Annotated in this window: 67 protein-coding genes, 1 tRNA gene and 2 pseudogenes; 38 read left to right on the top strand and 32 right to left on the bottom strand. The window is 61.8% G+C overall.

All coding sequences use genetic code 11. The features are described from left to right. Positions 1 to 123: 123 nt before the first annotated feature. Positions 124 to 1125, bottom strand: a complete 1002-nt coding sequence (locus tag MPC4_RS10010; RefSeq protein WP_174512400.1) for an SDR family oxidoreductase — start codon at positions 1123 to 1125, stop codon at positions 124 to 126. Between the two features lie 70 nt (positions 1126 to 1195). On the opposite strand from MPC4_RS10010, the gene MPC4_RS10015 reads away from it, so the two are divergent. Then, positions 1196 to 1546 carry a MerR family transcriptional regulator gene (locus tag MPC4_RS10015; RefSeq protein WP_174512401.1) on the top strand — a complete coding sequence of 117 codons (351 nt, stop codon included), beginning with the start codon at positions 1196 to 1198 and terminating at the stop codon, positions 1544 to 1546. A gap of 297 nt (positions 1547 to 1843) precedes the next feature. Here the strand turns inward: MPC4_RS10015 and MPC4_RS10020 are convergent, their stop codons facing one another. Genes MPC4_RS10020 through MPC4_RS10050 form a run of 7 tightly spaced genes read right to left on the bottom strand, consistent with a single transcriptional unit; the run spans position 1844 to position 11087 of the window. Beyond that, the gene (locus MPC4_RS10020) at positions 1844 to 3271 is read right to left on the bottom strand and encodes a hypothetical protein (protein ID WP_174512402.1); all 1428 of its coding nucleotides are present in this window, start codon (positions 3269 to 3271) and stop codon (positions 1844 to 1846) included. 42 nt (positions 3272 to 3313) lie between these two features. Continuing rightward, a complete protein-coding gene (locus tag MPC4_RS10025) occupies positions 3314 to 3901 on the bottom strand; it encodes a hypothetical protein (protein WP_174512403.1) in 588 nt (195 codons plus the stop codon). A gap of 30 nt (positions 3902 to 3931) precedes the next feature. After that, entirely contained in the window at positions 3932 to 5908 is a 1977-nt protein-coding gene (locus tag MPC4_RS10030; RefSeq protein WP_174512404.1) for an ATP-binding protein, read from the bottom strand. Then, positions 5901 to 7109, bottom strand: coding sequence for a restriction endonuclease subunit S (locus MPC4_RS21485; RefSeq protein ID WP_174512405.1), 1209 nt, complete (start codon positions 7107 to 7109; stop codon positions 5901 to 5903). Before MPC4_RS21485 ends, MPC4_RS10030 begins: the two co-directional genes overlap by 8 nt. Then, a complete protein-coding gene (locus tag MPC4_RS10040; protein ID WP_174512406.1) occupies positions 7106 to 8731 on the bottom strand; it encodes an HsdM family class I SAM-dependent methyltransferase in 1626 nt (541 codons plus the stop codon). Before MPC4_RS10040 ends, MPC4_RS21485 begins: the two co-directional genes overlap by 4 nt. Positions 8732 to 8740: 9 nt before the next feature. Beyond that, positions 8741 to 10891 carry a DEAD/DEAH box helicase family protein gene (locus MPC4_RS10045; protein ID WP_210253624.1) on the bottom strand — a complete coding sequence of 717 codons (2151 nt, stop codon included), beginning with the start codon at positions 10889 to 10891 and terminating at the stop codon, positions 8741 to 8743. After that, a complete protein-coding gene (locus MPC4_RS10050) occupies positions 10881 to 11087 on the bottom strand; it encodes a type II toxin-antitoxin system prevent-host-death family antitoxin (RefSeq protein WP_174512408.1) in 207 nt (68 codons plus the stop codon). The genes MPC4_RS10045 and MPC4_RS10050 overlap by 11 nt, the downstream gene beginning before the upstream one ends. Before the next feature lie 415 nt (positions 11088 to 11502). Here MPC4_RS10050 and MPC4_RS10055 point away from each other — a divergent pair, with 415 nt between their 5' ends. The 6 genes and pseudogenes from MPC4_RS10055 to MPC4_RS10080 all read left to right on the top strand — a co-directional run. Then, complete coding sequence (locus MPC4_RS10055) at positions 11503 to 13614, top strand: DUF3363 domain-containing protein (protein WP_174512409.1); 2112 nt, start codon at positions 11503 to 11505, stop codon at positions 13612 to 13614. A gap of 260 nt (positions 13615 to 13874) precedes the next feature. Beyond that, positions 13875 to 14165 (top strand): type II toxin-antitoxin system TacA family antitoxin, encoded by a 291-nt coding sequence (locus MPC4_RS10060; RefSeq protein ID WP_174512410.1) that lies wholly within the window; start codon positions 13875 to 13877, stop codon positions 14163 to 14165. Next, entirely contained in the window at positions 14162 to 14668 is a 507-nt protein-coding gene (locus MPC4_RS10065) for a GNAT family N-acetyltransferase (protein WP_174512411.1), read from the top strand. Before MPC4_RS10060 ends, MPC4_RS10065 begins: the two co-directional genes overlap by 4 nt. A 133-nt stretch (positions 14669 to 14801) precedes the next feature. Then, positions 14802 to 15026 (top strand): hypothetical protein, encoded by a 225-nt coding sequence (locus tag MPC4_RS10070; protein WP_174512412.1) that lies wholly within the window; start codon positions 14802 to 14804, stop codon positions 15024 to 15026. A gap of 125 nt (positions 15027 to 15151) precedes the next feature. Next, complete coding sequence (locus MPC4_RS10075; protein WP_174512413.1) at positions 15152 to 16054, top strand: hypothetical protein; 903 nt, start codon at positions 15152 to 15154, stop codon at positions 16052 to 16054. Beyond that, positions 16051 to 17688: pseudogene (locus MPC4_RS10080) on the top strand (recombinase family protein); the annotation flags it as partial. The gene MPC4_RS10075 and the pseudogene MPC4_RS10080, both read left to right, overlap by 4 nt. Here MPC4_RS10080 and MPC4_RS10085 read toward each other — a convergent pair. Together MPC4_RS10085 and MPC4_RS10090 are read right to left on the bottom strand one after the other, a co-directional pair. Continuing rightward, a tRNA-Arg gene (locus MPC4_RS10085) sits at positions 17665 to 17741 on the bottom strand. The pseudogene MPC4_RS10080 and the gene MPC4_RS10085 overlap by 24 nt on opposite strands. A gap of 717 nt (positions 17742 to 18458) precedes the next feature. Beyond that, on the bottom strand, positions 18459 to 18647 hold the full coding sequence (locus tag MPC4_RS10090; RefSeq protein WP_134490731.1) for a YdcH family protein: 189 nt from the start codon (positions 18645 to 18647) through the stop codon (positions 18459 to 18461). 254 nt (positions 18648 to 18901) lie between these two features. Here MPC4_RS10090 and MPC4_RS10095 point away from each other — a divergent pair, with 254 nt between their 5' ends. Next, the gene (locus MPC4_RS10095; RefSeq protein ID WP_134490729.1) at positions 18902 to 19120 is read left to right on the top strand and encodes a YdcH family protein; all 219 of its coding nucleotides are present in this window, start codon (positions 18902 to 18904) and stop codon (positions 19118 to 19120) included. Between the two features lie 18 nt (positions 19121 to 19138). On the opposite strand, the gene MPC4_RS10100 is transcribed toward MPC4_RS10095, so the two are convergent. Further along, on the bottom strand, positions 19139 to 19756 hold the full coding sequence (locus MPC4_RS10100) for a class I SAM-dependent methyltransferase (protein WP_244605995.1): 618 nt from the start codon (positions 19754 to 19756) through the stop codon (positions 19139 to 19141). A 182-nt stretch (positions 19757 to 19938) separates the two neighbouring features. After that, entirely contained in the window at positions 19939 to 21186 is a 1248-nt protein-coding gene (gene mnmA / locus MPC4_RS10105; RefSeq protein WP_174512414.1) for a tRNA 2-thiouridine(34) synthase MnmA, read from the bottom strand. A 464-nt stretch (positions 21187 to 21650) separates the two neighbouring features. On the opposite strand from mnmA, the gene sciP reads away from it, so the two are divergent. Then, a complete protein-coding gene (sciP, locus tag MPC4_RS10110; protein ID WP_134490723.1) occupies positions 21651 to 21926 on the top strand; it encodes a CtrA inhibitor SciP in 276 nt (91 codons plus the stop codon). Between the two features lie 108 nt (positions 21927 to 22034). On the opposite strand, the gene MPC4_RS10115 is transcribed toward sciP, so the two are convergent. The 3 genes from MPC4_RS10115 to MPC4_RS10125 all read right to left on the bottom strand — a co-directional run bounded on the left by MPC4_RS10115 (position 22035) and on the right by MPC4_RS10125 (position 24645). Next, a complete protein-coding gene (locus MPC4_RS10115) occupies positions 22035 to 22736 on the bottom strand; it encodes a septation protein A (protein ID WP_174512415.1) in 702 nt (233 codons plus the stop codon). Between the two features lie 208 nt (positions 22737 to 22944). Further along, on the bottom strand, positions 22945 to 23766 hold the full coding sequence (locus MPC4_RS10120; protein WP_174512416.1) for an RMD1 family protein: 822 nt from the start codon (positions 23764 to 23766) through the stop codon (positions 22945 to 22947). A 123-nt stretch (positions 23767 to 23889) separates the two neighbouring features. Then, the gene (locus MPC4_RS10125) at positions 23890 to 24645 is read right to left on the bottom strand and encodes a haloacid dehalogenase type II (RefSeq protein WP_174512417.1); all 756 of its coding nucleotides are present in this window, start codon (positions 24643 to 24645) and stop codon (positions 23890 to 23892) included. A gap of 313 nt (positions 24646 to 24958) precedes the next feature. Between MPC4_RS10125 and MPC4_RS10130 the strand changes: the two genes are divergently transcribed. The 3 genes from MPC4_RS10130 (at position 24959) to ilvC (ending at position 28411) form a co-directional block, all read left to right on the top strand. Next, positions 24959 to 26716, top strand: a complete 1758-nt coding sequence (locus tag MPC4_RS10130) for an acetolactate synthase 3 large subunit (RefSeq protein ID WP_174512418.1) — start codon at positions 24959 to 24961, stop codon at positions 26714 to 26716. Positions 26717 to 26721: 5 nt separating this feature from the next. Continuing rightward, positions 26722 to 27285: an acetolactate synthase small subunit gene (gene ilvN / locus MPC4_RS10135; protein WP_134490713.1), complete on the top strand. Its 564-nt coding sequence runs from the start codon at positions 26722 to 26724 to the stop codon at positions 27283 to 27285. A gap of 106 nt (positions 27286 to 27391) precedes the next feature. Then, entirely contained in the window at positions 27392 to 28411 is a 1020-nt protein-coding gene (gene ilvC / locus MPC4_RS10140) for a ketol-acid reductoisomerase (protein ID WP_174512419.1), read from the top strand. Between the two features lie 294 nt (positions 28412 to 28705). On the opposite strand, the gene MPC4_RS10145 is transcribed toward ilvC, so the two are convergent. Continuing rightward, positions 28706 to 29764, bottom strand: coding sequence for a helix-turn-helix transcriptional regulator (locus tag MPC4_RS10145; protein ID WP_174512420.1), 1059 nt, complete (start codon positions 29762 to 29764; stop codon positions 28706 to 28708). Between the two features lie 973 nt (positions 29765 to 30737). Here MPC4_RS10145 and MPC4_RS10150 point away from each other — a divergent pair. The 8 genes from MPC4_RS10150 (at position 30738) to MPC4_RS10185 (ending at position 40801) form a co-directional block, all read left to right on the top strand. Beyond that, the gene (locus tag MPC4_RS10150) at positions 30738 to 32456 is read left to right on the top strand and encodes a trimethylamine N-oxide permease (RefSeq protein ID WP_174512421.1); all 1719 of its coding nucleotides are present in this window, start codon (positions 30738 to 30740) and stop codon (positions 32454 to 32456) included. A 91-nt stretch (positions 32457 to 32547) separates the two neighbouring features. Continuing rightward, positions 32548 to 33684: an aminomethyl transferase family protein gene (locus MPC4_RS10155; protein WP_174512422.1), complete on the top strand. Its 1137-nt coding sequence runs from the start codon at positions 32548 to 32550 to the stop codon at positions 33682 to 33684. Positions 33685 to 33738: 54 nt separating this feature from the next. Continuing rightward, on the top strand, positions 33739 to 35094 hold the full coding sequence (locus tag MPC4_RS10160; protein WP_174512423.1) for an NAD(P)-binding domain-containing protein: 1356 nt from the start codon (positions 33739 to 33741) through the stop codon (positions 35092 to 35094). Between the two features lie 59 nt (positions 35095 to 35153). Next, positions 35154 to 37460 carry a trimethylamine N-oxide demethylase gene (locus tag MPC4_RS10165; RefSeq protein WP_174512424.1) on the top strand — a complete coding sequence of 769 codons (2307 nt, stop codon included), beginning with the start codon at positions 35154 to 35156 and terminating at the stop codon, positions 37458 to 37460. A gap of 18 nt (positions 37461 to 37478) precedes the next feature. Then, positions 37479 to 38117, top strand: coding sequence for a dimethylamine monooxygenase subunit DmmA family protein (locus MPC4_RS10170; RefSeq protein WP_280514781.1), 639 nt, complete (start codon positions 37479 to 37481; stop codon positions 38115 to 38117). Further along, complete coding sequence (locus MPC4_RS10175) at positions 38114 to 39079, top strand: PDR/VanB family oxidoreductase (protein WP_174512425.1); 966 nt, start codon at positions 38114 to 38116, stop codon at positions 39077 to 39079. Before MPC4_RS10170 ends, MPC4_RS10175 begins: the two co-directional genes overlap by 4 nt. Before the next feature lie 88 nt (positions 39080 to 39167). Continuing rightward, positions 39168 to 40223 carry a heme-dependent oxidative N-demethylase family protein gene (locus MPC4_RS10180; protein ID WP_174512426.1) on the top strand — a complete coding sequence of 352 codons (1056 nt, stop codon included), beginning with the start codon at positions 39168 to 39170 and terminating at the stop codon, positions 40221 to 40223. 176 nt (positions 40224 to 40399) lie between these two features. Continuing rightward, the gene (locus MPC4_RS10185; protein ID WP_244628942.1) at positions 40400 to 40801 is read left to right on the top strand and encodes a group II truncated hemoglobin; all 402 of its coding nucleotides are present in this window, start codon (positions 40400 to 40402) and stop codon (positions 40799 to 40801) included. Positions 40802 to 41270: 469 nt separating this feature from the next. Here MPC4_RS10185 and MPC4_RS10190 read toward each other — a convergent pair whose 3' ends face one another. The 3 genes from MPC4_RS10190 to MPC4_RS10200 form a co-directional block, all read right to left on the bottom strand. After that, positions 41271 to 41618 carry a cytochrome c gene (locus MPC4_RS10190; RefSeq protein ID WP_174512428.1) on the bottom strand — a complete coding sequence of 116 codons (348 nt, stop codon included), beginning with the start codon at positions 41616 to 41618 and terminating at the stop codon, positions 41271 to 41273. Between the two features lie 19 nt (positions 41619 to 41637). Beyond that, positions 41638 to 42861: a molybdopterin-dependent oxidoreductase gene (locus MPC4_RS10195; RefSeq protein WP_174512429.1), complete on the bottom strand. Its 1224-nt coding sequence runs from the start codon at positions 42859 to 42861 to the stop codon at positions 41638 to 41640. A gap of 284 nt (positions 42862 to 43145) precedes the next feature. Further along, positions 43146 to 44222 (bottom strand): YeiH family protein, encoded by a 1077-nt coding sequence (locus MPC4_RS10200; RefSeq protein WP_174512430.1) that lies wholly within the window; start codon positions 44220 to 44222, stop codon positions 43146 to 43148. 495 nt (positions 44223 to 44717) lie between these two features. Here MPC4_RS10200 and MPC4_RS10205 point away from each other — a divergent pair, with 495 nt between their 5' ends. After that, positions 44718 to 45263, top strand: coding sequence for a DUF302 domain-containing protein (locus MPC4_RS10205; protein WP_174512431.1), 546 nt, complete (start codon positions 44718 to 44720; stop codon positions 45261 to 45263). Positions 45264 to 45322: 59 nt separating this feature from the next. Here the strand turns inward: MPC4_RS10205 and MPC4_RS10210 are convergent, their stop codons facing one another. Next, positions 45323 to 46897, bottom strand: coding sequence for an MFS transporter (locus tag MPC4_RS10210; protein ID WP_174512432.1), 1575 nt, complete (start codon positions 46895 to 46897; stop codon positions 45323 to 45325). Next, positions 46897 to 48057 carry an HlyD family secretion protein gene (locus MPC4_RS10215; protein WP_174512433.1) on the bottom strand — a complete coding sequence of 387 codons (1161 nt, stop codon included), beginning with the start codon at positions 48055 to 48057 and terminating at the stop codon, positions 46897 to 46899. The genes MPC4_RS10210 and MPC4_RS10215 overlap by 1 nt, the downstream gene beginning before the upstream one ends. A 355-nt stretch (positions 48058 to 48412) precedes the next feature. Here MPC4_RS10215 and MPC4_RS10220 point away from each other — a divergent pair, with 355 nt between their 5' ends. Together MPC4_RS10220 and acuI are read left to right on the top strand one after the other, a co-directional pair. Then, positions 48413 to 48652, top strand: coding sequence for a DUF2188 domain-containing protein (locus tag MPC4_RS10220; RefSeq protein WP_134490683.1), 240 nt, complete (start codon positions 48413 to 48415; stop codon positions 48650 to 48652). A gap of 139 nt (positions 48653 to 48791) precedes the next feature. Next, a complete protein-coding gene (acuI, locus tag MPC4_RS10225) occupies positions 48792 to 49787 on the top strand; it encodes an acrylyl-CoA reductase (NADPH) (RefSeq protein ID WP_174512434.1) in 996 nt (331 codons plus the stop codon). Between the two features lie 26 nt (positions 49788 to 49813). On the opposite strand, the gene MPC4_RS10230 is transcribed toward acuI, so the two are convergent. After that, positions 49814 to 50203, bottom strand: a complete 390-nt coding sequence (locus MPC4_RS10230) for a tautomerase family protein (RefSeq protein WP_134490679.1) — start codon at positions 50201 to 50203, stop codon at positions 49814 to 49816. A gap of 368 nt (positions 50204 to 50571) precedes the next feature. Beyond that, complete coding sequence (locus MPC4_RS10235) at positions 50572 to 52506, bottom strand: elongation factor G (protein WP_174512435.1); 1935 nt, start codon at positions 52504 to 52506, stop codon at positions 50572 to 50574. Positions 52507 to 52851: 345 nt separating this feature from the next. On the opposite strand from MPC4_RS10235, the gene ppc reads away from it, so the two are divergent. Next, positions 52852 to 55623 (top strand): phosphoenolpyruvate carboxylase, encoded by a 2772-nt coding sequence (gene ppc, locus MPC4_RS10240; RefSeq protein ID WP_174512436.1) that lies wholly within the window; start codon positions 52852 to 52854, stop codon positions 55621 to 55623. Positions 55624 to 55692: 69 nt separating this feature from the next. Beyond that, entirely contained in the window at positions 55693 to 57207 is a 1515-nt protein-coding gene (gene ilvA / locus MPC4_RS10245; protein ID WP_174512437.1) for a threonine ammonia-lyase, biosynthetic, read from the top strand. 203 nt (positions 57208 to 57410) lie between these two features. On the opposite strand, the gene MPC4_RS10250 is transcribed toward ilvA, so the two are convergent. From MPC4_RS10250 to MPC4_RS10280, 8 genes and pseudogenes are all read right to left on the bottom strand, one after another. Beyond that, positions 57411 to 57932 (bottom strand): hypothetical protein, encoded by a 522-nt coding sequence (locus MPC4_RS10250; RefSeq protein ID WP_174512438.1) that lies wholly within the window; start codon positions 57930 to 57932, stop codon positions 57411 to 57413. 902 nt (positions 57933 to 58834) lie between these two features. Then, positions 58835 to 58993 (bottom strand): annotated as a pseudogene (locus MPC4_RS21210) (IS1595 family transposase); the annotation flags it as partial. A 257-nt stretch (positions 58994 to 59250) separates the two neighbouring features. Then, positions 59251 to 60672, bottom strand: coding sequence for a bifunctional enoyl-CoA hydratase/phosphate acetyltransferase (locus MPC4_RS10255; RefSeq protein ID WP_244628943.1), 1422 nt, complete (start codon positions 60670 to 60672; stop codon positions 59251 to 59253). A gap of 7 nt (positions 60673 to 60679) precedes the next feature. Further along, positions 60680 to 62446, bottom strand: coding sequence for a PHA/PHB synthase family protein (locus tag MPC4_RS10260; protein ID WP_174512439.1), 1767 nt, complete (start codon positions 62444 to 62446; stop codon positions 60680 to 60682). 111 nt (positions 62447 to 62557) lie between these two features. After that, entirely contained in the window at positions 62558 to 63259 is a 702-nt protein-coding gene (locus MPC4_RS10265) for a helix-turn-helix domain-containing protein (RefSeq protein ID WP_174512440.1), read from the bottom strand. Between the two features lie 445 nt (positions 63260 to 63704). After that, entirely contained in the window at positions 63705 to 64094 is a 390-nt protein-coding gene (locus MPC4_RS10270; protein ID WP_134490669.1) for a response regulator transcription factor, read from the bottom strand. A gap of 154 nt (positions 64095 to 64248) precedes the next feature. Beyond that, a complete protein-coding gene (gene fixJ, locus MPC4_RS10275; RefSeq protein WP_174512441.1) occupies positions 64249 to 64869 on the bottom strand; it encodes a response regulator FixJ in 621 nt (206 codons plus the stop codon). After that, positions 64859 to 66901, bottom strand: coding sequence for a PAS domain-containing sensor histidine kinase (locus tag MPC4_RS10280; RefSeq protein WP_342343625.1), 2043 nt, complete (start codon positions 66899 to 66901; stop codon positions 64859 to 64861). Before MPC4_RS10280 ends, fixJ begins: the two co-directional genes overlap by 11 nt. 83 nt (positions 66902 to 66984) lie before the next feature. Here MPC4_RS10280 and MPC4_RS10285 point away from each other — a divergent pair, with 83 nt between their 5' ends. The 12 genes from MPC4_RS10285 (at position 66985) to MPC4_RS10340 (ending at position 78286) form a co-directional block, all read left to right on the top strand. Beyond that, a complete protein-coding gene (locus tag MPC4_RS10285; protein WP_174512442.1) occupies positions 66985 to 68022 on the top strand; it encodes a zinc-dependent alcohol dehydrogenase family protein in 1038 nt (345 codons plus the stop codon). 171 nt (positions 68023 to 68193) lie between these two features. After that, positions 68194 to 69801, top strand: a complete 1608-nt coding sequence (locus tag MPC4_RS10290; RefSeq protein WP_174512443.1) for an oleate hydratase — start codon at positions 68194 to 68196, stop codon at positions 69799 to 69801. Positions 69802 to 69921: 120 nt separating this feature from the next. Next, positions 69922 to 71352 (top strand): F0F1 ATP synthase subunit beta, encoded by a 1431-nt coding sequence (atpD, locus tag MPC4_RS10295; protein ID WP_174512444.1) that lies wholly within the window; start codon positions 69922 to 69924, stop codon positions 71350 to 71352. After that, positions 71349 to 71768, top strand: coding sequence for a F0F1 ATP synthase subunit epsilon (locus tag MPC4_RS10300; protein WP_174512445.1), 420 nt, complete (start codon positions 71349 to 71351; stop codon positions 71766 to 71768). The genes atpD and MPC4_RS10300 overlap by 4 nt, the downstream gene beginning before the upstream one ends. After that, positions 71768 to 72061: an AtpZ/AtpI family protein gene (locus MPC4_RS10305; RefSeq protein ID WP_174512446.1), complete on the top strand. Its 294-nt coding sequence runs from the start codon at positions 71768 to 71770 to the stop codon at positions 72059 to 72061. Before MPC4_RS10300 ends, MPC4_RS10305 begins: the two co-directional genes overlap by 1 nt. Beyond that, complete coding sequence (locus tag MPC4_RS10310) at positions 72058 to 72363, top strand: ATP synthase subunit I (protein WP_174512447.1); 306 nt, start codon at positions 72058 to 72060, stop codon at positions 72361 to 72363. The genes MPC4_RS10305 and MPC4_RS10310 overlap by 4 nt, the downstream gene beginning before the upstream one ends. Continuing rightward, positions 72360 to 73058 (top strand): F0F1 ATP synthase subunit A, encoded by a 699-nt coding sequence (locus tag MPC4_RS10315; protein WP_174512448.1) that lies wholly within the window; start codon positions 72360 to 72362, stop codon positions 73056 to 73058. Before MPC4_RS10310 ends, MPC4_RS10315 begins: the two co-directional genes overlap by 4 nt. After that, entirely contained in the window at positions 73055 to 73300 is a 246-nt protein-coding gene (locus MPC4_RS10320) for a F0F1 ATP synthase subunit C (protein WP_134490651.1), read from the top strand. Before MPC4_RS10315 ends, MPC4_RS10320 begins: the two co-directional genes overlap by 4 nt. Before the next feature lie 4 nt (positions 73301 to 73304). Beyond that, positions 73305 to 74048, top strand: a complete 744-nt coding sequence (locus MPC4_RS10325; RefSeq protein ID WP_174512449.1) for a F0F1 ATP synthase subunit delta — start codon at positions 73305 to 73307, stop codon at positions 74046 to 74048. After that, on the top strand, positions 74032 to 75582 hold the full coding sequence (locus MPC4_RS10330; protein ID WP_174512450.1) for a F0F1 ATP synthase subunit alpha: 1551 nt from the start codon (positions 74032 to 74034) through the stop codon (positions 75580 to 75582). Before MPC4_RS10325 ends, MPC4_RS10330 begins: the two co-directional genes overlap by 17 nt. Further along, a complete protein-coding gene (locus MPC4_RS10335; protein ID WP_174512451.1) occupies positions 75579 to 76487 on the top strand; it encodes a F0F1 ATP synthase subunit gamma in 909 nt (302 codons plus the stop codon). Before MPC4_RS10330 ends, MPC4_RS10335 begins: the two co-directional genes overlap by 4 nt. 263 nt (positions 76488 to 76750) lie before the next feature. Beyond that, the gene (locus tag MPC4_RS10340) at positions 76751 to 78286 is read left to right on the top strand and encodes a succinyl-CoA:acetate CoA-transferase ScpC (RefSeq protein ID WP_280514783.1); all 1536 of its coding nucleotides are present in this window, start codon (positions 76751 to 76753) and stop codon (positions 78284 to 78286) included. A gap of 8 nt (positions 78287 to 78294) precedes the next feature. On the opposite strand, the gene MPC4_RS10345 is transcribed toward MPC4_RS10340, so the two are convergent. Further along, a complete protein-coding gene (locus tag MPC4_RS10345) occupies positions 78295 to 79998 on the bottom strand; it encodes an ATP-binding protein (RefSeq protein ID WP_174512457.1) in 1704 nt (567 codons plus the stop codon). A 522-nt stretch (positions 79999 to 80520) separates the two neighbouring features. Between MPC4_RS10345 and MPC4_RS10350 the strand changes: the two genes are divergently transcribed. Further along, positions 80521 to 80764: PEP/pyruvate-binding domain-containing protein (locus tag MPC4_RS10350; protein WP_425312451.1), on the top strand; the 244-nt coding region annotated here is incomplete at its 3' end.

An 80764-nucleotide genomic window follows, 5' to 3' on the forward strand; every position in this document is an offset into this window, starting at 1 on the left:
GTTCGCGAAGATCATTCGAGTAAGGTCTCGCCATCCGTGCTGCCCTCCCAACGCCAGCACGTGGATTGAATCAGACCGTTGCTGATTTGGGAATCCTCCGATTCCATAAAATCGCATCCCGCTCTAGCTGGTGGCGGTGGCGATAATCGCCTCTTCGGGAGGGCGGGGGCTCCAACCGAGCAGGCGCTGCGCCTTAGCGGCGGTCGCGTTTTTCCGTTTTCCAAGCTCGGGTAACAGGCTCCTCACTTCGGGATCGAAGAGTGCGACTGCTCGCAACAGCCAATTGGGCAATTGGCGCGTCGATACGGCACGGGCCGCATCACCAAGGCGGTCTCTCAAGGTTTGGGCCATCTGGGCGACGTTCATGAAATGGCCGGCGGTCGCGAGAAATCTCTCTCCGGCGGCGGCAGGATTGGTCATCGCCCGGAGATGGAGATCGGCGGCATCGCGAGCGTCTATGATACCGAACCATAGGTCGGGGCAACCAGGCGTGCTGCCCTCCAACATACGCTTTATCAGGTGGATCGACGTCGACAGGTCTGGCCCGAGCACCGGACCAAGAATGCCAGTGGGATCGATCACCGCAAGTTCGAGCGCGCCACCTTCGTCGTTCATGAAGCTCCACGCGGCACGCTCGGCCAACGTCTTCGACTTCTGATAGGGCTGAATCGTCGGATCGTCCGGATCGGTCCAGTCCGTTTCCGTGAAGGTTCCCGTGCGCCCCTTCCCGTATCCGATCGCTGCGAACGACGAGGTAAGCACCACCCGCGTCACGTTGGCGTCCCGCGCTGCGCGTAGAACCCGGAGCGCGCCGTCACGCGCAGGCCTAATCAGCTCGTTCTCATCCTTGGGAACCCTGCTCGGAAAGGGGGATGCAACATGGAGGACATAATCGCAGCCCGTGACGGCCTGCCTCCACCCTGCGTCGGCAGTCAGATCCGCGGCGAACAGAGCAACCTGATTGGCGCCATTTCCCGCTCCGCCCTGCCGTAGCATGGCCTTCAAAGCATCCTCTCGCCGTAGATCGCGAACGGTGGCGCGCACCTCATGCCCGGCCGCGAGCAGTTGGATGATGCAATGTGCGCCCAGGAACCCCGTGCCGCCCGTTACTAAAACCCTCGCCATGTCGTCTCCTTGCCAGAAGGGAGACACACTCGTACACCTTCAACATAGGTTTAAGGTCAAGGGGCTTTCTATGCGGATAGGTGAAGTCGCGCAGGGATCAGGTCTCTCGACATCGCGTATCCGCTTTTACGAGCGGCACGGGCTGATCCCCCTCGCGGTAAGAGGCGAAAATGGCTATCGAAGCTATAACGTAGACGTGCTGGAACCACTCAACTTCATCCACCAGGCGCAGGATCTTGGTTTCACCCTTGACGAGATCAGGGTGGCACTTACTCAGAGGAGCGGAGGTCCGCCAGCCGGGAAGGAAGTGCTCTCGGCACTCCGCGAGAAGCTCGCGGCACTCGATCGGCATATCGACGAGGCGATGCGCCGCAAACGGCGTATCATTGCGCTTATCGAAAAGTATGAAAACCGTCCCTAGGGTGGCGCGCCCCTTGCGGGGAGCGGAGAGTTGCTGCCGCACACGAATGCGGAGGTCCTCGTCAACGAGATCTTCGGGGCGATCTACTATCGACTGTTGCTGCGCATCCGGCCGTTTGACGAGGCCTTGACATACCAAGTGGTAGACTAGGCACTCGGCGGTCTACGAGCTCGCAAACGATCCTAGCAGCAGGATGTGGGCGCTCAGTAATGGCTTCGGTGAAGTGATGGCGCGCCGCCGTTGGCGATGATGAGAACTACGTTTACGCCATAGCCCTATGATCGGAAGGGGGCCCCATCAAGAAAGAACGTCCACCCGGTCCTCCTGCTCACCGTCGGTTACCTGTAGGATCATCGTGAACGACGAGAGGACGGCGTTTGTGCCACAGTAGGTGACCATCTGCCCGTCTTCGAAAAAATGCTGGTTTAGGGGGCCGAAGCATTCCCTTGGCAGCGGGCGCAAGGCCCTGGGATTGTGGAACACTTGCAGTTCGTCGGCCCACCCCTCTGAATAGCCTTCGGTACCAACCTCCTCGACGAACCGCGTGCCTACGACGGCGTTCGGGTCGGGATCGTATCGAATGCCCGAGCGAATGTAGCGATGCTTCGGGGGCGCGTAGCCGGCCAGGACGCCGATTCGGTCAAACTTGGCCAATGTGCCGGCGTTCGAGAATATGACCGCCGAAACGTTCTCAGCGTCCGGAAGGCTAAAGAACCCGGACTCGATCGTCTTTCCCTTGAACGTATGGCTCTTCAGGTCCCGGTTTGTGATGACGAGCTTGCCGTCAACCATCTCCCAATCGGTGGTGAAACCGTAGAGGTATGCCCAGATCGCAGACTGGGTGTAGGTCATCGATCCAAGCTCGCCCTCCGACGCAGGCTTGTGAAAATCAGCTACTGCAATCACGAACGGCAATCCGGCAGCTCCGTCCTCCTCCCAATAGGCCTTGCCTGCAGCGGAACGCCGTTTGAGCTTATTTGTCAGAGAGTTGCCATACTTGATCGGCATATAATCAGCGAGAAAGGCGGCGATTTCCTCCGGCGTCTTCGGGTTTGGGTGCTGCGACAGCACGCCATCCTTCGAGGGAGCCACCGTTGTCGCCTCGACCGCGAACGCGACGCCCGGCGCACTGACACGGAAATCTGGGGCCTCGCCATGGGCGACATCATAGCCGCCCTCCCGAAAGGTGGCCCAAAGATACAATTCCCAAAGACGCTGATCAAACTGATGCCGCTGAAATTCCCGCACGAAGTGCGGATCAGCCGCCGTCAGCCAGGGTCCGATCTCGCGCAACACCGCCCGCGCTGGCGCTCTCCCTGGCCGTTGGATCAATTCGACAAAATACGGGTGCAACTGCTCGGGCCGCGTGCCAGGAATTGGCGTTAGAAGATCAATAGGCGCATTGGTCTCATCACCTTGAATGCCGAGTTCGGCCAAGTCGGCCACTCTGCTCACTTCCGCAATTTTGAGACGAAGACCGGCCTCGGCCCTACGCTCACTGGTCACGCTCACGTCGAGGTGGACGCCCCGGAACCTGCCAAGCCGATCGCGCACCATGAGCGCCCAGCCGAAATCGTCATCCACACGGTCGCGGAACACGACGCCGATGACGTTTTCATCCAAGTCAGACCAGTAGGAAAGTTCGTCAGCAACGAGTTCGGTCGGCGATAGGCGGGTCCCGATCGCGAAGAGATCAAATCGTGCTTGACTGAGCCTTTTCGTCATCACGCATTCACTTCCGTTCCTGCGAGACCCGGGATACCAACATCACCCGAGCCGAAATTGCGGCTTGGCCAGTATGCGCACAGCAAGGCCGATCGCAAACCACGCGTCCTGCTTGATCAGGGCGTCCGACCTAAGGCCCGCTGTAATTGCCCGGCGGTCGATGTTCTGGTCGTCGGCGACCGTTCGGAAATGGCTCAGCGGATTCCGTAGGCTCATCAGGCGTTCCAGATCGCCGAAGTCCTGGCTGGAGATCAGATTCCGATCCTGGCAGCGCTTCAACGTGTCCCTGAAGGCGATCCGAGGCGGTAGGTCATCCATCATCAGGCCAGCGTGGAGAAACGCGGCCAGTAGGTTTTCGACGAGACTTTGGCAGAGAAGGATTGTGGCCGCGAAGTTGCCATGGACAAAAGATGAGCGCGCTTCTGTCCAGGCGCTGAACGTAGCCGCACCACCGAAAAGCATGGTCCCTTGAGTGCCAAGCGCCTGTCCGAGGTCCGCAAGGTGGCGGAGCCGCGCGACCTTGCCCGGCAAATCGTCGTGCAGATCGGCGAGCAGGTGACTGACCGCATCGAGATCGGAGATGCCGGAAAGGAGATCGGGTTGCGCGTCCGCGGGCTCGTCGCCGGGCATCAATCTGCACCCCTCAACGATATGCCGGCGCTAGCCATTGAGCCCGAGGCGCGTGAAGAAGGCCGAATTCCGAGCCTTGGCATCCTTCAGTAGCTTAGAAAACGGCACGATTTCGACGAATGCCTTCGGGTTGTCGGTATAGCCGAACATCCCCTCATTGTCCGGCGTCGGTTGCAACGGCAGGCCGATCAGTTGCTTTCTCAGCCCTTCGGTCAGGTCTGCGACGATATAGCAGTCAAAGGATGTCCGCTCTCCGACGTTCGAGATGACGCGGCCGCTCTTGTCGCGGAAGGTTTTCGAAGACTTGATCAGGTTCACGTATCTCAACGCCTGCCGGATCGGGTCTTCGTTCGTGTAGGCTTCGAGGCCAGGGCGCTTGAACTCCACCAGCACCACCTTGTCGCCGGATTGCTCGCCCTCGCGCCAAGCCAGACAGCTATCATAAAGGAACGCCAGGTCCGGCCGCTCCTGGCTCCCCGTATTCAGGTATGACCTCGCCTCCTTGTCGGAGGCAAAGAAATTGAAGAACGCCAAGCGGTCATCCAGAAGCCAAAGATTGTGGTCGTCGATGTCGGCGATTTGTGAGGAATCGATCTTCATCGGGCAGATCAGCGCGTGGACAGCGTCCTCAAGATGGTGCCTGCGCTTCTCCGGGTCTTCATAGGCTGTCAGAGCATCAAGAAAATCCAGAATCGCCTTCCGCTTGCTGACATATTCAGCCAACGCGCCTTTCTTCTCGTCGTCCACATAGCGCATATATTCATCGACTTTTTCTTGAATCTCCTCCTTGTGGCTGGGCGGCGACGCTATCTCTTCGGACAGGCGTCGAAACTCACGTTGCCGACGGTATCGCCGGCGGCTCATTGAGACGAATATTTCCTCCTGCTTCCCCGCACTATTCAGCGGCAGCGCCTCGACGAACGTATCGATCTCGTTGTTGATAAAGAGAAATTGAGGATTTTCACGAACGAGCGCCTGGGTGTTGCGCACCATCTCGGCCCGCGAGACGGAAATGTAGTCTTTGAGGTATTCGCGAACACTGGATGCCACGCCCCGGCGGATCAAGGTTTCCTCACTGGAGGAAAATGTGAACCCGTCGCGCTCTTGGTTCACGTTCTCGTCGAGATAGGCGCCAGATGCGCAGCCAATATAGATCGACTCGCCGTCAAGGCTTCGTAGCCCAATTTGTTCGTCGATACATTGTTCCGTGACGCTGCGCTCATGGGCGCAGAGGAACATCCAGTTATAGCTTTGCCCCCTTGGACGAATGTCCTTGTTACATTTCATGTGCCGGACAGAGATCGTGATCTCGCTGCCATCGTCGAGCTTTACCGGAACGTCCGAGACAGACGTGTCGATGATTTTGTCCTTGAAGTAGGTGGGAAGGTCGAACGTCTCGTCACCATCGATCAGTTCGGCGCTAGGGCAGGCACCGGATGCCAGGATTGGGAGAAAATGCGCGATCAGCCGCTGAACCAGGGTTTCTGGCTTGGAAGGGCAGCGGCTCTTGTACTCGCTCTTGAACTCGCCGAGCGTGATGACAGTATGAGGAGCGGTAGCGCCGTTGGCGACGCCATTCAGTTCGTTCCGTAGCTGGTCGCTCTCGTCGAGCACGAAATCGAACGACCGCCGTAGAAATTGGCCACCCTCGGCATAGACGCTTTCAATTTTCGCGCCTCCGAAGACGCGAAGCCAGGACAGACGCCCGACACCTTTGCCGCCCAGGCCCATTTTCTGCCGGCTGTCAGGGGTGCGGAAGGACCGATAATTCTCGTCGGTGAAGCCGATCCCATTATCCTCGATTTTGAAGCCGATCACGTCGCTGCTATCGCAGAGGATGGTGATCTGGATGCGTCCCTTGCTGGGGGCGCCATCTCCGAACCGGAGATTGACGGCGTGCAGCGCGTTGCTGAACGCCTCCATCAGCGGCAGCAACGCGTTGGTTTCCGACGGTTTCAGGGGCAGGCGATTGACCCGCCCAACGATGTCGCTGACCAGATCAGCCATGGCTGTTCCCCCGGTTTGGTGAGTCGCCGAACACCTCCGCCGAAAGCCCGGCGGCCATGGCTTCGGCCTTGGCGGCGGCGGTATCAAGGGCGCGGGCGGTGGCTTCGAGGCGCTGGGCCTGTTCGGCGAAGGCGGTTTGGAGCGGGAGGGGTGGAAGCGGCAACTCGAAGGACAGAATACCGCCCTGGCTAATCTTGTAGGTGCCGTTCGTGGTTTTCGCGGCGGCCTTGATTTGCCTCCGCATGTAATCTGTAGCCCAAAGTGCCGACAGGTATGCGGGGGACAGTTCACCCGAGACACCTCGGAGCGCGATGATCGTATCGGGGAAAGCCGTGTCAGGCATATCCGCTGTTGGGAAGGTTCCCCGCCCGACAAGCTCGGGATTGCCGTTGCCGCGGCAGATCAGAAATGACGACCGAGACACCGATTGCTCCGGCGCCAACGGCGCGGCGAACAGGCTCTCCTTGAATGCGGCGGCGTCGAAGGCGCCGCGCGTGATGGCCGATAGGGTCAACACCTTTCCGGTGACGGTCCCCGATTTCGAGGGGGAGATACCGTTGCGGAGTTCGACATTCGCCAGCTTGCCAACCGTCGTCACCGGCCACCCCTTCGGATTGGTGGCTGGGTCGCCGAACATGTCGAGGAAGAGGGAGGGGATGATGGCGCGGGCCTTGGCGCGGGCGGCGTCGGCGCGGCGCCTGATCTCCGCCGCCCGGTCCAGCAACCCCACGATCCGCCGCTGTTCCTCCATCGGCGGGAGGGGAATTGGTAACGACCTTAAAAACGATGCCGTTATCGCTGGGTATAACGCTCCAGAGACGGCTGAAGTTGTTCGAGAAATAAAGGTCGGGGTTCTTACATAGTGAAAAATATACCCAGGCAATACGCATGGCTTTGACCGTAGAACGGCGAAACCAGTGCTACAGATTTCACTGTCAAGTTCGCGAGGAACTAAAGCAACCGCGTTCAAGTTTGGACGAGTCATCGAGACGATAACATCGCCCTCTTTCAGGATTTGACGGGCTCGGCTTGGCGCGTCTTTACCCACGAGCAGGCTCGGGTCAACAATCCGCTTTGCCTTGTTGTCTACCGCGGCAATATCAACGTACCGGAATAGTTCGTTCGGCTGGCGTCGCGGATCGCGTGAGCCTGTCTGAGACACACAAATTTCACCCAGACATAAAGTCGGCCAACCGCTCACGCCGCCTCTCCCCGCAACTCCGCCACCAACGCCTGAATGTCGCCGAGGATGGTCTCCACATCCTCCTGCAATTCCTCCAGCAGCTCGCGCGGATCGCGATGCTCGGCGGCTTCGCGGCTCTCGGGCCGGTAACGGGAGGCGGAAAGGTTCCAGTCCTCGCGCTCGATGGCGCCGGCGTCGGCGAACCACCAGTTCTCCGTCCACGGCGCGGCCGGATCGCGCTTCTGCCAATCCGCCCACATCTCTTCCCGGCTATTGAAGGCTGCGATCAGGCCGGGCAGGTCGTCGGCCTCGATCGGCTGATCGTGGTTGGCGTCGAGCTTGAAGCCGTCATTACTGGCGTGCAGGAACATCACCCGTTCGGTGCGCCCACCCTGGCGGAAGACCAGCACCGAGGTCTTCACCCCCGAATAGGGCTGGAACACCCCGCCGGGCAGCGACAGCACGGCCTCGACCCTGTTGTTCTGCGTCAAGATGCGGCGCAGCTCCTTGTGCGCGCCGGTAGAGCCGAACAGCACGCCCTCGGGCACGACCACACCGCAGCGCCCGCCGGGCTTGAGATTGTCGATCATGTATTTGACGAACAGCAGCTCGGTCGCCGTGCTGGTGCCGATGCGCACGTCATCGACAATGCGGTCGCGGTCCAGCCGGCCGGAAAACGGCGGATTGGCCAGCACCACGTCATAGCCATCGAGCGGCAAGCCGCGCTCCGCCTTCATCTGCCGGTCGAAGCTGGTGGTCAGCACGTTGCGCTTGAGGATGCGCACGTCCGGCAGGCCGCGTAGCGCCAGGTTCATGCTGGCGAGGCTGACCATCTTGGGATCGACATCGTTGCCGTAGAAGGTCGCGGTCTGGAGCTTGCGCCATTGCGCGTCCTTCAGCCGGTCGCCATGTCCGCGCTCGAAAGTCTTGCCCTCCAGTTCCGCCACCTCGCGTCCATTGGTGGAGGAATTGGCGAGACGGATATGCTCATAGGCCGCGACCAGGAAGCCGGCGGTGCCGGCGGCGGGGTCATAGACCGTCTCGCCGATCCTGGGATCAACCAGGTCGACGATGGCGCGGATAATGTGACGCGGGGTGCGGAACTGGCCCAGTTCGCCCGCCTGCTTGATCTGGCGCAGCACGTGCTCGAACAGGTCGCCCTTGGTGTCCGGGTCCGCCTGCTCCAGCCGCAGTTCGTTCACCAGCGTCACGACCTGGGTGAGGACGGTGGGCTCGTCGATGGCGAGGCGGGCCTGCGCCATGAAGCTCATGCCGAACGCGTCGCCGATGGCGACGAAGAAGGGGAATACCTCGTCGCGCACGAAGGTGACGAGCTGTTCGCCCGACATGGCGTTGGCCCAGGACGACCAGCGCATCCGCTCGCGCGAGATGGTCTCGACGCCCTTGGCTGGAGCGTTCAAGGGATTGCGGAGCGTCCAATCGCCGGCGAACAGCGAGGTGTAATCCCGCTTCGTGGCCTTGGCCTGACGAAGGTTGGCCGCGTCGATCCCTTCGATCATGTAAAAGAAGAACAGGAAGCTGAGCTGTTCCGCGTTCGACAGCGGATCGGGATAGCCGCCGCCATAGAGATAGTCGCGGATCTGATCGACCTTGCGGCGCATGTCGGGGGTGAAGGGCATCGGCGGCCTCTAGTTGATCGGCTTGTCGGGGCGCGGCGTGTCCCCGTCCGGCGCGGCGCCGGAGGAATCAAGGCCGAACACGGCCTGGTTCAGGCTGGCGAGGACGTGCTCCAGTTCGGTTTCGCCGCCGAACACTGACCGGGCGCGCTCGAAGCCGCCGTTCATGGACAGCGGCGGCGCATCGAAACGCCAGCTCTCGAACAGGGTCAGTTCGGCGGCGTTGGCCTTGATCTGCTCCTTGACGAGATGCAGCAGGCGGAGTTGATCGGTGTTGAAATCCCGATCGTCGAGCCACGTCTCGAACGCCGCGCCCAGCGCCTCCGCGCGGGCCTCGTCCACATCCATGAAGGCGTGGCCGGTCTCGTCCACCGTCACCCATTCGCGGGTCGAGGGGTCGATCTCGTCATGCACGTCGAGGGTGAGCAGGCGGCGCGGCGTGGGCGGGGGATGCTTCGGTTCGCTGACAACAACCACGCCGCCTTCGCCCCCAGTCTCGTCGTCGCCATGGCGCAGGGTGACGCCGGTGAAGTCCCATAGAGTGAAGCGGTCCTTGCCCGGCGCCTGGCGCGTGCCGCGTCCACGCATCTGCTGGTAGAGGATCGAGGAATGGGTGAAGCGCGCCATCACCAAGTTGCGCACTTCCGGGCAGTCGAAGCCCGTGTCGAGCATGTTCACGCTGACCAGGATTTGCGGGAACGGTTCTTTCTTGAATCGCTTGATCTTCGCCTGGCCGTCCACCGTGTCCTCCGGCCCCATGCCCGACACAACGAAATCGGCATAGCGCGTGGTGGGGCTCGGCTTCCTGTCGGCGAACACCTCATCGAACATCCGGGCGAGGGTTTCGGCGTGCCGCTTGGTGACGGCGAAGACGATGGTCTTGCCCCATTCCGGTGCCCGGCGGACGCCGTTCGGGCCGACATAGCCGTGCTCCAGAACGTCGCGGAACTCACGCACCATGGCGCGGTTGCGCTCAGGGATGGTGAACTTCCGCTCCAGCGCGGTGGGATCGACGACCAGCGGATCATGGCCGGCGAACAGCGTTTCCATCTCGGTGCGCGTCGCCGCATCCATCGCGTCCCAGTCGATTTCGGCGCGGGAAACGGTGAAGCCATCAGTCGCCGCCGTGCGCGCGGTCATGGCGCGGTAAATCTCGTAAGGAACGAGGTGTCCGTCCGCGATCGCCTCGGCCATGCTGTAGCTGTAGGTCGGCCTATCGACCTCGAAGAAGCGCATGGTGTCGCGGATGGCGGCGCGATCCTCTTCGTCCACGTCCGGCGCATCGCGCATGATGCAGGGCGTGGCGGTGAGGCCGATCTTGATCCCGTCGAAATGGTCGAGCGCGCGTCGCCACTTGCCGTAGATGCTGCGGTGGCATTCGTCGATGACGATCAGATCGAAATAGCCAGACGAGTAATTCTCGTACTCGTTCACCAGCGTTTGCAGAGTGACGATGGTGACGCGCTTCTCGTCCTGAAAGCGGCGGCCGACACGCGGCACCCGATAGCAAGGCAGATGCGGCAGATGCTCGGCGAAAGCATCTTCGGTCTGGATCGCGAGCGTATTGCGATCGACAACAAACAAGGCGCGGGTGGCCCAATTGGCCTCGAACAGGCGCTTGAGCAGGGCCGCCGCCGTGCGCGTCTTGCCGGTGCCGGTCGCCATCTCGACCAGCAGCTTGCGACGGCCGGCGGCGATCTCGCGACACACCACGTCGATGCACGCCGTTTGATGGAGGCGTCCACCACCGCCTGCGATCCGGGTATCGATGGGGACGCTGAGCGGATCGCGGCGAATCTCGCTTGCCGCCTTCCGGCGCGCGAGGTCGTCCTGGCTGAACACCGTCTCGACCCGGCGGAAATGGGCGTCCTGGGTCTTATCGCGGAACCACACTTCCTCGCCGTTCGAGAGGAAGACGAAGGGCACGCCGAGCTGATCGGCATAGCGCCCGCCCTGCGCTTCGCCCGCGCTCAGATTGACGCTGGTGCTCTTGGCCTCCAGCACGGCGAGCGCACGACCCTGGCGGTCGAACAGCGCGTAATCCGCCTTGCCGCCGTCATCTAGCGAATACTCGAAACGCACGCTGCGGCCGTCCGAAAGCGACCAATCGGCGTCCTTCAGAAGCTGGTCTATCTTGACGCGCGCGAACGCTTCATTCGCCACCTTTCGACGCCCCCTTGGTCCCCGTTTCCCTCTTGTCCGCGCGTCCAGGCTGCACGGAAAGTCGTTCATATTCTTCCACAGAGACGACCACCACCACGCCGCGCCCGTGCTTTTCGATCAGCACTGGCTCTGCGCGCGCGGTGTCGATCATCAGCCCGAAGCCGTTCTTCGCTTCGCGCGCCGACATGGTTTTCATGGCCGATTCCCGTGGCGATCCATTGCGCCATTTAGGACGAAATGGCTCTTTTCGGCAATGGCGTCATTGGCGGTTCGATTCGGACGCGGGAGGTGCATTTTGAAGTCGAGAGCAGCCCCGGAGAAGAGACGACCGATGAGGGCAAGATAAAGCGAGTTGCCTCGCTGCCGGAACTTCGTTCCTAAGTATTTGTCTGCACATTGTTTTCTGGCGCCGCCGCGCTGATCCGTCGAGGTGCGTCAGTGCCGGGAAAGCTGATTTTTCCAGTAATTTCAATGCTGTTTTGTATGGCGCCCGCAATGTGCGTCGCTGGCGATCCCGCCGTTTCTACGCTGTAGCAAGTATTTCTACGCCACGGCCCTACACCTCTATTTTCGACCTTGTGTCGGCGGTTTGATCTTCCAATCGTCACGTCATGGCGACCGACGAAGACCGTTTCCACATCCGTCTCGGCCGGGTCCGAGACCGCTCCGGCGTCCGTTCCATGCGGACGGTCCGGCCGCGCCCGAAGACCTTCCTGGCCGAGGTGCATCAGGCCATCCGCCGCGCCGGCGGCTACCCCAATCGGCAGGGCTCGGCCGGGAACGGAAGCGGTCGGTTCAATGCTCGCGGCCGGGGTGCTGCGGTCGCCGCCGGCTTAAAGGGGCGGAACGCCTGGAGCCGGGACGCCAGCGGCGTGCGGACCCGCGCCCGGCGCGTGACGGTGAAGGCCCGGATCGTGAAGCTCAACCCCCAGCGTGGCGCGGCGCGCGGACGCCGGTTCGCCAGCGCCAAGGCGGTGGACGCCCACCTGCGCTATCTGGAGCGCGATGGCGTCAACCGCGACGGCGAGAAAGGGCAGGTCTATTCCGCCGAGCGCGACGCGGAGGGCGGCCGCACCTTCCTCGACCGGGGCCGCGACGACCGCCACCAGTTCCGCTTCATCGTCTCCGCCGAGGAAGGCGTCGAGCTGACCGACCTGCGGGAGACTACCCGCGACCTGATGAAGGTGATGGAAGCCGACCTCGGCACCAAGCTCGACTGGATCGCGGTCGATCATCACAACACCGGCCACCCGCACACCCACATCCTGGTGCGCGGCGTCATGGACGACGGCCGCATCCTCAACATCGCTGGCGACTACATCGCCCACGGCATCCGCGAGCGGGCCAGCGAGATCGTCACCCTGGAATTGGGGCGGCAGACCGAGCAGGAGGTCAGCCGCCAGTTGGAGCGCGAGGTGGACGCCGAACGCTTCACCCGCCTCGACCGGCTGCTGATTGCCGAACAGGCGGCGAGCAACGAGTTCGCCGACCTGCGGCCCGACCGGGACATGCTGGAGACCGCCCGGCAAAACCGGGCGCTGCTGATCGCCCGCGCCCGCAAGCTGGAGAGCATGGGACTGGCGACCGAGGTGGAGGTCGGCCGCTGGTCCATCTCCGCGCAGGCCGAGCCGACCTTGCGCGAGATGGGCGAGCGCGGCGACATCATCAAGACCATGCACCGGGCGCTCGCCGATCACGGCATCGCCGATGAGCGCGGCCCCGCCCAATACGCCGCCCACGGCAAGCAGATCACCGAGCGGATCGTCGGCCGGGTGCTCGCCAAGGGGCTGGCCGGGGACGAGCTGGGCGACCGGCTGCATCTCGTCATCGACGGGGTGGACGGCCGCACCCATTATGTCGAGACGGCGGACGACTCCCACCTGGCCGAGATCAGGCGCGGCCACATCGTCGCGCTCGATCCGGCGCCGACCAAGGCCGAACCCAGGCCGGCGGATGTCAACATCCAGATCGTGGCGGAAGCCAATGGCGGCTTCTATCGGCCGAGCCTGCACCTGGAAGCGACGCGGGACATCATTGAGCAGCGCCACGGCGACCCTGACGCCTTCATCCGCTCCCATGTCCGTAGGCTGGAAGCCTTGCGCCGCGCCGGTCATGTCGAGCGCATCGACGCCGACAATTGGAAAATCCCCGATGACATTGCCGAGCGGGGAATGGCCTATGACGCCCCGACCCGGTCCAAGGACTTCTCGATCCGCACCCTGTCCACGCTCGGCCTCGATCGTCAGGTAGGGAGCGACGGGGCGACCTGGCTCGACCGGGAACTTGTCGCGAAGGACCATCTGCCTATCACAGATGCTGGATTTGGTCGGGAAGTGAATGCCGCACTCGACCGGCGCGCGCAAAGGCTGGTGGAAATGGGACACGCCACCACCAAGGATGGCTTTATCAGCATCCCGCGCAGGGTCATCGCTGCCCTGGAGCGGCAGGAGGTGGAGCGCGTCGGCAGGGAGATGGCGGCCGAACGCGGGCTGACCTACGCCCCGTCCGGCCCTGGTGAATATGTGAGCGGCCGGCTGGCTGGCGTCGCCACTCTCGCCAGCGGGCGCTTCGCCATGATCGAGGACGGGCTCGGCTTCCAGCTCGTCCCCTGGCAGCCCGTCCTGGAGAAGCGCCTCGACCATTACATCAGCGGCGTTCGCCGCGACGACGGCGGCATCGAATGGGAGTTCAGCCGCAAGCGACAGATCGGGCTGGGATTATGAGAGCGATCCACCGGCCTTGTCTGCATGTCTTGATTGAGCCGGACCGGCGCCAGCCCCTCAAGGCTGGCGCGGACGCGCCACCGCTGCGCGGCTTGCGGCCCTGACCGGCTGCCCCCGGCCCGGCGGCGGCTCCCCATGCAGATAAGGGCGATTGGGAGTGCGGAAGCCCCCCAATGCTGAGGCGGAAGGCGATTCGGATCGCCATTCACCTTGAACAATACGGCATTTTGCCGTATATAATTGAGCTGAAGGAGGCACCCATGCCCAAGCCCCAAGTTGAAGCCGAGACCGCCCGATTGGAAGCGCGTATTCCGGTCCAGGTCTATGACCAGATGCAGCGCGCCGCCCGCCTACGCGGCCTAACCCTGACCGGCTATCTGATCGCCACCGCCGGCGAGGACGCAAGGCGCGTCGTCGAGGACGCCGAGATCATGCGCCTCGCGCGCGAGGATCAAGTCCGCTTCGCCGAGGCGCTGATCAATCCACCCAAGCCGAATGAGCGGCTGATCCGCGCCGCGAAGCGTCATGCCGAGCTGATCGAACGCCGGTGAGTGTCCGCTTCGCCATCGAGCCGCTGGCGAAGGCGCACAAGCGGGCGGATTTCACCTGCGGCAACGACCGGATCGACAGCTACTTCCGCGAGACCGTCTCGCAGGACGTGAAGCGCAAATACGCCACCTGTTTCGTCGCCAGGGAGATCGCGACGGATCGGGTGGCGGGCTTCTACACTCTGTCGTCCAGCAACGTGCCCTTGAACGAGGTGCCTGAGCCGCTGGCGAAGAAGCTGCCGCGCTATCCGACTGTCCCGGCCGTGCTAATTGGCTGGCTTGGGCGGCATAGCGACTATGCCGGACAGGGGCTTGGGGAAGCCTTGCTGTTCGACGCCATCAAGACCGTGGCGACGGCACCCATCGGGGCGCACGCCATCTTCGCCGACGCTATCGACGACAGCGCGGCGGCCTTCTACACGGCTTTCGGCTTCACGCCGTTGGTCAAGCGCCCGCGCACCCTCTATCTGCCGGTGACGACGGCGTTGAGCCTGGCATCGCCATGACGACCGCCTCTGTTCCTACGCCGTTTCCGCCCCGTGCCGCCGCGTGCAAGTATTTTTACTCCACGGCGCGCGGAGGCTTCTGGCGTAGAAAAAGGCTATTCTTTCAAGGGCGTCATTCGGCGATTCTGGACCAATGGCCAGACTTCGCAAGGAACGCCCGCCGACCGCATCCGAGCAGCTTGAAGCATTGCTCGGCTATCCTTGGCCGTTTCCGGGCCGACCGCCGAAACACGACCTTTCGACCTGGACCGTCACCGACGATTGGTCCGAGCATATTCCCGTCACCGAGGCCGAGGTGGATGTGTTCGAGGCGTGGTTCGGCGATCTGTTCGATGAGCTGTTCGGGCCGTACCGATGACGATCTCGAACAGGACGAATCTGAATTTTGTGTAGCGGCTTGCAATGTCCAACATTAGCGACGGAGATATGACGCTTCCTGAAGCTCTCCGCGGTGGCGGGTGGACTGCCGTTACAGCACGACAGATGTTTCCTCTGCTGGTGTGGTGTGCGAAGCAGGGAAAGAAAATCACATACGGTCAACTGGACACCGAGCTACAGCGGCGCGGATGGGGGCACCACGTGAATGTGGTCGTTTATGGCCATCCGGCTGGAGCAGTTGGCAATGCGTGTATCGAGATAGAGAAGGAAATTGGTGAAAAGGTTCCGCCTCTCAACGCACTTGTCGTCAACGCAAAATCGGGAATTCCCGGCAATGGATGCGACTACTATCTCACCGCCTACCTCGACAAGAAACGCTCACGACATCTAACGGACGCCCAACGAAAAGCCATGGCTGAGGAGACCATGGAGGAGGTTTGGCGTTTTCAAAAATGGGATGAGATTCTGAATCAATGCGGCTTGAGCCCCATCCCCGATGCCATCCCTAGCTTGCGCTCCGAAAGTCAGCGCAAGGCGCCTCGAAAGCAAGGCTGGTCAAACGAGCCAGAAAGTGCAGCGCATCAATCGCTCAAGAAATGGGTGGCCGAAAATCCCCAGGTGCTAGGAAGCAAAATTCCATACCGCCGCGGTCAGACCGAGTGGCTATTCGCATCGGCTGACCGTGTGGATGTCATGTTTGAACACAAGGATGGTTGTTTGGCGGTCGAAGTTAAGGCTGCGAATGCAAACGCCGCTGATCTTGAACGTGGAGTCTATCAGTGCGTGAAATATCAGGCGCTCTTGCGAGCAGAACTGAAGGCTGAAGGGAAAATTCCCAATGGGTCGTCGCTTCTAGTTACTGAAACACGACTTTCACCCGCCCTTCAGGCATTGGCCGATCTGCTCGGTGTTCGCGTTGTTACAGTTCCTGTGAAAAGGGACACTCTGAAGTCGGAGAAGGCCGCGCTGCCTTCCAAATCACGTCTGGATAGGAGGGCCTTTCGATGACCGTGCCGTTGCGCGCCGCCCTCTACTTGCGCGTCTCGACGGCGCGGCAGGCTGAGCATGATGTCTCCATCCCCGACCAGAAGCGACAGGGCGAAGCGTGGTGCGTATCTCGCGGCTGCGAGCTGGTCGAGACCTTTGTCGAGCCCGGCGCAACCGCCACCAATGACCGTCGCCCCGAGTTCCAGCGGATGATCGAGGCGGGCACATCGAAGCCCGCCCCCTTCGACGTGGTGATCGTCCATTCGTTCAGCCGCTTTTTCCGCGACGCCTTCGACATGGAGTTCTACGTCCGCAAGCTGGCGAAGAACGGCGTCAAGCTTGTGTCCATCACGCAGGAGATGGGCGACGATCCCATGCACGTCATGATGCGGCAGATCATGGCGCTGTTCGACGAGTATCAGTCCAAGGAGAACGCCAAACACGTCCTGCGGGCGATGAATGAGAACGCCCGGCAAGGCTTCTGGAACGGGGCCTTGCCACCGATCGGCTATCGCATCGTCGCCGCTGAGCAGCGGGGATCGAAGACCAAGAAGAAACTGGAGATCGACCCGCTGCATGCCGACACGGTGCGGCTGATCTACCGCCTGTTCCTTGAAGGGGACGGCGTGAAGGGGCCGATGGGCGTCAAGGCCATCACCTGTTACCTGAACGAGCGGCGCATCTTCACCCGTGACGGCGGGCGCTGGGGGCTGGCTTCGATCCATCAGATTCTCACCCGCACAACCTACATCGGTGAGCACAGGTTCAACACCCGCTCCCACAAGGACCGGGAGAAGAAGCCCGAGAGCGAGGTGGCGGTCATGGTCTGTCCGTCGCTGATCGACCGCGAGAACTTCGACGCGGTGCAGGCCCGGCTCAAGGCCCGCGATCCCCGGATGACGCCGGCGCGCGTCACCAGCGGCCCCACCCTCCTTACCGGCATCTGCTTCTGCGCCAAATGCGGGGGCGCGATGACCATGCGCACCGGCAAGGGTAGTGCGGGCGGCACATATCGTTATTACACCTGTTCGACCAAAGCCCGGCAGGGCAAGACCGGCTGCGAGGGCCGTTCGATCCCGATGGACCGGCTCGATCAACTGGTCGCGAGCCACCTGGAAGACCGCCTGCTTCGGCCCGAGCGGCTGGAAACCATCCTCGCCAGTGTCCTCGACCGCCGCCAGGAGCGCACCGAGCGCCGCCGCGAGCACCTGGCCGAGTTGCACAAGCGGATCGCCGAGACCGACCAGCGCCTCAACCGGCTGTTCGACGCCATCGAGTCCGGCGTCGCCGACCTCGACGCCCCCGGCCTAAAGGAGCGTATCGCCGGCCTCAAAGCGATTCGGGAACAGGCCAGCGCCGACGCCGAACGCGCCCAGGCCGCGCTCGACCACGCCGGCAATCAGGCCGTCAACCCCGATATGGTCAGAACCTTCGCCCGCGCGGCCCGCCAGCGCATCCGGCTGGACAGCGGCGGCTACCGCCGCGATCACCTGCGCGCGCTGGCCCAGCGCGTCGAGGTTGCCGACACTGAGGTCCGCATCATGGGATCGAAATCCGAACTGCTGCGCACCCTGGTCGCCGCCTCAGGCGGGAAGCCCGGCGTAGCCGGTGTTCAGAGTTCTGTACTGAAATGGCGCGCCCGACACGATTCGAACGTGTGGCCTCCACCTCCGGAGGGTGGCGCTCTATCCAGCTGAGCTACGGGCGCATCTCACATTGCCTAGTCCGACCGACCGCTGCAGGTCAACGCACTCGACAATCCAATTCTCAAAACCCCAGCAACCTCGCTGGATTGCTACGCCCGAGTCCGCTGTGCCTTTCCGGAAGCTGCTTACGCGGTGCTTACGCGGAAAATTGTCGGCCTTGGGTGGTACGCTGAGGCTAACTTAACAAACTGACTTTACGCGTCTTTCTTCATCATACTCAAAACACAGCATCCTTGACATCAGCCTTCGGAGGGCAGCGCTCTATCCAGCTGAGCTACGGGTGCATCAGAGATCGAAGGCTTGCGCCTTGATTGTCCCCTTAGCGGCGCAATGCGACGCTACCCTTAGCCGATTTCGCAGCCTTTCGCCAAGCCATATCGGCGCTGGAAAGGCAAATTATGGTCAAAGCAGGCGCGGGGGGCGGCTTGCAATCCCTGGCCCGCTCCCACTTGACGGAAGCAATCTGGTCGCGACCGCGCGACGCCGTCGCATCCGGAAACAAAAGGACAGCGTCGCTTCAGCTTCGAAGCCGCGCTCGCAACAGCCATGGCGAAACGAACGGTTGGCTAACCTTCGCGTGTCGCCCGCGCTAGTGCTGGGCCAGCAACGACCTGCCGCGCCGCCGGCTCACATGCTTGCCGCATAGAAACCCCTGCACGCGTATTGTACAGTCCAGCAATCAGCTCTCGCGCAGCAGATATGATTATGCCGTCGTTCTGCTAATGTATAGTTGGGAATGAGGACTCGCCGCGGAGTTTGACGATTTCGTCCTTGAGGTGGAGTTTCCGGCGTTTCAATTCGGCCAATTTCAGCTCGTCGGTGGCAGGATGAACCAGAGCCTTCTCGATTTCTTTCTCAAGAGCCTCATGGCGCTGCTCGAGCGCGACCAAATGATTTTCGAGTGACATGCAGAACTCCTTGTTGAAGTCTTCGCACAGGAACAGTGTGCCACAGGATTTCCATTTCGCGAAGGGTTTCGTGACAGCCTGACGTAAATTTCATGAAGAAGCCGTGGCGCATTTTCCGCGACGGCCTCCGCCATTGCGCTTGCCGCGGGCGGGCGGCCACCCTATTTTCGCGCATCGGATGAAGCTTGGCTTTGGGTTTCGCCTTTCGAGGGATTCGACGATCAAAGCTGTTGAAGTCCAAGGGTGCTGAAATCATGACGGACAAGGTGAGCGAGGCGGACCGCGCGTCGTTGCAGGCTGAGCTCGAGCATTTGCGTCAGGAACATCGCGATCTTGACGTCGCGATCGAAGCTCTCCTCCATCTTGGCGCGGCCGATCAGCTTCAGATTCAGCGGCTCAAGAAACGCAAGCTTATTCTGCGCGACCGCTTATTCTTTATCGAGGATCAGCTGACGCCGGACATTATCGCCTGACCTTGCTCGCTTAAGCCTTCAAAGCTTCTGCAGTCGCGCAAGCGTAAACAGGCCGAATGGCGCGAGCCGGCGTCGTTCGAGCAGCCTGACCGACCGGTTAGCAGCGATCCAGTCGCCGAGAATCGACCATTGAAATCCAGGCCGCCAGCCAAGGTCCGCGCTGCGCAGGCTGAGCCAGGATTCGATCCAGGCCATTGGGCCTTTCGCGGCGCCAATGTGATTGACGAGGATGATTTCGCCGCCCCGCTTCACCACGCGGACCAGTTCGTCGAGCGTTGCGTGAGGCTCCGGTACGACAGTCAGGACATAGGGTGCGACGACGGCGTCAAAATGCGCGTCCGGAAAGGCAAGCCGCATCGCGTCCATGACGATGAGGCCTTCGACATTGGCCAGCGCTTTCGCCGAGACGCGCCGCTGCGCCCGCCGCAGCATGGGTTCGGAGAGATCGACGCCGATCAGATGGGTGCGCCGGTCGAACATCGGCAGTTCGAGTCCGGTGCCAACGCCGACGTCGAGAACGCGCCCGCCCGGACGTTCGGCCGCGGCCGCCGCCGCCTGGCGCCCCGGCCGCAGCACGAGCGCGAAGACGAGATCATAGATGGGCGCCCAGCGCGCATAAGATGATTTCACGTGAATATTGTCGAGAACGGCCGCATCCGCGGCAGCGGGCGCGTAAACGGCCTCGAGGGCGCTCGCCTGCCCCGAATGGTTCTGCTCTGTCAAAGGCCCATCCCCCAGCTGCGCCCGGAGCCATGCTAGCCGAAGCCCAGCCCCAACGTTAGTCAGTGTTGAAATTCACGCGCTGAACCTCTCGGCCATTAAAGCTGAGCAGGCTCGACCTGTATATCCGCAGATTCCCAAGGATGGAGCCGAGGCGCAGCTTCCGTCGAGCTGATAAAGCCGCCGCCCAAAACCCGCGCCTGCGGCTGGTCGGACGCATAAAAAACACAGGCCTGGCCCGGCGACACGCCGTCTTCGTCATTGGCGAATTCGACGAAGGCGTCTTCGCCCCGGAGGTAAAGGATTCCCGGGACCGGGGGGCGCGTCGAGCGCACCTGCACGAAAATAGGCCGGCCCGCGGCGGGAATATCGGTCAGGGAGCCATCACCGATCCAGTTCAGCGCGCGCAAATGCGCCCGACGCGTGGCCAGCGCCTCGCGCGGCCCCACGACGACACGCGCCTGCGCGGCGTCAAGCTTGACGACGAACAAAGGCTCGCCGGCGTTGGTTCCGCCGAGCCCAAGGCCGCGTCTCTGGCCGATAGTGTAATGAATCACGCCCGCATGGCGGCCGAGCACGCGGCCATCGACGTGGACGATATCGCCCGGAACGGCGGCGCCCGGGGACAGCCGTTCGATGAGGTCGCTATATTTGCCGTTTGGGATGAAACAGATGTCCTGGCTGTCGGCCTTGTCGGCGACAATCAGGCCGAACCGCCGCGCCAGCGCCCGCACCTGCGTCTTCGTCATGTCCCCCAAGGGGAAACGCAGGAGCTGGAGCTGCGGCTTTGTCGTCGCGAACAGGAAATAGCTCTGATCGCGGGCGCTGTCGAAGGCGCGATACAGCGCCCGCTCGCCGGCCTCGTCGCCTCTTGTCGAGACATAATGGCCGGTCGCGAGCACATCCGCGCCAAGACCGAGCGCGGTCTCGAACAAATCAGCGAATTTCAGCTCGCTGTTGCAGGAAACGCAGGGAATTGGCGTTTCGCCGGTGGCGTAGCTGTGGGCGAAAGGATCAATGACCTTTTCGCGAAAGCGCTCTTCATAATCCAGGACGTAATGGGGAATGCCGAGGCGGGCCGCGACGAGACGCGCGTCATGAATATCCTGACCCGCGCAGCAAGCTCCCTTCCTGTGAACCGCCTCACCGTGATCGTAAAGCTGCATGGTCACGGCGATGACGTCATAGCCCTGCTCCTTAAGGAGCGCCGCGACCACGGAGGAATCGACCCCGCCCGACATTGCAACGACGACGCGGGTCTCGGCAGGCGTTTTCGCAAGGCCAAGCGAATTGAGCGCATTGGAATTGGCGCGCTCGTTCGCCGCTGGCGGAGGACTTAGATTCATGTCGCCATCGCTCATTCGATCTTGCCGCCGCAGACGATTCTCCCCGGGCCAATGGCTGAGCGGCAATCGTCGAATGACCGCCGCGCCTGGTTCAACTCACCGATTCAACACCCGACCCCGGCCGTTCTGAGCCGCCCGTAACGCCCGTCCAAGACGAGGCGCGTCTACCACCTCATATAGCCTCTTCACCGCTCGGCGCAATGTCGCAGAGGAGCCGCCCCAGCGAGGTTTTCCGCGCGGCTGAAGCAGCCAGCGCGCAAGTCCCGTCGCCCGGCTCTCCGTAACGTAACGCCGCGAACGTTTCAAGTTGACACGAAATTCGATGCTTTTCCAAGAAATTCTACAATAATCGCGGTCGAGTAATGACGAATTGTTAACAAAACAACGATGTGCGTTTAGGCAAATCTTAAAACACAGGTCCTATGTTGAGCTCTACCAAGCAGTCAGATCGGTGAGTTTTAATTATGGCCGAACCCAATCGTCATCGCGCGAAATATGTCATCGGCCCGGACGGGAGCCCTTTGACAGTAGCCGATTTGCCGCCGCCTAGCACGAAGCGATGGGTGATCCGGCGCAAAGCTGAAGTCGTCGCCGCTGTGCGCGGCGGCCTATTGTCCTTAGAGGAAGCCTGCAATCGCTATACTTTGACAGTCGATGAATTCCTCTCATGGCAAATGTCGATCGACCAGCACGGCCTCGCCGGACTGCGCACAACCCGGATTCAACAGTATCGACTATAGAGCATGATCGCTTCAAATCGGAGTGATCATGCTTTTTTATTTGCGGTTATTGTTCCATACTCGCTGCCTGCTGAACGGGCTAGCGTTAGATCGGTAATCTTCATCTGACTAGAAATGTTCGGGCGCCTTTTCCGCTTCTTCCTCATCCAATTTATTGCGCATGATGAATGGCAACTGAGCCAGCGTGAACAGAAAAACCAGAATGAAGAGACCGGGAAACTTGAAGGCGACCCACACATTGGTCGCCTGGGTTCGCCAAACGATTTCGTTCATGGCGGCCAGCACGAGAAAAAACGTCGCCCAGCGCAAAGTCAGCACGCGCCATCCGTCTTCGGTCAGGGCCATCGCATGATCAAACAGGATCGGCAGCACCGGCCGATTGAAGGCAAGGCCGCCAAACAGCGCGGCGCTGAAGCAGACGTAAAGCACAGTCGGCTTCATTTTGATGAAAGTGGCGTCATGCAAATAGAGCGTCAGCGCGCCGAACGCGACGGCGAGCACAGCCGTCATCAATGGCACGAACGGAATACGGCGCGTCAAGAAAAATGAAGCGATAAGGGCGACTACGACCGCCGCCATCAGCACCAGCGTCGCGATGAAAAGGCCGGCGCTGTCACCCGACAGGACGGATGCTGGAAGAAAAGGCGCAACGATCGGCTCAAACACCTTGGGCCGCGCATTGGCGAAGAAAAAGAGCGCCAGCGGTCCTAGTTCCAGAGTGAGCTTGACCCAGGCGTTTTGCGGCTTTCCGCGGCCTCCGGCTTTTTCGGCCGCCTTCAGATCGGAGTTTTGCTTCAACATTTCGCTCATGCGCCGGATATTCCGTGTTCGGTTTCTCGTCGCTCTGGTCTAAAGCATAGCCCCGAAAAGTTGGAGACTTTTTGGAAAAGGCTATGCGTCGCAGAAAAGCGTAGCCCTGAGAAGTCGTGAGCGTCAGGACGACGCGACGCTGTGAAAAAAAAGCGTCATGGAAGGAAGCAAGTTCTCAAAGGAACGCGCCGGCCAGGCGATGAGCGCGCTAATGCTTCAAAAAACCCATCTGGACAAGGCTGAGGAAGATTTCCGCTACGATCAGAATGACGATCGTCGCCTCCAGCCTCGTCGCGCGGTCGGCGTCGAGAATGTCCGTCAGAATGCGCGCGGTCTCGACGATCATGTCGAGCTTGCGCGTCAATGTTTCGGCGCGCTCCTTCAATTCATATTCATCTTCGAGACGCGCGTAGAGCCGCTCGAGGTCTGGCCGATCCCATAATACGTCCGGCTTTTCCTCGACGGCGACGCGGCCGGAGACGCGGTGTTGCACCAAAAGGGTCTGGCCGATCAGTTTCAGCATCGATCGCCGTTTCCAGGGCGGCCGGCCGCTGCGTGCGAGGCTGGCGGCGAAAGGCTCGATAATGTCGAAGACGGCGTTGACTTCACGCTCGTCGCGGCCGAGCGAGACCGTTTTCGCGAGCGCATCGGCCACGACGAGAACACGCTGTTCCGACAGGTCCTTCATCGCTATGGCGCCGCCGGGCGGGATCTTGTCATCGAAATCGGGGGAGATTTCGAGCACGGCGGATTCGTCATCGATATGCTCATGCGGACCGGAAACCCGCAGTTTCACCTGTTTCAGGACGTCGTCTTCCTCGAGCGGGGACAGGCCGATCATCACGGCGACGCCGAAACGGTACAGCGCGACGAAGCCATTGCCGCCGACATGGAAAGCGAGCGGATTGGCCGAGATCATATCCGATCGTTCGAGCCCCGCGGGGTCGATCCGGTCGCCGAGGAGGAGCGCCCGCGCGGTGACGCGGCGGATCGGCGCTGAAGCCGGGGCCGTCGTTTGAATGCTGGTCATGGTCGGAACCTAGCTGAGCCGGGGCGGATTGGAAAGAAACCCTCCGACGCCGCACGGCGGCGGCGCGACGCCTCCAAAGCTATCTCCATATTATGTGACGCTTTTAGAACCGCCCGATCAAGCTCAGCGGGAGGCAAGCCCGAGACGACGGGCGAGATCGCCAATGCCTGCGGCGGCGAGATCAACTGGAACGAGCGGACGCGCCTCTCCCGCGCCACCCGTTCCGAACTCATCCGGGCGCGCGATATGCGCGGTCCGAAGGCCACACGCCGCGGCGGCGGCAAGATCCGAACTATGCGTCGCCACCATCAGACAGGCGCTCGGCGGCAAGTCGAGAGCTGCGGCCGCTTTCAGGTAAACCCCCGGCTTTGGCTTGTAATCGCCGGCGAATTCGGCTCCGAAGATGGCGTCGAAAACGAAATCATTATGCCGCGCGAGATCGACGAGCAGCGAAATATTGCCGTTCGACATCGGCGCGAGGATGTATGCTTCGCGCAGCTTCGCGAGTCCGCGGGCCGCATCGGGCCAGGCGGGCAGCCTGTGCCAGGCGAGGTTCAGCGCGGTCAGCGCGTCTTCCGGCGCGCCTTCGAGACCGAAGCGCGGCAGGATGCGGTCGAGGTTGCGGCGGTGGATCACGTCGAGCTTCGAGAAGGGGATGCGGCCCGAGCGGACCTCCTCCATGCCGGTTTGATATTCGCCGCGCCAGGCGTCCGCGAAGGCCAGCCAGTCCAGGGCGTAGCCGAAAGGAGTTAGGATGGCCTCCGCCTGCGAGGCGACACCGCCGCGCCAGTCAACCAGCGTGCCGAACACGTCGAAAAACAGGGCTTTGACAGCGAGAAACCCGGACGCCGTCCGGCTCGAACCTATGCTATGCGCCATGCGCCCGATTCCTATACTCACCGCTTTTCATCGCCAATCGCTTTTCTGCGCGGCGCGCGATTTTGGGTACTACAGGCATATTGACGCTGAAGCCGCGCTCGGATATAGAACGCGGCACTCTTGTTAGAGGATGCATTGTGACATTTCTTCTCATCGTATCTTGCGCGTCGGAGATGGGACGGAGATAACTCCGTTATCCCTATCTGGCGCATGTCCGAGGCCCTGAGGGGCCTTTTTTATTGTCCGCAAACCTAACCTCTCGCATGCCTGACTGATCGCAAGTCGAACCATTCGAGTGTATCCGGAGCAAATTATGTCCAATCTGATGACTGGCGCCGAAATGGTCGTCCGGGCGTTGCAGGACCAGGGCGTCGAGACGCTTTTCGGCTATCCGGGCGGCGCGGTGCTGCCGATCTATGACGCGCTCTTTCACCAGAACCAGATTCATCACGTGCTGGTCCGCCACGAACAGGGCGCCGCGCATGCGGCGGAAGGATTTGCGCGCTCGAGCGGCAAGGTCGGCGTTCTCCTCGTGACGTCGGGCCCCGGAGCGACCAACGCGATCACCGGCCTCACCGACGCTTTGATGGACTCGATCCCGCTCGTTTGCATCACGGGCCAGGTGCCGACGCATTTGATCGGCTCAGACGCGTTTCAGGAATGCGATACGGTCGGCATCACGCGGCATTGCACCAAGCATAATTATCTTGTGCGCCAGATCGAGGATCTGCCGCGCATTCTGCATGAGGCTTTCTACGTCGCGCAGAATGGCCGTCCGGGTCCCGTCGTCATCGACATCCCGAAGGATGTGCAATTCGCGGTCGGCGATTATTTCGGCCCGCATAAAATCGAGCACAAAACCTACAAGCCGAAGCTTGAAGGCGACGCCGACAAGATCGAGCAGGCGGTGGCGATGATATTGGCGGCGCGCCGGCCGGTTTTCTATACCGGCGGCGGCGTCATCAATTCCGGGACGGAAGCCTCGCGCCTGCTGCGTGAACTCGTCGATCTCACCGGTTTTCCGGTCACCTCGACGTTGATGGGCCTTGGCGCCTATCCGGCGTCCGGCAAAAAATGGCTCGGCATGCTCGGCATGCACGGCACGTTCGAGGCCAATAACGCCATGCATGATTGCGATCTGATGATCGCCATTGGCGCGCGCTTCGACGACCGCATCACGGGCCGCCTCGACGCCTTTTCGCCGGGCTCGAAAAAAATTCACGTCGATATTGATCCGTCCTCGATCAACAAGAACGTCAAGATCGATCTCGGCATCATCGGCGATTGCACGCATGTGCTGCGGCAGATGGTCGACCTCTATCGCGCGCAAAAGGCCTCGCCGGACGCTTCGGCGCTGAGCCAGTGGTGGACGCAGATCAATCGCTGGCGCGCGCGTAAGTCACTTTCCTACAGATCCTCGAAAACGGTGATCAAGCCGCAATATGCGGTGCAGCGGCTCTACGAGCTGACCAAATCGCGGAAAACCTACATTACGACCGAGGTCGGCCAACACCAGATGTGGGCGGCGCAACATTATCATTTCGAGGAGCCGAACCGCTGGATGACGAGCGGCGGCCTCGGCACAATGGGTTATGGCCTGCCGGCGGCGATCGGCGCGCAGCTCGCCCATCCCGACGCTCTCGTCGTCGATATCGCGGGCGAGGCCTCGATCCTGATGAACATTCAGGAAATGTCGACCGCGATCCAATATCGCCTGCCGGTCAAGATCTTCATCCTGAACAATGAATATATGGGAATGGTGCGGCAATGGCAGGAGCTGCTGCATGGCGGCCGCCTCTCGCAGAGCTATTCGGAGGCGCTGCCGGACTTCGTGAAGCTCGCCGAGGCCTATGGCGCCAAAGGCATCCGCTGCTCCAATCCGGCCGACCTCGACGCGGCGATCCTCGAGATGATCGACTCGCCGCAGACGGTGGTTTTCGACTGCATCGTCGACAAGACCGAAAACTGCCTGCCCATGATCCCATCGGGCAAGGCGCATAATGAAATGCTGATGCCCGACGATGACGACATCGAAGGCGTGATCGACGCAGCCGGCAAGATGTTGGTGTAAAGGCGATGAATGCTTTGACAAACACTCCAGTCGCTCCTCTTTCGCCCTATTCCTCGGCGATCGGCAAATCGAACATCGAGACGCATACGCTCTCCGTGCTCGTCGACAACGAGCCGGGCGTGCTCGCCCGCGTCGTCGGCCTCTTCTCCGGCCGCGGCTACAATATCGAGAGTCTGACCGTCGCCGAGGTGGTGCAGTCGGAGCATTTGTCGCGCATCACAATCGTGACGTCCGGAACGCCGGTTGCGATCGAGCAGATCGGCCATCAGCTGGAGCGGCTGGTGCCGATCCACAAGGTCACCGACCTCACCTTGCGCGGCGGCTCCGTCGAGCGCGAGCTGGCGATGATCAAGGTCGCCGGCAAGGGCGCCGACCGCGAGGAGGCGCTGCGCCTCGCCGACGCGTTCCGCGCCCGCGTGGTCGACGCCTCGATCGAGAGTTTTGTGTTCGAGCTGACGGGCGCCGTCGACAAGATCAATCAGTTCATCGAGCTGATGCGGCCGATCGGTCTCGTCGAAGTGTCCCGCACCGGCGTCGCCGCGATCTCGCGCGGCCCGCAGCCGATGTGAAAGCTCGGAATGATTTTTGACAAAGCCGCCCCGGCGCCTAAAAGACGCCCATTCATCATCATCTGAAGCCCGCAAAGCTTGCGGCAGTTTGAGGAAACATCACGCCATGCGCGTCTATTATGATCGGGATGCCGACATCAATCTCATCAAGTCGAAAAAGGTCGCCATCGTCGGCTATGGCAGCCAGGGCCATGCGCATGCGTTGAACCTGCGCGATTCCGGCGTAAAGGATGTCGCCGTCGCGTTGCGCGAGGGCTCCGCCACGGCGGCCAAGGCCAAGGGCGAAGGCCTGACGGTCATGAACGTCGCGGATGCGGCGAAATGGGCGGATGTGGTGATGATGCTGACCCCCGACGAATTGCAGGGCGACATTTACACGGAGCATCTCGCCCCGAATTTGAAGCAAGGCGCCGCGCTCTTATTCGCCCACGGGCTCAACATTCACTTCAATCTCATCGAGCCGCGCAAGGATCTCGACGTCGCCATGGTCGCGCCGAAAGGCCCCGGCCACACCGTGCGCTCCGAATATAAGCGCGGCGGCGGCGTGCCCTGCCTGATCGCCATCGCGCAGGACGCCTCGGGCAATGCGCATGACATCGCGCTGTCCTATGCCTCGGCCATCGGCGGCGGCCGCGCCGGCATCATCGAGACGACGTTCCGCGAGGAATGCGAGACCGACCTTTTCGGCGAGCAGGTAGTGCTCTGCGGCGGTCTTGTCGAACTCATCCGGGGTGGGTTCGAGACCCTGGTCGAAGCCGGCTATGCGCCCGAAATGGCCTATTTCGAATGTCTGCACGAGGTGAAGCTGATCGTCGACCTCATTTATGAGGGCGGCATCGCCAATATGAACTATTCGATCTCGAACACCGCCGAATATGGCGAATATGTCACCGGCCCGCGCATCGTGACGCCAGAGACCAAGGCCGAGATGAAAAAAGTCCTGAACGACATCCAGTCCGGCAAGTTCACCCGCGACTGGATGCTTGAGAACAAGGTCAACCAGACCTCGTTCAAGGCCACGCGCGCAAAAGCCGCTTCGCACCAGATCGAGGAAGTCGGCGCAAAGCTGCGCGCCATGATGCCCTGGATCGGCGCCAACAAGCTGGTCGACAAGGCGAAGAACTGAGCCCATATCGTTGAGGCGCGCAGGCGGCGTGGTCGATCACGCGCCGCCGGCGCCGGCAAGAATTCACCGCCTCCGGGCGGGGGCGGCTTTCGCCGAGCTGGCGGGCCTTGATGTTCCGTCAAGGCGCCGCGGGGCTCATGGGCGCGGCAGCGATCGAATGAGATGTCCGCTGATCGGCTGGTCATCCGGGTGTCCGAGGATCGGCGATTGCATTTGCCCGAATCGCGCGCCCCGCGTGTGGCTCCCGCCATTGGGTTGAAAATACGCAGGTTCGCTTGATCTGCGGCGGGAAAGTCAGAGCGAGTGGAAAACCGGCGTGAACTTCTTGACGAGCGCGCGTTCCGAGACGACATCCGCCTTGCGGTAAATGCGAAGCCTGCAATTCTTGATCGTTCCCTTGCTGATCTCCAGTTTCTGAGCGATCTGGCCGGTATTTTGGCCTCTCATGATCAAGGTCAAAATCTCGCGCTCGCGTGGCGTGAAGATGTGCAAAATACTGGCGATCCGGCTGATATAGTCGGGCTCGTCGCGGGGCGATGACTGCGGTTCGAGGACGAACATTCTCCCTCCCGGCGCCAGTGGGAAATCCCTGTCGAATACTTCCGACTTAAGAACAAAGTCCTTCAGGAGACGCGTCTGAGGGCTCGAACCGGCGAACAGCGTGGCGACCGTCGACATGATGGATGCGTCCGAGGCGACCGCCTGATTCCAGGATTCATTGGAATACACCTCGACGCCGAAGCGATCCTGAATCAATGTGGGCCGCTTTATGAAGCCCTTTATTTCGGTATCGTTCGTGTGCCGAAGATCGTTGAACAGCCATCCGAGATGAGCCCGATGATATCCTTCGAGGGCCGGAAATATCAGCTGGGCGCGCTGCACGTCGGCCTTTGAAAAATGACCCTTTTCGCGCTCAAGGAAAAGGCCAAAGCAGCAATGTCCAACAGTCGAGAAGAACATTCCCATCTCGTCAGACACATTTGCCGCCGCCTGGAATATTCTGCTATAGATTATCGATTCCGCGCTTGAATTTTTCAGTTCTGAGAGCGTCAAAACTCCGGGGCTGCCATTGCTTTTCCAATACTGTGAAAATGGATCGACGCCGGAGCATTGTTCATTATAGACATCGACGATCTCATCGGAGACATTATGGGTATATATAACATCAGGCGGCGCAACTCGTGAATAACGGATGATCCAGCTCGATTCATGTCGAATGCTGGCCCCAAATAGATCTATCAGTTCTCGATGAAATCCGTCCGTCCCGATCGATCTCGCGACCCCGCCAAGCCGCCGAAACCATTCTTCGTCATCGAAGCGAAGCAACGGCGATTTCTCAACATGACTGCTCATCGCGTATTCCGCCGATTGCGACATGCGTCCAATCCATAGAATGAGATAGAGCTTGCCGGGACAAAAGCCAAAACGCAAAGGATTTGCAACGGCGTCCGGATCTTGAGCCTACAAAGCTCGTCACCCGCGCCGGGGACACTAAAAACACAAGCCTTTTGTGACGCTCCTTCGCCGCCGTGCCGCGACGGCGGCGTCTTCAACGGCGGTCTGCCGCGTCCGCGTCTATCAGCCAGCGGATCAGTCGCCAAGCAAAGCGCATGCCCGGTGCGGACTGCCTGAGTTCCAGACTGGCTCCCTCGCTTGTCGTCGCTCGATCGGCGCGATCCCATCTGCGCGCGGGGATGGGGGATGAAGGATGAGGAGACGGCGCCCATCACTATCTGCCGGCTTCGATAGTGCCAATCGGCACCATTGCGCCGATGCACCGAGGCGAATTAAACAGGACCATAATCAAGACGTCTGGAGGGACGATCCAAGAGTATAAAAGCGGGCGATGGCGACAGGCCGCCACCGGAAGCTGGCGCTTGAGCCACGAGCTTCTGTCAATTGCTTATTTTCCGCTGTGCTGCCGTGGATAAATCAAGTCAAGCTTGTTTTATCCATGTCTCATATAGCGCATACACACTCTCTAACAATCGCACGCTTCTGTTGCAGTGAATAATCGTGTCGCGATACGGCGATCACGCTACTGCTCTCCTATGTATCCAGCTACGCCATGTCGTAGCGTTGGCAGCGTTATACGCTTGCCCGTCAGATAACACCTCCTGTCACCACCTCTCTATGGCTTTCATGTCTTTGCTCAGTTGATAGGCGATGGCACTGCATTATAGGCATACTGCTCAAAGTGGTTTCTTATGAAGAAAATATTTTGACATTCAGTTTAACCGCTGTCTAAATCGAGCGTCGCCGAACCTGTGCTCTTAGGCCGCAGCTCTACGCCGACAAGAATCGAAATCGCGAAGGAGGAGAGGGAATGACAAGCATCGTCGAGACGTCACTCGGCAGCGAGGCTGAAGGAAAGCTTCACCGATCTATCAACTGGACCGGCGCCTTCTGGGTAGCGAGCGGCGTCCCGGCCCTCGTCCTCTTCTCCATTGGCGGCATCGCCGGAACGACCGGGAAGCTCGCCTTTCTCATATGGACGGTTTCGATCGTCCTCGGCTTCCTTCAGTCATTTACCTATGCGGAAATAGCGGGCCTGTTCCCGAACAAATCCGGCGGCGCCTCGATCTACGGCGCTGCGGCATGGGTCCGCTACTCGAAATTGGTCGCTCCGCTCTCCGTGTGGTGCAACTGGTTCGCCTGGAGCCCTGTGCTCTCTCTTGGTTGCTCAATTGCCGCGGCCTACATCTTGAACGCGCTTGCTCCCGTCCCGCTGGCAAGTGGACCGGAAGTCGCGCAATGGCTCGCAACGCATGGCGCGAGCATCTCCGGGTCCGACGCCGACAAGGCTGCGGCGGCGGTTGCGGCGCTGACGCCGGATATTCGCAACTGGACGGCGTTCACGCACTCAATCGGCCCGGTCAGCTTCTCGTTCAATGCGGCGTTCTTTGTCGGCGCCGTCTTGATGTTGATGGTTTTCGCGATTCAGCACCGCGGCATTCTCGGCACGGCGAATGTCCAGAAATGGATTGGCCTGACTGTCATCATACCAATGGTCGTCGTCGGTGTGGTTCCGCTTCTTACCGGCAAAGTGGACTGGAGTAACTTCTCTCCGCTCGTTCCACTCGCGGCCGCCTCGGCGCCAGAACCAGGAAGCTGGAACATACCGGGTTGGACTCTCGCCCTCGGAGGCATGTTCATCGCCGCGTGGTCGACCTATGGATTTGAAACGGCTGTCTGCTACACGAGCGAATTCCGCGACCCTTCGAAGGATACATTCAAAGCGATCTTTTATTCCGGCCTTCTTTGCATGGCCCTGTTCATCCTGGTGCCGTTCACATTCCAGGGCGTACTCGGCCTAAACGGAATGCTCGATCCGGCGATCGTCGACGGCTCCGGCGTCGCCCAGGCCATGGCGCATATGGTCGGCGGCGGCAAATTTGTCGAAAGCATCCTTGTGATGCTGATGATACTGGCTCTCATCCTCTCAATCATGACCGCGATGGCCGGATCGTCGCGCACACTCTATCAGGGATCGGTCGATGGCTGGCTGCCCCGCTACCTCAGCCATGTCAACGAGCATGGCGCGCCGACGCGCGCGATGTGGACCGATCTGACCTTCAATTTGATCCTCCTCGCCATCGCCTGCGCCGACGCCACGAGCTTCTTCTTCATCCTCGCGGTGTCGAACTGCGGCTACATCATCTTCAACTTCCTCAATCTCAATTCCGGCTGGATCCACCGGATCGATTCGGGGCATGTTCCGCGCCCATACAAAGCGCCCTCCTGGATCATCGGGCTCGGCGCGGTCTTCGCCTTCGTCAACGTCATCTTCATGGGCGCCGGCGCAAAAGTCTGGAATCCGGTGGCGCTATGGGCCGGCCTCTGCACGGCGGCGCTCATCATCCCCGTTTTTCTCTACCGGCACTATGTCCAGGACGGCGGCAAGTTCCCGCACGAGACCTTTGAGGATCTTCAAATCGGCGACGGAAAAACGATTGTGACGAAGAAGGCCGGCTTTCTTCCCTATTTGACGCTGATCGCCGGCGTCGTCGTCTTGCTTGCCGCCAACTGGTTCTTCCAGCTCTAAACCTTCCGCGCCCGGATCGTTCCGGTGCGGGCGCGGCTCTCTCAAAAACACGCTTCCAACTTCAATGGAATGCATCAAGGGACGCTCTTCGATGAACACCCATGTCTATTCCCGCCAATCCGTGTTGAATGAACGCCACCGGCAACTCGGGACCAAATTCGAGTCGTCATGGAACGACATGCCCATCCCGCAGCTCTACGCTACAGATCCTTACGTTGAGACGACAACCGTGCGAACCAGCGCAGGCCTGTTCGATGTGACGGCCCTGCGCCTCATCGACGTGTCCGGGAGGGACGCGCTCAGCGCGCTGAACGAGATGCTTACCTCCGACATCACCAAAATTAAGCCGGGCACATCGGCGATCAGCAATATCGTCGACGATAACGGCTCTTTGATCGACGATGTTCTGATTTATTGCGACGGTCCGGGCGCCTATCGGATTTCGCACGGCGGCGGCGCACTCGAGGATGTTCTGCCGAGCATCGCCGCTGGGCGGGAAGTGCATTTCCGCAAAGACAACGATACGCATATTCTGTCGCTTCAAGGACCGAAGGCGCTCGACATTCTTGCGCCGCATACACCCTCGAACCTCGCCGACCTGCGCTATTTCGAACACCGGAAAACCACTTTGTTTGGCCGCGACGTTTCGATCGCGCGGGGTGGCTATTCGGGTGAGCGCGGTTATGAAGTCTTCTGCAGGGCCGCAGACGCCGTCTTCATCTGGGACTCGATTCTCGACGCCGGAAAGCCTTTCGGCGCGATGGCCGTCTCCTGGGCCTGTCTTGACATCGTGCGTGTCGAGGGCGGCCTTTTGTTCTTCCCTTATGACATGCCGGAGGGCGACACCACGCCATGGGAAGTCGGCGTCGACTGGACGGTTGATCTGGACAAGCCTTCGTTCCGCGGCAAGGACGCTCTCTCGCGCCGGCGCGGACAGAAGCGCGTTGCGCAAGTTGGAATCGAGATCGATCATCACGAGGCCATCGAGCCCGGCGCACAGATCTTCAAGGGCGGCAAGCAGACCGGCGTCGTCAACAGTAGCACATACAGCCAGCATCTGATGCGTTCGATCGCCCTGGCCCATGTTGAGCCGGCGCACAAAGCGTTCGGGACGGAGCTCGAGATCCGGAGCGACGCCGGAATCTTCAAAGCACGCGTGGTCAAAACGCCCTTCTACGATCCGCTTCGTCTTCGCACCCATCCCTTGAGCGAGCGGTCTCCACGCTGAACCGGTTCGCCAACGTCTCCGATCAACCACAGTTTTGAATAAAAGGATTTGGACATGACACTTCGCGTTGCAATCATCGGGGCCGGCCCGAGCGGATTGGCGCAGCTTCGCGCATTTCAGTCGGCCGGAAAAAAGGGCGCCGAGGTCCCCGAACTCGTGTGCTTCGAGAAGCAATCGGACTGGGGCGGTCTTTGGAATTACACATGGCGCACAGGCGTCGACGAGTTCGGCGAGCCGGTGCATGGGAGCATGTATCGCTATCTCTGGTCGAACGGCCCGAAGGAATGTCTTGAGTTCGCCGATTACTCTTTCGAGGAGCATTTCGGCCGGCCCATCCCCTCCTACCCGCCGCGCGCGGTTCTGCACGATTATATCATGGGCCGCGTCGAAAAGAGCGATGTGCGCAAATTTGTGCGCTTCAACACGGTCGCGCACTGGATCGATTTCGATGAGGCGACGCAGAAGTTCACGGTGACCGTGAAAGATCTGAAAAAGGACGAGCTCTACTCTGAAGATTTCGATTACGTCGTCGTCGCAAGCGGCCATTTCTCGACGCCGAACGTTCCTCACTTTCCGGGCATCGAAGTATTCCCTGGCCGCGTGCTTCACGCCCACGACTTCCGCGACGCTAACGAATTCGTCGGAAAGAACCTGCTGGTCGTCGGAAGCAGCTATTCCGCCGAGGATATCGCGAGCCAGTGCTATAAATACGGCGCCAAGTCGATCACTTTCAGCTATCGGTCAAGACCGCTGAACTTCCAATGGCCGGAGTGCTTCACCGTCAAACCGCTACTGACCAAGCTCGTCGGCAAGACGGCCACTTTCAAGGACGGCAGCGAGGCGGTGGTCGACGCCGTTCTCTTATGCACGGGCTACCTGCATCATTTTCCGTTCCTGCCGGATCATCTGCGTCTCAAGACGTCGAACCGGCTCTATCCGGGCGGGCTCTACAAGGGCGTCTTCTGGCAGGACAATCCGAAGCTCATCTATCTTGGAATGCAGGATCAGTATTTCACTTTCAACATGTTCGACGCGCAGGCGTGGTATGCGCGCGACGTCATTCTCGGGCGCATAGCACTGCCTTCCAAAGAGGAGCGCCAGAAGGACATCGACCACTGGCGCGCATTGGAGGAAAAGGTCGAAACCGCGTTCGACGGCATCGACTTCCAGACCGAATATGTGCGCGACCTGATTCCCGCCACCGACTATCCGATGTTCGATCTCGACCGCGTCGCCCGATTGTTCAAGGAGTGGGAGAACGACAAGGCCGCCAGCATCATGGGCTACCGCGACAACAGCTATGTTTCGGTCATGACTGGAAACCGCGCCCCAACGCATCACACCAAATGGATCGAGGCGCTCGACGATTCATTCGAGGCGTTTTTGCAGCATCCCGCCGCCGCCGAATGAGCGGCGGCCGCTTCAGATCGAACGCAGTGTGAACCGCCGCCAATGAACAGGGCGTAACAATGAACCTCGAAGTAACGCGCTCGCTTGACGTCTCGGCTAAAGGGTTGCGGCCGCGATCGCGGCTGCTTTGCGCAGAGGGCGGCGGCGCAGCCGCCTTCGTCCTCCGCGCTGGCGACGAGGCGACGATCATCGATCCCGAAGGCCGTCAGATCGGTCAACTTTTTGTCGCCTCGGATCGGCCGGTGCTGAGCAACCTCTTGGCTGATGCTGCGACGTTGACCTTCGCCGCTGATGAATGCGTCACCGCCTGTGGCGCCGACGCCGAACTCGCCCGCGCCTTTTTAGCGGCGCGAGCGGATGCGGAGCTGCTGGAAACGACGTTGTTGTTCGGCCGTGAAAGCGTGGCCGGCGCAAGCGTCCGCTTCAAGGCGCCGGCCGACATGCGCTGCCTCCTTGCGGCTCCGGGCGACCGCATGCGGCCGGACGAGCAAGACGCGCCGACCGAGCTGCGGATCAATATCCAGTCGCCGCACGACCGTGCCGCCGCGCTTCCACCCCCCCTCGCAACGCCAAGGCTTGATCTGCGCGTGAAGGCCGCGACGGCCAGCGCCTATCGCGTCGCGGCTGGCGAATATATTCAGATCATCGACGTCGAGGGACGTCAATGTTCTGACTTTCTCGCCTTCGACTCCAAGGCTCTCGCAGACGGGCGCGAACTCGCCATTGATCCAACGACGACGCGCACGCTGATGGGCTCCGCTACGCCTGGGCCTGGTCTCTATGCGAAATATTTTGATCAGGACATGGGGCCACTGGTCGAAGTCGTGCGCGACACTGTGGGCAGACACGACACCTTCATGCTGGCCTGCAATTCAAAATATTACGACGATATGGGCTATCCAGGGCATGCCAACTGCACTGATAATTTCAATGCGGCGCTCACGGCTTTTGGCGTCAGGCCCCGCCGCGGATGGCCGGCCGTTAATTTTTTCTACAACACATTCGTTTCCCACGACAACAGCATCGGCATGGACGAACCCTGGTCGCGGCCGGGCGACTACGTGCTACTTCGCGCTCTCACCGATCTCGTCTGCGCCTCATCCTCCTGCGCCGATGACATTGACCCCGCCAACGGCTGGGCGCCGACCGACATCCACGTCCGGGTCTATGACGCCGCCTCCAACTTTTCCAAAGGGATAGCACACCGCATGACACCCGATGCGCCGCCGAAACTGACGCGCGAGTCCGGCTTTCATTCAAGAACCTCGGCGCTGACGCGCGGTTTCATCGAATACCGCGGCTTCTGGATGCCGCAATGCTTTGCCGCCGCCGGACCTGTTGCGGAATATTGGGCTTGCCGCGAGCGCGCGGCCTTGATGGATCTCTCCGCGTTGCGCAAATTCGAGATCACCGGCCCCGACGCCGAAGCCCTGCTTCAGAGCGCCGTCACGCGCAACATCCGCAAGCTCGCGGTCGGCCAGATCGTCTATACCGCTCTTTGCTACGAGCATGGCGGCATGATCGACGATGGCACAGTCTTCCGCCTGGGCGAGAATAATTTCCGCCTCGTCTGCGGCGACGATTATTGCGGCGTCTGGCTGCGTCAGCTGGCTGCGGAGCAAGGGCTGCGGGCGTGGGTGAAGTCGTCGACGGATCAACTCCATAACGTCGCCCTGCAAGGGCCAAGATCCCGCGACATTCTACGGGAAGTTCTGGCGACGCCGCCGCGTCAGCCTTCAATTGACGAACTCAAGTGGTTCCGTTTCACCATCGGCAAGATAGCGAACGCTCCGGTGCTCGTGTCCCGCACAGGCTATACGGGCGAACTTGGCTATGAGATCTGGTGCCATCCCGATTCCGGCCCAAAGGTGTGGGACGCCATCGTTGCGGCCGGCGAACCCTATGGACTCGCGCCGTTCGGCTTCGCCGCGCTCGATATGGTGCGCATCGAGGCCGGTCTGATCTTCGCCCATTTCGAATTCTGCGATCAGACCGATCCGTTTGAAGCGGGCATTGGCTTTTCGGTCCCGGCGGAGAAGCTGGAGTCCTATGTCGGCTCCGAAGCGCTCGCCCGGCGCCGCGCGCACCCGGTCCGTCAACTCGTCGGTCTCGACATCGCGGGGAATGAACACGTCGGCCACGGCGATCCAGTTCATGTGGGACGCGCCCAGGTCGGCATCGTCACAAGCGCGACGCGCTCGCCGAAGCTTGCCAAGACGATCGCGCTGGCGCGGTTGGATATGGCGTACACGGCGATCGGAACACCTGTCGAAATCGGCAAGCTGGACGGACAACAGAAGCGGCTGAAGGCGACAGTCACTCGTTTCCCCCATTACGATCCCGATAAATCCCGGGTGAGGGCTTAAATGCGCCGCTGAGGTGGATTGCGGCTGTTTTGGTTTGTCGCCATTGGCGCGATGGTCAAGGAGTTTGAAGTGCTTGTTTCCGGCATAGTCAGTCGGCCTGTATATGAGGCCTTGGCGATCGATCCGACTGGACGAAGTCATCTTATCGCGGCCGATCACGCGATGGCGCCAGGCGCCGAATTGCTGGCGTCCTTGCCCGGCAATGCGAGAGTCGAGTTCTGGTCCGCGCTCGGCGACAGCAGGATCGCCCAATCTCCGCTGCCCGAGCTAAACGCAATCTCGCGTAGCTTCCGATCGACGACGCAGTTGCTCGATGCGCTCCCCCATCGTCTGGCGCGCGAACGGATGGGCTTTCGCCTGTATGCGGTCGGGCTCGAAGCCTTTGTCTGGGACGTCGCGAAGCTTGCGCGCTCCTTGGGCATGGACGATGGCGAATATCACTTGACCCACGCCGGATCGGAACGGCGGCGCGTCTATTGCGTCCACTGCCGCGCTTTCACCGAAAACGTCGCGACCAATATTGTCGCCTGCAGCGGCTGTGGCGCGCATCTGCTCGTTCGCGATCATTTTTCGCGGCGGCTCGCGGCCTTCATGGGGGTGCAGGTTGACGCCGAATCCCCCGGCGAGCTCCCTTCAATTGAAGAGGCATTTCCATGAACGGCGCTGATCAATTCGTGGACCACCTTGCCTTGAGGGTTCGTGAGGCCGAGCCAATTTCGCCTTTGCTGAAACGCTTCGTTTTTGAGGCCGCGGACGGCGGCGAACTTCCGCCAGCGGGCCCCGGCGCTCATCTTCGCTTGACGCTGCAGGGCGGCGGCCGGCGCTGGAAGAACGCTTATTCGATCGTCTCCGCGCCGGCTGATCGCAGTCACCTCGCCATCATTGTGCGCCGGGTCGCTCAATCGCGAGGGGGGTCCGCCTTTCTGCATGAGGCCGTCGAGACAGGGCATATCGTCGCCGCGCACGAGCCGGGCAATCTGTTCCCCATATCGCGTATCGCGCAGAAACATCTGATGGTGAGCGGCGGCATCGGCGTGACGCCTTTTCTTGCATATATGACGGCGTTGAAACAAGGCGGAGCGCCGTTCGAGCTGCACCACTTTTGCCGGGATGAGGAAGTGTCTGTCTTCGAGAGCATTCTATCCCGCTTCGATGCGTCGAACATCCATATTCATCCGGCTTCGGCGGCGTTCGATCTTTCAGCAGCGCTCACATCGCAACCTCTCGGAACGCATCTTTATACCTGCGGTCCTGAAGGCCTGATGACGATGGCGCTCGCCGCCGCGCGAGATCATGGATGGCCGAAGTCGAAGCTTCACTCTGAATCGTTCGGCGGCGCACACGCCGGCGGCGTTCCGTTCATCGCGATCTTGCAGCGCTCCGGCCTCAAAGTCAGTGTTCGCGACGATCAGACGCTGCTCGAAGCGATTGAGGAAGCCGGCCTTGAGCCTGCCTGCCTGTGTCGCGGCGGCGCTTGTGGCGAGTGCTTGACGAGCGTGATCGAGGGCGAGCCGGATCATCGCGATCATTTTCTTGACGCCGGAGAGCGCGCTTCGAACCGGTCAATCATGATTTGCGTCTCGAGGGCGAAAACCAACAGCCTCATCCTCGATCTATAGCACGGCGGAGCGCCGGTTCGGCCATTTGATACGCCAATGATGTGAACACAAGCGCGCCAACGTCAGCGAAATGAAGCGGAGAAATTTGATGAACACGCGGTTCAAACCGACTGAGACATTCCGGCGCGACTTCGCCTTTTGCAACAGCGACGAGGCCATCCTGCGCTTTCCGTTCCCGTTCCCCGAAGACGCCTACATGTACTCGGTCAACATCGAGCCTCATGTCAGGGGCGGGGCGACGCCGGCTCTCGACCATCTATTCGACATTGACGAACACTATGTAGCGGAATGCCGGGAGAGGGCCCTGGTGCTGCAGGAGGATCCGGGCCGTTGCAAGGTGCTGCCGCATATGATGGCGGCTCAGTGGGACACGCTGGAGCTCATCATGGAGAGCTTCGCCAGGGATTACCCCCAGGACTTCTCTCTCACCAAGGATGGAGCCCGCTGGACCTGGGAGAATCGCCCGCTCGGACTGAAACAAACATTCACCTTTGGCGATGAGGCGACGCTCCCCTGCGAACCGTTCGAATATATCACGCGCCAGGCGCAGGGCGACTTCACCTTGCAGGACCAGCGCGACGATAATTTATTCGTCGACGGCGGAATGGTCACGACACAGGCTGACTGGTCGCTCGAATTCAACATCGGTATGACGTTTCACGAATGGCACGGACCGGTTCCGCTCGCGCATCAGATCGGCGTCTTCGACCGCGCGCTGAAATTCCTCTTGCGGCTTCAATATGGCCAGCCGGTCCGCAGATTGAACTGGACGATGACCATCAATCCGAGGCTCGACACCAGCCCGGAAAATTATCCCCTGTGGGGACCGGACCGTACGACCGTCACCCCTCAAAACGTCGCCGACAAGGTGTTTCTGCGCGTTGAATTGCAGACCCTTTTCCGTCTGCCGCGCTCAAACGCCATTCTGTTCGGAATCCGCTGCTATCTGATCAGCGTCGGCGATATCGCAAAGGTCGATAAATGGCGCAAACGCCTGCATCGCGTGCTGCGCGATCTTCGTCCAGAGCTCGAAGACTACAAAGGGCTGACCCGCTTTCGCAAAATGGTCGTCGATTATCTCGCGCCTTTCGATGACGGCGCCGCGTTGTCGAGCGGAACCCACTCAGAGCAGGCGGAGCTCTAGAGCATATTCCGATCAGATCGGTTCGATCTGATCGAGAAGAATATGCTCAAGCTTTTGAAGCTGGAGCGATTTCTGAGCGATCGAATGACTCCATTCGATCGGAAAGCGCTCTAGCGGCCCAAGGCGACGTTACGGCTTATCGAAAAACCCGCCGATCGTCGATGGAGGATCCGTTTGTGCGCGCTCTGAGGCAAATGCAATCGCTCTATGAGAAGATGGGTGGCGAGGAGGAAATTCGTCGGCTGGTCGAGACGTTCTACGACATTGTCGAGACGGACCCGGAGGCGAAGGAACTACATCTGCTTCATCTGCGGGGACACGGCGTCGCCCATTCTCGAATCGAGCAATTTAACTTCCTGTCCGGTTTTCTCGGTGGTCCGCAATATTACGTGCAGAAATATGGGCATGCGCATCTTCGAGAGATGCATGCGCATGTTCCGATCGGCCGCAAGGAGCGGGATCTTTGGCTCGCCTGCATGACGAAGGCGATTGCCAAGGTTGGTCTCGGTTCACAGACCGCGGATCGGCTAATGCGTCATTTTACTCGGGCCGCCGAGGGGTGTCGAAACCAGGACTGAGCACCGGAGCGCGACTTTTTTGGACGCTTCATCGTGTGTTGCGCGTCCGATCGGTATCTGGCGCAGCGGCGCGCCAGCGCGCGGGTGATTGAATAGTCTGGGCTTACGCCGCCCGCGCATAGGCGGAGAACGACTTGGCGTCTTTCCTCCCGGGCGCCTTGCCGGAGGGCGAGCGGCAAAGGAATCCCGCTTCGCTCTCCGGTCCTTTCTCGATCGCAATAGAATAATCGCGATGACAACAGCCGGCAAAAACAGCCGCAGCCGATTAAAGCGCGAATAATACGGAAGCGCATTAAAGCCGCGCTGATGCACAGGAAGCGAGGCCGGTTAGATCGATCGAATGACTCCATTCGATCGGAGAGCGCTCTAGAGCGAAATGCGTTCAAGCGGAATCGCATTCCGCTCTTTAAGCCTTTGTTTTACCGCATGATTTTGGCCCGAAAAGTCTGCAACTTTTCGGCATCATGCTCTAGTCCTGGGGGTCAAGCCCGGAAAGATAATCGACGATCGCGGCGACGCTCTCATCAGGGACCGGCGCCCCGTAGGTCTTCCGCATCTTCGCGACTTCCTCACCCCACGTGGTTGGCGAAAGCCGAGGCTGGTAGAGCACCATGCCGCTCGAGTGGCATATCAGGCAATTGCTGTTAATCGCCTTCGCGTCCGCTCCACCCGGAAAGCGACGATCGCTTTCGGGAAAAGTCACGGAGACGCTTTTCAGCGTGACGCCGGCGGCCGAAACGGTGGTTTCCGATTCCGCCGCGACGGAGCAGCCGACCGAGGCGCAAAGCGCAACCGCGGCGAAGATCTGCGTGATCATGGGCAAACCCTTCCTACATTCAAGAGACGGTGATCGGCGTCGATTCAATGACGTTCAGCATGTAGCCGCCCGGATTCCATGTCGGAAGCGGCGGCTGCGTAAGGCCGGCTTTGTTCGTCGTCCGCACCATCAGCATCCGCTGCCCGCGCTCCGCCGCAGTGAAGTTGATCTGCCAGAGCCTGAAGCTGTATTGCCCTTCGTCCGCACCCAGCGTCGCCGGCGTCCAGCTTGTCCCGCCATCTGACGAAAAGTCGACGCTCGCGACGCCCGAGTCGCCGCCAAACGCAAGACCGCGAACCAATGTCGGCTTGCCCGCTTCTATCGTGGCGCCGGCGGAAAGGTTTGTGATGAAGGAGCGCGGAACCATCCTGCTGATGGGAACGGTCTTGAATCCCTTTTCCCCAGGCTTGACATTGGCGCCTGGCGTGTCGGGGATCCGATAGGCCGTCTTCATCCAGAAGTTTTCGTCAGGCTCGCCGAGCACTTCTATCGAGCTGAGCATCTTGACCCAATAAGTCGAATACCAGCCGGGCACGATTAGCCGGAGCGGAAAGCCGTTGAGAATCGGCAGCTGTTCGCCGTTCATGAGATAAGCGATCATGACCTCGCCATCGCGCGCATGATCGATGTCGAGCGACTTCATAAAATCCGGCGTCGCCGGCAGCACGCCTTCTTCGAGCCCCCTGAAGCGCACCTGAACGGCCCCGGCCCCGACGCCAGCTCTGTCCAATACGTCGCGCAGCCGGACGCCTGTCCATTTGGCGTTGCCCATGGCGCCGTGGCCCCATTGGCCGCCCGGAACGCGTGGCTGGAAAAATCCGCGCGAGTTGCCCGAACATTGATTGACGGCCGCGATCTCGAACCGCGGCAGCGCCAGGATTTCGCTAAGGTTCAGCGACAGCTCCTGGTTCACCAGACCTTTGACGGAGAGACGGAACGAGGTCACGTCGATCGACTCCGGTATGTCGGCAAGATGCCAGCGCACAAAAAACTGGTCGTTCGGCGTGAAAACGCCCTTGTCGAAGACGGAAAACGGCGTCTCGAGCAGCGGCGGCCGCGTCCGTTGCAGGATCATCTCGCCCTTCTGCGGGAACGCCTTGGTGAGGGGGCGCTCGCTCGGCGGGCCCGGCAAGTGAAGATTGAGGGTTTCAGCCGAAGCCCCGAAAGATCCTGAGGCGATCATGACCCCAAGGGCGCTCGCGCGTTCGAGGAACTGGCGTCGTCCAAATCGCAGGTCGACCATCGCGTCGTCTCCTCCCCATCATTGAAATTTAGTTTGAATAGCCAGCCTGCACCGCGCCGCGGCGCGTTGTCGGAGGCAGCCGATTGAACCAGGGCCTTCCACGTCTTCGACGCCTTGCCGCATCAACGCAAACGGGAACGCGCTTGCGAACATGAATCGTTGATGAACCCGTCGGCCTTAAAGTATATTTTACCACCCGTAGCAAACGTATAGATATCGGACGACATAAACACATTTTTAGTTCCGGAAGCGATAGTGATCTTGGTCCAGCATCACGACGGGCGTCACGTCGTCATTTTGACCAGCATCAAGCTGAAGATTGCGACGAAGAGAAAAGCGGCAAAGCCCAACACGAAGGGACGAATGCCCTTTGCCCGCAGCTTGGCGATGTCCGTTTCGAGTCCCATAGCGGCAAGCGCCGTCGAGAGAAGAAAAGTCGTCGCTATGACGATCGGCGCCTTCGCTTCGACGGGGACGCTTATTATGCTGTTGACGCCGACGAGCGCGATGAAGCCCAGGACGAACCAGGGCATCGGCGCTTTGGCCTGGATGTGACCGTGACCGTCGCGGCGGGCGCGGCGCCTAGCGACGAGGCCAAGAGTGATGACCAGGGGCGCGAGCATCATCACGCGAGACAGCTTGGCGATCGTGCCGAACTCCCCCGCCTGTTTGCCATCCTGGTAGGCGGCGGCGACCACCTGCGCGATTTCATGGATCGAACTTCCGGCCCATAGGCCATAAGCGTGGGGGTCAAGGTGCAACAGCGCCGGCAGCATCGGGTAGACGACCATCGCGATCGATCCAAAGACCGTGACGCAGGCGACCGCATAGGCCACATCCTCGTCATGGGCGCCGGTCACCGTGTTCGTCGCGATGACCGCGGAAGCGCCGCAGATCGAGGTTCCGGCCGCGATCAGCTCAGCAAGCTTGCGGTCGACGCCGAGGATCTGACCAGCCCATTTGGTGAACAGAAAGGTGGCGACGAGCGTCAGGACGATCACGCTGACGCCGCTGGCGCCAACCGCGATCACCTGCGTCGCCGTTAACTGGAGGCCCAGCAGTATGATGCCGAAGCGCAAAATCCGGCGCAGCGAAAAGGCGATGCCCGCTTTGAGACGCGCCGGAGTTCCGATCATATTGCGATAGCCAATACCGATCACGATGGCGAGGATCATCGGACTGAAGGCGGAGAGGCCCGGCAATTGCCTCAGCGCGAAGGCAAGTCCCGCGATCGAGGCGGCCAGAATCAGGCCCGGCCAGATGCTTGTGCGCCCGGCCGCGACATGCGCGACATGGGAGCCCGGCTTCAAAGCCGTGGAATGCGGGGTAGCGTGGAAATCTGGTCGGGTGGGCGCGTTCATGGCCGGAATCCTCAATCGTCCCGGCCAATATGATGATTGATGATTAATCTATCCAACGCATTTTTTATATTGAATTGTTCGATTTATAAGAACGATCGAAAAGAACCAGCGTGAATTCAGGGATCTCGTCCAACCAGTCGAGGACCCTCTCTGATGAATGGACCGATTCAAAGGGTCGGCAAAGGTCGCCCACCGCCGGCGCCGAAAGACTGCGCAGGGACTGGACGCGGTGAACGTCGAGGCTGACATTCAGTTTGCGGGCATTCTGCGAAATGGGCGCCTTGACGTCGTTTCGCTTCCAGCTTAATCAGCTTATCATGATCATATAATGTTGTCGGGATAAGAGTGAACGACCAGGGGCGAGAGGCCATGCTGAACGAAGGTCAAACGAGCCGCCCCGCCGGGCTTCGGACTCGCTCGCGTCAGCCCGCGGCCGATCGCGCTAAGGCCGCGCCCGGCAAGCGTCCGCCCAAGCGTCCGCCGAAGGCATCTCGCATGATCGCGCTGGCGTCCGTCTGCCTCGTGACGCTAATAGCCGGGATCGAGGCCGCCCTCGCCGCTCCTGTCGTGACGGAGCGCGTGATAGAGGTCGAGCACGTCAAAATCGAGACGACAAAGACATTCGAGCAAGTCGAGGCGGCGCTTGACGGCGCTCTTCCCCAGATCGATCCGGCAATCGCGGCGGCGTTGACGAATGGCGATAGCGGGCTCGCCAAAAAGCTGGAGCATGGCGCGGCGCTTTTTATCTTCCTGAAGCGCGACCACGGCGCTTTTCTGCGCAGCGCCGGCCGGTCCCGCAAGGCGCGGCAATATGAAATCGGCAATCCGCTCACGGCGACCATGATGACGCAGCACGAGCTAGCGGCGGCGCTTTATGCTCCGCTGCGGGTTGTGCTGTATCAGAACGCGGCTGGAGGCGCGACATTTGAATACGACAAACCCTCCACCCTCTTCGGTCAGTTTGGCGACGAACGGGTCGCCGCGGTCAGCCGCGATCTCGACGCCGAGCTTGAGCGCGCTTTGCGGCGCGCTGCGGAATGAGCGATCCAAAGCGCCGGCGAGCGCGGTGATGCGCCGGCTCGCATGCGTGAAATGCCGTTTCAAAATGGCGAGGGCGGCTGTCGGCGTAGCAGCGCGACGAGAATAAGGCAGGCGAAAGCGCCGGCCGCGGCGGCCAGAAAGCCGTCGATATAGGCAAGCACGGAAGCCTGTTGCGCAACGTTCGCCGCGAGAAGTTTGGTCGCCCGCGCGGCCGTCTCCTCGAGGTCGGCCGTGCGCGCGCCGACGGCGGCGCGATAGGCCGCTAGGCGCTCAATCGTTAACGCCGCCAACCCGTCGACATGCGCGCCGACGAGATTGGAGTGGATCTGTTCGCGGATCCTGACGAAAGTCTGCATGAAAGCGGTGCCGATCTCGCCGCCGAACAGACGGCTCATCTGCATCAGGCTGCCGATCGTCAAAGCGTCCGCCGGATTGATCGAACGAACGATCAAGACAATCAACGCGGTCAGCGCGAATGATTGACCAATCGCCTGCAGGATCTGCGAGGGGAGGAAGTCATCGGTCGCCCACTCGCTTGTGAGGTTGGTCGCCATCAGGCAGGCGACGCCAATCAAGGCGGTGCCGAACGCCAGCACGAGACGCGCGTCGGCGCGTTTTAGCAAGGCGCCAAGCAGCAGTACGATGGCGAACTGCGGCAGGGCGATCCAAAGCAACACGGCTCCTACCTGAAGCTCCCGGAAATTTTGCACGGTCTGCAAATAGTTCGGGATGATGTAGGCCGTCGAGAGGATGATGAAGCGATAGCCGGCCAGGAGAGCCATGAGAAGCAACAGGTTTTCGCGGGCCATCAGCCGTATGTTGATGAAGGGACGCGCCGCGATGAGTTCCCTGACGACGAAGAACATCGTCAGCAGCGCGCCGGAAATCAAAAAGCCGTTGACGAGGCCATTGTTGGTCCAGTCCAGCCTGTTGCCTTGGTCGAGACCAGCGTAGAGCAGCGCGAAGCCGAGCCCGGCGTATATGAGCCCCGGCCAATCCAGATCGCGCAAACGCATCGACGTCGGGGGATCACGCGGCACGCCATAAAAGATGCAGCCGAACATCAGTGGCAGGGCGAAACAATACTGCCAGTCGATCCACGCCCACGACAGATGGTCCGAAAACCAGCCCTCGAGGGAAGCGCCGATGTTCTGCGACATTTCCGAATTCATCGCATAGACGGCGACGCCGTAGATGACGAGACGCGGCGGCAGGCTGCGCACAATAAAACTGATGGTCAGTGGAATGAACGTGCCCGAGCCAAGGCCGCCAAGAAACTGAGCCGCGAGGAAGGCGTTCAGATTAGGCGACAGCGGCGCGAGAAGGCTCGTCGTGAAGAACAGCACGATGCCAAGCAGCAGAAAACGCCGCACGCCGAAGACGGCCGCCATATAGGGAGAGGCGACGCCGCTCATCATCTGACCAACGCCGAAACTCGTCGTGATCCATGCGCCTTCATCGAAGCCGGCATGGAGACCGCCGCGCAGATCGGTAAGGCCAAAGGTGGTGACGCGGCTGCCAAGTGTGCTCATCATCGCGCCAAGCAAAACACCCAGAATGCCGATATAGGGGCGCAGCGTATCGGCGCGAAGGCGCGTCGGCGCGGCTGACGCGATCGAAGCAGGAGAGGCCATCACTTGGCCGCGGCAGGCGGCGCCATAGCCGCGCCGGCGCCAGCCCCCTCGCCGTTTCTCGTATCGATGGTGGCGACGACGGACATGCCCGGCCGGACCAAAGCGCCGAGCGCCGGGTTCGGATCGAGCACGATCTTCACCGGAACGCGCTGGACGACTTTAGTGAAGTTGCCCGTCGCATTATCTGGCGGCAGCAGGGCGAATGTGCTGCCTGTGCCTGGAGACCAACTGTCGACATGGCCGGTCAGCTTCAGATCCGGAAAGGCGTCGACGGTAACGCGCGCCGGCTCTCCAATCCGGATGTTCGTCATTTGCGTTTCCTTGTAATTGGCGATCACCCAGATGTTGGGCAGCGGCACTACGGCAATCACCTGCGCCCCCGCATTGACGAATTGTCCCGGGCGCACCTGGCGCTGACCGACCAATCCATCGGCCGGCGAAAGGATGCGCGTATAGGTCAGATTGTTGTGCGCGAGATCGGCCGCGGCGGCGGCTGCGCGCAACTGCGCCTCAAGCTGTTTCTTCTGGACGTCGAGACTGGAGAGAAGCGCCTTTTGCTGATCGAGCTGCGCCTCATTGAGGAGCAGTTGCGCCTCGGTGCGTTTTTCATTGGCGTCCGCCTGCTCGGCCAGCTGCGGCAGCCCGGCGATGCGGGTTTGCAGCAATTCCTGCTGACGCTTCTGTTCGAGCTGGTAGCGCTTGAGGTCCGCTTGCGTTGCTTCGATCGTCGCCTCGGCCTGACGAACAAGGGCCCGCTGCACGTCTTTCTGGTTGGCCAGATTATCGAGGTTCGCCTGCGCCGCCGCGCGAGAAGCCTCGGCTTGCTCCAGCGCCGCAGTGTAGTCGGAAGGATCGATTTCGACGATGAGATCGCCTTTGCGCACGGGCTGATAGTCGCCAACGGCGACCGTCTTCACATAGCCCGAAACCTTCGCCGCGAGCGGCGTGACGTCGCCGACGATGTAGGCGTCGTCGGTCGTCTCGAAGCGGGCGGCGCCGGTCCAGCGGTTCCAATGTCCCGCGATGAACCAGGCGAGATAGCCAATCGCAGCGACCAGAATGACGCGCAGGAGCGGATAAAGCCATCTCGCCCGGGAGTCTCGCGGCGGCGGCGCGGCCGGGGCTTCCGACAGTGGCGGATCTTTCGCCGCGTCATCCATCAGCGCGACATTCCGGCAGGACGAGCGCCCCGCCGGCTCGCGTCCGGCTCAGCAAAGGGCTTCGGCGCCGCTTCCTTTCCAGCATCATCCCCCCCAATTGGCTTTTGCGTGCGCGCCCGCGACTTGCCCGGCGAGCCGGGCGCGCGCTGCCTGAGCGCGGGCAAGACCATAAACGCCACCATACGGCGCCGTGCGGCCTTGAAACAGCCCGGCGCGCCATGAATTGAGTTGGGAGCGGAGGCGTGTTAGCAACGGCTCATCGTTCATTTCCGCTGATCCCCTGCCGCTTCACGCCGGGAGCGATTGGCCGACACGCGAGACTGCCTGTGGTTCCGGATCGAAGAGGAGCAACGACATGAGTAAGATTGCCTATCATGTAGTCGAGCACGATGGAGGCTGGGCCTATACGTTGGATGGCGTGTACTCGGAGACTTTCCCAAGCCATGCCGCCGCTGTCGCCGCGGCGAAACGCGTGGCGGAAGAACAGAGGACGCCGGGAGAGACCGAGGAAATCGAATATGAAACCGAAAAGGGAAAATGGAAAACCGAGCGCGCCGACGGCGATGATCGGCCATCGACCGAGGTCATCGAATAGCGCGACGGGGGAAAAGCCGTTACCTCCCGGCGCCGCCCGTTTGAACGCCGCGATACCCGCGCCGACTTTGATATGTCGTTCGTCATGTTAACTGCGGCCGCCAGGGCTCGGCGAGCCGGCGCCGTTGCAGGGGAAACACATGTTCAAGGGTTTGCTGACCGATAAAGCCGGCGGGTCTTACGCGACAAAACTGACGCAGCTCGACGAGGCTCAATTGCCGGACGGGGACGTCACGGTGCGCGTGGCCTATTCGACACTGAACTACAAGGACGCATTGGCGATCACCGGTCGTTTCCCTGTGGTGCGTCATTTTCCTATGGTTCCGGGCATTGACCTCGTCGGCGCCGTGGAAGACAGCGGCAGCCCGAAATTCAAGCGCGGCGATCTCGTCCTTGTCAATGGCTTTGGCATTGGCGACGTCCATTGGGGCGGTCTCGCGGAACGCGCGCGCCTCAAAAGCGACTGGCTGATTCCGCTGCCGAAGGCGTTTACGCCGCGTCAGGCAATGGCGATCGGCACGGCGGGTTATACTGCGATGCTCTGTGTTATGGCGCTGGAGCATAATGGCGTCACGCCGGACAAGGGCGAGGTGCTCGTCACCGGCGCGGCGGGGGGCGTCGGGAGCATCGCCATCGCGCTGTTGCATAAGCTCGGCTATGCTGTCGTCGCTTCGACAGGCCGGGCGGCGGAAGCAGATTATTTGAAAGGTCTTGGCGCGCGGGAGGTGATCGACCGTGCGAAGCTGTCTTCGCCCGGCGAACCGCTGCAAAAGGAGCGCTGGGCCGGCGCGATCGACAGCGTCGGCAGCCATACTCTCGCAAATGTCCTCGCGGCCATGCGCTATGGGGGCGCGGCGGCGGCCTGCGGACTTGCGCAAGGGCTTGATCTGCCCGGCTCCGTCGCGCCCTTCATCCTGCGCGGCGTCACTCTCGCAGGGATCGACAGCGTCTACCGCCCGATGCCCGACCGCCTCGAGGCCTGGCGCCGGTTATCGAGCGATCTCGATACGAGAAGGCTCGATTCCCTGACGCATCAAATCGGCCTCGACGAGACAATCGGCTACGCCTCGAAAATACTCGAGGGAGCCGTGCGCGGGCGCCTCGTCGTCGCCATCGATCCGGGCGCCGCGGGCTGACCGAACCGCCGGTCCGCCCCGTGGCCTCACAACTCGCCGGTGAGGAATTGCGCTCGCCCGTGGCCGAACGACCAGTCCTCGTCGGTGTTCTCGACGCAGGACACCATGAGGTCAGCCGGGTCGACGCCGCAGCGCTCATGCAGATAACGGGCGAGACGGGCGTAGAAATCGACCTTCTGCGCCTGCGGGCGCGGGCGAGTCGTTACCTGGACAACCACGACATTGGCGGTTCTGGCTATCCCAAGACCCGTATCCTTAATGACCATGCGAGAGGCTGGATGTTCGTTAACGATCTGATAGCGGTCGTCCGCGGGCACGTGGAACGCATCAAGCATGGCTGCATGGGCCGCATCGAGAAGGGCGGCGAGGCTTTCGTCGGAGCGGCCTTCGACGAGGTCAAATCGTAAAAGAGGCATGAGAGTCCTGTCTGTTCTGCTCCTGGCGGCGGAGCGGGCGGGCGAAAACTAGACCGTTTTCCAAATGCATATAATTGGAAAATGTGCTGTTCCCTTTAGTTTGATGCGCGGGCTTTTAGCCGATCAACGCTCGCTTAAAAAACCAGCGCGGCTTTTCGCATGCAGCGCTCGGCCAGCTTCAGAGAGCGTCAGGGGGCCGATCTCGGCCGCAAGATCGAAATTCCGCCGGTCAGCGCAGCGATGCGCGCCTTTCTCGACCCGAAGTCTCGCGTCGATGCATCTTGCAAGGACATCCGGAAAGGTCGCCGCGGCTCTGACGGCGAGCGCTGGCGAGCTTTTCGCCAAACCGCCGGCCCTGCGCGACGAATTTACCGCCGCGCCTCCGAGAGATGGTCGAACCGGCGGCGGTAAGCGCCAAGGCCCATCGTATCCGAGCGCAGATCCATGATGAAATCATGCAGCTCGGCGGCGGGAGCCAGCGCCTCGACATCGTCCCAGCCGGGCCAGCCGGGCTTTTCGGTATAGCCCATGATTTGGCCGCGGCGCCCGCTCAGCAAGCGTTGCGCGGCGGCCGTGAAGGCATTTGGCACGCTGACCGTTACGTGGTCGACCGGCTCCAGCAACACAGGCTCGGCCTTGGCCAAAGCTTCCGCGATCGCGATGCGCGTCGCCGTCCTGAACGCCATATCGGAGCTGTCAACCGCGTGGAAGCCGCCATCGACAAGGGTCACCCCGACGTCGACCACCGGATAGCCGAGCGGGCCCTTTTGCATCGCCTCCTCGGCGGCTTCGCGCACCGCGGGAATATAGTTCCTAGGAACGGAGCCGCCGACGATCTTATCCGTAAACAGGAAGCCTGCGCCGCGCGGGCGCGGTTCTACCTCGAGCTTCACGTCGGCGAACTGACCGTGGCCGCCGGTCTGGCGTTTCACCCTGCCATGCTGCGACACCGCCCGCCGGATCGTCTCTTTATAGGCGATTTTCGGCGCGCTGACCGTAACGAGAACATTATAAACCGAGGAAAGGCGCTCGATCGCCGCATTGAGATGGATCTCGCCCTGCCCCCTTAGCACCGTCTCGCCCGTCTCGGGGCGATGCTCGATGCTGAGCGAAGGATCATCCTGGACAAGCTTTTGCAGAGCGGCGGAAAGCTTGACGTCATCCTTTCGATCCTTCGTCGTCACGGCGAGTTCATAGACCGGCGGCGGCGGCTCGGGGAAGGGCTCCATCTGCGCGCCGCCGAGAAACGCGCCGGTCGCCACCCCGTCGAGGCGGCCGAGCGCAACAAGCTCCCCGGCGTCGGCTTCTGGCGCGCGAACCGATTCCGCCCCGGCGAAGCGGTAGATGCCGCCGACGCGGACGCCATCGAGCGTCGCGCCATCGCGCAAGGCGCCGCGCCAGACGCGGCCGTAGCAGAGCTTGCCAGCCTGCACCGTCTTGAAAATCTGAACCGCCGGCTGGTCACCAGCCGGAACGCCGCGCCGCTGCGCCGTCTCAATCGCCGTCGGCACGTCGTGGCGCAAGGCTTTCCACAAGCGATAGACGCCATGCCCGCGGCTCGCCGCGCCGATCAGCACTTCGACGATCGAACCTTTCGCCTGGTCTTTGCGCAAGTGTTGATAAAGCTCCTCCGGCGTCGGCGTGACGTCTTCGAGGAGCTTCTCCATCAAGGCGTCATCCTGATCCGCCAACGTTTCGGTAAGGCCGGTCAACGCCTGCTTTTCGGGTTCGCGCATCTGCGGCGGCAGTTCGATCGGCTCGACGCTCTGCTTCTCGCCATAGCGGTAGGCGCGCCCGGTCACGACGTCGATATAGCCGATGACGGCGTCGCCGGCGCGGATCGGCAGCTGACGCGCCAGCAGCGGACGCGTCGAATGCGTCTGCAACGCCGCGATCGCATCCTGGAACGAGCCCGCGAGCGTATCTATCTTGTTGATGAAGATGAGATGCGGCAGGTTGTGCTCTTCGAGCGATTTCAGGAGCAACGGCAGATTCGAGATGCGCTCGGTCGTCGGTTCGCAGACAACCACCGCGAGATCGACCGCCATCAGCGCGGCGGACGTTTCAAAAGCAAATTCCACCGAACCGGCGCAATCGAGAATCGACCAGCGCTCGCCGAGAAAGGCGCAATGGCCAAGCCTCGCCTCTGAGCCAGGGCGCCCGCGCACGTCCGTCTGGCGCTTTGCCGGCGCCCCCGCCGCGAGCAGGAGCGCGTCGAATAAAGTGGACTTGCCGGCGCCTTGGGGGCCTATAAGCGCAATTGAGCGCGGTCCAGCAGCGGCCTTCGGGACAGAACCTGTCATGGCGGCGCTTCCTCCATCCGCGGGTCGCCGAAACGGCGATCCAGCAGCGGTTTGGATTGTCTTGTTCTTGGGATCATTCTCGGAGGATCGCGGCTTTTGTCAATCGAGCGTATCGCCGCCTGGACACTGGGGTGCGCCGCCGCCGGCGCGCCGGCTCAAGTGGCGCCCTATTTGCTGCAACGAGAGAGCCGTCGGCTCGGGCGCCCCGGAAAAGCCGACACGCCAATATTCGCTGAGGAAACAGCCAAGCCCCGCCTTAAGCCATTCAAAAAGTGAGCGTCGCGCTCTCTTCGCCCCATCTGACGCGCCAGAGACGGCGCCGATTTACCCTAAAATGAGGCCCTGATGACGAAAGCTATCGATCCAGTTTCGGCGAATGGGGCGGCTGCAATAGAGCGCCCGCTCATCGACGACATTCGTCTGCTCGGCCAATTGCTCGGCGAAACCATTCGCGAGCAGGAAGGCGAAGACACGTTCGAGCGCATCGAGACCATTCGCCGTCTGAGCGTCGCCTTCCAGCGCGACGCCGACCTCGAGGTCGAACGCAAACTGAACGAATTGCTGCATGGGCTGACGTCGGAACAGGCGATGGCGGTGATACGGGCGTTCACCTATTTCGCCCATCTCGCCAATATCGCCGAGGATCGCCACAATATCCGCCGGCGCGCCGAACAGGCCGAAAAGGAGCCGCACCTTCACGAGGGCGGCACGCTCGCCAAGACGTTCGAGCGCCTCTCCGCCGCGGCCATCGCGCCGGAGACAATCGCCGGGGCGATCGGGCGCAGCGTCATCTCTCCCGTATTGACCGCCCACCCGACGGAAGTTCAGCGCAAGAGCCTGCTCGACGCCGAGCGTTCAGTCGCCCAGCTTCTCCTCGCCCGGGAAAGCATCAAAGGCCAGCGCGAGCGCAAGCAGAACGAACTTCTGCTGCGCGCCAGAATCGCGCAACTCTGGCAGACTCGCCTTTTGCGCTATGCGCGGCTGACCGTCCGCGACGAGATCGAAAACGCGCTCGGCTTTTACAACACGACCTTCCTGCGGCAGATTCCGCGCCTTTACGCCGAACTCGAGGATCATCTCGGCGGCGCGCCGGTCGGCTGCTTCTTCCGCATGGGCTCATGGATCGGCGGCGACCGCGACGGCAATCCCAACGTCAACGCCTCGACGCTTGAACTCGCCCTAAGACGCCAATGCGACGCGGCGCTACGCTATTATCTGCGCGAGATTCACGAACTTGGCGGCGAACTTTCGATTTCGGGGAAGCTGTTTGGCTGCACGCCCGAGCTTCGGGATCTGGCGGACCGCTCCGGAGACGAAAACCCGCAGCGCGAGGACGAGCCTTATCGCCGCGCCCTGATCGGCATCTATTCAAGGCTCGCCGCCACGCTTTTGCTGCTGACGGGCGGCGAGGCTCTGCGGCACGCCGTTCCGCCGGGCGAACCTTACGCGGACGCCGGCGAACTGCAGGCCGATCTCGCCATCGTCGAGGCTTCGCTTCGCGCCAATCATGCCGCAGCCCTGGTTCCCGCCCGGCTCGGGCCGCTGCGCCGCGCCGTCGACGTGTTCGGCTTCCACCTCGCCTCGGTCGATCTGCGCCAAAGCTCCGACCGGCACGAAGAAACGTTGAAGGAGCTTTTGCGCGTCGCGCGAGTAGTTGACGATTACTCTGCGCTCGATGAAGCGCAGAGGCAAAAGCTCCTCGTCGACCTTTTGCGCGATCCGCGGCCGCTGCGCGTTCCGGGCGTCGCCTATTCGCCTCGCACGGAAGAGGAGCTTGAGATCTTCGAGTCCGCGCGCGACGCGCGTCAGTCTTTCGGCGCTCGCGCCGTGGTGCATTACATCATCAGCCATACAGAGACGGTCAGCGACCTTCTTGAGGTTCTGATTCTGCAAAAAGAATGCGGCATGATGCATGGCGTCCTTGGCGACGCCGGCGCTTCAGCCGAACTCATGATCGTACCGCTGTTCGAGACGATCGAGGATCTGCGCAACGCCGAAGCCATCATGCGCGCCTTCTATGTGCTGCCGGGCGTCGCCGATCTGGTTCGGGCCTCCGGCGCGGAGCAGGAGATCATGCTCGGCTATTCCGACAGCAACAAGGACGGCGGCTTCTTCACCAGTAATTGGGAGCTTTACCGCGCCTCCACCGCTCTCGCCAAACTGTTCGAGCAGCATCAGGGCGTCGCCCTTCGCCTCTTTCATGGACGCGGCGGCACGGTCGGGCGCGGCGGCGGCCCGAGCTATCAGGCAATCCTCGCGCAGCCGCCAGGGACGGTCAACGGACAGATCAGGCTGACCGAACAGGGCGAAGTCATTTCGTCCAAATACGCAAATCCGGAAATCGGGCTGCTCAACCTCGAGGCCCTTGTCGCGGCGACCCTCGAGGCGACCCTATTGCCGTCGGCAGGCGCGGTCCCGCAAGCGTTTCTCGACGCGGCGGCGGAGCTTTCGCAAGCCAGCATGAAGGCCTTCCGCGCAGTGATTTACGACAATCCCCGCTTTGTCGATTACTTCTTCACCGCGACGCCGATCGCCGAGATCGCCGAACTCAACATCGGCTCGCGTCCGGCCTCGCGCAAATCGACGCGGCGGATCGAAGATCTGCGGGCGATCCCGTGGAGCTTTTCCTGGGGTCAGGCGCGCCTTAATCTTCCGGGCTGGTTCGGATTCGGTTCGGCGGTCGAGCATTTCATCGCCGGCGCGCCCAAGGAAAAGATGGCGCTGCTCCAGCGCATGAACGCCGAATGGCCATTCTTCCGCGCGCTTTTGTCGAACATGGACATGGTGCTCGCCAAGGCCGACATGGGCCTCGCCAAACGCTATGCGGAGCTGGTGCCGGATCAGGAACTTGCGCACGCCGTCTTCGCTTCCCTCGACCATGAATGGCGGCGCACGACGAAGGCGCTGAACGAGATTACCGGCGCGACGACGCGGCTCGCCGACAATCCGGCTCTCGCCGGCGCGATCAAGCACCGCTTTCCCTATATCGCGCCTTTGAACCATCTGCAGGTGGAGCTGCTGCGGCGCTGGCGCGGTGGCGACCACGACGACAAGACCTTGCGCTCGATCCTCATCACCATTAACGGCATAGCGGCGGGCTTGCGCAATACCGGCTGAACCGCGATCCTCGCCTCACGCTGAACGCGGCTCCTCCGGGAGCTGCGCCCTGCCCCTTGAGGCCAAACAGTGACCGATTACGTCCGTAAAATTCTCGACGCGCGAGTTTATGACGTCGCGTCGGTGACGCCGCTCGAACGCATGACCCGGCTCAGCCAGAGGCTGGGCTGCCCGGCCCTTCTGAAACGCGAGGATTTGCAGCCCGTCTTCTCCTTCAAGATTCGGGGCGCCTACAATCGCATCGCGAGGCTGTCAGCCGAGGCGCGCGCGGCCGGCGTCATCTGCGCCTCGGCCGGCAATCACGCGCAAGGCGTTGCTTTGTCGGCTCAGCGCCTCGGCATCGCGGCGACGATCGTCATGCCCGTGACGACGCCTCCGATCAAGATCGACGCCGTCCGCTATTGGGGCGGCAATGTGGTGCTCTACGGCGACGCCTTCGACGAGGCCTACGCCCACGCAAAGGCTCTCGAGAAGGAGCATGGCCTGACGTTCCTGCATCCCTTCGACGATCCGGACGTCATCGCGGGCCAGGGCACGATCGGCATGGAGATCTTGCAGCAGCATCCGGACCCGATCGAAGCGATCTTCGTGCCGATCGGCGGCGGGGGCCTTGCCGCGGGCGTCGCGTCCTATGTGAAGTTCCTGCGACCCGAGACGCAGGTGATCGGCGTCGAGCCGGTCGACGCCGCATCAATGAAAGCCGCCATCGATGCCGGCGAGCGCGTCATCCTCGATCGCGTCGGCCTTTTCGCGGATGGCGTCGCGGTTCGCCAGGCGGGCGTCGAGACGTTCCGTCTCTGCCGCAAGCTGCTCGATGACGTGCTGCTCGCCGACACCGACGAAATGTGCGCCGCGATCAAGGATATTTTCGAGGACATGCGCGTCATCGCAGAGCCGGCCGGCGCGCTGTCCCTCGCCGGGCTCAAGGCCTATGCGCTGAAGAACCCGCAACGGACCGGCGCGCTCATCGCGATCAACAGCGGCGCCAATATGAATTTCGACCGGCTGCGGCATGTCGCCGAGCGCGCGGAAGTGGGCGAAGCGCGCGAGATCCTGCTCGGCGTGACGATCCCCGAACAACGAGGCAGCTACCGCCGCTTCGTCGAGATTCTCGGCAGCCGCACCATCACCGAGTTCAATTACCGCTACGCCGGGGGCGAAAAGGCTCATGTTTTCGTCGGTCTGAAGCTGGCCGAGGCGAAAAGCGAAAAAGGCGTCGTGATCGAGCAATTGAAAAAGGCCGGCTATGGCGTGCTCGACATCAGCGCGGATGAAACAGCAAAGCTGCACGTCCGCTATATGGTCGGCGGCGGCGCCCCTGGCCTCAGCGATGAGGTGATCCTGCGCTTTGAGTTTCCCGAACGGCCCGGCGCTCTGCGCAAATTTCTCGACTGTCTCGGCGCGGACTGGAACATCACTTTGTTCCATTATCGCAACCACGGCGCCGATTATGGCCGCGTATTGGTTGGCGTGCAGGCGCCGCAAGCGGACAGGGCGCGCTTTGAAGAGCGCATCGCCAGCCTCGGCTATCCTTTCGAGGAGGAGACGGATAATCCCGCCTATCGCATGTTCCTGAAAGGCTGAATGGCGGAGGTGGAGAAAATACGATCAGCGTCGAACTTTCTTGCTTGGGCGCTCCTCGCCTCAGCATCTTCGGGTGGTTGCCGCGTGCCGCGTTGAACGATATTGAGGTCACCCGGCCATGATCGAGGCGGGAGTGGAAGAATTGCGCTCGATAGATCTGGCTTCCACAGACTATGAAGACATAGTTCGGTTTATCTATAGGGCTATGTGCCTGGGTGTGCCAGCGGTGAATAAGACCCGCTTTTAGAGAATGATTTTGGTTTCTCGCCATTGTCTGAGTGTTCGAGATACATGAACAGAAATTGTGCCGAAGTGACGAATTTCTCCCGAGGGGTATCCAAATCCCTGATCGCTTGCTGCCCACTCGGCGGCCCCATTGGATGCCATCGTTGCGGGAGCCAAAGAAATCCACATGCTTGAGCTATGTGTTTGTCTGTGAATTTTGTATCGGCCTTTGCGTGAGCAAAGGCGTTGCGAATGCCCTTGAGTAAATTAAGCTCGTCTCGGATGTGTTTTTCGTAAATTCCCAGTGCATAAGCTAATCGGATTTTGGCGGCGAATGTTGGGATAGGGGCGATCTCTTCATCCTCAAACATTCTGGCGCATCCGTCTCGATCCAAGACAAAATGCGTTGAAATCGCGATTTCTAGCGCTTGTTCCACGGCGGCTCCCAAGACAAGAGCCACGGTAGCGTCAGCCGTCTTCGGACTGGCCAGATCTATCAATGTCTTCCACAATTCTGTAGGATCTGGTCTATCGCGAGTGGCGCGAGTCAGGGCGCGAAGTGCTGATTCCAACGGAGATCGCGTACCCTTTGAACCCATCTGACGACCCCAATAGCGAAGAAGAAGTCGCCCGCGGCCGCGACAAGCTAGCGAAGCGCATGCTAAACACGCCGCCGCAACCGCTGAAACCGAAGGGCGACGCGAGTCAGAAAAAGCGAGGGCGTCTTAAAAATCAAGTGGGGAAAGACGGCTAACATTGTTGGGTCAGTTAAGGTCGGGGACCAAGAAAAAGCCTGGGGTGCCGTGCCGCAGCGAAAAGTGTGCTGTTTGCGTGCCTTGCCATCGGATAACAGGCCACGTGTAAGTTGCTGTGATGCTTATGTCCGGTACTTGGATGTTATCGCTTTCCACCGCGCAATTTCTGGTGACCTGGACTCCGGGCGGCAACACCCGAACGGGAAGCATCGTCGCCATAGAGAGCTTTAAGTGCCCGATATGAATTGCGCCTCCTCCGCCAAAACCGCATCCGAAATGAACATCGTACACCGGAACGTGGCCCCGATTGGTAATAAGAAATTGGGTCGCGACCGGCTGCGATGGGTCGAGATTGACGCTTGGTTCTATAGATATTTGAGGCGACAGAAGGAACCAAGCGCTAGTCAGCGTTAGGATAGGACCGGCGAATGCCCAGAACTCTTTCCAGAACCACATTATGGGGAACCCGGCTCGTGGTTTTTCCGATCTTGTTGGTTCTGGTTGTGTGGCTTCAATTTGCTTGGGCGTGGTTGATGCAGGCGGTTGGCTGGTCGATTTAGGCGTATTTCCTCCAGCCGCCCTCCCTTTCGTGTTTCTACGTTTCTTCACTTCGTTTCTCGCCACCGCTTAAATGCCGCGCCTTTTGCTTAAGCGTGCGCGGCTCTATCAGGCTGTCGATACATAAGCCGATTGCCTTCGAGGCCCACCAGCGCTTTGGCGCCGCGCTCTGCATCCACAACACCGAGGCCGGAGCGATTGTTATAACGGAACTAAAATTCGGCAAGGTAGCGATGCAAGTGGGCTTCACTTACTGCGTGATAACCAGAAAAAGTCCTTTCTACTGTAAACGGTAGAGAAACTGAGCTGGTGATGAGTTTCGGTAGTCCGGAACGCAGGAGAGCTAAGGAGGAACTGAAGAGAAAATACTTAGAAGAGTTTCAGAATAAATCTGACTATACAAAGGATGAGCTAAAGGAAATTAACAAGTTAGTTAAGTTGATAAACTCGAGGCTCGCGCAGTAACCTCTGCCGCTCGCCGACACTTTCACAGGCCGTTTCGTCGTCATACGGAGCCAATGTCGTTCGCCGACTTTTTGCGATGGGCGATGAGCGCGGCGACGGCGCAGGAGGCGATGCGGGTCCGCTCCGAATCGGCGCGGCTCGTGAGGATGATCGGAACCCGCGCGCCGAGAACGATGCCGGCGGCGTCGGCGCCGCCGAGGAAGGTCAGTTGCTTGGCCAGCATATTGCCTGCCTCGAGATCGGGCGCAACCAGTATGTCCGCGCAGCCCGCCACACTGGAGACGATCCCTTTTTCGGCGGCCGCTTCGGGACTGATGGCGTTGTCGAAGGCGAGCGGCCCGTCGACGAACGCGCCCGTTATCTGTCCGCGCTCGGCCATCTTGCAAAGCGCGGCGGCGTCGACGGTTGACCGCAGCTTCGAATTGACCGTCTCGACGGCCGAAAGCACGGCGACCCGCGGCTTCTCGATGCCAATGATATGCGCGAGGTCGACGGCGTTTTGCACGATGTCGCGTTTCTGGTCGAGATCGGGCGCGATGTTCACCGCGGCGTCGGTCAAAAGAAGCGGGCGCGGATATCCCGGCGCGTCTATGAGGTAGACGTGGCTGAGCCTGCGCCCTGTGCCAAGTCCGCTGTCGGGCGCCAGAACGGCGTGGAGCAATTCGTCGGTGTGCAGCGAGCCCTTCATCAGGAGGGCCGCTTCGCCGTCCCGCACCAGCGCCACGGCGGCGGCCGCGGCGGCGACGCTGTGCGGCGCGTCAACGAGCCGGAACGCCGAAATATCGACCTTGGCCGCCTCCGCCGCCTTCAGGATCTTGGCTTTGGGTCCGACCAGGATCGGCGTAATGAGGCCAGCATGAGCCGCCTCTACCGCCGCGCCGATCGCGTTGGCGTCGCAAGGGTGGGCCACCGCCGTCACAGCGGGCTCCAAGCCCTCCGTCGCGGCGAGGAGCGCGTGGAAGCGTTCATGCCGGCTGAGCCGCACATCGGGGAGTTCTATCCGCTGCCGGCGCACCTTTTCCGTCGGCGCACGCACGTGAGCGACGCCGCTGATGACAAGCTCGCCGTTCTGATTGAGGCAGCGGCAATCGAGAACCAGATTTCCTTTTTCCGGATGCCTTTCCGCGACGGTGACGGACGTCGTGATCGTGTCGCCAATGCTGACGGGCCGAAGGAAGCGCAGATCCTGACCGAGATAGATCGTCCCCGGGCCCGGCAGCTCCGTGCCAAGGACGGTCGAGATCAGGCTCGCCCCCAGCATGCCATGCGCGATGATCCGATGAAACATATCGGTCTTGGCGTAGGCAGGATCCATATGGGCCGGATTGACGTCGCCCGAAACGACCGCGAAGAGATCAATGTCCTGCTGCGTCACCGTGTGTGAGAGGCTGGCGCTGTCGCCGACCGCAAGCTCGTCGAAAGTGCGATTTTCGATCATCTGGGCGTCGGACGCGGAGGTCATCTGGGGCTCAATGTTCGAGAACGTATTGGCCCGGCGCGTCTTCGATCGCCGGGTAGCGCTTTGAACCTGTCGCCGGCGGCGCGATGCGCTCGCTGGAAAGAGAGTCGAGCCAGTTCCACCACGCCGGCCACCAGGAGCCCTCGCGGCGCTCCGCATCAGCCAGCCATTCATCCGGGCCGATGTAAAGCGCGCCGAGCGGGCGATGCCCGACGCGAAAATGCCGGTGCGGGTGGCCGGGCTCGCTGACGACCCCCGCATTGTGGCCGCCGGAGGTCAGCACGAATGTGAGGTCGGCGTCGTTCAGGAGATGAATCTTGTAGACTGAACGCCAGGGCGCGATGTGGTCCGTCTCCGTGCCGACGATGAACAATGGAACGCGGATGTCGCTGATCGCAATCGGCTTGCCGCCGACGGTGAAGCGGCCCTCGGCGAGCTCATTGTCCAGGAAAAGGCGGCGCAGATATTCGCCATGCATGCGGGCCGGCATGCGCGTGCCGTCCGCGTTCCAGGCCATGAGATCATTCGGATGGTCGCGCTCCCCCATCAGGTAGATTTTGATCAAGCGCGACCAGATCAGATCGTTGGAGCGCAGCAGCCGGAAGGCCCCGGACATCTGGCGGCTGTCGAGGTAGCCTTGCGCCCGCATGACGTCGTCGAGAAAAGCCAGCTGATCCTCTGTGATGAACAGCTGTAGCTCGCCGGCCTCGGTAAAGTCCGTCTGCGCGCAGAACATTGTGACGCTCGCCAGCCGGTCGTCTCCGTCGCGCGCCATCGCCGCCGCGGCGATCGAAAGAATCGTGCCGCCGAGGCAATAGCCGCAGGCGTGGACCTTGGCGTCCTGGCAAATGTCGCTCACGGCGTCGAGCGCCGCTATGACTCCCTTGGCGCGGTAATCGTCGAGCGTGGCGTTTCTGAATTCGGGGCCTGGATTGCGCCAGGAAATGGCGAAGACAGTGTGCCCCTGCGCGACAAGATTGCGGATCAGCGAATTTTCCGGCGAAAGATCCAGAATATAATATTTCATGATCCAGGCCGGAACGATCAGCACCGGTTCGCGCCGGACCTCGGCCGTCGTCGGCGCGTATTGGATCAGTTCGATCAGATCGTTGCGAAACACGACCTTGCCCGGCGTCGCTGCGAGATCGCGCCCGATGCGGAGTTCGTCCGGGCCGCAGGGGCGCCCCGACACGGACTCTTGCAGATCGGTCAGAAGGTGGACGGCCCCGGCGACAAAGTTGCCGCCATTCGTGTCCTTCGTAGCCCGAATGACTTCCGGATTGATCCAGGGAAAGTTCGAGGGCGAGAACACGTCGACGAGCTGGCGCACCGCGAAGGATACGACGCGCTGATTGCCGCGGTCGACCCCGGCGGGCCCACTCGCCGCCATCGCCCACCATTCCTCGGCCAGCAGGAACGCGTTTGCGAACATGTTGAAAGGCGGCTTGCGCCACGCAGCATCGCCAAAGCGATGATCCGTCGGCGGCGGAACGATCGAGGTCGCGCCGCCGTCCGCGAACGCGAGGCGCCGCCACTGATGCGCAGCCGCTCTTACAAGTTCCAGACGCCGCATCGGAGCGTTTGCGAGATGCGCGCCCCAGTCCATGAATGCGAGCCATGGCGCAACGAGGGACATGCCGCCCGATACGTTGCCTTCCGCCGCATGGAGAATGCCGTCGAGCTCTCTCGCTCCGAAAGCCGCCTCCTCCTGCAAAGCGGCAACTGGGCTCTGCGCCGGCGCAGCAGGCTGAAGCGGCCGGAAAAGCTCCTGGTTCATCGCGCAACCCGTTCGCTCTTGAGATTAACTTCGCACTTTGAGCGTAAAGCAAAATTGTTGCAGCGCAAAGACAAGCCTGCGTGTGCGGCGTTGCGCCCCTGTTTGCGGGCGTTATGAACTGAGACGATGGAGCGCGATGCGATTCGTGATGCAGATGCGGCGGGCCGACGGCAAAGAGATCAAGCCCTCGCGCTCGAGCTGGGACAGCGTCCGCGACACCGTCTCGATGGTCAGTCCCAGATAGTCCGCCATATCCTGGCGCGCCATAGCGAGATCTATCGTTTGGCCCGCAGGCCCGCGGTCCGCCATGTCGATCAGAAAAGCGGCGACTTTCTGGGACGCGCTGCGCCGCCCGAGCACGAGAGAGTGCTCCTGGGCGCGCCGCAGGTTTTGCAGCGCATAGGAGAGAAACTGCCGCGCCGTCCAATCGTCGGCGGAGGCGATCGCGTCAAGACCGCGCCAACGATAGGAGGCCACGGCGCATTCGCTGACCGCTTCGGCGGAAAGCCGATGCTCGGCGCCCGTCTCGAAACCGAACATGTCTCCTGGGAGATAGAAAGCGTCGATCTGCCGACGGCCGTCGCTCCTGAACTTACAGGTCCGCACGACGCCGCTCACCACCTTGTAGAAAGAGACGTTGTCGCAGCCATCCGCGTAAATTTCGGCGTCGGGCAAAAAATGCAGCAGTTGCCCCGCCTGAGCGAAGCCGCCATCGCGCCTTTCGGCGGATGGGATCGCCCACGCGAGCCGCGAAGGAGCGGCGTGTACCGCCGCAAATCTGTGATCCGCAGAGATCGAAAGAGAGGCTGGCATCGAGAGCTCCTGTCTTGAAAAAGACCGTGCGTCTCGTGTAGCGCCAAGCCGGCGGCGCGAATATCGGGTTTGGTCCTACGGGCTTCTACGTAGCGCCCGGCCTGGACGAAAGCCGGACGACTTTGGACGCAATCGCGCCGCGATCCCGTCAAAAGTCTCAAATTCGTCTCTCATCAATAAGTTAGAGCATGATGCCGTCCAAAACGGCTTCCGCTTTCGGGCTGGTGATCGAGCTAGAGCATAATGCCGAAAAGTTGCAGACTTTTCGGGCCTACATCATGCGGTAAAACAAAGGCTTAAAGAGCGGAATGCGATTCCGCTTGAACGCATTCCGCTTTAGAGCATATTCCGATCAGACCGGTCGATCTGATCGGAATATGCTCAAGCTTTTGAATCTGGAGCGATTTCTGATCGATCGAATGACTCCATTCGATCGGAAAGCGCTTTAGGGCGCGACCCCGTCGTCCTCGCCAAGGATGGTGAGGACGCTGTCGACCAGAGCATTGTCGAGCAAGGGCTTTTCGAGAACGAACTGGACGCCCGCGGCGCCGGCCCGCGCGCGAAGCCCCGCCGTCGCATGATTGGTGAGAAGGATCGCGGGCAGCCGTATGTTGCGCGCACGAAGACGCCTCAGCAATTCGAAGCCGTCCATATGCGGCATGCCATCGTCCAGGATGACGCAGCCGGCGCGAGGCAGATCGATGTCGGCCAGCAGTTCGACGCCGTCCCTGTGAGCATGCACATTGACGCCTTCGAGCCTGAGCGCGAATTGCAGCGCATCGCGCACCCCCTGGTCGTCATCGGCGATCAGGACGAGATGCTCGCGGTCAGGCATAGATGAAGCTCCAGCGTCCCACGAGCCGCTACATCGCGTAAAAATCTGATTCATGATGGGAATGGTAGCGGCAGACGGCGTCGCCGCGCCTTGATTCAGCGCAACCCCAAGAGCCGTTCTAAACAGGCGGCCGGCGTTCGAGCCGCCTCACGCGTCAGTCCACGGGAGCGGATCGGACCACGAACACCATCCGCACCAGTTCCGACAGGCTGGACGCGCCCATTTTGGTCATTACATTGGCGCGATGGACCTCGACCGTGCGAGCGCTGATGTTCAGATCGTAAGCGATCGTCTTGTTGGGTTGCCCGGCGACGAGGCCGTCCAGCACCTCGAGTTCGCGCGCCGACAGGCTGGCGAGCTTTGCCCTCGCCGTCGTCACTTCGTCGTCGCGGCGGGCGTTGCGGGCGTGACGGTCGAGCGCGATGCGGACCGCCGTCAGAAGCGATTCGTCATCGAACGGCTTTTCGAGGAAATCAATGGCGCCCGCTTTCATCGCCTCGACGGCGAGCGGCACGTCGCCGTGGCCGGTCATAATGATAACCGGCAGGCCAAGGCGCCTCGCCTTCAGCTGGCGCTGAAGCTCCAGCCCGTCGATGCCCGGCATTCGGACGTCGGTGATGACGCAACCCGGTTGCACAGTCGCTATGGCGTCGAGAAAGGCCGCCGCCGACTCGTGAACCCTGACGGCGAAGCCCGAGGCCGTCAGCAGAAAGGCCAGCGCCTGGCGCACCCCGTCGTCATCGTCGATCAGGTGAACCACAGGATCACTGGCCATCGTTCAGCTCCTCATGGCTCAGCGCCTTGAGCGTGAGGCGGAAGATCGTGCCGCCCTCGGGATTGGGTTCGACCCATAGCCGTCCGCCATGCGCTTCGATGATCGTCCGCGAGATGGAAAGACCGATTCCCATGCCGTCGGGCTTGGTGGTGACGAAGGGTTGAAACAGCTGAGAGGCGATCTCCTCGGCAATGCCGGGTCCCGTATCGGCGACGCTGACCTCGACCATGCCATCGTCGAATTCAGCCGTGGAGATAATGAGGTCGCGCCGGGTGGTTTCCTGCATCGCCTCGATGGCGTTTCGCATCAGGTTCAAGATGACTTGCTGAATCTGGATCTTGTCCACCAGTACGAAAGCGACGCGCGGATCGAATGAAAAGGCGACGCGAACGCCGGTTTCCTTGATGCCGACGAGCGCCAGCGCGCTCGCCTCCTCGATCAGCTTGGCGAGACTTTCGACCTGCCGCTCGCTTTCCCCGCGGGAAACGAATTGACGCAGCCGCCGGATGATCTGGCCTGCGCGCAATGCCTGGTCGGCCGCGCGCTCGATGGCGTCGCGGATCATCGCCGCTTTCGGGTTTTCCTTTCCGTCGAGCAGGCGCCGGCAGCCGTTCAGATAGCTGGCGATCGCCGTCAACGGCTGGTTCAACTCATGCGCGAGGGTCGAAGCCATCTCGCCCATTGCTGTAAAACGCGAAATGTGGACAAGCGCGGACTGCAGATCCTGCAGCCGCTGCTGGGTCTCCTGCCTCTCGGTGAGATCGCGCACGAAGCCGGTAAAGAAACGGCTGTCGCCCGACCGCATTTCGCCGACCGACAGCTCCATCGGAAAGGTCGAGCCGTCGCGGCGCAGTCCGACGACGACGCGGCCTAGGCCGATGACGCGCCGTTCGCCCGTCGCAATGTAACGGTCGAGATAGGAATCATGTTGTTCGCGATAGGGCGAAGGCATCAAAATGCTGACGTTCCGGCCGAGTATTTCTTCGGCCGTATAGCCAAACAGCCGCTCCGCCGTGGAGCTGAAGGATCGCATCACGCCCCGGCTGTCGATGACGATCATCGCGTCCGGCACTGTGTCGAGAACGGAGCGCAGATGCGCTTCACGCTCCAGCAGCGCCATCCGCTCCCGTTTCGCCCTCGTAATGTCGCGCCCGACTTTCGCGACCCCGAAAAGGCGCCCTGATCCGTCGAATACCGGGGAGACGGTGAGCGATACGTCGATTATCTCGCCGTCCCTGCGCCGGCGCAGGGTTTCATAGTGCTCGATCCGCTCGCCACGCCTGATCCGCTCCAAAAGGGCAAACGTCTCGCCCTCATGCCCCTCAGGAAGAAGCGCCGCCATCGTCTCGCCGATCATCTCCTCGGCCGCATAGCCGAGGATCGCTTCGGCGCCCCGGTTCCAGTCCGTGATGACGCCATCCATCGTCTCGCCGACGATGGCGTCGTCGGACGCGGTCACGATCGCGGCGAGGCGGTCCTTCGCCTCCTCCTCCAATTTTTGGCGGCCGGCGTCGATCAGAACCCCATGCGCCTCGATGGGGCCGCCCTCGCCGCCTCCGATGCGCCCCCGCGCTCTCAGCCAGCTGCCGGCCGCGGCCGGCGAGGCCGCCCTGAAGTCGAAGTCGAAGCCTTTGAATGTCCTGACGCTCTCCTGCAGCGCGTCTCGCGCGGCGGCCCTGTCCATCGGGTGGATCAAGTCGAGGAAGTCCGCAAAGTCGAGCGGGGCGCTCGAACCGCGGCCAAGCAGAACCGCTGCTTGAGCGGAAAGGTCAACCGCACCGGTCAAGGGGTGCCATCGCCAGACGCCGATGTCCGCCGCTTCCACGGCGCGCTGCAACGCCTCTGCGCCCGGAGACCGATCCCCCGAGGGAATGTCATTGTTCGCGCGCATATTTAAGGAATCCGCGTTTAGATTCACCGCCGAAACAAGCTTATCATTCCCGTCGCGCCGGTGGAATTGCGGTTTGGAGCACATCGCCGCCTCTGGAGCAATCCAACGTTCGGCGCTCGGCCCCGCCTTGACCGAGGTCATGGCGCCCGCCATCCGCCCATGCTGCATTGCCCGCCAGCGAGACGGCAAGCAGCGCCAGACGCGGACAACGATTGGAGAAGATTATGAAAGCGCTCGTTTATCAGGGACCCGGCAAGAAAGCCCTGGAAGACCGCCCGAAGCCCGAAATCAAGGCTCCGGGCGACGCGATCGTCAAAATCGTCAAAACGACGATCTGCGGCACCGATCTGCACATCCTCAAGGGGGATGTCGCGACCTGCGCTCCCGGCCGCATCCTCGGCCATGAAGGGGTTGGCGTCATCGATAGCGTCGGCGCGGGCGTCATCGCCTTCAAGCCGGGCGACCGGGTTCTGATTTCCTGCATATCGGCCTGCGGCAAATGCGACTACTGCCGGCGGGGCATGTACTCCCATTGCACGACCGGCGGCTGGATCCTCGGCAATGAAATCGACGGCACGCAAGCCGAATATGTCCGCACGCCGCACGCCGATACGAGCCTCTATCCGATCCCCGCCGGCGCCGACGAGGAAGCGCTGGTGATGCTGAGCGACATTCTGCCGACCGGCTTCGAATGCGGCGTCCTCAATGGCAAGGTCGCGCCGGGATCAAGCGTCGCGATCGTCGGCGCTGGACCGATCGGCCTTGCCGCGCTGCTGACCGCGCAATTCTATTCTCCCGCCGAAATCATCATGATCGACCTCGATGATGGCCGCCTAGGGATCGCGCGTCAGTTCGGCGCGACGCAGACGGTCAACAGCACGGACGGCAAGGCGGCCGAAGCAGTCAAGGCGCTGACCGGAGGCATCGGCGTCGATACGGCGATCGAGGCGGTCGGCATCCCCGCGACTTTCCTGATCTGCGAGGATATCGTCGCGCCGGGCGGGGTCATCGCCAATATCGGCGTGCATGGCGTCAAGGTCGATCTGCATCTGGAGCGGCTATGGTCGCAAAACATCACCATCACGACGCGCCTCGTCGACACCGTGACGACGCCCATGCTGCTCAAAACCGTGCAGTCAAAGAAAATTGATCCGACCCGGCTGATCACGCACAGATTCGCGCTCGATCAGATCCTCGACGCCTATGACACATTCGCCCGCGCCGCGGATACGAATGCGCTGAAGGTGATCATCTCGGCCTGAGTCCCCCTGCGGGGCCGGTCGCTGGGCGACGCCGGCGCGCATGATGCGCGGCGCGCGCTGTCCATCGAGGAGGCCAGATGATACAAGCCGTCATGACGTCACGCAGGCGAGCCGCAAGGCTCGGCATTGCGCGCCGCGATTTTGGAATGCTTGTCGAGACAGGAGCGCCTCATGGGTCCTGACGCCAATCGCCGTCCCGATCGAAGCGACGCCAAGATCTGCCTCATCGGGGGCGGCATCGCTTCTCTCGCGGCCGCCGCCTTCCTCATCCGCGACGGGCATATCCCCGGCCGCAACATCACGATCCTCGAAGAACTCGACCGGCTCGGCGGCAGCCTCGATGGGGCGGGCTCGGCCGAACACGGCTATGTCACGCGCGGCGGGCGCATGCTGGAGAGCAAATACCGATGCACCTATGATCTGTTCTCGTCGATTCCAACCATCGACAAGAGCCGGACCGTCACGCAGGAGATTTTTCAATGGAACGAGGTGATCAGGACGGGCTCGAAGTCTCGCCTCGTGCGCGCCGGACGCAAGCTCGATTCGCCCGAGTTCGGGCTCAGTGAGAGGCATATACTGACGCTGGAGCGGCTCGCGATCGAACCCGAGGCGCTGTTGGGCCGCAGCAGCATAAAGGATCAGTTCGACGCCTCCTTCTTCGAGACGAACTTCTGGTTCATGTGGTGCACGACCTTTGCATTCCAGCCCTGGCACAGCGCGGTCGAATTCAAGCGCTATCTTGTGCGTTTCGCGCACATGATAGATGGATTCAACCAGCTCAAGGGAATCATGCGCACGGTTTATAACCAGTATGATTCGCTTGTGCGCCCGCTGAAGGCGTGGCTGGACGAGCACGGCGTCTCCTATGTGCTCGGCGCGAAAGTCACAGATCTGCGTTTTATCGAAGACGGCGACGGCAAGGCGGTCGAGCGGGTCGTCTTCGAGAAGGCGGGCGTGAGCGAGGAGATCGCCATCGGCCCCGGGGACTATGTCATCGTGACGCTCGGCTCGATGACCGAGGCCTCGGATCTTGGCTCCAACACGGCGCCGCCGGCTTTGAACGGCAAGCGCGAAGGCGGCGCCTGGACGCTTTGGGAGAAGATCGCCGAGGGCCGCCCGGAGTTCGGAAAGCCATCCGCCTTCGCCGATCACATCGACGAATCAAAATGGGTTTCATTCACGGCGACGCAGCGCGATCAGGCCTTCTTCACCATCATTCGCGACTTCACCGGCAACACGCCCGGCGAGGGCGGCCTCATCACCTTCGCGGATTCGAGCTGGCTCATGTCGATCGTGCTGCCGCACCAGCCGCACTTCATCCGCCAGCCGCGCGACGTCAATGTGTTCTGGGGCTATGGACTTCATGTCGATGCGCCCGGCGATTTCGTCCGTAAACCGATGGGCGCTTGTTCAGGGCGCGAGCTGATGACCGAAATCCTCGGTCAACTCCGCGTCGAATCGGGAGCCGCCCGCATCCTCGAGACCACCGTTGTCATCCCCTGCATGATGCCCTTCATCACGAGCCAGTTCCTGCGACGGGAAAAGGGCGACCGGCCGGCGGTCGCGCCCGAAGGCTGGCGCAATCTCGGCTTCGTCGGGCAATTTGTGGAACTGCCTGATGATGTGGTCTTCACCGTCGAATATTCGGTCCGTTCCGCACAGGCGGCGGTCTCGACGCTGCTCGATCTCGATACAAAACCAGCGCCCGTTTATAAAGGACAGTTCGATCCGCGTGTGTTGTTGAAGGCCTTCGTCACATTGCATGATCTCCACATATGACACGTTTGCGGCTCAGATCGGCGCGGCGGCGCGGCTTGATTGGAATCAATGTCCGCGGCAAATCGGCAGAGTAGATGAGGGGCCTATGAGAAAATCGGTCGCCAGCACGCGGAGCCAGCCGTGACCCCCGCCGCGGCGGCTGGCGTCGTCACATCGGTTCGAGGCGCCGTCGTCGACGTAACCTTCGAAGGCCAGTCGCTGCCGGCGATCAACACCGCCATGATCGTCGAATGGGACAGGCCGGAAGCTCTGATCCTCGAAGTGCATAGCCACCTCGATCCCGGCACTGTCCGCGCCATCGCGCTGCAGGCGACCGCCGGACTCGCGCGTGGAGCGCCCGTGCGCGCCACGCGCGAGCCCATTTCGACGCCGGTCGGGAATGCTGTTCTCGGGCGGCTCCTCGACGTCGTCGGGACATTGCGCGATCGCGGGCCCGCGCTGCCGGATGATACGCCCCGCCGCGCCATCCATCATGCGCCGCCGGCGCTGAAGGACGAAACCTCGACGACCGCGGTGTTCGAGACCGGCGTCAAGGTGATCGATCTTCTGGCCCCGCTCGCGCAGGGCGGCAAGGCGGCGATGTTCGGCGGCGCCGGCGTCGGCAAGACAGTGCTGGTGATGGAGCTGATCCACGCCATGGTCGAGAAATATCAGGGCATCTCCGTCTTCGCCGGCGTCGGCGAGCGCTCCCGCGAGGGCCATGAGCTGCTGACCGATATGCAGGGCTCCGGCGTGCTCGCGCGCACCGTGCTCGTCTATGGACAGATGAATGAACCGCCGGGCGCGCGCTGGCGCGTGCCGATGACCGCGCTCGCCATCGCGGAATATTTCAGAGACCAGAAGCATCAGAACGTGCTGCTGCTGATGGACAATGTGTTTCGCTTCGTGCAGGCCGGCAGCGAGGTGTCGAGCCTGCTCGGACGTCTGCCATCACGGGTCGGCTATCAGCCGACCCTCGCAACGGAAGTCGCCGCGCTGCAGGAGCGCATCGCCTCGGTGGCGGGAGCGGCCGTCACCGCCATTCAGGCCGTCTATGTTCCGGCGGACGACTTTACCGACCCCGCCGTGACGGCGATCTCGAGCCACATGGACAGCATCATCATGCTGTCGCGCGCGCAGGCCGCCGAAGGCTTCTATCCCGCCGTCGATCCGCTCGGCTCGTCCTCGGCGCTGCTCGATCCTCTGATCGTGGGCGAGGAGCACTATCGCATCGCCGAGGCCGCGCGCAATACGATCGCCCGCTTCAGGGACCTGCAGGACATCATCGCCCTGCTCGGCGTCGAGGAGCTCGGCGCAAGCGATCGCCTGATCGTCAAGCGGGCGCGCAGGCTCCAGCGTTTCCTCAGCCAGCCCTTCGCCGTGACGGAGGCCTTCACCGGCGTCCCGGGCCGCAGCGTGGCGCGCGCCGACACGCTGAAAGGCTGCAAAGCCATTCTCGACGGCGAGACCGACGATTTCGCGGAAAGCTCACTCTATATGGTTGGAACGCTCGACGAAGCGCGCGAAAAAGAGGCGGCGTCCGCTAAAAAAGGATCGGGAAGCGCGTCATGAAGCTGCGCATTGTCACGCCTCTTTCGGTCGTCGTCGATGAGGACGGCGTGCTCGCGCTGCGCGCCGAGGATTGCAGCGGCGGCTTCGGAATCCTGCCCCGGCACGCGGATTTTCTGACAAGCCTCGTTATCTCCATCGTCAGCTGGAAAAGCGGCGATGGAAGACGCCGCTATTGCGCGGTGCGCCGCGGCGTCCTTTCCGTCACCGGCGGAGAGGCGATCGCCATCGCCACGCGCGAGGCGGTGGCGGGCGACGATCTCCTGACGCTCGATCAAACGGTGCTCAGCCGCTTTCGCGCCGATATCGAGACGGAGCGCACCGAACGCGTCGAGAGCACGCGGCTGCAGCTCAACGCCATCCGCCAGATCATGCGCCATCTGCGGCCTGACGGGCGCGGCGCCGCCGGATCTTTGTGATGAGCGCGCGCGACCCTGAGCCCGGCGAAGAGGACCCGCTGGTCAAAGGCGTCCGGCTGCGCGGCGAGCGGCATCGGCGCTGGCTGCGCGAGGGCGATCCCTCCGTGGCGCGCCGCCTCGCCCAGATCGGCGTGCTCGGCTGGATCATCGTCACGCCGATGCTGATCGGCATTTTCGCGGGCCGCTGGCTGGACCAGAAATTCAACTCAGGCCTATTCTGGACCGCGCCGCTGCTGATGCTTGGATTGGGTCTTGGATGCTGGTCCGCGTGGAAATGGATCAAGGACGCATGAACTTCTGGCCGTTCGACACCCTTCCCGCCGCCGGGACCGTCATCAGCCTCGTGGCGTATTTCGCAGGCGGCGTCGCGCTTGGCGTCGCCTATTTCGCGGCGCTCTGGCAAAGCGCCCGCCTGTTCGCTTCGGGCGGCCATACGGCGGTCGCCGTCGCGCTGACGATCGGCCGCTTCATCCTTCTCGGCGGCGCGCTGGCGCTGGCGAGCTTGCACGGCGCCCCGCCGCTGCTCGCCATGGCGCTCGGCGTGCTCATCGGCCGCGCCCTCGTCATGCGCAGGCTCAAAGAGGCGGCTGCATGACTTCGCCGCTCGCCAGCGTCGCGCTCTTTCATCTCGGCCCCGCCGCGATCACGGCCAGCGTCGTCGTGACATGGGCGATCATCATCCTGCTCGCCGGCGGCGCCTTTCTCCTCACGCGCCGGCTGTCGCTTGCTCCTTCGGCAAGGCAGGCGGCGATGGAGCTCGTCGTCGAGACTTTGGACAGTCAGATCCGCGACACGATGAATGTCGAGCCGGCGCCTTATCGCGCCTTCATCGGCACTTTGTTCGTCTTTATCTTCGTGGCCAATTGGTCGTCGCTCGCGCCCGGCGTCGAGCCGCCGACGGCCCATATAGAGACCGACGCCGCGCTCGCGCTCCTCGTCTTCGTCGCTGTGATCTGGTTTGGCGTGCGCGCCGGCGGCCTGCGCGGCTATCTTGCCACTTTCGCCGCGCCGAACCCGATCATGATCCCGCTCAATTTCGTCGAGAGCCTCACGCGCACATTCTCCCTGCTCGTGCGCCTGTTCGGCAATGTGATGAGCGGCGTCTTCGTCATCGGCATCGTCCTGTCCCTCGCCGGCCTCCTCGTGCCGATCCCCCTGATGGCGCTCGATCTCCTCACCGGAGCGGTGCAGGCCTATATCTTCGCGGTGCTCGCGATGGTCTTCATCGCCGGCGCGGTCAGCGAGGGGAAGCCCGCTAACGATTCCTCAAATCAAAGGACCTCCGCATGAATTGGTTAGCCCTTGCCAGCATTGTTTCGGCGGCTGTCGCGGTCTCTTTCGGCGCCATCGGCCCGGCGCTTGCCGAGGGGCGCGCGGTAGCCGCCGCGATGGATGCGATCGCCCGCCAGCCGGAGGCCTCGAACACCATTTCCCGCACGCTCTTTGTCGGCCTTGCGATGATCGAGACGATGGCGATCTACTGCCTCGTCATCGCGCTGCTGCTTTTGTTCGCCAACCCGCTGCTGAAATGACGTCATGACCATCGATTGGTGGACGCTTGGCCTCCAGACCATCAACGTTCTTATCCTGGTCTGGCTGCTTGGGCGTTTCTTCTGGCGTCCGGTCGCGGCGATCATCGAGCAGCGCCGCGCCGCCGCACAGCAAATTCTCGCGGAAGCCGAGGCAAAGTGCAATGAGGCGAGCGCGGCGCTCGCGGACATCGAAAAAACGCGCGCCGGCTTCGCGCAAGAACGCGAGACGGTCCTTGCCGCCGCGCACGAAGAGGGCGAGCGCGAGCGGGGGGCGCGCCTGCAGGCGGCAGCGACGGAGGCCGAATCCCAGCAGGCGGCGGCGCGCGCCGCGATGCAAAAAGAGCAGGCCCTGGCGGAGAAAGCCTTCGCCGATCGAGCGAGCCGTCTAGCCGTCGAAATCGCCGGACGCCTTGTCGCGCGGCTCGATGGAGCGGCGCCGCGCGCCGCCTTTCTGGACTGGCTGCTGAAAGAGATTCGCGACCTGCCCGATGCAACTCGGCAGGCGGTCGCCGCCGATGGCGTGACGCTCGAGGCGATCAGCGCGGCGCCGCTCGACCCCACAGACGAGGAGCGCTACCGCAAGCTGATCGCGGAGGCGCTCGGCGCGCAGCCCCGGATCGTCTTCAAGGCGGACCCCGGTTTGATCGCAGGACTCGAACTGCGCGGCCCTCAACTCGTCGTCAACAATAGCTGGCGCTCCGACCTTGATCGCATTCTCGCGGATTTGACGCATGACAACAGAATCTGACGCCGATGCGCAGGCCGACCGCTGGCTCGAGGGCGCGAGCGAAAAACTCGGCGCCGCGAAGCTTGGGGCCCAGGCCGACGCGATCGGCCGCGTCGAGGAAGTCGGCGACGGCATCGCCCTCATCTCCGGCCTGCCCAATGTCGGCCTCGATGAGCTTTTGCGCTTCGACAAGGGGCAATATGGTTTCGCGCAGGTGCTCGAGCGCGATCGCGTCGGCTGCGTGCTGCTCGACGAAGCGGACGCCATCGAGGCGGGCGACGCCGTGCGCGCCGGCGGCGATGTGGTGCGCGTGCCGGTCGGGCCGGCGCTGCTTGGCCGCATCATTGATCCGCTCGGCCGGCCGCTCGACGGCAAGGGGCCGATCGCGGCCGAGAGGCTGGAGCCGATCGAGCGTCCCGCCCCCGCAATCATCGACCGCGATCTCGTGACCGAGCCGGTCCAGACCGGCCTCGTTGTCGTCGACGCGCTGTTCGCGCTCGGACGCGGGCAGCGCGAGCTCATCATCGGCGACCGCGCCATCGGCAAAACCACAGTCGCGGTCGACGCGATCATCAATCAAAGGACGAGCGACATATTCTGCGTCTATGTTGCGGTCGGCCAGAAAAGTTCGAGCGTGCGCCGCGCCATTGACGCAATCACGGCGAGCGGAGCGCCGGAACGCTGCATCATCGTCGTCGCGCCGCCGGCAAGCTCGCCGGGACTGCAATGGGTCGCGCCTTTCGCCGGCTTCACAATGGCTGAATATTTCCGCGACCGCGGTCAGCATGCCCTGATCGTCATCGACGATCTGTCGAAACATGCGGCGACCCACCGCGAGATTGCGTTGCTGACGCGTCAGTCGCCGGGCCGCGAGGCCTATCCCGGCGACGTGTTCTATGTTCATGCGCGGCTGCTGGAGCGCGCGGCCAAGCTCTCCAAGGAAAAGGGCGGCGGCTCGCTGACGGCGCTGCCGATCGCGGAGACAGACGCGGGCAATCTCAGCGCCTATATCCCGACCAATCTCATCTCGATCACGGATGGTCAGATCGTGCTCGACGCGAAGCTCTTTCATGAAGGGCAGAAGCCGGCCGTCGACGTCGGCGTCAGCGTCAGCCGCGTCGGCGGCAAGACGCAGGCGCGCGCGCTGCGCGAAGCCGCCGAGATGCTGCGCCTCGACTACGCCCAGTTTCTCGAACTCGAGATGTTCACCCGCTTCGGCGGCATGCCCGACACGCGGGTGCGCGCCCAGCTGACGCGCGGCGCGCGCATCCGCGCCATTCTCGCACAGCCCCAGCACGCGCCGCTGCGGCTGGCAGACGAAGTCGCGCTGATCCTCTCCATTCAATCCGGCCTGCTGGACAAGCTTCCCGTAGCAATCGTCCCAGCGTTCCGGCAAGGCCTCGCCGATGCGCTCGGCCGCGGCGCGCCGGACGCCGTGCGGCTCATCGAGGAGACCGGGACGCTCGATGAGGCGCACAAGCAGGCGCTGCTGCAGACGCTGCAACATTATGTTCAGTCAATCACGCCCCCAGTGAAAGCGGTGGGCGCCCCATGACCGAACGGCTCGCCGAAATCAGCGCCCGCATCGAGGGCGTGCGCCAGCTCGGCGCCGTGGTCAATGCGATGCGCGGCATCGCCGCGGCGCGCGCGCAGCAGGCCCGCCGCCAATTGCTTGCCGTCGACAGCTATGCGGCGACCATCGCCGCCGCGATCGGGCGCGTCGTCGCACTGGCGCCGCCGCCGGCGTCAATCGCGCGCGCATCGGGCCGGCCGGCGCTCGTGCTGTTTTGCGCGGAACAGGGATTCGCCGGCGCCTTTAGCGAGCGCGTATTCGACGCCGCGGGCGCTGATCTTTCGGCCTCCGACCTTTTTCTGATTGGCTCGCGCGGCGCGACCCTCGGCGCTGAAAGAGGCGTCAACGCCGGCTGGAAAAGCGCCATGCCCGCGCATACCGACGGCATCCCGAAACTTGCGGACTGCATCACCGAGGCGCTCTACGGAAAGATCGCGACGGCCGAGATCGACCGGCTCGACGCCGTCTTCAGCCAATGGCGGCCGGGCGGCGGCGTGCATGTTGAACGCCGCCGCCTCTTTCCCATGGATTTGTCCGTATTTCCGCCACCCCGCGACAGGAACTGCCCCCTCCTGAACCTCCCCGCGACGACGCTTCTTTCCGGACTGACCGCGGATTACATGCATGCGCAGCTTTGCAACGCCGCGCTGCACGCCTTCGCGGCGGAGAATGAGGCGCGAATGGAGGCGATGGCTTCGGCGCGACGGCAGATCGAGCGCCAGCTTGCCGCATTGCAGGCGAGACAGCGCCTTGTACGTCAGGATGAGATCACAGCCGAGATCATCGAGCTCGCCGCCGGCGAAACAGCAATGTCCGACGTCTTCGCCGCGCCTCGCGCCGCAGCGCGCAAAGCCAAGCGTGAAGGCGGTGAAGCGGATCGAGGCTGATCTCCAACCCGCAGCCTGATCCCGCAGATCTCGAAGTGTTCGGCGAACGATCCTGCCATTGTCGAGATGGCCTGATACGAATTCAGATCGTCATCACTCTGACGATTATTGTCCGCGTCGAGAGACTCAATTTCGATTACAGCATGATTACAAGGCGCAATTTGCATATCCAATGTTTGCAATGACGTTCATTTCACTTTATTGAACGCGCTTTCTGATATGAACGGCCGATTTCAGCGCCGGACGCAGCGGGAGAGACGATCTTGACTGGCCAGTTGCTCACGAAGGACCATTCGAGGATTGGATGCGAGCGTCTGCGGTCCAAGGTGATGACGGCAGAGGACGCGGCTGCGCTGATCGGCTCCGGCGCAACTGTCGGCATGAGCGGCTTTACGGGGTCCGGCTATCCGAAGGCCGTGCCGCTTGCGCTCGCCGCCCGCATCGAGGCGGAGCATAAGGCCGGCAATCCATTTCGCCTGCGCATCTGGACCGGCGCCTCCACCGGCCCCGAACTCGATGGCGCGCTCGCTCGCGTTGACGGCATCGAGCTGCGGCTGCCCTATAATTCCGATCCGATCGCCCGCGAAAAGATCAATCGCGGCGAGATGGAATATTTCGACATGCATCTCAGCCAGGTCGCGCCGATGGCGTGGCAGGGCTTCCTTGGTCCACTCGACACGGCGGTGATCGAGGTCACCGGCATCCGGCCGGACGGGTCGTTGATTCCCTCTTCGTCCGTCGGCAACAACAAGACCTGGCTCGACCGGGCGCGGCAGGTCATCCTTGAAGTCAATCGCTGGCAAAATCCCGCGCTCGACGGCATGCATGATATTTATTATGGCACCGCGCTGCCGCCGAACCGCGTGCCGATCCCGCTCATTCGCACGGACGATCGCATCGGTCAGCCTTATCTGCAATGCGACCCCGACAAGATCGTCGCCATCGTGGAAACCGATGCGCCCGATCGCAACCTGCCCTTCTCGGCGCCCGACGAAGCGGCGCGCAGCATCGCCGGACACCTCATCGAATTCTTCCGGCATGAGGTGGCGAAGGGCCGGTTGCCGCAGTCGCTGCTGCCGCTCCAGTCGGGCGTCGGCAATATCGCCAACGCCGTATTGAGCGGGCTGCTCGAATCACCGTTCGAGAACATGACAGCCTATACCGAAGTCATCCAGGACGGCATGCTGGACTTGCTGGCCGCCGGCAAGCTGCGCGTCGCTTCGGCCACCGCATTCTCGCTGAGCCCGGAGGCCGCCGCCTCGCTCAACGACAATATGGCGGACTTCCGCGACAAGATGATTTTGCGCCCGCAAGAGATCAGCAACCACCCGGAACTGATCCGCCGTCTCGGCTGCCTCGCGATGAACGGACTGATCGAGGCCGACATCTATGGCGCCGTCAACTCCACACATGTGATGGGATCGCGCATTCAGAACGGCATTGGCGGCTCCGGCGATTTCGCGCGCAACGCTTTCGTGTCGATTTTCATGACGCCATCAACCGCGAAGGGCGGCAAAATCTCGGCGATCGTGCCGCAATGCTCGCATGTCGATCATATCACGCAGGACGTGCAGGTGATCGTGACCGAGCAGGGCCTTGCCGATCTTCGCGGCCTTTCTCCGAAGCAGCGCGCCGAACTCATCATCGCAAAATGCGCTCATCCCGCTTACCGGCCGGCGCTCGAAGATTATTATCGGCGCGCGAAGAAGAGCTCCTACGGCCAGCAATCGCCTTCACTGCCGGGCGAGGCGCTGTCCTGGCACCAGCGCTTCATCGAGACAGGCTCGATGCTGCCCTGACCGGGCGCTCAGGCGGCCGACGCCTCCATCATGTCCATGCCGCGAAAGATGGAGCAGCGCCGGAAGGCTTCGAGCGACGGCTTTTCCCTCTTTTGATGACAGAATTTTCCGACCAGCTTGGCGAGGCCCTTGATGTCACGCCCCGTCGCCGCCGGAAAAAGATCAACCAGCCGCGCGATCAGATCATCGTCGACGTCGAGTGCGAACTGGTCGACCATCACGCGCCAGATCTTGCGCCGCGCATCCGGGTCCGGCGGATAATATTTGATGAGGGCGATGCAACGGGAAACAATCGCCTCGTCGATGTCGTCGATGCGGTTGGTGGTCAGAAACAACAGCCCGTTGAAATATTCCAGCACTCTCAGAAAGACGCCGACCACCGCGTTCATGGTCATGTCGTTGTCGCGTTTCTTGATGTAGACGTCGGCCTCGTCGATCAGCATCACGGCGCCCCAGCGCTGCGCGCGCGTCAACACCTCCTTGAGGGCGCTTTCCATGGCCGCCACATTGAGGCCGAGCTGGCCTGAGTGGACGCGGTAGAGCGGACGCCTGATGATCTCCGAATAGACCTCCGCCGTCAGCGTCTTTCCGACCCCGGGCGGCCCGGCGCACAACACCGTGGTGCCGCCTGATTTTCCCGCCACGATATCGTCCATCAGCACATCCATTTCGGCGGTCAGTATGTCGATGAGATCGGTTTGTTCGGGCGGCAGAACGAGCTTCTGCTTCAGGGCGGGCTTGTATTCATAGGGCTCCATGTCGTCCACATGGACCCAGATGTAATGATGCAGTTCGAGATGAAACATCAGCACAAAGCCATGCACCGGGATCTTGGTGAACAGCCCCGCCGGCAATGCGTCCTGCAGCTCCTTGACCTCGTCCTCGGCGTCGAACTTGCTGCTCTTTGAGGCCTTGCGCAGATAGGGCGTCAGGATTTCGCCCGGAACGTCAAGAGTGAGGGCGCGATTGGTCAAAATGCTTTCGTCATTGACCAATCGGGCCGGCGACCCGGTGGTTGACAACACCACAATGTCCTTGCGCGACCAATCCATCTCGCGATGCGAGGAATTCGGATCCTCCGCATAAAACCCCGTGCCGCGCGCCGAAAATTGTCCGCCGTACCGGGCGCGCCAGTCGAAATAGCGGTCAATCGTCTCGTCGTAAGCGGCGATCAGTTCCGGCGTTTCCTTCAGAAAGCCCTTAGCCGCGAAAATTTCCCCAATGGTCTTGCCGTCGATGTCATTGCTGCTCACGCGCACGGTATTGACCGCCACCGCGCCTTTGGCGTTGGCCTTCAGTTCGATAAAGAGCCTGCCGGCTTCCTCATTCGAAGCCGGCGTATAGTCAAGCCGCGTTATCACGTAAGGCAAGGGCTTGGTCGCTACATTCGCCGTGAACACCCATCCGCGAATAGCGTCGGCGAGCAGATAGCGGACGATGGCGGGGAGCACCATTTCGAGATCGTTCGGACCGAAGCGCACGCCCTTGTCATTGAGGGTCTGGCGCGACGTCGACAATTGCGCCGCGCGGATCTGCATGTCCGGGCCCGCCTTCCGGTAAAGCTCTCCAAGGAGGCCAATCTGGGCGTCGGACAATTGGCTGAACGCCACTTCGACCCTGTCGCCGAAGCGCAACTGCTCCTTGAGGGCGACGAGGTCGGGAAATTCGCCGATCATCGCTTCGATATAAGGCCGCTCAATCTGGACTTTCATCATGCCTTCGACCCTCGCTCAGGGCGCGAACAGAGGGCGCCGCCCCCGGATCCGCCGCTCCGGCGCAGCCGCGACGGCAGCCCGGCAGGTTCACGCCCTTAGTGATTATTGATGACCATTTCCGCATGAGGCTTCGAGACCGGAGCCAGACTCTTCCCGCAAACGCCGGCCATCGTCGATGACGATTGAGTCTGTTCGATTCGAGCCAATCCGGACGTTTTGCGATCGGGTTGCGAAAACCGTTCCATTTCATGCGGGCGGCCATTCGCGCTCCCCGCGGGCGCGCCAACGCTGACGCAGCGCCGGATTTGGGCGCGTGAAATGTCGGAAAGCTTGCAAAGAGCACGGCGCGCAACAGGCAGAGCCGCCGCGGAACGGACGAGGAACATCAGAGCGCAGAGAAATTTTCGGCGCTAAATCAAATTTAGGAGATTTGGCTGGCTTTCCTTGAGCGCGCGAGAGCTTTAGACTCAGCAAGGCTTAAGCAGAGCAAGACAGGCGCATCAGCCGGGGGTTGAGATCTTGACGACAGAAAGCAGCACGCGGAAGACGAAATGGGTTTACGCGTTCGGCGGCGGCAAGGCCGAAGGGACGACCAAAATGCGCGACCTTCTCGGCGGCAAGGGCGCAAACCTCGCGGAGATGGCCAATCTCGGCCTTCCCGTGCCCCCCGGCTTCACCATTACGACGGAAGTCTGCACCTATTTCTACACGAACGGGAAGAGCTACCCGCCCGAACTCGAAGCCGATGTGAACGCGGCGCTCG

Origin of the sequence: Methylocella tundrae (genome assembly GCF_901905185.1) — a bacterium.
GTDB lineage: Bacteria > Pseudomonadota > Alphaproteobacteria > Rhizobiales > Beijerinckiaceae > Methylocapsa > Methylocapsa tundrae.

What these genes read in the sequence shown, in the direction of transcription:
- MPC4_RS10010 (WP_174512400.1), bottom strand. Translation starts at nt 1,125, where the DNA reads ATGGCGAGGGTTTTAGTAACGGGCGGCACGGGGTTCCTGGGCGCACAT.
- MPC4_RS10015 (WP_174512401.1), top strand. Translation starts at nt 1,196, where the DNA reads ATGCGGATAGGTGAAGTCGCGCAGGGATCAGGTCTCTCGACATCGCGT.
- MPC4_RS10020 (WP_174512402.1), bottom strand. Translation starts at nt 3,271, where the DNA reads ATGACGAAAAGGCTCAGTCAAGCACGATTTGATCTCTTCGCGATCGGG.
- MPC4_RS10025 (WP_174512403.1), bottom strand. Translation starts at nt 3,901, where the DNA reads ATGCCCGGCGACGAGCCCGCGGACGCGCAACCCGATCTCCTTTCCGGC.
- MPC4_RS10030 (WP_174512404.1), bottom strand. Translation starts at nt 5,908, where the DNA reads ATGGCTGATCTGGTCAGCGACATCGTTGGGCGGGTCAATCGCCTGCCC.
- MPC4_RS10040 (WP_174512406.1), bottom strand. Translation starts at nt 8,731, where the DNA reads ATGCCCTTCACCCCCGACATGCGCCGCAAGGTCGATCAGATCCGCGAC.
- MPC4_RS10050 (WP_174512408.1), bottom strand. Translation starts at nt 11,087, where the DNA reads ATGAAAACCATGTCGGCGCGCGAAGCGAAGAACGGCTTCGGGCTGATG.
- MPC4_RS10055 (WP_174512409.1), top strand. Translation starts at nt 11,503, where the DNA reads ATGGCGACCGACGAAGACCGTTTCCACATCCGTCTCGGCCGGGTCCGA.
- MPC4_RS10060 (WP_174512410.1), top strand. Translation starts at nt 13,875, where the DNA reads ATGCCCAAGCCCCAAGTTGAAGCCGAGACCGCCCGATTGGAAGCGCGT.
- MPC4_RS10070 (WP_174512412.1), top strand. Translation starts at nt 14,802, where the DNA reads ATGGCCAGACTTCGCAAGGAACGCCCGCCGACCGCATCCGAGCAGCTT.
- MPC4_RS10075 (WP_174512413.1), top strand. Translation starts at nt 15,152, where the DNA reads ATGTTTCCTCTGCTGGTGTGGTGTGCGAAGCAGGGAAAGAAAATCACA.
- MPC4_RS10090 (WP_134490731.1), bottom strand. Translation starts at nt 18,647, where the DNA reads ATGTCACTCGAAAATCATTTGGTCGCGCTCGAGCAGCGCCATGAGGCT.
- MPC4_RS10095 (WP_134490729.1), top strand. Translation starts at nt 18,902, where the DNA reads ATGACGGACAAGGTGAGCGAGGCGGACCGCGCGTCGTTGCAGGCTGAG.
- mnmA (WP_174512414.1), bottom strand. Translation starts at nt 21,186, where the DNA reads ATGAATCTAAGTCCTCCGCCAGCGGCGAACGAGCGCGCCAATTCCAAT.
- sciP (WP_134490723.1), top strand. Translation starts at nt 21,651, where the DNA reads ATGGCCGAACCCAATCGTCATCGCGCGAAATATGTCATCGGCCCGGAC.
- MPC4_RS10115 (WP_174512415.1), bottom strand. Translation starts at nt 22,736, where the DNA reads ATGAGCGAAATGTTGAAGCAAAACTCCGATCTGAAGGCGGCCGAAAAA.
- MPC4_RS10120 (WP_174512416.1), bottom strand. Translation starts at nt 23,766, where the DNA reads ATGACCAGCATTCAAACGACGGCCCCGGCTTCAGCGCCGATCCGCCGC.
- MPC4_RS10125 (WP_174512417.1), bottom strand. Translation starts at nt 24,645, where the DNA reads ATGGCGCATAGCATAGGTTCGAGCCGGACGGCGTCCGGGTTTCTCGCT.
- MPC4_RS10130 (WP_174512418.1), top strand. Translation starts at nt 24,959, where the DNA reads ATGTCCAATCTGATGACTGGCGCCGAAATGGTCGTCCGGGCGTTGCAG.
- ilvN (WP_134490713.1), top strand. Translation starts at nt 26,722, where the DNA reads ATGAATGCTTTGACAAACACTCCAGTCGCTCCTCTTTCGCCCTATTCC.
- ilvC (WP_174512419.1), top strand. Translation starts at nt 27,392, where the DNA reads ATGCGCGTCTATTATGATCGGGATGCCGACATCAATCTCATCAAGTCG.
- MPC4_RS10145 (WP_174512420.1), bottom strand. Translation starts at nt 29,764, where the DNA reads ATGAGCAGTCATGTTGAGAAATCGCCGTTGCTTCGCTTCGATGACGAA.
- MPC4_RS10150 (WP_174512421.1), top strand. Translation starts at nt 30,738, where the DNA reads ATGACAAGCATCGTCGAGACGTCACTCGGCAGCGAGGCTGAAGGAAAG.
- MPC4_RS10155 (WP_174512422.1), top strand. Translation starts at nt 32,548, where the DNA reads ATGAACACCCATGTCTATTCCCGCCAATCCGTGTTGAATGAACGCCAC.
- MPC4_RS10160 (WP_174512423.1), top strand. Translation starts at nt 33,739, where the DNA reads ATGACACTTCGCGTTGCAATCATCGGGGCCGGCCCGAGCGGATTGGCG.
- MPC4_RS10165 (WP_174512424.1), top strand. Translation starts at nt 35,154, where the DNA reads ATGAACCTCGAAGTAACGCGCTCGCTTGACGTCTCGGCTAAAGGGTTG.
- MPC4_RS10175 (WP_174512425.1), top strand. Translation starts at nt 38,114, where the DNA reads ATGAACGGCGCTGATCAATTCGTGGACCACCTTGCCTTGAGGGTTCGT.
- MPC4_RS10180 (WP_174512426.1), top strand. Translation starts at nt 39,168, where the DNA reads ATGAACACGCGGTTCAAACCGACTGAGACATTCCGGCGCGACTTCGCC.
- MPC4_RS10190 (WP_174512428.1), bottom strand. Translation starts at nt 41,618, where the DNA reads ATGATCACGCAGATCTTCGCCGCGGTTGCGCTTTGCGCCTCGGTCGGC.
- MPC4_RS10195 (WP_174512429.1), bottom strand. Translation starts at nt 42,861, where the DNA reads ATGGTCGACCTGCGATTTGGACGACGCCAGTTCCTCGAACGCGCGAGC.
- MPC4_RS10200 (WP_174512430.1), bottom strand. Translation starts at nt 44,222, where the DNA reads ATGAACGCGCCCACCCGACCAGATTTCCACGCTACCCCGCATTCCACG.
- MPC4_RS10205 (WP_174512431.1), top strand. Translation starts at nt 44,718, where the DNA reads ATGATCGCGCTGGCGTCCGTCTGCCTCGTGACGCTAATAGCCGGGATC.
- MPC4_RS10210 (WP_174512432.1), bottom strand. Translation starts at nt 46,897, where the DNA reads ATGGCCTCTCCTGCTTCGATCGCGTCAGCCGCGCCGACGCGCCTTCGC.
- MPC4_RS10215 (WP_174512433.1), bottom strand. Translation starts at nt 48,057, where the DNA reads ATGGATGACGCGGCGAAAGATCCGCCACTGTCGGAAGCCCCGGCCGCG.
- MPC4_RS10220 (WP_134490683.1), top strand. Translation starts at nt 48,413, where the DNA reads ATGAGTAAGATTGCCTATCATGTAGTCGAGCACGATGGAGGCTGGGCC.
- acuI (WP_174512434.1), top strand. Translation starts at nt 48,792, where the DNA reads ATGTTCAAGGGTTTGCTGACCGATAAAGCCGGCGGGTCTTACGCGACA.
- MPC4_RS10230 (WP_134490679.1), bottom strand. Translation starts at nt 50,203, where the DNA reads ATGCCTCTTTTACGATTTGACCTCGTCGAAGGCCGCTCCGACGAAAGC.
- MPC4_RS10235 (WP_174512435.1), bottom strand. Translation starts at nt 52,506, where the DNA reads ATGACAGGTTCTGTCCCGAAGGCCGCTGCTGGACCGCGCTCAATTGCG.
- ppc (WP_174512436.1), top strand. Translation starts at nt 52,852, where the DNA reads ATGACGAAAGCTATCGATCCAGTTTCGGCGAATGGGGCGGCTGCAATA.
- MPC4_RS10255 (WP_244628943.1), bottom strand. Translation starts at nt 60,672, where the DNA reads ATGACCTCCGCGTCCGACGCCCAGATGATCGAAAATCGCACTTTCGAC.
- MPC4_RS10260 (WP_174512439.1), bottom strand. Translation starts at nt 62,446, where the DNA reads ATGAACCAGGAGCTTTTCCGGCCGCTTCAGCCTGCTGCGCCGGCGCAG.
- MPC4_RS10265 (WP_174512440.1), bottom strand. Translation starts at nt 63,259, where the DNA reads ATGCCAGCCTCTCTTTCGATCTCTGCGGATCACAGATTTGCGGCGGTA.
- MPC4_RS10270 (WP_134490669.1), bottom strand. Translation starts at nt 64,094, where the DNA reads ATGCCTGACCGCGAGCATCTCGTCCTGATCGCCGATGACGACCAGGGG.
- fixJ (WP_174512441.1), bottom strand. Translation starts at nt 64,869, where the DNA reads ATGGCCAGTGATCCTGTGGTTCACCTGATCGACGATGACGACGGGGTG.
- MPC4_RS10280 (WP_342343625.1), bottom strand. Translation starts at nt 66,901, where the DNA reads ATGACCTCGGTCAAGGCGGGGCCGAGCGCCGAACGTTGGATTGCTCCA.
- MPC4_RS10285 (WP_174512442.1), top strand. Translation starts at nt 66,985, where the DNA reads ATGAAAGCGCTCGTTTATCAGGGACCCGGCAAGAAAGCCCTGGAAGAC.
- MPC4_RS10290 (WP_174512443.1), top strand. Translation starts at nt 68,194, where the DNA reads ATGGGTCCTGACGCCAATCGCCGTCCCGATCGAAGCGACGCCAAGATC.
- MPC4_RS10300 (WP_174512445.1), top strand. Translation starts at nt 71,349, where the DNA reads ATGAAGCTGCGCATTGTCACGCCTCTTTCGGTCGTCGTCGATGAGGAC.
- MPC4_RS10305 (WP_174512446.1), top strand. Translation starts at nt 71,768, where the DNA reads ATGAGCGCGCGCGACCCTGAGCCCGGCGAAGAGGACCCGCTGGTCAAA.
- MPC4_RS10310 (WP_174512447.1), top strand. Translation starts at nt 72,058, where the DNA reads ATGAACTTCTGGCCGTTCGACACCCTTCCCGCCGCCGGGACCGTCATC.
- MPC4_RS10315 (WP_174512448.1), top strand. Translation starts at nt 72,360, where the DNA reads ATGACTTCGCCGCTCGCCAGCGTCGCGCTCTTTCATCTCGGCCCCGCC.
- MPC4_RS10320 (WP_134490651.1), top strand. Translation starts at nt 73,055, where the DNA reads ATGAATTGGTTAGCCCTTGCCAGCATTGTTTCGGCGGCTGTCGCGGTC.
- MPC4_RS10325 (WP_174512449.1), top strand. Translation starts at nt 73,305, where the DNA reads ATGACCATCGATTGGTGGACGCTTGGCCTCCAGACCATCAACGTTCTT.
- MPC4_RS10330 (WP_174512450.1), top strand. Translation starts at nt 74,032, where the DNA reads ATGACAACAGAATCTGACGCCGATGCGCAGGCCGACCGCTGGCTCGAG.
- MPC4_RS10335 (WP_174512451.1), top strand. Translation starts at nt 75,579, where the DNA reads ATGACCGAACGGCTCGCCGAAATCAGCGCCCGCATCGAGGGCGTGCGC.
- MPC4_RS10345 (WP_174512457.1), bottom strand. Translation starts at nt 79,998, where the DNA reads ATGAAAGTCCAGATTGAGCGGCCTTATATCGAAGCGATGATCGGCGAA.